The sequence below is a fragment of the Rhodococcus sp. NPDC127593 genome (assembly GCF_042671975.1).
GTDB lineage: Bacteria > Actinomycetota > Actinomycetes > Mycobacteriales > Mycobacteriaceae > Rhodococcus_F.
Genome location: NZ_JBHXWI010000045.1, coordinates 1 through 89,259, shown reverse-complemented (window position 1 = coordinate 89,259; position 89,259 = coordinate 1). Strand labels below are relative to the sequence as shown.

The window sequence follows — 89,259 nt, the reverse complement described above, 5'->3', positions numbered from 1 at the left end:
GTGCACCCGAACGTCCGAGCAAGCTGTTCCGCCTGCACCGCAGTCGGATAGAAGCGGTACTTGAACGCCCGCTTCACCACCCTCCCCGCCATAACCCAGACACTAGCCACACGGTCCGACAAAACCAGATCGGCTATCCTCGACCCGAAGGACCGGGTTTGCGCCGAAAGACTCACGGATCGCAAATCTGATCGACCGTCTCTACGGAACCGGTTGAGCGACAGTGACATAACGGACAAACCGGGCATTTCCAATCAGGGGATTCCACGGTCGGCCGATTGCCCACCACAAAGAACACGAGACAACCGAACACTTTGCTTTCCATTTACTTACTTTTGAAAACTATGAAAACCCGAGAGGTGCAATCCCTTGGTCTCCCACACGAAGGAACCTTCCGTCCCGATCGGTGACGACAACCGGACACTCGAGGAACTCGGCCCGCACTACAAGTGGATTGCGTTGTCGAACACCACCCTCGGCATGCTGGTGGCGACGATCAACTCGTCGATCGTGCTGATCGCCCTCCCCGACATCTTCAAGGGCATCCACCTCAACCCACTCGAACCCGGCAACACGAGCTACCTGCTGTGGATGATGATGGGCTTCCTCGTCGTCACCGCCGTCCTGGTCGTCAGTTTCGGACGGCTCGGCGACATGTTCGGCCGCGCCCGGATGTACAACATGGGCTTCGCCGTGTTCACGATCGCCTCGATCTTCCTGGCCGTGACGTGGTTCGACGGCTCCGAGGCGGCACTGTGGCTGATCGGGTGGCGCGTCGTCCAGGGCGTGGGCGGAGCCTTCCTGATGGCGAACTCGTCGGCCATCCTCACCGACGCCTTCCCCGCCGATCAGCGCGGGCTCGCGCTCGGCATCAACGGTGTCGCCGCGATCGCCGGGTCCTTCCTCGGCCTGCTCATCGGCGGCATCCTCGCACCGATCCACTGGAATCTGATCTTCCTTGTCTCGGTTCCCTTCGGCGTGGTCGGCACCATTTGGGCGTACCTCAAACTCCACGACACCGGCGTCCGCCAGCACGCCGACATCGACTGGTGGGGCAACATCACGTTCGCTGTCGGATTGATCGCCGTCCTGGTCGGCATCACCTACGGCATCCAGCCGTACGGGTCCTCGTCGATGGGATGGGGCAGTCCGCTGGTGCTCTGGTGCCTCGTCGGCGGCCTCGCCGTCCTCGCGGTCTTCTGCGTCATCGAGACCCGGGTCGCGAATCCTCTCTTCAACCTGCACCTGTTCCAGATCAAGTCGTTCACCTGGGGAAACATCGCCAACCTGGTCGCATCGCTGGGCCGCGGCGGTCTGCAGTTCATCCTGATCATCTGGCTCCAGGGCATCTGGCTGCCGCAGCACGGCTACGACTTCAGCCGCACCCCGCTGTGGGCGGGCATCTACATGCTGCCTATGACCGTCGGATTCCTGCTGTCGGCACCGGTGTCCGGCTTGATTTCCGACAAGCTCGGCACCAAGTGGTTCACCAGCACCGGCATGTTCATCACCGCGGGCACGTTCGGATTGTTGATCGCGCTCCCAGTGAACTTCCACTACTGGGCATTCGCCGTGACGCTGTTGATCAACGGCATAGGCATGGGCATGTTCTCCGCACCGAACCGCGCCGAGGTGATGAACAGCCTTCCTGCCAACGCGCGCGGCGTCGGCGCAGGCATGATGACGACATTCCAGAACGCGGCGATGGTGCTGTCGATCGGCTTTTTCTTCAGCCTGATGATCGCCGGCCTCAGCTCCAACCTTCCGGCCGCGATGAGCGACGGACTGATGGCGAACGGGGTGTCCGCGGCGCAGGCCACTCAGATCGCGAATCTGCCCGCCGTCGCGGTGCTGTTCGCGGCGTTCCTCGGCGTCAACCCGATCCGGGAACTGCTCGGGCCGAATCTGTCGTCACTCACCGAGCAGCAACAGGCACAGCTGACCGGCCTGGATTTCTTCCCCCAGCTGATTTCCGGCCCGTTCGCCGACGGCCTGGCAATGGCGTTCGCCTTCGCGATCGTCGCGTGCGTGATCGGCGGAATCGCCTCGCTGCTCACCGGTCCGCAGAAGAAGGCGACGGCGGACGAGCCGCACGAGTCGGTCGGCGCGGAACTCGCCGGAATCGCCGGCGAAGCCGGAATCGGCCCGAGCGAACTCGTCGACGCGCGGCCTGACACGCCGCAAACCTCGACATCGCGGACATAGGTTCCCACAGTCGGTGGTATGCCCCAATGCCGTGACCTGTGATGATTCGGGATTGCCTCCGGTCTTTGACAGCACCTATTCAGATCCGGGGGCACTCCGTCACACGGGCGACCGACCCTCGCCCCCGTTGCGGTAGGTCTACATCCACTGTCCGCCAACTCGGTATTCAGGTGTTGAGGATCAGATCGGCGGCTTTTTCGCCGATCAGTACCGACGGTGCGTGGGTGTGGCCGCGGATGATGGCGGGCATGACGGATGCGTCCGCGATGCGGAGTTTGTCGATGCCTCGGACCTGAAGGTCGGGTGTGACGACGCTGGCAGCGTCTCTGCCCATGCGGCAGGTGCCGACAGGGTGGTAGATGGTCTGGCCGAGCTCCTCGAGCGCACGGGTCAGCATCTCCTCGTCGGGTGTTCCGGGTGGCACGACCGGCCGGACGATCGGGCCGAGCTGGGACTTCAGCGAGGGCGCGGAGGCGAGCGCGGCGCAGATCCGTAGGCCTTCGAGCATCGCGTTCCGGTCGATGCCGTCGCTGTCGCTGAGGTAACGGGGGTCGATGACCGGCTTCGCGCCGGGATCGGCGGATCGGAGCGTGATCTGGCCGCGGCTGACGGGTTTGAGAAGTACGGCGCCGATGACGAGGGCGTGCGCTGTCGGGGCGACGAGCCCTTCCTCGAAGAACGGTGCGGGCGCGAAGACTATCTCGAGGTCGGGCAGCGGCAGGTCGGGGCGACTGCGAGCGAATCCGTACGCTTCCTCGACATTCGAGGTCAGCATGCCCTTCCGCCTCAGCAGGTAGTTCACGAGCTCGGGGATCTTGTCGGCGGCAAACAGCGAACCGTCGTCGACGCTGTACCCGAACGCGGACACGAAGTGATCGGTCAAACCGCGTCCGACTTCGGGGAGATGATGGTGGACCGCGATGCCGTGCCGACGCAGGTGCTGTTCGTCGCCGACACCGGAGAGCATCAGCAGTTGGGGTGTGTTGACAGCCCCACTGGCGAGGATCACTTCCTTGCGGGCGCGGATGGTGCGCCGGATCCCGTCCTTGACGTAGTCGACGCCGACCGCGGCGGTTCCGTCGAATACGATCCGGGTCGCGTATGCCTCGGTGAGAACGGTCAGGTTCGCCCGCCTGAGGGCCGGACGGAGGTAGGCGTCGGCGGTGCTCCACCGGGCCCCACGCTTCTGGGTGACCATCGACCGCGAAAAGCCCTCGGGCCGAGCAGTGTTGGCGCGTTCCAGGTCGTAGCCGGTTTCGGTGACCGCGTCGAGGAATGCGGTGGTGAGCGGCCGTGGGCTGCGCTGGTGGGAGACGATTACCGGTCCGGCGTTTCCAGTGTCCGGGTGGGCGCCGTCCTGCACGTTCTCGATGCGGCGGAAGTATTTGACTACTGCGGAGAATGACCATGACGTGTCGTCGGTGAGGTCGGCCCATTCGTCGTAGTCTGCGGCGAAACCACGTACCCACATCATCGCGTTCATCGATGACGACCCGCCGAGCATCTTGCCGCGCGGCCAGTAAATCTGCCGGCCGCCGAGCTCGGGTTGCGGCTCGGTCAGGTAGTCCCAGTCGACCTCGCTCCGGAACAGCTTCGCGAATGCGGCGGGGATGTGGGCGAACTTGTTCTTGTCCTCCGGTCCGGCCTCGAGGGCCACCACCTGGTTCCGCGGATCGGTACTGAGCCGGTTGGCGAGCACCGCCCCTGCTGAGCCGGTGCCCACGATGACGTAGTCGGCTGCTGACGGCTGCTGAGTCATTTCTTCATCTCCGTGTCGTTGATGGCCGCCCGCACCGACGCCTCGGGTTCTGGGGGGGGTTGCGGCGACGAACTTCGCCGTCGCGACGTTTATCAGCGGCGCTAGGGCCTTTTGCTGTACGCACAGGCAGCCGCACATCTGGTTCAGGAGTAGTGCCCGTGTTGATGCGGTCGCTCATGCCCGTTGCGGTAGCGATCGTCCAGGACCGGTTCTGGACATCAATTCTCGAGAGAGCCGGCACTTCCCCACGCAGAGCGGTCCGGCGATCACGACCCCGTCGTAACCATCGGCCCCGGTGAAAGTGGCATCGATCGGGAGTAGTTCCTCCACACGCCCGAACAATGGCCAGACACTCGCCATGACCTGAGCGTAAGCGCTCACGCGACAAAATACGACCACGCGGTCTGATACCGGCCCGACCGGTCGCGTTCCTCGATCGACCGGACGCCGACCCCGTTACGCTGAGAACCATGCCGACGGACCGCGGACTCAAGTTCATGAACGCCGCCCACCGCGCCCTCCTGCGCGTCACCGGTGGGCGGGTCGGGCAGAGTTTCAACAAGATGCCGGCGGTGGAGCTGACTACCGTCGGCCGCAAGACCGGGAAGGTGCACAGCGTCATGCTGACCGTGCCGGTGCGGGAGGGCGACACCCTCGTCGTGGTCGCGTCCCGCGGCGGCGACGACCGCAACCCCGCGTGGTTCCTGAACCTGCAGGCCAACCCGGTGGTCCAACTGTCGCTCCAGGGAAACCCCGCGCAGTCCATGCGCGCCCACGTGGCAACCCCCGACGAGCGGGCCCGTCTGTGGCCGCAAGTGACCGCTGCCTACAAGGGATACGCCGGCTACCAGAAGAAAACGGACCGCGAGATCCCTCTGGTTCTGCTCGACCCGACGACCTGACGTCGGTCGCCGGCCGCAGAACACGGTTCGGTTGCAGTCCGGCGTAGTGAGCCGGTTCCACCCTTAACCTCGACCTCACCCTTATAGATTTGCAGATTCCGGGCGGGCGAGGTTGGGAGTGACGTGGACACTGACGATGCTGCGCTGCACAGGTCCGGCACTGGGCACCGTCCGCGGCGCGGGTGGATCGTGACGACCCTGACGCTCCTCGTCCTCATGGGTGCGCCTGCCCCGTCGGCGACGGCCGAAGCGATCGTGCAACCGGTGGCCGCCGACCCGAGCGTCGTCCGGGCGTCCGACGGCATGTTCTACATGTACACGACCGCCGACGACTGGGGCGACGGCCAGGGCATGCACAACATGTCGATCTTCAAGTCCGCCGACCTCATGGACTGGATGTACCTCGGCGACGTCTTCCCCGACCGGCCCGCGTGGCATCCGGACGGCAAGCTCGCGTGGGCACCGAATGTCCTCGAATCCGACGGCCGGTACAGCCTGTACTACTCCCTCTACGACGAGTCGAACCCGTGCATCGGCCTCGCGACGGCCGACAGCCCGACCGGACCGTGGACCGATCTCGGCCGCCCCGTGTTCTGCGCCCACGACGTCGGCGTCGGCGGCACCATCGACCCGTTCGTGTGGGACGACGGCACGACGAAGACGATGTTCGTCGGCAACTTCCAGGGCGTCCACGCCATCCCGCTCAACCCGGACGGCACCGCGGCGGCCGGCGATCCCGTACGCGTCGCGGACGAGCGCTTCGAAGGCCCATTCGTCGAATTCCACGACGGCTACTACTACCTGTTCCTCTCGGCCGGCAACTGCTGCAACGGCGCCGACACCGCCTACCGTGTCCTCGTCGGCCGGTCGGAGTCGCTCACCGGGCCGTACCTCGACCGGAAGGGCCAGGACCTGAACGACGGCGGCGGTGCCCTCATCCTCGCCGGCAGCGAACCGTGGGCCGGGCCGGGCCACAACACGGTGGTCTCCGACGACGCGGGCTCGGATTGGATCGTGTACCACGCCATTCCGCGCGACAACCGGGATCTGCCCAGCGGAGCCCGCCGGCGCGAAGGGATGATCGACCGGATCGTGTGGGCGAACGGCTGGCCCGAGGTCGGTGACGGTTCGCCCGCGTCGACCGGACCGGCGAACCCCGACACGGATCTGCCGGTGCGGGTCACGCTGCGCGCCGATTCCGACACCACGCTGCCGGCGGAGGGCGGGACCGTCGACACCACCATGCTCGTCGAGGCCCCCGAGGACCGTCCCTTCGCTGGGCAGGTGTGGGTCAGCGCGGTCTCCCCGGACGGCCGCACCAGCGACCCGTTCTTCGGGCCGATCGACGTCGACCTGCAACCGGGCGAGGTCCTCGAGGAGGCCATCGCCTACACGGTCCCGGGAGATGCAGTCGCGGGCACCTACTACGCCTACGCGTTCGCGGGCACCTACCCCGACGAGACCGTGGAGTTCGGCACCGTTCACGCCGTCAAGTCCGGCGACGAGGCGAGAATCAGCCCGGTCCGCTCGGTGTCGCTGCACCTCGGCACCATCGCGCGCCGTTAGGGGCCAGCCGCCATGGAGTGCCGAAACAACCGTTTCGGTTTCCAAAATCCACATTAGCCACGAAATCAGCAATGATTTTCCTCATTTGCTATTGAAATAGTGGCGGCTCCACGTCAGGATAGGGGCCACGGTGACGTGCCTCACACGTCACCTTCGGTCAGTCCATCGACAAAGGTGCCCCATTGCTGCAGACAGTGTTCGAGAAGCATCAACCGAACGCCAAGGTTGTCGACCATGCGCTCCGGCGCACCCGGTTGGCACCGTTCTGGATCGAGGACGTCGCCGACACCCCCACCTACCCGGCCGCCTCGGCCGACGCCGCGTACGACCTGGTGGTCGTCGGCGGCGGATACACCGGACTCTGGAGTGCTCTCCTCGCGAAACAGCGCCACCCCGACCTGTCCGTCGCCCTCGTGGAGGGCGAGACCATCGGATGGGCGGCATCCGGCCGTAACGGCGGGTTCGTCGAAGCGAGCCTGACCCACGGCAGCGAGAACGGTCGTCGACGCTGGCCGGGGGAAATCGACACCCTCGAGGCGCTCGGGCTCGAGAACCTCGACGCCATCGAGAAGACCGTCCACACCCTGGGGTTGGACTGCGATTTCGAACGGAACGGCGCGATCTCGGTCGCGATCGCCGATTACCAGGCGAAGGACGTCTTCGACACGGCCCCGAGCGCTACCACCACGGTGCTGGACGGGCCCGCGATGCGCGCGCAGGTGAATTCGCCCACGTATCTGGCCGGTGTGTGGGACAAGGAGTCCACCGCGCTGGTGCATCCGGCGAAGCTCGCCACCGAACTCGGCCGGGCCTGCGCGGAGCACGGTGTCGAGATGTTCGAGCACACCAAGGTGCTCGATCTCGTCCGCTCCCGATCGTCGTCCCGGGTCGGGGTTCGGACGGCGTCCGCGACCCTGTCGGCCGGACGAGTCATCCTGGCAACCAACGCCTTTCCGTCCCTACTGAAGAGGTACCGGCTGCACACGGTGCCGGTGTACGACTACGTCCTCATGACCGAACCGCTGTCCGACGCACAACTCGCCGAGGTGGGATGGACCGCCCGGCAGGGCGTCGCCGACATGTCCAACCAGTTCCACTACTACCGGCTCACCCGCGACAACCGAATCCTCTGGGGCGGCTACGACGCGATCTACCACTTCGGGCGAGGAATGCATCACGACCTGGAAGACCGTCCCGAGTCCCACGCCCTGCTCGCGAGCCACTTCTTCACGACGTTCCCCCAGCTCGAGGGCCTGGAGTTCACCCACCGGTGGGGCGGCGTCATCGATACGTCGACGCGCTTCTGCTCGTTCTTCGGTTCCGCGGCCAAGGGGCGGATCGCGTACGCGGCCGGCTTCACCGGTCTCGGCGTCGGCGCCTCCCGCTTCGCGGCGAACGTCATGCTCGACAAGGTGTCCGGCGAGACGACGGCATTGACGGAGTTGGACCTGGTGAAGTCCATGCCCCTCCCCTTCCCGCCCGACCCGCTGGCGGCGGCCGGCATCAACGCCACCCGGTGGTCCCTCGACCGCGCCGATCACACGGAAGGCCGGCGGAACCTCTTCCTCAAGGCTCTCGACGCGGTCGGATTGGGGTTCGACTCGTGAGCGACCCCGCGACCGGGGTCGTCGCCTGGGAATCCGGACCGCACACCGAGGCTCGCACCACCAACCTCGACTACCACCGTCTCCCGGTCGAGCAGGCGATCGGCGACAGCGTGCCGATGGTCGGCGAACGAGTGCTCGGCGACTTCGCCGGTGTCACCGTCGGCGTGTGGGAGATCGAGCCCAGCGTCTCGCACGATGTCGAGATCGACGAGGTGTTCGTGGTGCTCAGCGGCGACGCGACAGTGCAGTTCGAGGACGACACCCCGGATCTCGAGCTCGGTCCCGGAAGTGTCGTCCACGTGCGGTCCGGTCAGAAGACCCGGTGGATCGTGCGTGACACGCTGCGGAAAGTCTTCATTGCCGCGCCGACCACCTAGCCCCGGCGCCACCAAGCCACGGAAACCACTGCACCCCTTCACTACACCTGCACGGGCACTTCTGCCCGCAGCCACACACCTCGAGGGAGAATTGATGAGCATTGCCGAACCTCCACCCTTGAAGACCCAGCCCTCGAACACCCAGTCCTCGAACACCCACGACCCGCTCGGCTCCGCGAAGGGCCTCAACAGCGGGGCACTGGGATTGATCGGCAACACGGTGATCGGGCTGTCCTCGGTCGCTCCCGCCTACAGCCTCGCCGCGACGCTGGGTTACGTCGTTCTGGCCGTCGGCGACAAGGCGCCGTCAATGTTCCTCGTCGCGTTCATTCCGATGTTGCTCACAGCATTTGCCTATCGTGAGCTCAATCGGGACACCCCGGATTGCGGCACCTCGTTCACCTGGGGTACCAAGGCGTTCGGTCCGTGGATCGGCTGGATGGCGGGATGGGGACTCGCCGTGTCCGCGATCATCGTCCTCGCCAACACCGCGGAGATTGCGGCGATCTACCTGTTCGAGGTTCTCGGTTTGCACGCGGCAGCCGAGTCGCTCGCCGCGAAGGTTCTGCTGGGGTGCTTCTTCATCGCGGCCATGACCTACGTCAGCTTTCGCGGCATCCTCATCAGCGAACGACTGCAGAATGTCCTGATCGCCGTGCAGTTCACGGTCCTGATCGGGGTCAGCGTCCTCGCACTGTCGAAGGTGTTCGGCGGCACCGCCGGACCGCAGGCCGTCACCCCGAAACTCGACTGGATCATTCCGACCGGTGTCTCGATGTCCAGCGCCGCGCAGGCGATCATCCTGTGCATCTTCATCTACTGGGGGTGGGACGCCTGCCTGGCGGTCGGTGAGGAAACGAAGGATTCCGAGCGGACTCCGGGCCGCGCCGCGGTCTTGACCACGGTCATCCTCGTCGCCACGTACGTCCTGGTCGGGTACGCGGTCCAGTCGTTCGCCGGGTTCGGGGACACCGGCATCGGCCTGAACAATCCGGAGAACGTCGACGACGTGCTGACCACCCTGGGCGGGCCGGTCGCCGGTCCGGTGGCCGCCTCGTTGCTGCTGCTGACGGTGTCGATCTCGGCGCTCTCCTCCACCCAGACCACTATCCTGCCGACTGCTCGCGGAACGTTGTCGATGGCGGTCTACGAAGCGTTGCCGCGCCGGTTCGCCTCCGTGCACCCCCGATACATGACCCCCGGCTTCGGAACCCTGGTCATGGGAGCGGCGGCGCTTCTGTTCTACCTGGTCCTGTCGTTCGCCAGCGCCAACGCCCTGCAGGATTCGGTGGCATCGCTCGGACTCGCGGTCGCCTTCTACTACGGCATCACCGCCTACGCGTGCGTCTGGTACTTCCGCCGGACCCTGTTCGACTCGGCACGTAATCTGTTCATGCGCGGCATCTTTCCGCTGCTCGGCGCCCTCTGCATGACGTGGGCCTTCGTTCAGAGCGCCGTCGACATGCTGCGTCCCGACTACGGATTCACCGCGTTCGGTCCGTTCGGGGGTGTGTTCGTTCTCGGCGTCGGAATGCTGGTGGTCGGAATCCCCCTGATGTTGCTGTGTTTCGCGACCGGTTCCCGGAACTTCTTCCGCGGACGCACCCTCACCGCCGACACGGAAGTGAAGGTGCCCGAGTCGTGAGTACCGCCGTCACCGGGAAGAGGCGATAGTTTCCGAAATGTCCGAGCCGATTGTCTTCGATACGACGCGCAAGGGAGGATTCGACCATGTCTGAGCAGCCCACCTCTCTCGATCCCGTGTCCAAGCAGATCATCGAGCAACTTCAGGAGGATGGACGACGGTCGTACTCGGCCATCGGCAAGGTCGTCGGATTGTCGGAAGCGGCTGTACGCCAACGCGTGCAGAAGCTGATCGACACCGGCGTCACGCAGATCGTCGCGGTGACCGACCCCGTCCAAGTGGGATTCGCACGTCAGGCCATGGTCGGAATCCGCTGCTCGGGGGACGTCACCGAGATCGCCGCCCGGCTCGCCGACGTCGACGCCATCGACTACGTCGTGCTGACGGCCGGCGCCTACGACATTCTGGCCGAGATCGTGTGCGAGAACGACGACCACCTCCTGACCGTGCTCAACAAAGAAATTCGCACTATTCCCGGTGTGCTCGGCACCGAGACGATGGTGTACCTGAAACTTGTCAAACAGCAATATGATTGGGGAACCCGATGACCACGGTTACCAACTCTTCGCCCACTACGTCGCACCTCGAGGCGGCCGCCCGCCGCCACCTGTGGGGTCATTTCTCGCGGCACGGGCAGGGCATCACCCCGCCGATCATCACCCGCGGTGAGGGCGCCCGGATCTGGGACGCCACCGGCAAGAGCTACCTCGACGGGCTGTCCGGGTTGTTCGTCGTCCAGGCCGGGCACGGCCGCGCCGAGCTCGCCGAGGCCGCCGCCAAACAGGCCGAACAGCTCGCGTTCTTCCCGCTCTGGTCCTACGCCACCGCACCGGCGATCGAACTCGCCGAACGCCTCGCCGGCTACGCCCCCGGCGACCTGAACCGGGTCTTCTTCACCACCGGCGGCGGCGAGGCCGTCGAAAGCGCCTGGAAACTGGCCAAGCAGTACTTCAAGAAGGTCGGCAAACCCGGCAAACACAAGGTGATCTCCCGCTCCATCGCCTACCACGGCACCCCGCAGGGCGCCCTCGCCATCACCGGCATCCCCGCCCTCAAGGCCCCGTTCGAACCGCTCACCCCCGGCGCGTTCCGGGTCCCGAACACCAACATCTACCGGGCCCCCGAACCCCTCGGCTCCGACCCGAAGGCGTTCGGGATCTGGGCCGCCGACCGGATCGCCGAGGCCATCGAATTCGAGGGCCCGGACACCGTCGCCGCCGTCTTCCTCGAACCGGTGCAGAACGCCGGCGGCTGCTTCCCACCCCCGCCCGGCTACTTCGAACGGGTCCGGCAGATCTGCGACGAATACGACGTGCTGCTGGTCTCGGACGAGGTGATCTGCGCGTTCGGGCGGATCGGGTCGATGTTCGCGTGCGACGACTTCGGGTACGTGCCCGACATCATCACCTGCGCCAAGGGCCTGACATCGGGGTACTCGCCGATCGGGGCGATGATCGCCTCCGACCGGCTGTTCGAACCGTTCGCCGACGGGACGTCGATGTTCGCGCACGGCTACACCTTCGGCGGGCACCCCGTCTCGGCGGCGGTGGCGTTGGCGAACCTGGACATCTTCGAACGCGAAGGCCTCAACGCCCACGTGGTCGAGCAGGCGCCGGCGTTCCGGGCCACCCTCGACAAGCTCACCGATCTGCCGATGGTCGGGGACGTGCGCGGTGAGGGCTTCTTCTACGGCATCGAACTGGTCAAGGACAAGGCCACCAAGGAGTCGTTCAGCGACGAGGAGGCCGAGCGGATCCTGCACGGATTCCTCTCCACCGCCCTGTTCGACGCCGGCCTGTACTGCCGGGCCGACGACCGCGGCGACCCGGTCATCCAACTCGCCCCGCCGCTGACCTGCGGCCAGGCCGAATTCGACGAGATCGAACGCATCCTGCGCAGCGTCCTCACCGAAGCCTGGACCCTCCTGTGAACCACCAGGACCTTCCCGGGCTGTACGTCGGCGGCCGCTACCGGGACGGCCGGGCGGCCGACCGGTACGAGGTGCTCGATCCGGCGACGGGTGAGGTGATCTCGTCCCGCACCGAGGCGTCGGTGGACGACGTCGATGACGCGGTCGCCACCGCGAAGACCGCCTACGCGGAATGGTCGACGACGAGCCCGGGCGAGCGTTCCGCCGTCCTGACCCGATGGGCTGCCGAGCTCACGGAGATGTCCGACGACATCGCACGCACCGAAACCCGGCAGACGGGTAAGCCCATCAAACTGTCGACCGAGTTCGACGTTCCCGGGTCGATCGACAACGTGTCGTTCTTCGCCGGCGCGGCCCGCAATCTGGAGGGAAAGGCGTCGGGCGAGTACTCCCCCGACCACACGTCCAGCATCCGCCGTGAACCGGTCGGGGTGATCGGCTCGATCTCGCCGTGGAACTATCCGCTGCAGATGGCCGCGTGGAAGATCCTGCCCGCGGTCGCCGCCGGCAACACCATCGTGCTCAAACCGGCGGAGATCACTCCCCTGACGTCGCTGCTGTTCGCGGAGGCCGCGTCCCGCGCCGGCATGCCGGACGGCGTCGTCAACGTGATCACCGGCCGCGGCGCGACGACCGGGTCGTCGCTGGTGTCACACCGGGACGTGAGCATGGTGAGTTTCACCGGATCGACGCCCGTGGGTCGACAGATCGCGGCCGCCGCGGCGGGCAAACGACTCCACCTGGAACTGGGCGGCAAGGCCCCGTTCGTCGTGTTCGACGACGCCGATCTCGAGGCCGCGATCAACGGAGCCGTCGCCGGTGCCCTCATCAACTCGGGCCAGGACTGCACCGCGGCCACCCGCGCCTACGTGCAGCGGCCGCTGTACGACGACTTCGTCGCCGGGGTGGCAGCGCTCATGGAGACCGTTCGCCTCGGCGACCCGTCCGATCCCGGCACCGACATGGGTCCGTTGGTGTCGCGGCGACAGCAGCAGCACGTCGCCGGGTTCATCGATCGCGCCCGCGACACCGGGGCGAAGATCGTCCGCGGCGGTTCCGTCCCCGGGGGTGACCTCGCGTCCGGCTTCTACTACGAGCCGACGCTCGTCGTGGGTGCCGACCAGTCGAGTGAGATCGTGCAGCGGGAGATCTTCGGCCCGGTTCTCGTCGTCCTGCCGTTCGAAAACGATCCGGACGGAATCGCACTCGCCAACGACACCGACTTCGGGCTGGCGGCGTCGGCGTGGACACGGGACCTGTACCGGGCACAGACCGCCTCCCGTGACATCGCCGCGGGCTGTGTCTGGATCAACGACCACATCCCGATCATCAGCGAGATGCCCCACGGCGGGAACAAGGCGTCCGGTTACGGCAAGGACATGTCGACGTACTCGCTCGACGAGTACACCAACGTCAAGCACGTCATGTCCGACATCACGGGAATCGCCAGGAAGGACTGGCACCGGACGGTGTTCGGCGACCGAGGATAAGCCCGATCGCCGGGACGGCAATGCGTGTGCCGTCCCGGCGACCGTGGCAGTTCCGCCAAGTCCCGCCCTGCGCGCGACTACGCTGACGAAAAGGCGCGTTCGCTTCAGCTGAAAGGCAGAGACGATGCATGTGACTCCGTTCGCCTGGATTGTGACGATCCTCGTGATCGTCGCTCTGCTCGCGTTCGACTACTTCTTCCACGTCCGCCACGCGCACATCCCGACGCTGAAGGAAGCGGCGATCTGGTCGTCGATCTACGTCGGCCTCGCGCTGCTCTTCGGTGTCGCGGTCCTGATCTTCGGCGGCGTCGACATGGGCTCGGAATACTTCGCCGGCTACGTCACGGAGAAGGCGCTGTCCGTCGACAACCTCTTCGTCTTCCTCATCATCATGTCCAGCTTCCGGGTGCCGCGCGAAGACCAGCAGAAGGTCCTGCTGTTCGGCATCGTGTTCTCGATCTTCGCCCGGACCGCGTTCATCTTCCTCGGCGCCGCGCTGATCAACTCGTTCGCGTGGGTGTTCTACTTCTTCGGCCTGATCCTGCTGATCACCGCCGGCAACATGCTGCGACCCGAGACCGAGGATTCGCACTCGGCCGACAACTTCATCATCCGGATCGCGAAGAAGTTCATGCACACCACCGAGCACTACGACGGCGACAAACTCTTCACCATCGAGAACGGCAAGCGGGCGATGACGCCGATGCTGCTGGTGATGGTGGCGATCGGCGGCACCGACATCCTGTTCGCGCTCGACTCCATTCCCGCGATCTTCGGCCTCACCCAGAATGTCTTCGTCGTCTTCACGGCCACCGTGTTCTCGCTGATGGGTCTGCGGCAGCTGTACTTCCTCCTGGACGGTCTCCTCGACCGCCTGATCTACCTGTCGTTCGGATTGTCCGCGATCCTCGCGTTCATCGGGGTCAAGCTGATACTGCATGCGCTGCACGAGAACAACCTGCCGTTCGTCAACGACGGCGAACCCGTGAACGTCATCGAAATCAGCACTTTCGCGTCGCTGGCCGTCATCATCGGCATCCTCGTGATCACCGTGATCGCGTCGCTCACCAGCAAGCGGGGCAGGGCACAGTCCGCCATCGCCGGCGCACGGCGGCACGCGATCAACTACCTCGACCTCGACTACACCGCCGACCTGGCGGAGCGCGAACGCATGTATAACAAGTTGTTGAACGAGGAGGAACAACTCAAGAAGCTCGACCCGAAGTTCAAGAAGATGGTCCGCGAGGAAACCGCACTGATGGACCTCATCAAACGCTCCCACCAGGAGCACGACGCGTTCCTCAAACAAAGTTAGATCAACTACCCGGTCCTGAAGGACGCGGGTTTGCTGCTCACGTTCTAACTGGCTGTTAGAGGGGTGGCTGCTTTAGGCACGGTTGATTGGGCGGCCCGGTAGTTGTTGTGTCCGAGTGCGGCAATGTTGGCGGCGGCGTTATGGTCCGCGTGGCCGGTCCATCCGCAGCCGCGGCACCGGAAGAGTGCTTGACTGTGCCTGTTCGCGGTGTCGCAGTGCCCGCAGTGATGGCACGTTTTACTGGTATTGCGAGGGTTGATCACCTGCACCGGCACTCCTGCGGCTTGCGCCTTATAGGTGATCTGGTCGCGCAGTTGCGCGTATGCCCAGGAGTGCAGTTGTTGCCGTTGTCTGCGTGCGAGCCGTACCCGGTCCCGGATTCCCGACAGGTCTTCTACCGCGATTCCTTGACCGGTGCGTTGTGCTTGGGCAACAATCGTTTTCGAGAGTTGGTGATTAATGTCGGTGGCGTACCGAGTCTCCTTCCTACGCCGTTTCTTCAGTTTCCGTTTCGCGGACTTGGTCCCCACCTTTTGCAGCGCGGACCGCATGGTTCCGTTCTTTTTCCGGCGGGCGGTGACCGCACCACCGGACCACCGGACGTCGAGTTCGGCCGGGTCGTCTGCGGTGGTCACAGCCAGGTTCACGATCCCCAAGTCCACGCCCAGCCACCCGGTGGGGTCGTCGGCGGGGACCAGCTGATGCGGTGCGTCGGTGTCGACGGTTGCATGCAGGTAGAAAGATCCGTCGCGGAAAATCAGATCTGACTCGCCTTTGCGGTCGGCGAGCATTTTCAGCTGCCACGGCGCGCACACGAATCCGACGTTGCGCATCCGGCCCGCGGTCGTCCAGATCGACACCGTCGATCGATCTGCCACGACAAGCACCGATCGTCGAACGGTTGGCCCGCGTCCTGACGGAACACGATCGCCTTACCTGCAACCTTCGCATACCGTTTCGATCCCGGCGTGCCGTAATTCCCGTTAAGCAAGTTCACTTTCCGGGTCGCGTACGCATCCGCGACTTTCTTGATGACCCGGATCGCCGGTTGCGCCGACAACCCGCACGCTTTGAGCTGGGCATAGACCTGCTTTTGCAGCGCGAACGGACGTCGATCAGCGGCGGTGTGCGCGAGCTGCGCAACCATGTTCGCCCCCGCATTGCACAACTCTAGTGTCGATTTCAACGCCACATACTGCTCGGGGGTGGGAGCCAGCTTCACGACAACGATCCGCTTCACACCCTGCGCCTTTCCCTGCGGATACTCTTTGGTCTATGTCACCGAGATGGACGCCTGACGCGAACGTACGCCGCGGTCGTAGCGTTATCTACAACCTACATGCACACTTGGTCTTCGTCACGAAGTATCGTCGCGGTGCGTTCACCGACCCGATGCTGACCCGATGCGGGCAGATCATGGCAGAGGTGTGTGACAAGTTCGGCGCAACGTTGACCGAGTTCAACGGAGAAACCGACCACGTCCACCTATTGATCCACTACCCACCTACCGTGCAAATCTCCACCCTGGTCAATAGCCTCAAGGGCGTCTCCGCTCGATACCTGCGCCAAGAGTTCCCCGACCACATCCAGAAATACCTGTGGGGCAATCACTTCTGGTCACCGTCCTACTTCGCCGCCTCCGCAGGCGGAGCCCCACTCGCCATCATCGCCGACTACATCACCAACCAAAAACGACCCGAACCCACGAAAGAAAGCGACCCCGCTACGCGCGATCGCGCAGTACAGAATCAGCTTCCTCCCGGCCCTAAAGGGGCCCTAAAGGGCCAGGCTTCCTCTGATTAATCCGGTGAACTCAGCGAAGCGCCCACCGAATCGGCGGGCGCTTCTGTGACTCGTGCCCCATCCCCATGAAGGCACGCGCCGCGACTACCTCCTCCTCATGCTCCTCATGCTCATTCCACCGTCCGCCATCCCCATGGCGGTGATACCGAGACCCAGCAGACATACGACGATGCCGCAGACCACGTTCGACCAGATCATTCCCGCCGTGGTGGTTACTCCGACGACCAGCCACGGGCTGACGATCATCCACAGACCCAGCAGCGGCGCGACGAACGCCATGCCGTGCGTGCGTGAGTAGGCCGAAGTGAAACCGACGGCAAGCAGTGCCACCGCAACACCCGACAACAGGTTGCACATCGCCAGGCCCGACTGGCTCGCGAACCCGACAATCCACGGCGACGCCGCCATGTACAGGCCCGCCATGAACATCAGGCCCTCGGTGACCTGCGTCATCGGCTGTTCCGAGACCCGGTCGTAGCGAGCCCGCAACTCGGCGATATCAGGGTGTCTCTCGATCGACATACCTGGTGTCGTCATCACCCACCTCCTTGAAAAGAGAACCAATCCCTACCGAGGGGGTGCCCCGAACTCGATACCGCAAACCAGCGATGACCAGGTAATTTTTCCGAATTTCCGCTACCGACCAGTCCCCACGGACCTCGACGCACCCCAGTCGTGCAGACCCTTTCCCGCACGAGGAATTTTCCTGCTAAGTAGTGGAGAAACGGCTGGGCCTGGGCAGCTGTCCAGGGGCCAGGCATACTCGATGTGTGTGGTGGATTGCCTGGGTCGCGCTCGCCTGGATAGCGCTGTCGGTGCCGCTCGCGATCCTCATCGGGAAAGCGATTCGGCAGAAGGACCTGCACGAACTGCCTGCCAAAGAGGACGCGACGAGTAAGAACGACCCTCCCGACCGAACGGTTGCATGACCGTGCCCCAGCGGGCGCGATCCCTGGGCAGCTTGGAAGAATGACGGGATGGCGCTGCCCTTCTATCCACTCGTGTTCATGAACCTGTTGTTTGCGGCGACCACACTGTGCCTTGCACGACCCTCGCGCCTGTCCGCCTCAGCCACCGTCGCTGCCGCCGTGCTCTGGCTGTTCGGCAACGGCCCGCTCGAGGGTCAAGTCCTCTGGGAGTTCGACGCCACGCACGGCCTCACGGTGTCCGATCTGCTGTCCGTTGCGGCCGTCGCCATCGCCGTCTGGACGTTCTCGACCACCGGGGACCGACCGTGGGCTCGACGAACCGGGCGACGCCGCCGAACGCCGTTCCGGATTCGGTACTGACCGGATCAGCGTCTCGAAGCCGCCCCGACCACCCTCAACACGCCCGGTGACGTCATGTGCCAATGCGCACTGTCGACGATGCGGTTTCGGACAGCGCCTGCCACGTAGGGCTCCCAGCTCGCTGCGGCCGCCGATCCCGTGGGATCGTCCCGGCCGGCAGTGAAGAACGCGACGTCACCGCGGAAGACACCCGGACTGTGGCGCTCGAGCAGCGCGCAGTTGTGTGCGGCACTTTCGACCAGCCCCTGGAGTTGGTCGCGGCTGAGAACGGCCATCGGACCGCCCGTCGCCGCCAGCAAGTCCACCGCCGATTCGGGTGTCATGTCCGCGACGGCCGCCGGCACGTCCCCCTCGACACCGATTCCCGCCAGCAAGTCACCCACGCTCACCGGCATCTCCGTGTCCCTCGGGTCCGGTTGATGCGCGTAACTGTCGAGCATCACGACCGTCGCCACCTCCTCACCCGCTGCCTGGAGTTGCACCGCGACCGCATGCGCGAGGACTCCGCCGAGCGACCAACCCAGGAGTTCGTACGGCCCGCGAGCCTGGATCCTGCGGATCTCCTCCACGTACCTCGCCGCGAGATCGTCGATCGACGCCGGCAGCGAGTCCTCGCCTGCGATCGCCGGCGACTGAAGGCCGTAGATCGGCCGATCGGGATCGATCCTGGACGTCAGACCCGTGTAGCACCAGGCGAGACCCACGATCGGGTGGATGCAGAACAGTGGGCGCCCCTCCCCTGCCGTCCGGATGGGGAAGAGCACGTCGAGCGCGCCGTCACGGTGCCGATCGGCCGAACCCAACCGTGCCGCAATCGAACTCGGGGTCGGATCCGTCATCACCATCTGCAACGGAACCGCAACGCCGGTAGACGCCTCGAGCGCACTCACCACGCGTACCGCCATCAGAGAGTTACCGCCCAGCTCGAAGAAATTGTCGTCCGCACCCACCCTCTCGAGACCCAGCAGCTCCGCGAAGGCGGTGGCCACCGCAACCTCGGTGTCCGTCACCGGGGCGCGGAACGCCCGTGGTTCGAACCGCGGCTTCGGAAGCGCACGCCTGTCGAGCTTCCCGGCCGACGCCAAGGGCAGCTCGTCCAGAATCATGATTTGCGACGGCACCATGTACGCGGGTAGCCGTTCTCCGGCAAACGCCGCCAATTCGTGAGTATCGATACGCCGGCCCTGTTCGGCCACGACGTAACCGACGAGGTGGTCACCGCCACGCTCATCCGAGACCAGTGCCACGGCGGCCTGGGACACCCCCGCCGCCGCCTCCAGCACCGACTCGATCTCCCGCAGTTCGATTCGCAGGCCACGCAACTTGACCTGGAGGTCCGTTCGGCCCAGATACACCAGCTGACCAGTTCGGGTCCACTTCACGAGATCACCTGTGCGATACAGGCGTTCTCCTGCCAGTCCGAAGGGATCGGCCACGAATCGTTCCGCAGTGAGTTCGCTCCGTCCCACATAGCCGCGGGCCACTTGGTCGCCGCCGAGATAGAGCTCGCCGGCGACACCCACCGGAACGGGATTCAGCCGTGCGTCCAGCACATACGCCCGGGTGTTCCACACCGGCGCACCGATCGGCACTCGCGCATCCACGGATTTGCCCAGCTTGAACGCTGTCGTGGTGATCGCCGCCTCGGTGGGACCATACGTATTGTGGAATGCGCCCGGACGGAGAGCGATCACGTCCTCCGCGAGCTCGGACGACACCTCCTCGCCGCCCACAAAGAGGTGTCGTAGCGGGGACAGGGCGTCCCCCTCACCGATCGCGAGGAACGCGGCCAGTACCGACGGCACGAAATGCATCATGGTGATCCGGCGCTCGCGGATGACTGACGCCAGGTATTCGAGGTCGCGATGCCCGCCGGGCCGCGTCACCACCAGTTGGGCTCCCACGATCAGGGGCAGGAAGACCTCCCACACCGAGACATCGAATGTGTACGGGGCCTTCAACACTCCGCGGTCGTCAACGGTGACCTCGTACTCATCGGCGAGCCAGCGCAGCTGATTCACGATTGCCGCGTGGCTGACGGTCACGCCCTTGGGTCGTCCCGTCGATCCCGACGTGAAGAGAACGTAGGCGGTGTTCTGCGGCCGCAGCGGGCGCACTCGGTCGGCATCGCAGATCGGCCGCGCACTGAACCCGGAAAGATCGACGGTGTCGATGTCGACGTGCGCGGTGCCGGCAGGCAACGACGCGCGGGTCCACGATGTGGTCAACACCAGATCCGCCGCCGCGGAGCTCAGCACGTCCTCGATACGCTCTGCCGGGTGGTCGGGGTCGAGAGGCACGTAACCACCGCCGGCCCGGAGGACGGCGCACATTCCGACGATCATGTCCGGCGAGCGCTCGAACGCAAGCGCCACGAGGGAGTCCGGGCCCACTCCACGCTCGACGAGCAGCCTCGCCAGGCGGTTGACACGCGAGTCCAGCTCGCCGTACGTCAACGAATCGCCCTCGAAGACGACGGCAACAGCGCCCGGGACGCGGGCCATCTGGGCATCGAGAAGATCGACCAGAGTCGCTGCGCGCAACTCCACGTCCGTCGAATTCCACGTGTCCAGCATCTGGACCGTCTCGTCGTCCGTCAGCAGGGACAGATCGCGGACCTGACGACCCGGTTGCGTTGCGAAAGCCTCGGCGACGCGCACCAACCCGCTGACGAACCGGTCCGCCGTCGCGGAATCGAACAGCTCGGTGGAGTACGTGAGAGTCCCCGAGACACCGGCAGGGTCACCCTTGTCGTCGTAGCTGTCCGACAGTGAGAAGTCGAGGTCGAACTTGGTGACCTGCGCGTCGATCTCGAGCGGCGCAATGGTCAATCCCGGCAGTTCCAGCGCCGCCTCGGTCTGGTTCTGAAACGCGAGCATGACCTGGAACAGCGACGAATACGATTGCGAACGAGCCGGATTCAGAATCTCGACCAGCCGCTCGAACGGCACCTCCGCGTGGGCCATCGCCCCGAGATCGGTCTCGCGCACCTGTTCCAGCACGTCGAGAAGGGAGGCGTCGGGATCCACCTCGGTACGCAGCACGAGCGTGTTGACGAACATGCCGACCACGTCGTCGAGTACCCGCTCGCCGCGACCCGCGACCGGAGTGCCGATCACGATGTCCGAGGTTCCCGTGACGCGCGCCAGCAACACCGCCAGAGCGGCGTGCACCATCATGAAAAGTGTCGTATTGTGTTGTCGTGCAATCTCACCGAGACGTCGATGCGTGTCGGCACCGATGGTCACGGGCACGACAGCACCCCGATTAGTGCGTGCCGCGGGCCGGGGGCGGTCGGTCGGTAGTTCGAGGAACTCGGGAATTCCCGCGAGTGTGCGCGTCCAATAGTCGAACTGCGTCGCCGCCGGCGATTCCGGGTCACCTTCGTCGCCCAGCACCTCGCGTTGCCACAGCGCGAAATCGGCATACTGAACCTCGAGCGGTGTCCACCCGGGACGTTCGCCCCTCGACCGCGCCAGATATGCCGTCGCTACATCCCGCGCCAGCGGTGCCATGGAGAAGCCGTCCGCACTGATGTGGTGAACCACCACGACCAGGATCAGTTCGTTGTCGCTCACCCGCAGCAGTCGTCCACGGATCGGCACCGATGCCGAGACGTCGAATCCCCGTGCGACGACCGAGAGCACGTGGGCGTCCACGGCATCTTCCGTCACGGTTGTCGGCGACAAATCCAATTCGACAGTTTCTGCGGGCAACACGATCTGCACCGGCTCACCGTCGTGTTCCGGGAACACCGTCCGGAGAGATTCGTGCCGTTCCAGCACGTCGTGCACCGCCTGCTGCAGTGCGGGCACGTTCAGCTCTCCCGTCAACCGCACGGCCAGGGGCATGTTGTATGCCGGGGATGCCGGGTCGAAGCGGCTCAGGAACCACATCCGCTGCTGCGCCGGCGACAGGGGAACACGGTCCGGTCGAGGACGCCGCGACAGGACCGGACGGTTACCCGTGCCCACCAGCGAAGACACCTGCTCGGCAAGCGCTTCCACCGTCGACGCCTCGAACAGCATCCGGACCGGCACGTGCGCATTCAGCACCTCACCCAATCGGGCGGCCGCCTGTGTCGCGATCAGCGAGTTACCGCCCAGCGCGAAGAATTCGTCGTCGAGCCCGACCTGCTCCACTGCGAGCACCTCGGCGAAGACGGCGACGACGGCCTCCTGCACCGCCGACACGGGCGCTCGGAAGACCCTCGACTCGAGTACCGGCGCCGGCAACGCCTTCACGTCGATCTTGCCCGAGGCGTTGAGAGGAAATGCGTCGAGCACCACGACAGCGGCAGGCACCAGGTACGACGGCAACACGTCTTCGAGCCTCTTGCGCAACAACTCGACGTCGAGGGAACCGCGGGGCACGACATACGACACCAACGCGTCGGCACCGGCAGCGTTGGGCCGGGCCACCGTGATCGCACCGTCGACGTCGGCGACCCGGGTGATCACCGCGTCGACCTCCCCCGGTTCGATGCGGACGCCACGAATCTTCACCTGCCGGTCCACTCGCGCGATGAACTGCAGATTGCCGTCGGCACGGCGATGCACCAGGTCGCCGGTCCGGTACATGCGAGTACCGCCCGCACCCGCAACGAATCGCACCGAGGTTCGCCCAGGATCACCGACGTATCCGCGGGCCAGTCCGGAACCGGACAGATACAGCTCACCGATCGCACCGACGGGAACCGGGCGCAATCGGTCGTCGAGCACCCGACCGCTGGTGCCGGAAATCGGTCCACCGATGGTCACGTGGCCGTCCACCGCGGCAAGGGTGGCGACGACGGTCGACTCCGTCGGCCCGTACGCGTTGAGCATCCGCCGGCCGTCGCTCCATGCCGCGGCCAGATCCGGATGCAGAGCCTCACCGCCGACCGCGACGACCTCGATGTGCTCGAGCCCCTCCGTTTTCAGGGAGGCCAGCACTGCCGGCGTCGACAGATAATGGCTCACCTGGTGATCCACGAGCACACGGTGCAGATCCGGTCCCGCGTACACCTCGGCGGGGGCGACCACCAGGCAGGCACCCGCTCCGAACGCGAGCAGCGCCTCGAGGAGCGCGGCGTCGAAGGTGGGGTTGTAGGCGTGGAGCACCCGTGAGTCCGACGTGACCCGATACCGACGCACCGCCTCCTCGGTCAGTGAGGACACACCGCGGTGCGGCACCATCACCCCCTTGGGTGTGCCGGTGGAACCCGACGTGTAGATGATGTACGCCACCTCGTCCGGATGCACCGGAACATGCACCGGAGGAACATCGTTCAGATGGTCACCCGCGGTGACCGGCAGCCACGCGATCCGGGAACCGCCCACCGACATCGCCCCGACCCCGACACACACGTCGGCCTCGGTCAGCACTCTTTCCAGACGCTCGGCCGGATGTGTCGGATCCACCGGGACGAAGGCCGCACCGGTCTTGGTGATGGCCCACAGCGCAATCATGAAATCCACCGACCGCGGCAGGGCGAGCGCGATCACGCGGCCCGGCCGCGCACCTGCGTCGATCAGGACGCGCGCCAGCGAATCGGACCGCGCGTCGAGGTCACGGTAGGTGAGGGTCACGGCACCGTCGGAGAGTGCCGACGCAGTCGGGAAGTCGCGGGCAGTGCCGGTCAAAATCTCGGAAAGGGATCTCGGTGAGGAAGGTTCGCCGCCGTCGAGGACTGCGCCGGCAGCGAGGCCGATGCTGCCCACGTCGATCTCGGGACGGTCGGTGACGACGGCCAGCACGTCCACGAACAACTCGGCCAGCGATCGAATCGTCGCGGCGTCGAACAGCGACGGCGTGTAGGTGACGACACCGTCCACTCCGACCGGGTCGTGATCCGACCAGCGCTCCGAGTACGTGAACGCCAGATCGAATGGCGTCGGAGTGGTGCCGTTCTCCGAGGTCGGCGCGAGCGCGAGCGACACCTGCGGTCGCTCGCCACCGAGCAGGTCGGCGAGGGCCTCGAACGGCACGTCCGCATCCTGGAAAGCCGCAACATCGAAGTTCCGGACCTGCTCGAGGACCTCGAGGAACGACATGGCAGGGGTGACGCGGGTCCGCAACGCCACCGTGTGGGCCCGATCTCCCGCCAGCCCCGCATTGCCACCGACGACGATGTCGCGGTGAACGCCGATGCGTGCGAGCAGGATTGCGAGAGTCGCCCGCAACACCGTGAACAGCGTCACGCCCTGCTCTCGTGCCAACCGCAGGGCGGCCTCGTGGCGATCGGAACCGATCGCGAACTCGTGCACGCAGTCCGACGGGGAGGCAACTCCCCCGACTATCCGGTCGGTCGGCACCGGTGACGACGAACCGACGCCGCGCAACGCCCGCTGCCACCGGGCGAGGCTGCTGTCGCCGGATGCACCCGGTAGCCGCTCCAGTCGCCCGTCGCGATACCGCCCTCGGTCCCCGGTTCGGTACATCCGTACTCCCCCGGTTCCCTCCGTACCTTCGGGCACGAACGGGTCTGCCACGAACCGTTCGGCAGTACCCCCGGGCCGACGGTGAAATCCTCGGGCAACCTGCTGCCCTCCCACATACAGTTCCCCGACCGTGCCGGGCGGAACGGGCCGCAACGCCCGGTCCAGCACATAGATGCGGGACCCGGCATCCAGGTCGGCGGGTTGCGCAGGCTCGCGATCCTGTCGATCGTGTCCCACCGTCCCGCCATCGACGAGTGGATCCCACATGTCCGCGACCACGGCGTCGCAGTCGTTGCCCGACCGCACACGCGCCAGCACATTCGCGTGGGTCACCGCGACCGGTTCCGAGCCCACGGGGCAGAGCACATAGGCAACGCGGTCGGGGTGAATCGGTCCCCACTCCGACGCCGTAACTCCGTTGCCGCCATCGCTGTTCCGCTCGACGTCGTCGAGCAGCAGTGTCCGGTATCCGCCGTGAGGAATCGCTCCGGCGTCGGCCCGACTGATGAGCAGCAGTGCCGGCACCACGTCGGCCAGTATGTACCGGATGCGTTCGGTGGGATGGTCGGGACTCAGGGGCAGGCAGGTTGCGCCTGCCCGCAGCACGGCAATGTGCGCAACAACCGTGTCGACCGGATTCGACAGTCCGACAGCGACAATGCTCGAATCGCCGATTCCGGATGCCGTCAGCGTTCGCGCCAGACGGTCGGCGCGACGGTCGACTTCGGCATAGGAGAGCACCTCGCCACCGCGGCCGACGGCCACGGCGTCCGGGCGGTCGGCAACTCGCTGCCGGAACACGTCGGACAACGACACGTCCTGGTGCGCCGAATCCCTCGCCCCTCCGATGGCTCCGGCCCGCTCGTCCGGCGTCAGCAGGTCGATCGAGCTCAGCGCAACGCCTGGGTTGTCGGCGATGACCACGAAGAGCCGGTGCAGCCGCCGCGTCCATTGCTCCACCGTCGGTCGCTCGAAACGAGGTTCAGCGTAACGCAATACACCCTCGACTCGGTCGCCGTGTCCGTCGACCCGACCGCGCAGCGACACCACCAGATCCAGGCCGTCGAACTCCCGCTCCGACTCCGCTTCCACCGACAGCATCACCTGGAAGAGCGGGTGACGATCCGGCGAAAGGTCTTGCCCGACAGCATCGACCACGTTCGCGAACGGGACCGCACCGTGTGCGCGTGCGGCCCGCTCGGCGTGGTGGGTTTCGACCAGGAACTCCTCGAACGTCAGACGTGGATCGAGTCTGCTGCGCAGCACCAGAGGCTCGGAATCGTGGCCGTCCCCTCCGTCGGGGCAGTCCGACAGGACCGCTCCGACGGCGAGATCGTCCGCACCGCTCACCACGGACAACAACACCGCCACGGCCGCGTGGACAACGGTGAAGAGCGAGACCTCGTGCTGGGCCGCAAGATGGTTCACATCCCGGTACAGGGCGGGATCCACGGCGAACGGAACCGCACCGGTGAGTGCACCGGAGGTCACCGAGACGTCGTGGTCCACCGGCAACGGCAGGGAACACGGCAGGCCCCTGAGCTGCTGCGCCCAGTAACGTAACTCGCGTTCGTACGGCGCAGGAATCGGCAACGCGGATCGATCGACCTTGCCGCTGGGGGTGAGCGGCACCGCATCGAGAACGGTGACCGTCGAGGGCACCATGTACGCCGGCAGTCGCTCGGCCACGCCGGCGAGAACGTCATCGGGATCCAGGCTGATGCCGTGAACGTAACCGTCCACCACCAACTCACCGTTCCGGTCGTGTGCCACCGCGATAGCCGTGTCGACACCCGGATGCCGGCCGAGAACCGCGGTGATCTCGCCCAGTTCGACCCGGAATCCGCGAATCTTCACCTGATCGTCGGCCCGGTCCACGAATTCCAACTCGTGGTCCGCCGACCACCGTACGAGATCGCCCGTCCGATACATGCGTTGCAGATCGGTCGCGAACGGGTTGGCGACGAAACGAGTCGCGCTCGCACCCGGCCGCTCCAAGTATCCGCGGCCCACCCCCGGACCGGACAGGTACAACTCGCCCACCACTCCGGCCGGCACCGGCTGCAGGTAGCGGTCCAACACCACTGCCGACACACCTTCGATCGGTCGCCCGATCGTGGTGCGGGAACCGGGGACGAGCGCTCCGGTGGCCGTGGCCCACACCGTGACTTCCGTCGGCCCGTACAAGTTCAGCACGGTGCGGCCCACGCCCCACCGCGCCACCAGTTCCGGCGGGCAGACCTCACCCGCGACGGCGAGTACCTCGAGATCGGTCAATCCAGCCGGATCCATCTGCGCCGGGACCGCCGGTGTCGTGGTCCAGTGGGTGATCCGCTCACGCCGCAGCAGGTCGGCCAGCGCCTTCCCTCCGCGCACCGGCGGCGGCGCAATCACCAACGTCGCGCCCGCTGTGACCGCGACCAACAACTCGTGAATCGACGCGTCGTAGGAGGGCGAGGCGCACATCAGCACTCGCGATCGGGAATCTGCTGCATAGAGACGACGCAATGCGGCGGCGTGATTCGCAAGTCCCCGATGGGGCATGGTGATACCGCGTGGCGCCCCCACCGAGCCGGACGTGTAGATGACATACGCCGCGTTGTCCAGCCTGATCGGGTGTGCCAGTTCTGCATCCGCGACAGGCGTGCCGTCCCCCGGCGCATCGGCCACATCCACCCACTCGACACCCCGAGGCACCACCTCCGGCTCTGTTGCGACAGCGATGGTGACGCCGGATTCCTCGATCATGTGCGCGATGCGTTCGGCCGGGTAACCAGGGTCCACCGGAACGAACGCCGCACCGCACCGCGCGACAGCCCACACCGCCACCACCTGGTCGATCGAGCGCGGCAGCATCAATGCGACACGGTTGCCGACGCCAACACCCTGTGCGAGCAGTCTGCGCGCGAGCCGATTCGATCGCTCGTGCAGAGCGCGGTACGTCATCTCGACATCTCCACAGCGGACCGCAACCGTGTCGGAATCCGCTGTCAGGTCGAACATGTCCGGAAGCGTGAGCGGAGACACCGAGGGAGGACCCGCGAGAGGCGCCAGCACTTCGAGTTCGTCGTCGGTAAGCAACGGCAGGCTGCCGACCGCCGCCTCGGCGTCCGCGCCCACGAATCCGCCCAGATACTCCAGAAATCTCGCATGGTGTCCCGCAAGTTCGTCTCGCTCGTAGACTGCCGGGTTGCCCTCGAAGTCCACGCGGACGTTCTGACCCGCGGCACCCGGATAGATCGCCACCGCAAGGTCGTCGACCGGGCCCGCGGTGAGAACGTTCAATTCACCGAGTACTTCACCCCACCACGTCTCCCTGTGGAACATCATGATGTTGACCATCGGACCGAAGCCGCGGCCGACGCGGGAGGTCGAACGCATGTCGTGGAGTATGTCTTCGTACCGGAAACGTTGATGCCGCAGCGCACCGGTCAGTTCGAGCTGGACACGGCGCACCAGGTCGCGTGCAGTCCCGTGCGCATCCACCACGGTCCGGAGCGGAACGATGTTGGCCACACTGCCGCCCGACCGGCGCGCCCCCGCGGTGGTGCGAGCAGACACCGGGAGACTCAGCACGACATCCGAATTGCCCGTCATCCGAGCGAGAAATGCGGCGAACGCCGCGACCACGATCGGTACCTCGAACGAATTCCACTCCCGAGCGAGCGCTTCCAGCTCGTCGACGACGCCGGGATCCATCACCTTGCCGGCGAGCAACGATACCGCCGACGGGGCGCTCTCCCGATCGGTCAGACGGGACGGCTCGGGCAGATTCGCTGTTCGTTCGGCCCAGTACTGTCGGTCGATCTCGAACCGGCGGGACTGCGGGTACGCATCCTCGGCCTCGTACAGTGCGCGTAGCGGCAGCGCTTTCGACGCGGGAGCTTCCGTGCGCTCGACTGCGTGCGTGTAGAGCTCGGCAACCCGATTCATCAGCACCATGGCGCCGTAGCCGTCGAGAATCAGGTGGTGCGCGAAGGTGGTGAGAAGGTAGTGGTCACGGCCGACGTGCAGCAGTGTCGCCGAAATCAGCCGGTCCCGGTACACCGACATGGGGCGGCGTCGCCGCTCATCCATCCACCGGTGCGCCTCCGCCACGGGATCTTCACGAGGCCGCAGGTCGACGTAGGCGAGTTCGTCGTCGATCGTCTCGTCCGCCAACTGGTACGGCTCACCCGTGTAGTCGACGATCCGCACCCCAGGTGACTCGATGTCGAACGAGCCCTGCTCGGACGCCCACTTCAACGCTCCGACGTCCACAGGCCCACGAAGCTCGACATACTGCGCAACGAGAATGGGAACGTTCGGTTCCAACTGCTGCGCGAACCACAGCCCCTTTTGGGCATGCGAAAGCGGGAAGGCACGTGAATCCACTTCACCTGCATTCTTGCGCGGGAACCCCGAGCCCACTATCTGTCCCCCGATCTACAACTTGACGAACAGCCCGAACGCGGGCCGTATACGTATGGGTGTTGCAGAGGAAATCGTTACGGTGACCCTACTCGCAGTCCCAGCTCATTCGCAGCGCTCGTGCGGCGGGTGCCCGTGCCACCACCGAACAGGAACATGGCGACGCTTACCCTTACTCTTTGATAACCGAACAGACACGGCCAGAGGAGGATACGACAAGTTGGCGCAGGTCTACGAACTTCGCGGAAAACGTGAATGCGGCAGCGGAAACCGTCGCCATGACACGACCAGCGGTAGTCCCGTGTATTCCTCCCGCGACTGGCAGTTCAGCTACGCGACCAGAAACCTTATCCTCGATAGCTAGGAGCAGACCTAAGTGGACGCGAAGTCGCCCAACAACTCCCACAGCGACGGTTCGATACCCGCTGAGGCGCCGACAGCGCCGCGCCGATGGACCGTTCGACGGCGCGTACTGACCGGTGTGGGCATTGCCGCCGTCGCTGTCGTCGCATGGTTCGGCTACTCGGCCTGGCAGGTCCAGCACAACCTCACCGGTGCGCGGGACAACGCGCAGCTCGCCAAGGATTCACTGCTCGACGGCGACACGGAGGGCGCGCAGCGAGCGGCGACCGAAGCCCGGGAACGGGCCGCCGGCGCACAGGACAACCTGCATTCGGTCCCGTGGAGTTCCCTGGCTGCCGTTCCCGGGCTCGGCGCGCCGTTCGAGTCGGCGCAGCAGATGTCCGACGTCGTGGTCGGGCTTACTCGTGACGTTCTCACCCCCGCGGTCGACGTCGGCGTCGCGTTGTCGCCCCGGGATCTGATCGGCGAAGGCGGCCGCGTGCAACTCCAGCCGCTGCGCGACGCCGCCCCGGCGCTGCAGGAGACGTCGACCGCAGCGCGGAACCTGGCAACTCAGGCGCAGGGCATTCGAGGCGCGGGATACCTCGGCCTGGTGGACGATGCGCGCACCGAGCTACAGAATCAGACCGACGACGTGGCAAAACTTTTGGAGAACACGACGATCGGTGCCAAAGTACTTCCGGCGATGCTCGGCCTCGACGGACCTCGGAGCTACTTCCTCGCGTTTCAGACCAACGCGGAGGCACGGGCCACCGGCGGACTCGTCGGCGGTTACAGCGTCATCCGCGCCAGCAACGGAAAACTGGGCATCGAGAAGCTCGGAAAGAACTCCGAAGTGTCCTACGACAAACGACCTCTCGATCTCGGCCCCGATTACAAGAGCATGTACGGCAACTACAACCCCTCGGTCGACATCCGAAACAGCAACCTGAGCTCCCATTTCCCGTACGCGGGCCGGATCTGGCAGTCGATGTGGGCGCAGGAGTCGGGCGAGCAGGTGGACGGAGCAATCGCGACCGACCCGGTGGCGCTGAGCTACGTCCTGGCCGCCGTCGGCCCGGTCACCCTGCCCGACGGCGAGGTTGTCGACGCCGACAACGTCGTGGAACTCACCGAATCCACCGCCTACACCCGATTCATCACCGACGAGGCCAATTACACCGCCGACAACGCCGACCGCAAGGAATACCTGCAGACCATCGCCGGGAAAGTCGTCGAGAAGATGACCGGCAAGATCGAGTCACCGCAGCGCCTGCTCGACGCGGTCGGGCGGGCCGCCGGGGAGCGACGCATCGCGGTATGGAGTGCACATCCGGAAGAGCAGGCGATTCTCGCCGACACCACGCTGGGATACACGGTGCCCCAGGACCCCGCCCCCTACGCCGGCGTGGTGATCAACAACAACGGCGGCAACAAGCTGGACTACTACCTCGCCCGCGAAATCGACTACACCGCCGGCGACTGCACAGGTGACACACGCACGACGGCGGTTACCGTGCGCCTCACCAACAACACACCGGACTCCGACTTTCCACGCATCGTCGCAGGCACGTTCAAGGAAAAGCCCCTGCCGTACGGAACGAACCTCGCCATGGTGTCGCTGCTGTCGACCAACGGCGCGACTCTGACGAAGGCAAGCATCGACGGCAAGCAGTCGTTCGCCATTCACGGAGATGAACTGGGACATCCCGTCTTCACGGTCCCCGTCACCATCCCCAAGGGCGCGACGGTCGAACTGCGATACGAACTGAACGAGCCGACGGCACCGGGTGCGGCGCGAGTGCCGGTCCAGCCGCTCGTCGATGATCCGAAAGTGACCGTCGATGCGCCACTGTGCGGTGGATGATCCTTCCGTTCGTCGGATATGCACTACCCGCGCACGAATCGAAGGAACGTGATGAGCGAGCCGCAAGTTTCCGTGATCATAGTGACCTACAACAGCGAGGCCGTCATCGGCGATTGCGTTCGCCCACTGTCCCGACAGGACGGAATCGAACTCATCGTGCTGGACAACGCATCCGCGGATCGCACACTGGCGGTTCTCGCTGAGGAAGCGCCGGACGCCGTCGTAGTTCGGAACGAGGAGAACGTGGGTTTCGCCCGGGGTGTCAACCGTGCGGCACGCCATGCACAGGGGCGAGCGATACTACTGCTCAATCCCGATGCACGCATCTCCCCTCGAGACGTACTCGCGCTGGCGACCATCTTCGACGAGTCGTCGGAGGCCGGGATCGTCGCACCCACGCTCAGTCAACCGGCCGGACGCCTCCAGATCCGCGAAGGCGGAAGGAGACCCAACGTCGTCAGCGTGTTCAACCACTTCTCGGGTCTGTCGCGACTGTCGCACAGACATCCGCGCTTCGAGGGTCTGTATCTCCTCCATACCCACGATTTCGCAACCCGAGAGCTGGATTGGGTATCCGGAGCATGCATGATGATCCGCAAGCACACATGGGACGAATTGGGCGGACTCACCGAAAGATGGTTCATGTATGCCGAGGACCTGGAGTTCTGTCTTCGCACACGGCAACACGGCATGCGGATCATCATGAGTGCCGAGCAATCAGGAACCCACGTTGTCGGAGGCAGTACAGGCCCCAACGCATCGAAAAGGCCGAATCCTGCATGGGTGATCAATCTCTACGATTTGTACAAGTGGAAGATGGCCCAGAATCGTGTGCAGAGTGTGGTGTGGAAGGCCTCCGTCGCCGCGGGCCTACTGTCGAGATCTGTGGCGTTCTACGTGAAATCGCTCGGCGCACCGGAACGGTCGGTGCTGTGGCGGTCCGAGTCGCACAAGTTCCTCTGGTACACCCGCTCACTTCTCGCGCAATCCAGCAGAATCGATGAGGTCACGACATGACCGGTCCGAATCCGCGAATCCTCGTGCTCTGGGCCGATCGGGAGTCGACGAATCTCGGCCTTCGCGCTCTGGCGGAGGGAACAGAGTCGATAGTCGAACGGAGTTGGCCGAACGCCGAATTAACCTTCCACACCCAGGACAGTGACGACACCCCACTCAGCAAGCGAAGCGTGCTCCGGGACATCTTCCGCTCACGCGGACCGATCAAGCGGGAACTCTCCCGATACGACGCGATTCTGGACACCGGCGCCGGCGACAGCTTCACGGACATCTACGGGCTTCGACGCCTCGTCTTGATGGCCTATGTACAGCGCGTCGCCGCCCAGTTGCGAGTGCCGACCATTCTCATGCCCCAGACGATCGGCCCTTTCGACAGCACGCTCGGGCGGATCATCGCGACAAGATCCCTCCAACGGGCCACCAGCGTGTTCGCCCGCGATCCAGTCAGTCTCGAGTATGCGAAACAGCTGGGAAGGCAGTCGACGTCCGAGTCGACCGACCTGGTGTTCGCGCTGCCGCGTACGGAACACACCGACGGTATCGAGCGGGACGTGGTGATCAACGTCTCCGGGCTTCTCTGGCACGAAAATCCGCACGTCGACTACGAGAGCTATCGTCGATCCGTCACAGCCCTGATCGAGGGGCTGCTGCGACGCGGTCGCAGGGTCTCCCTCCTTGCACACGTCCTCGATTCGACTGTGACAGATAACGATGTACCGGCAGTCCGAGAACTCGGGAGGCATTTCGGAGACTCCGTCGAGGTCCTCGTTCCGGACTCCCTCACCTCGGTTCGCGGCATTCTCGCCACGGCCGACGTGGTCGTCGGTGCGCGCATGCACGCTTGCCTCAACTCACTGTCCGTGGGTACGCCGGCGATTCCCTGGGCGTACTCGCGCAAGTTCGCACCGCTGATGGATGCGCTGGGGTGGAACCTGCACGTCGATCTGAGAACGACGACGGATCCAGCTCGCGAGACCCTCACGCTCATCGACTCGACGGACTTCACCGTGGCACGCAACCGGGTGCTGCAACTTCTTGTCGGGACCGATTCGAGGATGGACGAACTCGGCGCCACCCTCGGCGACACAGTCGTCCGTCAGACATGATCGATGTGGCCCTTGGTCACGACAGTGAAGGCTTGACGGAGGTCGCCGGCGTGAAACAGCAACGACGTGGCACTCAGTCGGAGGGCACGCACGCTCGCGAGGGTTGTCAACAGCCAGCCCGCAACAGACGCCAGCGCCGCCCCTGCCCCGCCCAGAGCAGGCCCCAGAACGAACATCAATGCGACGCTCAGGCCCAGTCCGACAAGCTGAGCGGCGGTCATGAGGACACCTTTGTCTTGCGCCACAAGCATCTGTGACGCAACGTAGTTCACGGTGAGAAGGACTGATCCGCACAGACAGATCAGAGTGATCGATACCGAACCCCGGAAGCCCTCACCGAAGATGAGCGGAATGAGCAGGGGCGTCATACATGCCAACACCGCGACAGGCACGATAGCGGTCAGGGCGGTGATACGAATCGACAACGCCGACAGGCGCATATTCGCCTCTCCTGCCGAGGCAGCGGCATCCCGGAACATTACGGACGCAATCGTGTGCCCCAGGGTCATCGGCAAGCTCGCAACCGTTATCGCGATAGCAAACAATCCCGCATCGTGAGCCCCGATCGCGACCACTGCGATGATCTGAGGAAGCGTATTCGACGCGGTCTCTGCCGCTTGACTCCCGGAAAAGGCAATGCTTTCCCGCGCCAGTGGACGAAGGCGGGATCTCGGTCCACGCGGCGATATACGCGTGAGATACACCCCCATGAGGGTGGACAGAAGTGTGCTCACAGCCGCACAGACAAGTACCCACGGCAGGGTCAGGCTTCCGAGAATCCATCCGAGGGCGACTCCGGATGTGAGCGCAACTGGTTGCGTCGATTGCAGGAGCGCGATAGCGCCGTATCGCCGGCCTCCGATCAACACACTCTGAAAGCAGAGTGTTGCGATGAATCCGACGGAACAACCCATCCCGAGAATGAACGCCCTGGCACTGTCGGGATCGAGTTCAGTGATGACATACCGCTCGATCAGGAAGCCAACCGCAACTGCCACGGGAACCAAAAACGGCAGAACAACGTATACGGCACGTAGCGTCGCGTCAGGAGCACCTGTCGACGCACGCCGGCGCACGGCAAGCGGTAGCCCCATCCCCAGAACTACCGGCGCGAGAACCATGGCGGCGAAGCAGGCCGAATAGAGTCCCCGCCCCGCGGGTCCCAACTCTCGCGCGATCACCGGCGCAGTGAGCAGGGGGGAAAGCTGGACGATCAGTCGTGTCACCGCGATGATGCTCGGCGACTGGACGGCCGCCGAGATCTTCATCCGCGCATCGCTACCAGCTACCATCGCCGGGCCCGTCGAAACGTTCCGGCCGCGGCACGCAGGGTTCTGACCGGTGATCGCAACGCCAACCACCACAGGTGGAAGCCGCGGTACGAGGGTGTCGGGTGTCCCGCAAGCCTGCTTCCCGCCAGACGTCCCAGCAGGGTGGCGCGCCGAACCACCTGGAACGGTTGCACAGCCGCAACATCGTCCGGGTCGACGGCGCGGACCGAGATCACGCCTTCCTGAGCGGCACGCCGGATGACCTCCTCGCCTCGCCTTGTCCTCGCGATCAGAACGCTGAGCCCATCCTGATCGGTGAAGTCGGGGTAGCCCTTGGCGTCCGCGCGCCAGAAGTCACCGGCAGAGATATCCGCGCTTTCGCCGACGCCGTCCGGACACAGCTTGCAACGCTGCTGGACCGCCGGCCCGAGATGCTTCCCCCACGAGTCGTCATAAGACGTCCGAACCGAGTTGCCGCGCGCATCCTCCGCGTAGAAGTCACCTGGCCAGCCATGCCCCCGGTATCGCACTGCTGCCAACTCGGCGCCCTCTTCCACGCCGAGCTCGCGGATCAGGGAGTCGGTCGCGTGCTGACTGGGCACACCCGCGCAGAAGAATGAAAGCAGCAGCGGAGGCTGTTGATCGCGGGACTTCGCCAGCGCTCTCAGCGCGGCTATCTCGCAGGGCTTCCCGACGACGGCTGACCCTGGATTGTCGATGTCGGCCACCGCCGCATTCGCAGTGGGTGCATACCGTGACCCCGCGGCGCGGACGACATCCGATCTCGTCCGGACTGCACTCGATTCGGTCCTCTCAGGACCCGACTCCGCGGCGGCAGCGACAACGACACTGTCGATCTGCCCAGTGGCGAGCAACCATTCGTTCAGGGCCGTGAGGGTGCCACCACTGCTTCCCTTGAATCGGATGTCCTCGTCGAGTGCGTAAGCCTCCCAGATCGACACTATCGGGCCCAGGAAATCGTGACGTGTGGCATCGGCTGGACGCTGTGCCTGCACGGAAATACCGGGACACGACTGGCGGAACTCCGCCAAGGCTGTCGGGTCGGTTTCCGACGAATCGGACGAGCTCATACGGGGACGAACGAACCCGTTGTCCGCGAGTGCCAGGGCAACGCCCTTGTCGAGTAGCGCACATGCCCCACAACCCGAACAGTTTCCGCGCCGCACGACCTCCGCAATCTCGGCGTGCAGGAGGTTCCGGTGCATGAGTCAGAGTCCGTTCATCGCAGGGGAGGCCGTCGCAGAGCTGTCGCCGTGCCCGCGCGCCGCGGAATCCCTGTCGACATTCGTCCCCTCGTCCTCGTCTGTCATCGGACGGATCAGCGACGCCATGATGATCCAGGTAACGCCGAACCAGAACATACTGGTCATCGTTGCTGCTGCGGCAAACGTCACCACGACCGCGTAGGCAATCGGTCTTCTCTGCCACGGCACGTGACGCAACACCGTGACGACGAGCCCCACCAACAACAACAAACCAACGATGCCCAAGTCGTAGAGGATCTGCACCGGAAGCATGATGATGTGGCCGGGAACTCCGGGCGAGCCTGGCTGGTCGTGACGCAGACTGAATGTGTTGGTGCCGTTGCCGAGCCAAAGGTGTGCTCCGTGCATGTCTTCGGCGGCAGCCTTCGCTACCTCGATCCGGAAACCTATGTTTCCGCCCTGAAAGTCGATGTCACCCAACTTCCCCGACGGCTCGAGTGTCTCCGCAGTGGAGGACGACGCCGTCGCTGCCGGTTCTGGCCGCCCGACATCCTCGCCGAAGGCGGGAAGGAAGGTTGCAGCGCCGTAGCCGACAGCAATCCCCACGATCACGAGCACCGGGCCGAACCAAAGCCCTGTGCGTTGCCGACCGCTCTGATACGAACGCACCACTTCGTACGCGAGATAGACGATCAGACCTACGACCAGGCAGAAGACGGCCGTGCGCGTTTGTGAACCGATAACTCCCAGGGGCACAGCGACGGCAGCGGCGATCATCCAGATTCGGTTGCGTCCCTTTCGCGCCACCAGGAGAAGAGTCCACAACACCAGGATCGACGCATAGATGTTGGCTTCCTGCGACGTCATGCGCGCGACGTAGACCTGGTACATCCCGTCGAAATCCGTACCGGGTGTGAAGCCGCCATGCGAAACGTTGGCGACGATGAACGCGGCGAATCCTGCCAGTCCCCATGGAACGACGCAACGTATACCTGTGTTCTCGGCCCATATCGCGCGCGTGCCGAGCGAGATGATTCCCGCGAGCAGCAGTAGATCGATGACCAACCAAACAAGGATCGACGCACTCTTTCCGAGGCTCGGAGAGAACATCAGCGTGGCGAAGAAATTCCACGCGATGAACGCACCGAAGACGAGCACCACCGGATGTGTCAGGGCGCGGAAGAAGTCGACCCTGGTCCGCGCCCGCGCAGTCAGCCACCCTACGAGGAGTAGCGGGACCACCTGCTCGACACGGACGTTGTAACCGGCTATCGCCACACTGTAATGGCCGAGGAAGGAGGAGACGACAACAGCGACCACCAGCGCGAGGGTCACCAACTCATGCCTGTCGCGCTCGTGGACGAGAGTGCGCCAACCGGCGACACGTCGAGGTTCAGTGGACTGCGCAATCATCAATCAAGGTCCTTGGAGATTTGTCGAACAACTCTAAGAGGATCAGCCGATCGCCGCGAGGAGAGACTCTTCGTAACGTTGGCAGACATCTTCCCAGGTGTAGTAGTCGTACGCCCGTTGGAGTGCCCGATCTCGCATTACCTGCTGGCCCGCCGAATCGGCGATAACGTCCTTCACCGTGGTGACGATCGCCGAGGATTCGGCCGCGACAAATCTTCCTGCGTCACCGAGTACCTCGCGGTTGTACACGGTGTCGCGGGCGACAATGGGTGCTTGACACGCCATAGCCTGAACCAACGCCGGATTTGTTCCACCCACACTGTGACCGTGAAAGTAGGCTCCGGCGTTCTGCCATAGTGAGAACAGTTTTCGGTCGTCGCTGACGTGGCCCATCCACGTGATCCGTTCATTTCGCTGAGCCAGGGCGCGCACCTGCTCATCCAACTCGCCTCCGTACCCCGATGATCCGACGATGACGACGTCGCGATCGCGACTCAGGACTTCTGCGGCTTCGAAGAACTCGACCACGGTGTTTTCCGGCACGAACCGTGCCACCATCAGTACGTACTTCTTCGGAGTGAGTCCGTCGACAGGGGGAAGCGGAGCGACGAAGTCGCCTCCGTACGGTATGAAATCGCCCTCACGATGGAAGTCGTTTTCCCACCGACGCTTGATTTCCAGGGAATCGACGACCAAGCGCGTCGCGTAACGCGCCGTCAGGGAGGCACCCGTGCGAAACACCTTCTTGGCGCCCTTACCCCACTTTGCGCGCTCCCATTCGATCCCGTCCACGTTGACGACAGTGGGAATCCCACGTGACTTCAGCGCAGGCAGCCAGAACCCGTTCGCCACGTTCAGGACAAGGGCAACGTCGGGCTTCTTCACCGCCGCATCCAGGCATGACGTCAGCCCGTAGGACAGCGTGCTGAGAGAGCGCGATTCGAACCCGATCGTGTTGCGGACAACGACTCTCCGGTCGCGGGCCGGGTCGGTAGGGACCGTTGCGCCCGGGCGTGAATAGACGGTGACATCCCACCCCTTCTCCGCCAGGCACGGAGCGAGACGCCGGATCAGGGTCTCGAAGCCGCCATAGTAACTCGGATAACCCCTCGTACCGATGATTGCAACCGAACGGCCCACTGACGTCATTGAACTCCTGCTCTTCCTGTCGAAACCACACTGTTCACAAACAAGCGGTCGGACTACGTGCTGTCGGCTAGTTCCGCGATGGCAGTTCTGATGGTTTCCACGGTGAAGTCCCAGTCCCCTGTTATCCGACATTCCGCACCTGGCAGCGTGGTATATCCCGGTTCACGCCTGGCTGGGGCCAACAAATCGGTGATCGCGTTCGAGATCGCCGAGACGTCGTTCGGATCGACATACTCTGCAGCCCCGCCGAGATTCTCTCGGAAGACCGGTATGTCGCTCACGAGAACGCGCGCGCCGAAGTACGCCGCCTCCACCGGCGGCAGGCCGTATCCCTCACCGAGGGACAGGAAACAGAAGAGCGCGCAGTTCTCATAGAGCCACCGCAACTCGTCATCCGGCGCGAACTCGACGAACACGACTGCACCCGTGGCCACCCCCGACCTGACCACACCGGACTCCGAGAAGCGGCCCGATCTCTGACCGACGACGACGAGGGGAAAGTGCTCCGAGATTGCACCTGATTCGATCGCGGCGGCGATGGTGTTCTCCAGATTCTTGCGAATATTCAGTCGGCCCACGGTCAGCAGGAACGCGTGGGACTTCAATCCGAACCGTGGCTTTCGCGCGGGAGCGGTCAGAAGTGTCGTCGACAGCCCCAGGCCCGTCACAGCCACTTCCGACGAGAGGGAGTTGTGCGCGACTACGCGCTTCGCCTCGTGTTGCGTAGTGGTCATGACGAGGCCGGTGCGTTTCGCGAGGATCGGAATTGCCGAAAGGTAAAGTCGCTCGATCTTCGTGAACCACTCAGGGTTGCTCTGGAAGAGAACGTCATGAACTAGAACCGCAGCGCTCGAGGTCGGTGCACCGAAATTCTGCAGAAAGAGAGCGTCGAAATCTCGCCCTGACTTGAGGTAGAGGGGAAGCTCGATCGCGTTGATTGCCGGATGCCGTCTCATTCGCGTCGAAATACGCTCGACTCCCGCAGGCAACTCTGCATCGGAATCACTCCACTTGGACGGAATCGCAAGGACAAGTTCGTCGCCGGGGAACGCCGACCGCCATCTGCCGACGATCTCCCGCAACACGAGCCGGTTCGAATACGGGCCGTCGATCCACCAAAAGGCATCGACCAGGATTCGCATTACCAGATCACCAGTTTTCCCGTGTCGATCGGCCTCGAAACACATCTCGAGATGGGCACCACATCATTGACGTCGTCGTCGTGGATCAATACGCACCGTCACCCGCCACCACGGCCTTCAGGGTCTTGGCGATGATCAGCATGTCGCCGACCATCGACCAGTTCTCGACATAGGACAGGTCGAGACGCACCGAGTCCTCCCACGACAGGTCCGAGCGCCCGCTCACCTGCCACAGTCCGGTGACGCCGGGCTTCACCAGGAGCCGGCGATGCACGTCGTTCTCGTACGACTCGACCTCGACGCGCAATGGAGGCCTCGGTCCCACCACACTCATTTCTCGGCGCAACACGTTGATGAACTGCGGCAACTCGTCGATGCTGAGTTTGCGCAAGACCCGGCCGACACGAGTGACCCGCGGATCGTCTCGCAATTTGAACAGCACCCCAGCGCCCTCGTTGTGCCTGCTCAACGTCGCGCTGTGTTTGTCGGCGTCGTCCACCATCGACCGAAATTTCAGCATCGGAAACGGCCTGCCATCCATGCCCATTCGTTCCGACTTGTAGAACACCGGTCCCCGACTCGTCATCTTGACGGCGACGGCCGCGAACAACATCAGCGGACTCACGACGATGAGCGCGAGGATCGCAAACATCAGATCGAACGACGTCTTCCCGAATCGCTTGGCGCCGTGATAGCGCGGCTTCTCCACGTGGATCAGCGGAAGTCCCGCGACGGGCCGCATCTCGAGGCGCGGCCCGGAGACGTCCATCATCCCCGGAGCAACCACCATGTCGACGTCCAACTGCTCGAGGTCCCAGACCATTTCACGAAGCCCTTGATGGCCGAGATGCTCGGTCGCCGTGACCGCCACGGTGTCGGCCCCGGATCGCTCGATCGCATCGACGACGTCGTGCTCGTCGCCGAGGACCGGTATCGATCGTCCGTCCACGGTGATCGTGTCGCCGGAAGTCCGGTTGTGAGCAGGGATACATACCCCGACTACGTTGTACCCGTCTGCTGTTCCACGGTCGAACGTCCTGGCGAGGTTGCGCACGGAGTGTTCGGCTCCGACAACCAACACGGAGGTCTGGCACAGGCCGCGCGCACGCTTGCGGGCGAGGACCCGGCGCCACATCCAACGGGTCAGCAGAAGACCGAGGAGACCTGTGGGGAATGCGATCGCCAGGTACAACCGTGCCAATTCCAACTGCAGGAGGAGCGCTGCGATCGCGATGAGCCCGAACAGTCGGAGCGTCGCGGTGGCGATGCGTCGATACTCCTCCGGGCCGCTCCCGACCACTCGGGGGGATCGCACGTGAAAGACGGCGAGCATGCCGAGCCACGAAGTCATGAGAGCGACGGAAATCAGACCGTAGCTCACGTTGCTCAGGGTGCGCGAGTCGACGAGGGTTCCGGAGCCGCCGAAGCGCACCCATTGAGCCAGAGCCACCGCTGCCACCACGACGAGCGTGTCGGTGAGGAGGATTCGCCTGATGTACACGGCCAGCCAGTGTCGGCGTGCGACCCCTCGTTGCGCTGGAACGGCCGCAACGCTGTGAACAGCTGAAGATCTCTCCACAGTCGAGTTGAACGTCGCCATGCATCCCCTCCACTGTCGAACCGACCGTCGGCAGAGTGTGATGGTCGAGTCGGTCGTTTCACGACAGCGGATCTCCGGACGCGGACAGTGCCGTCGTCACCAACGAGCAAAACCAGAAGTGCCCCGAGCACCGCCATGTAGATAGACGACATCGAACATTCACAACGAGTGTGGACGCTATCAGCGCGATTCCGTCCTGTCTCATCTGCACCGGCGACATGAGACCGTGCGGTCTGCACTAAATGCACACTGAGCAGCGGTTATTCGCTCCTAGAATTGGTTCGGGGGCAGTGATTTTCGGCAAACTGACCACAGGTGTTCAGGCGGAAGGATTTTCACCCGGTCAAGTCCGCATCGGGGCGTCTCCACACACCCGAAGTCCCGCCAACAGTCGAATTGCATACCCGAAGTTGACGATTACGAGACGTATTCGATCCCATCACCGAATCGGGAGACATTTTTCACGGCCCAGCACCGAAATTCGGTGACTGCCTCGAGAATTCGGGCGGCCGCCATCGACTCTCTCCCATTTCACGCGCCGTCGTGCTGGGGCGTAGAACCTACCGGCGACCGTCCGATCCGCGACCGCACGCGGGCGGTGACCTGCCAGATCAGGGTGGTGTCGTGGACGCTGATGCACGGGACGCCGAGTGCGCGGGCGTGCTGAACGGCGGCCGATTCCTTCTGCGAACACCGCCCGTCCAGAATGTCCTCGGTGACGATGACGCAGAGCACGTCTCCGTCGAGTTCCCGGATCGGTTCGAGCCCGTGGAGCGCCACCCATTGCCGGACCATCGCCCACTGCGACACGTCGTTGTAGCGGGTGGGGTTGCCGACGAACAACACGCGGCGAGACCGACGGGCTCGAGCGACCTCGATGCTGGAGATGGGTGACATGCCAAAGGTTCCTGTCCACGTGAACGGCTGATCCCGGTACGAGACAACTCTCTCCCGCCCCGGCGCCCCCGTATGTCCCCCGATCAGGCCGTGCATCGGATGAATCTCGACTCCTCCGATCAGGGGACACCCCCGCACGTGAGTGGGAAAGTGTGCTCGGGCACCCATCGGCACTCACCTGGGAGGTTGGATGATCACGGTTCTGTGCTGTCGCGGCATCGGCGAGGATCTCGACGTCAACATGCTCACCAACACCACACAACTCCTGGATCCCGCACGGTTCGTCGTCAAGCAGGTCCCGTGGGAGGCAAGTTACGGACCGGTGCCCGATCCGGGTGGATCAGCGTTCGACAAGGCCCTGTCCGAGGGACGCACACTCCTGTTGCGGATGATCGCCGACGACCCGAATCCCGTTGTTCTGCTCGGCTACTCGGGCGGCGCTGCGCTCGCCGGAAACGTGGCGGCCGAGGTGGGACGGGGGCAGCACCCCACCCTGGACGTGCGCGGGGTCGGTCTGATCGCCGACCCTCTCCGACCGGCGTCGCCGGACCTGCCGGGCTGGGGCATCGCGGGGCAACGCCCGATCACGGGGATGCCCGTGTGGCAGATCGCCGACCCGCTGGACGCGATCTGCTGCTGCCCGGGCAACTCGCCGCTGCGCACGTTCGCGGACCAGTCGGCGGCCTTCTCACTCGCCGACCCGAGGGCGTGGGCGGCGGACCTCCTCGATCGGCTCCGCACCCGCCGGTGGCAGGCAGTCATCCTGAACTGGTGGCGACCCTGGACAGTGTGGCAGCAGTACTCCGAGGCCATCGACGACGTGAACGGTTACCTGTTCCGAGGCGACCACACCAGTTACTGGGTGCGCATCGCCCCGGGCACCAATCGCACCTACTGTGAGCTGCTCGCCGATCGCGTCAGCAGCCTTTCGGACTGATCCCCCGCACGCCGAGGATTTCAGAATAGGGGCCGCACTGGGCGGAAACCCAGATACTTGTCTTGCTCAACGCCCGCCAGTCATCGCACTCCCCTCCGTCGATCTCGGATCGGCAGTTGATCGATGAGGTCCGCGGCATGAACGGCACCGTCATGGGCCCGGATCCGAGCTCCCAGAGTTGCTGCGGCCGTCCTGTGTGGTCCGGCCACGAGCAGCTCACCGACCGCCGACCGGATGCGCTCGGGCGCGGCCGTCTTGCGCAGGCAACGGGCGACGCCGCGCTGCTCCAGACTGCGGCCGATCATCTTCTGATCGAGCGCCGGGTGGATCGGCAGAATGACCAGGGGCAGGTCGTGCGCGAGGGCGCGCATAGTGGTGTCGTGGCCGCCGTGCCCGATAACGAGGGTGGCGGTCGGCAAGATCTGTTCGTGTGGCACGTAGCCGTGTATTTCGGTGTTCGGGCCCGCCATGAAGGTTGCCGGGTCGACGGACGGTCCGGTCGTGACAACGGCATGGGCGGGCAGTCCACCGACAGCCTCGAGGATGTTCTGCAGTGCCCGCTGCTGCCCGTCGAAGTTGAGGCTGCTGAGGCTGACCAGGATCAGCGGATCTCGTTCGGACACGGGTGTCAACGTGGACGGCATCGGATGTCGCACCACCCCGGTGTAGTGGACGGAGTCCGGCAGGCTTCGGCGGGAGGCCGGATCGAGGTCCTTGTCGGTCGTCACCAGCGCCAGGTCCGATGACGTCCACAGCCTCAGTGGCCGCTGACCTTTCAGACGGGCCATCACGGGCGTCACACCACGTGTCACGCCTTGATACATGAACTCGTAGTAGGTGTGCACCAGTGTCACACGCGTCAGGTGCGCGTCGTCGGCGGCCTGCAGGGCCCCATACAGCAGGCAATCGACCACGACCACGTCTGTCGGCTCGCGCGCGACGGTGTCGAGTAGATCGATTCCGGGCCCGGCGTCGGTGAACACGGCAAGCGATTGGTACAAGCCGGTGATACCGGGATGATTGGTGGTCGACTGCCAGGGTCGTGCGTGGGTGTAGGGCGTGAACCGGAAACCGCATCCTTCGATCCGCCGGCGTTGCTGGGCGTGTCCGAGAAATCGGACCTGGTGACCGCGGTTGCGTGCCTCCGTCGCGATGCCGAGAGCGGGTGGCACGTTGCCGCCGCCGTCCCAGGTCACGAACAGGATGCGTGCCATAGGGTGCCTCCAGGGGGCTCGGGGTCGGGCCTGATGGGTGCGCTCGGCCGACAAGTCGAGATCGTCGCGGAGAATGTGTCAGACGAGAACGTCTGTCTCGGAGACTTCTCCGCCGATCCACTGCGATGTCGCGGACAACAGAGTCTGCGCCGGCATCCGGTACGCGCGGGCGAGCCGACATTCATGGCTACAACGATGGCCTTTACACTATCGGGCCGTCAACGGCGGCGGTGGTCGTCTCGGCCGTCGAGCCGGCCGTCTGTCGATCGAACGAAACATACGGTCCGTTTGGTACGTTTTGGTGTTCTTGCGAGGAATCGTCACTCTTCCGACACGAACTGCGGCTCAGCTCTGCGCGTTCCTGCGCGCCGCACGCTTGGCCCAGGCATTGCGGACCATGGACAGCGGCGTCGGCGGCACCCAGCCCAGCTGGACCGCCTGCCCGAGGTCGTCCCGGGTGGCCCAGTGCTCGATGACGCGGCCGTCTTCGACGCGCAACCAGTGCGACTGCTCGACCGCCAGCGATCGCCCCGTGGGCGCGAACACCTGGTCGACCGATCCCTGCTCGTCGTAGACGACGAAGGGTCCGACGTGCCTGCCCTTCATGATCGTGTAGACGACGGCGAGGTCGCCCTCGACGACGACATGGTCGACGTCGAACCGCAGCTCGGTGAAGGCGGAGCGCAGCCACACCGCGGTGGCGTAGAACGCGTCGGGTCCACGCCCTCGCGTCCGCGGGGGTTCCGACATGCTCTCCCGGTTGAATGCGCCCGAATGGACGACGGAATCGAAATCGGCGCGGCTTCCGTTCGCCATGATCTCAATCGCGCGTACGGCGAGAGATTTCACTTGCTCCGACGGGGCCGGTTCCTCCACGTTCACGGTGCACTCCGCAACAGTCGGTTGGAACTCTCAGTATTCGACCGCCGTCGACCGGAAGTCAACGACCTGATGCCGGTCCGTTCGGCGCAGGATTTGCGCGCGCCTCAGCGAAACCGGCGTCGACGGCGGTACCGTCGGGGAGGTGATGGGACTGCCTGATGCGATCTCGGCCTGCTTGTTCGATCTCGATGGTGTGCTCACGGCAACGGCGGTACTGCACCGGAAGGCGTGGAAACGCACGTTCGACGAGTTCCTGAAGCATCGCGAGGGCGCGAACTTCCGGCCGTTCACCGACCAGGACTATTACGACTACGTCGACGGACGTCCCCGCGCCGACGGAGTCCGGACCTTCCTCACGTCCCGCAGCATCACGTTGCCGGAGGGGTCGCCGGACGATCCGCCCGGCGCCGAGACCGTGAACGGTGTCGGGAACAGCAAGAACCGGCTGCTGTTGAAAGTCATCGACGAGGAGGGGGTCAGCCCCTACCCCGGTTCGGTCCGCTACATCAGCGCTGCGTACGACGCCGGCCTGAAGATCGCCGTGGTCACGTCGTCCGCGAACGGCAAGGCCGTCCTCGACGCGGCCGATCTCAGCCGCTACGTCCACGTCCGCATCGACGGGGTCGTGATCAGCGAGCAGGGTCTCCGGGGGAAACCCGCGCCGGATTCGTTCCTCGCCGCCGCCCGCGCCCTCAACGTGCATCCCGATCAGGCGGCCGTGTTCGAGGACGCCCTGTCCGGAGTGGAATCGGGGCGAGCAGGCGAATTCGGTTACGTCGTCGGGGTGAATCGGGGCGATCAGGCCGAGGCGCTACGCGAGCACGGCGCCGACGTGGTGGTGAACGACCTGGCCGAACTCCTGGAAAGGTGAGCATGGACGACAAGGGCTACGAGATCTCACCGTGGCAGCTGAAGTGGCGCGGACTGGATCTGCAGGCACTGCACGCCACCGAGTCCACCTTCGCACTGTCCAACGGACACATCGGGATTCGTGGCACGTTCGAGGAAGGTGAACCACGCGGTCTCCCCGGCACCTATCTCAACGGGTTCTACGAGCAACGGCCCCTGCCGTACGCCGAGGCGGGCTACGGCTACCCCGAGGACGGGCAGACCGTCGTGAACGTGACCGACGGCAGCATCATCCGCCTGCTCGTCGAGGACGAGCCCATGGACATGCGGTACGGGAGCGCACCGGCGCACGAGCGCGTCCTCGACTTCCGCTCGGGCACCCTGCGCCGCACCACCGAGTGGACGTCACCGACCGGACGCCGCGTGCGTATCCACTCGGAACGACTCGTCTCGTTCACCTCGCGCGCGGTCGCCGCCATCCACTACGAGGTCGAGCCGCTCGACGGCGACATCGAACTCGTCCTGCAGTCGGATCTGCTCGCCAACGAACACATCCCGGCCCGCACGGACGACCCGAGAGTCGCTGCTGCCCTGGACACTCCGTTGGTCTCCGATTTCGCGGCCGCCCACGACTTCAGGGCAGTGCTCGCCCACCACACGAGGGCGTCGGGACTGCGGATGGCCGCGGGTATGGACCACGAGGTCGACTACCCCGCCAACGGACGGTGCGGCATCGAGACCGAAGAGGATCTGGCCCGGCTCACCGTCGCCGTCGACATCCCGCAGGGTGAACGCCTGAAGGTGACGAAATACCTGGCGTACGGGTGGTCGGCGCGGCGGTCGACTCCGGCCCTGCGCGGCCAGGTGGAGGGGGCGCTCGCCGGCGCACTCGAAACCGGCTGGGAAACCCTGCTGAAACGTCAGCGCGAATACCTCGATGTGTTCTGGGAGACGGCGGACGTCGAGATCGACGGCGACGCGGAACTGCAGCAAGCGGTGCGGTTTGCGCTGTTCCACGTGCTGCAGGCGGGTGCTCGCGGTGAGTCACGCGCGATCCCCGCAAAGGGCCTGACCGGGCCCGGATACGACGGACATGCGTTCTGGGACACCGAGACGTTCGTCCTCCCCCTCCTCACGTACACGGTGCCGGACTCGGCCCGCGACGCACTGCGCTGGCGGCACTCCACGCTCGACAAGGCGAAGAACCGCGCCGCACAGCTGGGGCAGGCAGGCGCCGTGTTCCCGTGGCGCTCCATCAACGGCGAAGAATGCTCCGGCTATTGGCCCGCGGGAACCGCGGCCTTCCATGTGGGTGCCGATGTCGCCGTGGCTACGTCCCGGTACCTGGCCGCGACCGGCGACGAGGAGTTCGAAGCCGAATGCGGCGTCGAACTGCTCGTGGAGACCGCCCGGCTGTGGACGTCGCTCGGCCACCACAATGCGCAGGGCGAGTTCCGAATCGACGGTGTCACCGGGCCGGACGAGTACACCGCCGTCGCCGACAACAACGTGTTCACCAATCTGATGGCGCAGAAGAATCTGCACGACGCGGCGGCCGCCTGCGAGAGACGCCCGGGGCTGGCGCGCGAGTTCGGTGTGGACGACGAGGAAGCAGCTCTCTGGCGAGATGCCGCCGAGCACATGCGCATTCCGTTCGATGACGGTCTCGGTGTACACCAGCAATCCGACGCCTTCACACACCACGACGAGTGGGACTTCGAAGGCACACCCCCCGAGCACTATCCGCTACTGCTCCATTACCCGTACTTCGATCTCTACCGCAAGCAAGTGGTGAAGCAGGCCGACCTGGTGCTGGCGATGTATCTGCGCGGCGACGCCTTCACGGACGAACAGAAGGTCGCCAATTTCGCCTATTACGAGGCCCTGACGGTTCGGGACTCGTCCCTGTCCGCGTGCGTGCAGTCCGTGATGGCCGCCGAGGTCGGGCAACTTCAACTCGCCTACGACTACCTCGCCGAGGCCGCTCTGACCGACCTTCACGACCTGCACGCGAACGTGGAGAACGGATTGCACATCGCCTCACTCGCCGGGACCTGGATGGCGTGTGTCGCGGGATTCGGTGGAATGCGTGATCACGGCGGCAACATCTCCTTCGCACCGCGGATACCACCACAGCTGGTCAATTTGTCGTTCCGGATGACGGTGCGGGGCAGCCAGATCCACGTGGACATTCGCGCCATGACCGCTACCTACCGCCTGCTGTCCGGCGAACCGGTTCAGCTCGCCCATCACGGCAACCCATTCACTCTCGACTCGTTTCCGGTGACGCGGCCGATCCCCGAACTGCCGAGCCACGCGCCAGTGCGGCAACCGTACGGCCGGGCACCCCTCCGTCGGGGCTGATCTGACCACAGGAGAGGAAATCGTCTGCGCGTCGGCAGCCTTGGGATCATACTGACGCGCCATTCTCGCATGCTGCGGGGCCGAAGCAGCCCTCTGGACGAGAAGAGTGGAGTCTCACTTCAATTTCGTGCCACTGGAACGCGTTGAACCGGGTGAGCGACCCCTTCGGCAGACTGCCGAAGAAGCCGTCCAGGCCTGCACCCGGGGCACGCGTGCATGGCACACCGAACCTTCGTTGTGCCACAGTGGTGCGATGAGCCCTGTGGTGACGATCGACGAGTTGGCGGAATCGCTGAGCAGCGACGCTCCGCCGGTCCTTCTCGACGTGCGGTGGGCGCTCGGCGACACCGAAGGCAGGCAGCACTATCTCGACTCGCACATTCCCGGTGCCGTGTTCGTCGACCTGGACACCGAACTGGCCGCCCCGGGCTCCCCGGAACTGGGCCGGCATCCGCTGCCGACGGTGACGGACCTCCAGGACGCCGCGCGCCGGTGGGGCGTCCGGTCCGACAGTTCTGTCGTGGTCTACGACGCCACGGGGAACCTTGCCGCCGCGCGCGCATGGTGGCTGCTGCGCTGGGCCGGAGTCGCCGACGTGGCGATGCTCGACGGTGGTCTCGGCGCGTGGACGTCGGCGGGCCGTCCCGTCCGATCCGGCGACGAGCACCCACCACTACCCGGTGACGCCGTGCTCACCGCGGGCCACTTGCCGACGCTGACCGCGGACGAGGCCGCCGAATTCGCCGCCCACGGTCGCCTTCTCGATGCCCGTGCCGCCGAGCGATACTCGGGCGAGACCGAACCCATCGACCCCCGCGCCGGACACATTCCCGGTGCCCGCAGCGCCCCGACGTCCGAGAATCTCGGGCCCGACGGACGGTTCGCGCCTGCCGACGCGCTGCGCGAACGGTTCGCCGCGGTCGGCGGAGAACCCGGGCGTCCTGTCGGCGTCTACTGCGGATCGGGTGTGACGGCGGCCCACCAGGTTGCGGCACTCGCGATCGCCGGTGTCGACGCCGCCCTGTACCCGGGGTCCTGGTCGCAGTGGTCGTCCGATCCCGCCCGACCGGTCGCCACCGGCCCCGACCTGCGGTGACGGCGAGTCACGCCGTCTGACCGACCGCCGCTGCGTCGTGCGCCGGGTAGGCGTGGATGAGGGCGGTACTCAGCTTCGGAACGGCTTGGGTGAGTGTGTGTTCGGCGGTGTGCGCCACGCGATGCGCGTCGCGCAGGCTGGTCGACGGATCGACGTCGAGTTCGGCGTCGGCATGCAGGTGATGGCCGATCCACCGCATCTTCACGCTCCGCACCCCGACCACCCCCGGTTCGGCGGCGAGGGCCGTTTCGGCGGCATCGACCAGTTCCGGGTCGACACCATCCATCAGCCGCCGGAACACGTCGCGTGCGGCGGTCCGCAACACGAGGAGGATCGCGGCCGTGATGACCAGGCCCACCACCGGGTCGGCGAGCGGAAGCCCGACCGCCACACCGCCAGCGCCCAATACCACGGCGAGGGACGTGAATCCGTCGGTCCGTGCGTGCAACCCGTCGGCGACGAGCGCGGCGGAGCCGATCCGCCTGCCGACCCGGATGCGATACAGCGCCACCCATTCGTTGCCGGCGAAACCGATGACACCGGCGAGGGCCACCCACCCGAGGTGGTGGATGGGCACGGGATCGAGCAGGCGGCGGGTCGCCTCCACACCCGCGACGACCGCGGACAACGCGATCATCAGCACGACGAACAACCCGGCGAGGTCTTCGGCCCGGCCGTATCCGTACGTGAATCGCCGGGTCGCCGCCCGCCGTCCGAGGGCGAACGCGATCCACAGCGGGACCGCCGTCAGCGCGTCGGAGAAGTTGTGCACGGTGTCGGCGGCGAGAGCGACGGAACCGGACAGCGCCACCACGATCACCTGGGCCAAGGCGGTGACGCCCAGCACCATCAGGCTGATCTTCACCGCCCGGATCCCGATCGCGCTCGCCTCGAGTGCGTCGTCGACGCTGTCCGCGGAGTCGTGGCTGTGCGGGGCGAAGACCTCGCGAATCGCGCCTCGGACGCCGCCCGAATGTCCGTGGCCGTGGCCGTGCCCATGGGAATGACCGTGGGTGTTCACGAGCCGCCTCCTTCCGCGGCGAGGTCCGCGTCCTCGTGGATGACCTGCAGGTCGCCGGTGGCGCGGTGGTGCCCCGGGATGCCGGGGCCCGCGTGCTCGGCATTGAACACGGCGTCGGTAACCAACTGTTCGACGTGCTCGTTGGCGACGCTGTAGTAGATGGACGTGCCCTCCCGCCGCGTGCGCACCAGCCGCGCCATCCGGAGCTTCGCGAGATGCTGCGACACGGACGGCGCCGGCTTCCCCACCCGTTCGGCCAGCTCGTTCACCGACAGCTCGCCTCCCACCAGTTGCCAAAGCACCTGCACCCGGGTGGCGTCGGCGAGCATGCGGAAGACCTCGACCACCAACCCGACCTGGTCTTCGTCGAGCCGGCGCCGACAAGCACGCTTATCTGCATTCATACGCAGATAGTAGGTCACTTCGCTTTGTGATGCATCAGACACCGAAATGACTTACTTGCTTGCACTAACGATGTATATAGTTGCTTGCATCAAGTAAGTCGTCCTTCAGGGGTTGCCATGTCCGTCTCGTCATTGCCTTCCGTGTCGTCCGTATCTCTCGGCACCACCGAAGCGCTCATCGACGAGGTCTTCCTCTTCGGCCGCGTGCTTCGCGACGCCCTGGTGTCGGAAGGCGACGGTCACATCCCGCGGGCGTTGACGGGGGTCCTCCTCGTCCTCGCGGCTCGCGGGGAATGCCGGCAGAACGAACTCGCCACCGAACTGTGTGTCAGCCAGTCCTCACTCAGTCGCCAGATCACCGATCTAGTGGACGTCGGCTACGTCACCCGCCACTCGGATCCCGCCGACGGACGCGCATTCCGAATACGCGTCTCGCCGGAGGGAATGGCGTACGTGAAGCACGTGAGAACACAGCGAGCCGCACGAATGCAGAAATTGATGACCGGATGGAACGAGACCGAGGCAACAATTGCCCTCGAATCCATCCGGCACCTGAAGGAAACACTCTTCGATCCAGAACACCGGATCGTCACGAGCTCGAACCCGATTGGAACACAAAGCGTATGACCGAAACACAGACTCGGCCGCCGGTTGAAGAAACGACGGCCATGACGCACCGCCAAATCCTCGAAGCCCTCACGGGCCTGCTCGCGGCGCTGTTCACCGCGCTGCTGAGCAGCACGATCGTCGCCACCGCCCTCCCGACAATCATCGGTGACCTCAAGGGCACGCAGACCGCGTACGCCTGGGTCATCACCAGCGCATTGCTCGCCAATGCCGCCTCGACGCCCATCTGGGGCAAGCTCGCCGACCTGTTCAACAAGAAGGTCCTGGTCCAGAGCGCGATCGTCATCTTCGTCATCGGTTCGGTGATCGCCGGCTTCGCACACAACGTGCCGATCCTGCTGACCGCGCGTGTCATCCAGGGCATCGGCATGGGTGGCCTGACGGCCCTCGTCGTCGCCATCATCGGCACCATCGTCGCCCCCCGTGAGCGCGGCCGCTACTCCGGTTACATGGGTGCCGTCATGGCCGTGTCGATGTCCGGCGGCCCGATCCTCGGCGGCGTCATCGTCGACAGCCCCCTCGGCTGGCGCTGGTGCTTCTTCGTGTGCGTGCCGCTCGCCGTCATCGCACTGTTCCTGCTGCAGCGCACGCTGCACCTCGCGACCGAGAAGAAGGACGACGTCTCCATCGACTGGCTCGGCGCCCTGCTGCTGACCGCCGGTGTGTCGATCCTGCTGATCTGGGTCTCCTTCGCCGGCAAGGCGGGCTACTACGAGTGGTTCTCCCGCGAGACGGTCATGTACGTCGGATCGGGTGTGCTCCTGCTGGCCGCGACGATCCTCGTCGAAGCGAAGGCCAAGTCGCCGATCATCCCGCTCAAGATCGTCACGGAGAAGACCACCGGACTCGCCATCATCGCGTCCGTCGCCGTCGGTGTCGGAATGTTCGGTTCCACCACGTTCCTCGGCCAGTACTTCCAGACCTCGCGTGGCTACACCCCCACCATGGCCGGAGTGCTCACCATCCCGATGGTCGCCGGCATGCTCATCGGCACGGTCGGATCCGGACAGCTCATCACCCGCTTCGGTAAGTGGAAGCCGTTCGTCGTCGGCGGCGCCGTCCTGATGATCGTCGGCTTCGGATTGCTCGGCACCATCGATCACGAGACCAGTCTGACCCTGGTCGGCACCTACATCGCGATCATCGGCCTCGGCATGGGCATGCTGATGCAGAACCTGGTCCTCGCGGTGCAGAACACCGTCAGCGTCCAGAACATCGGTGCGGCATCCAGCTCGGTTGCCTTCTTCCGGACCTTCGGCGGCGCGATCGGCGTCTCGGTTCTCGGTTCGGTGCTGGCCACCCGTGTCGCCGACCTGTCGGCCGATGGCTTCGCGAAGATCGGCATCCGGGGCGGATCGAGCAGCGGTGGCGGAAGCCTGGACCTGACGTCCATGCCGGCTCCCGTCCAGGGCGTCATCCGCGCCGCATACGGAGACGCGACCGGCCGGATCTTCCTGATCGCCGCCGTCGTCGCGGTCATCACCCTGATCGCCGTCATCCTGCTGCCCAACCGCCCGCTGCGTCGCACCATCGACCTGTCGAGCGAGCAGGAACCCGTCCAGGAACCCGAGTACGCCCCCGTTCCGGAATACGCACTCGAGCCCGACACGGCGCCGATCCAGTCGTCCGACATCCGCGGCGGCAAGCACGAGGCCCCCGCCGATCAGCGGCAGCCCTTCGCGGGGTTGAGCGCCGACGCCCGGGACCGTCTCCTGTCCATGCTTCTGCCCCAGCCGGAGCGGACGCTCGAGGCGATCGACGAAGCGGAGAAGATCCGCGACGAGGTCAACCGCCTGCGTAACGATCTCAACGCCAAGCTCGTCGAATTCGACGCGGTCTGGGATCGCCTGCGCGAGCTGGGACTGAGCGAAGAGCAAGTGGCCGGCGTCCTCGGCGGCGGCCACGTGACGGACACCGGCAACGGTGCCCTCATCCGCTGAATGAGATGATCGTTCAGTTCCACGACGCCGTCGGCCCGGCCACGTATCCCCCTCTACGTGGGCGGGCCGGCGGCGTGTTCGCTCAACTGACCCGGTTCACCCTGGTGGGCACGTCGAGCAATGTGCTCTACGCTCTCGCGTTCTTCACCCTCGACATGTACGGGTCGTTCGTCGCCAACCTGGTCGGCGTGGTAACCAGCTCGATGTTGGCCAACGAACTCCACCGGCGGCTCACCTTCCGCGCCGTCGACCGCGTCCGCTGGTTCGTCGCGCAATGGGAAGGCGGAACCCTCGCGCTGATCGGCCTGGCCGTCAGCTCACTCGCGCTCGCCCTCCTGCACATGCTCTTCCCCGGCGCCGACGGCCTGGCTCAGGTCGCGCTCGTCATCGCCGTCAGCGCCGTCGTCGGCGGACTGAGATTCCTCGCGCTCCGCGGATGGGTCTTCGCCCCGTGAGTACTTATTAACCGCCCGCGGTTAACAAGTACTCACGGCAGGGGACGGTGCCACGGACCCGTGATCGCCAGCGTCAGCCCGGGCGACTGGATGTTCGCGAACAGAATCCTCCCGTCCGCGCTGAATGCCGGACCGCAGAACTCGCTGTCGTTCAACTCGTTCCGAGCCATCGCGAACGGCTCGCCCTCCGCCGTGACGCCCACGAGGTGGCTGATTCCTTCGCCGTCCTCGGCGAGGATCACGCCGCCGTACGGCGAGACGGTGATGTTGTCGGGCCCATCGTAGTTTCCGGTGTCGACAGCCGGATCGGGATTCACACCGAACAGGGTCTTCAGCGTGACCGCCTGCTTCGCCGGATCGTAGAACCACACCTGGCCGTCGTGCTCGGCGACGCTGCCGTCGCTGGTCCGCGCGTAACTCGCGACGAAGTAGGCGCCGCCGTCGCCCCACCACTGCCCCTCCAGCTTGCGGCTCCGGGTGACGACGTCGTCCCCGAACTGCTCGCGCACCGACGTGCTCGTCGCGTCACGGTCCGGCACACCTACCCACTGCACGGCGTACACGGTGCCCGGCTCGGTGGCCTGCGACAGGTCGGGGACGTGCGTTCCCCCCTGGAAGCATGCCATCGCCTGCAGAGCGCCCGCGGTGTCGCCGCCCGGAGACTGCGCGAGTTCGCGCAGCGCGTTCGGCCCGCCCCGGAAACTCTGCGGCGGCGTCCACCGGTAGTACAGACCGTTCGGCCCGGACGCGTCCTCCGTGAGGTAGATGGTGCTCGACGACGGATCCACCGCCACGGCCTCGTGCGCGTACCGGCCCAGGAACTTCAGCGGCACGGGACTTTTGCCCTTGTTCGCCTCCTGACTCGCCGGGTCGACCTCGAAGACGTAACCGTGGTCGAGCAGGAACCCGCCCTGCCCCGCGCGGGCCTCGGTCTCCTCGCAGGTCAACCACGTTCCCCACGGGGTGATGCCGCCCGCGCAGTTGTTCACGGTGCCCGCGACGCTGACGTACTGGCTCTGCCGTGCCCCGTCGGCACCAACCGCGGTCGTGGTCGTGCCGCCGCGCGCGCCCGGGTCGTACGTCAATCCGTCGAGAGCGGGCACACCGAAGGGTTCGTCGCTGCCGATCTCGTGATTGGTGACGAGCGTGGAACCGCCGGGTCGCGCAAACACCCCGATGGCGTCGGGATCGCTCGGCACCGGCACACCACCGTCCAACTGCGTCTCACCCGAACGGGCGACGACGGTGTACGAAAAGCCCACCGGGAGCGAGAGAATGCGGTTCGGGTCGGGCACGAGCGGTCCGTAGCCGATCGCCTGTCCCGGCGCCGCGGACGCGAACGCCGGCCGGACGAGGGCGTCGACGCTTCCGGCGAGTGCCACACCGAGGCCGGTGAGTGCGGTGCGACCGAGGAATCCGCGGCGGTTGAGTGGTGCAGTGGACACTGTCTGAAACCTCCATGGTGACGAACCGGGACCCCCGGACGGTAGGTACCGGAGTGCCCTGCTTCGTGGACGCACCGTGGCGGGCGCATGAACCGGACGCGAACTTCCGCTGTGAGTACTTCCTTAAACGCCCGCGGTTAATAAGTACTCACAGGCGTTGACATGTGACCAAATGGTCACCTATTGTCGGTTCATGGACGACGATCACGTCTTCAAGGCGCTGGCAGATTCCACCCGCCGCCTGATACTCGACCGATTGTTCGCCCAGGATGGTCAGACGCTCACCGAACTCGAGTCGCAGGTCGAGATGACGCGATTCGGGGTCATGAAGCATCTGCGTGTGCTCGAAGACGCGGGACTCGTCGTCACGCGCCGCTCCGGCCGGGAGAAACTTCACTACCTCAACCCCGTGCCGATACAGCTGATCCACAACCGGTGGATCGACAAATACACCGAGCGTCACACGGGTGCGCTCGCTCAGCTGAAATCCGAACTGGAGGAAGAGAAATGACTACCGCCGACGCAATCCAGATCTATGCGGTGTACATCAACGCGACGCCGGAGGCCATCTGGGACGCCATCACCAAACCCGAGTGGTCGCAGCAATACGGTTACGGCGGCCTGGTCGACTACGACCTCCGCACAGGCGGCGCGTTCCAGTCGCGCGCCGACGACGCGATGAAGGGATACCCGGGCGTGCCCGACGTGATCGTGGACGGCGAGGTGATCGAATCCGATCCGCCGAAGAAGCTGGTCCAGACGTGGCGGATGCTGATGGACGCCGACAACGTGGAGGGTTTCACCACGCTCACCTACGAGATCGTGCAGTCGAGCCGGCCCGGTGTCGCGAAACTGACTGTCACACACGACCTCACCAATGCACCGGGCTTGGCCGAGATGGTCGCGGGCAGGCGTGAGTCCGAGGGCGCGGGCGGCGGCTGGAGCGAGGTACTGAGCGGAATGAAGACTCTGCTCGAGACGGGACAGCCGATGGTGAACTGGGGCTGAGCGCGGGGGTCGGCGGGCGCGAGGGCCCGACATCTGTCGGATGACCGCAGTAAGCTCCAACCATGACGGCTGCGCAGTCGCTCGACGGGGATTTCCTCGCACTCGCCGACCCTTACCGGCGCGAGTTGCTCGCCCATTGTTATCGCATGATGGGCTCACTTCACGACGCCGAAGACCAGATGCAGGAGACCTTCATCCGGGCCTGGCGGGGGTACGACGGCTACCAGCAGCAGGCGTCGCTGCGGACGTGGCTGTACAAGATCGCCACCAATACGTGCCTGACGGCCCTGCAGAGTAAATCCAAGCGTCCACTGCCGAGCGGGCTGGGCGCTCCCGATTCCGACCCGACCGCCGACCTGGTCGAGCGTCATGAGGTGCCGTGGCTCGGACCGCTCCCCAACCACCTCATCGACGACGACGCGAACGATCCCGCCAACGTCGTGACGTCGCGCGAGTCGGTGCGGTTGGCGTTCATCGCTGCCCTTCAGCATCTTCCTGCACGTCAGCGCGCCGTTCTCGTTCTCCGCGACGTGTTGCAGTGGAAGGCGTCGGAGGTCGCGACGGCTCTCGGGACCACCACGACCGCGATCAACAGCCTGCTGCAGCGCGCACGCACGCAACTCGAACTGGCCACCCCGACGGCCGACACGCTCGTCGAACCGGAATCCCCCGAGGAACGCGAGCTCCTCGACCGCTACGTCGCCGCGTTCGAGGACTACGACATCGACGCGATCGTCGAACTGTTCACCAAGGACGCCGTCTGGGAGATGCCGCCGTTCGACGGCTGGTACCGCGGCGGCGCCTCGATCGGCACCCTGATCAGCGGAAACTGTCCGGCCAACGCTGCGGGCGACATGCGCCTGGTGCCCACGGCGGCCAACGGACAGCCGGCCCTCGGCCTGTACATGCGCGGAGAGGATGGCGTCCACCGCCCGTTCCAGCTCCACGTCCTGGACGTCACGGCCGACGGGGTCTCCCATGTCGTCTGCTTCTTCGACGTCGATCTGTTCGAGAAGTTCGGACTACCGGACACCCCGCCCGCCTGACTCCTAAACGCGTCCGTACATAAAGCGTCTACATAGATCTCATACGTCCTACCACTGACGTGGCTGGCGTTGGAGATGTATGTACTTCACGGCTACCCGTAACATCTTGCGTTGTTGCGGGTTCTACCGTGTCCCACACCGACGCTTGTGGCGCAGGAACAATCTTTATCTGGTTCACCCCCACCCGGGGTGTCGGGGCGGGAGCACTACGACGGACACGGCGATGCCGCGGCCGGCTCGGAGTGGGACTCTTCTTGTCGCGGCATCGGCGCACCGGCGCGTGCTCGGCGACCCGGATCGCGGGCATCTGCCCACGCCGGCGGGTGACGTTGTTCTTGCCGAGGAGCGCGCGTTTGGCCAGGTTCACCCCGGCGACGTGGTCGCGGTTGCCGCCGACACGGCAGCGGGGACACCATGCCCGGTGGTAACCGCCGGGGCGAGCCAGTGGTTCGTCGCAGCCCGGACACAATGCCGAGGATCCGCGTGCTGGTACGGACACCACCGTGACACCGACACCGGCGGCGGTGTGTGTGAGCGCGTCGATGGCTTGGCGGCGGGCTGATTGCGCTGCCCGATTGTTGTTGACGCGTCCGTGCCGGCGGGTTTCGAGGGTGGTGAGGTCTTCCACCGCGATCACCGTCGCGCCCGCTACGGCGGCGTAGTCGGTGACCTGGCGACCGAAGTGGAAGGCGAGTTCCCGGTTGATCTTTCCCCGCTTGACGCCGACAGCGGTGCGGTGCCCGTCGAGGACGGCGATCTTCGCGTCGAGTTGTGCTCGGACCTCGGGGGGTGCGGTGGCGGCCAGCTGGGTCAAGCGAGCAGCTTTGCGGTGCAGCAGTTGACCTTCGGCTTGCAGGCGCGCCAGTTTTATCCCGAGGCCTCGGTCGTCGTACGTGAAACCCCGATAGTCCGAGACCACACCGCCCGGGGTTTGTGTGGCGACGGCGGCGGCACCGAGTGTGGACGGGGACCAGTCCACGCCCACCGCGGTCGTTCCCGATGTCACATCAACGGCGGGGACTGCGTCGGTGGCAGCGCACCGCAACAGCAGACCTCGGTGGTCGAGGACCAGGGTCGGTACATGCCACTCGCTGATCGGCCGCCGGTGCAGGTGCGGTGGGATCGCGGCGCTCACCCGGACTCGTCGCCACTGCGCGCGTCCTTCCGGAGCGGGAGTGGTGGGGAGTTTGACGGTCAACGTCATGACGGCGTCCGTGACGGTGAGGTGTGCGAGTTGTCGATCCGCTGCGGAAAGCCTAGCCATCGCCGAGGTCCGCGGTGGTGTTTGCACGTCGGTGATCCGCAGGCGCTCCTGTGCCGCGCCGGCGGTGCGGGCTGAGTGCGCGGTGAGCTGTCGCACCACGCCTTTGGCGTATCCGGACGGGACGTACTCCGCAGCCGTAGTGGGTGCGGCGATGCGGCCGGTGGCCGGGTCGAACCGGGCCGACAGTGCCGTGATCGCGGTGTCTCGGTATGCCAGGGTCCGCAGCGTGGCCATCATCTGTGCGGTCACCACCCGCGTGACACGCGAGGGGACGTAGACCGCGTCCGGGTAGTGGGGGGTCCAGCCCAGACGCGCGGCAGCGACATGACCGTGCATCGGGAGTTTCCGGCCTTGGCTGTCACATCCGGCGGCCAGGACATCGAAGGTGGCCGGGTGCCACAGCCGCGACAGCAGGTGCGCTTCGGCGCCCGAGATCAGGTCGAGCATCCACCCGACACGAACGTCGAGGTCGTCGAGCCCGATCGGCTCACCGGTCGCGTCATCGACAGCCAGGTAGGGGCGGGTGGTGAACGAGAACTGCCGCAGCGCAGTGAATCCGGCATCGGCCATCAGCTAGTCCATCTCCCACCGTGCTGCCGCATCGCCGAAGACGTCGACGTTGACTCTGCTTCGACCGCGATCGGTGGAAGCGGCCGGAAAACGAAGCGAGCACTGCCATGAAGTCATCCATCAGCTCCTCTACCAGCGACGTGTCCCCATGCTCCCGCAGGGGCCTCGACCTTAACGCCGACCACCGACAGGTAACGCTCGATCCACGCCACCGGAGAATCGCGCCAACCGATCCCGCCACACCACTCGCACCACCGTGACGTGACCCCCGGCTGCGTCGTCGATGCATCCGATTCAGTCCCGCTCGGGTCTCCCGCAGACCTGAACCACGATCCGTGGTTGACCCGGTACACGGTGCCGGTGGCACTCACACGCAGCACTTTTTCCTGATTGGCGAGCTTGGATCCTGACCGGTCGAGCCGGACACCCGGCAGTACAACGCTTCCGCCCTGTCGGCCCGAACACTCTCCGGTGTAGGTCGACCCAGGTAGACGTCGAGATCCTCCCGATCGACGACTCGCTGACCAGAACCTGTCCGGCGAGAGGGTAACCGGCCCTCCGACGCGGCCTTCCGGACCCCCACCACCGACATGTTCAGGTATGCCGCCGCCTCGCCGATGCGCATGATCCGATAGCAACAGGAAGGATTAGGAAGCACTAGACATTACGTCAACAGTTGAGAGCCTTCGTCCTGGAGCTTGCCCCACGATGTCCCGCCGGAGGCGAGGGCCTTGTCGACGAGCCTGTCGACCTCCTCGCGGCTGTCGGCCGAGATACACATCAGGGCCTCGACGGACTTCGAGGTGTCGCAGATGCCGCCCTCGATGAAGTCCTTGAACCGGGACTCGACGAGGAGCATCACGGACGTGTACTCGTTGATCACCATGGCTGTGCAGGAGTCGTCGCTGAACGTCGAGTTGAACTCGAAGCCGAGTCCGGCGAAGAACGTCTTGGTCGCGTCGAGGTTCTTGATCGGCAGGTTCACGAAGAGCATCCGGGACATGTGATTCTCCTTCTCGGGTTCCGCTCGATGCGGAAGGTCATCGATACAGACCGCAGCGGTGCATAAAACTCATCGGTGACCGCTTCCCCGATCCTCTCAGCTCTCGGTGAGGTCGAGGAATGAACCGATCATGATCCGTCCGGCCGCTTCCACGTCGTCCATGTGCTCGCCCGACGGGGCGGTGCCCGGCGGCATGTGGGCCTGCATCACCGACAGCTGCGCGCGGGTCAGTTCGACGTGGAACTGCAACCCGTACGCGCGGCGGCCGATCACGAAGGCCTGATTCTCGTAGAGGTGACTGCCGGCCAGCCGGACCGCGCCGTCGGGGAGGTCGAAGGTGTCGCCGTGCCAGTGGACGACGGGCACCTCGGCTCCGACCGAACCGAACACGGGGTCGCGCGTCCCGTCCTCGGACACCGTGACCGTCCCGGCGCCGTTCTCCGGGGTCGGCCCCCGGCGGATCGCGCTGCCGAACGAGGCGGCGAGAAGCTGAGCGCCGAGGCAGATTCCCAGCATCGGGAGTCCGGCATCCACAAATTCTTTGATGAAGTTTCGCTCTCGCGGAAGTTGCGGGTGGGTAACGTCATCGAGTGCGCCCATCGGACCGCCCATCACCACGAGGCCGCCGAGGTCGTGAACGGCCGGGAGTTCCGACGCTCGGTACATGGGGTACTCGGTGTAGCGAATTCCCCTCTCTGCCAGCAGAGTACCGACGAGCGCCGGCCCTTCGAACGACACATGTTCAACAACTGCCCATGGCTTGGTCATGCCACAATTCATACCAACAAGGGACTTTCGGCCCTATGCAGGTCCGGATTCGCGAATTCCGCACTGAGTGCACAAAACTGGGATGTTCACACGGAGTTCATGTTCAGTGTCCACCACCCGAATGACACCGTCCAAACTGGACGCTTGTCTAGTGGCATGGCTCACCCGAAACCTGTAGAAATACGAGCGTCACTCTTTCGTGACCCGTCCCATACCAAACAGTTATCCGGTGGTAGTTCCTGACAAACGGAACGTCACCATCTCCCGTTACCTCAGACCACAGACGAGCCCCCGCGATCCGGGAAGTCGTCCACGGGATGGAAAGGGCTCAGATGCCGCTCCCCATGTCCCCCCTCGACTCGATGTTCCTTCTCGGCGAGTCCCGTGAGCACCCGATGCATGTCGGCGGCGTGGAGATCTTCCAGCTCCCGGACGGCGCCGACACCTACGACATGCGCGCGATGCTCGACCGGGCGCTCGCCGACGGCGACGGGATCGTCACACCTCGGCTCGCCAAGCGGGCCCGCCGGTCCTTCTCGTCGCTCGGTCAGTGGAGCTGGGAGACCGTCGACGACATCGACCTCGGTCACCACATCCGGCACGACGCACTGCCCGCCCCCGGGGGCGAGGCCGAGCTGATGGCTCTGTGCTCGCGGCTGCACGGATCGCTGCTCGACCGCAGCCGCCCGCTGTGGGAGATGCACCTGATCGAGGGTCTGAGCGACGGGCGGTTCGCCGTCTACACCAAGATCCACCACGCGGTCGCCGACGGCGTCACCGCGATGAAGATGCTGCGGAACGCACTCAGCGAGAACTCGGAGGATCGGGACGTGCCGGCTCCGTGGCAGCCGCGGGGCCCGCGGCCGCAGCGGACGCCGTCGAACGGGTTCAGCCTGTCAGGTCTGGCCGGTTCCACGTTCCGAACCGCCCGCGACACCGTCGGTGAGGTCGCCGGGCTGGTGCCCGCGCTCGCCGGCACCGTGTCCCGCGCCTTCCGCGACCAGGGCGGCCCGCTCGCCCTGTCCGCACCCAGGACCCCGTTCAACGTGCCGATCACCGGTGCCCGCCAGTTCGCGGCGCAGTCGTGGCCGCTCGAACGTCTCCGGCTCGTCGCCAAGCTGTCCGATACCACCATCAACGACGTCGTGCTCGCGATGTCCTCGGGAGCACTCCGCAGTTACCTCGAGGATCAGAACGCGCTGCCCGCCGAGCCGCTGATCGCGATGGTGCCGGTGTCGCTGAAGAGTCAGCGCGAGGCGTCGAACGGCAACAACATCGGGGTGCTCATGTGCAACCTCGGCACCCACCTCCCCGAGCCGGCGGATCGCCTCGACACCATCCGGACGTCCATGCGCGAGGGCAAGGAGGCGTACGAGACGATGAGTGCCACGCAGATCCTCGCGATGAGCGCTCTCGGCGCGGCACCGATCGGCGCGAGCATGCTGTTCGGGCACAACTCGCGGGTCCGCCCGCCGTTCAACCTCATCATCTCCAACGTTCCGGGCCCCAGCGCGCCGCTGTACTGGAACGGGGCGCGGCTCGACGCCATCTACCCGCTGTCGGTGCCCGTCGACGGCCAGGGCCTGAACATCACGTGCACCAGCAACGACGACATCATCTCGTTCGGGGTCACCGGCTGCCGCAGCGCGGTGCCCGACCTGAAGTCGATCCCCGCCCGGCTGGGGCACGAACTGCGCGCCCTCGAGCGCGCGGTCGGAATCTGAGCCTAGGGACTCTTACGGTCGCTGTGGCCGAGGTGGCGGTCGGGCGCCACCCGGTCCCGGACCAATTGCTTGAGCACGGTGATATTGGGGAAGCCGCCCTGCTCCTTGCGGTCCCAGATCAGTTCGTCGTCGACGGTGATGCGGAAGATCCCGCCGGTGCCGGGGACGAGCGCGACTTCGCCGAGTTCCTGCCCGAACGTGCCGAGTAGTTCCTGCGCCATCCACGCTGCGCGCAACAGCCACTGGCACTGTGTGCAGTAGGTGATAGCGACCCGGCCGTCTGCGCTGCTCGTCGTCATCGTGCCAGGTTAACCGAACGTGCTCCCCCGCTTGCTGTTCGAGTTGCACGCAGGACACCTGTTCGTCATGCGGACGTCAGCATCCTGAGGCAGACTGTCGAACGCCATGCTGTGCCACCTCGACGAAAGGAAGCCGCCATGTCCACCGCGCTCGAAGAATCGCGTCGCCACGCCATCGAGCTGACCAACGAGAAGATCCAGGCCGTCAAGGACTTCTTCACCAACGTCTTCCGGCTGGACACCACGCACCGGACCGAGGCCTGAACACGTGGGGAGACCTTCGCCGAGAAGGCCTCCCCACGTTCACCGGATAGACCCGAAGAACTGCACGACCTCCGCAGTGCGGAAGTGATCTTCCGAGACGTGCGGACCGCTCACCTCCACGAACTCGACGGCGTCCGAGCCGCGGCGGAGCATCTCGACCCACGGACCCGTGACACCGGCGATGTTCGCCACCTCGTCCTCCCGCGACGCGTACACCCGAATCGGCACTCCGACATAGTCGCCTGGCTCGTGCCGGACGGCGTCCCAGCGCTCGGTCTTCGGTTCGAGGTCGCGTCCGTCCGCGGACAAGCGGAAGGCGTCCCGCACGGTGTCGCGTCCATGTTCGCCCCGTTCCCACACCGCGCGCAGCGACAGCGACGGAGCGATGAACACGGCGCCGTCCCACGCGACCTCGCGCAGGCGCACGGCGTTGGCGGCGGCGTTGCCGCCCATCGATTCGCCGATCAGGAACCGACGTGTCACCGGCCACCGGTGGGATACCCACTCGTCCAGTGCGACCACGGCGTCCTGTGCGCACCGGTTTCCCCACTGGTCGCCGTGCAGGTACGGGCTGGCGACCAGGTATCCGGCGTCCAGCAGGCCGTCCCGCAGGCCGGCGCGATCGTCGATCGACCTCTCGTCTCCCGTCCGCCCGTGCAGGTAGTACGCGACCGCCGACGGTGTCACCCCGCGCGGCACCGCGACCAGCGCACGATCGCCGGAACGCGGGACCGTCACCGCGTGCTCGTCGTACGTCGTGAGGTGTGCCGTGCGCCGCGTCAGCGGTTCGGCGGACCCGGCACGAAGTGTCACCCCGTCACGCTAACAAGCGGGGACGCGACGTGCCTGGCGGCGATCTCCGACCCGGCACCGGTTTCGCCGAGTCGAGCTGACGCCCGGCGGCACGCTCCTATAATTTCAGGCCTGAGCCCTAGTTGCGAGGTGGACCGATGACCGGCTTCCTGCTACGACGAGCGCTCAACTACGTGGTGTTGTTGCTGCTCGCGTCGTTCCTGACGTTCAGTCTCGCCTCGCTCACCTTCCGTCCGCTCGACAGCCTGGAGCAGCGAAATCCCCGGCCACCGCAATCGGTGATCGACGCGAAGGCCGCCGAACTGCACCTGGACGATCCGATCCCGGTGCGGTACGCGAACTGGCTGGGCGGCGTGGTCCACGGCGACTTCGGCACCACCATCACGGGTCAGCCGGTGTCGGACGAGTTGGGTCGCCGGATCCTGGTGAGCATGCGGTTGCTGATCCTCGGTTCCGTCATCGGAGCGGTACTGGGTGTGCTGATCGGCGCCGCCGGTGCGATCCGGCAGTACAAGTTCAGTGACTATTTCAGCACCGTACTGTCGCTGCTGATTCTCAGCGCGCCCGTGTTCCTCGTCGCGACACTGCTCAAATACGGCGCTCTCCAGATCAACTCGGCCACCGGCAGCCAGATCTTCCTGTACACCGGCGAGTCCTCGGCCAGCACGATCACCGGGTTCTGGCCGCAGTTCGTCGACCGCGTGCAGCATCTGGTGCTGCCGACCATCGCGCTGGCGTTGGGCAGCATCGCCGGCTACAGCCGGTATCAACGCAACGCGATGCTCGACGTTCTGGGGAGCGACTTCATCCGGACCGCGCGGGCGAAGGGGCTGACCCGGCGGGCGGCACTGCTCAAGCACGGGCTCCGGACGGCGCTGATCCCGATGGCGACACTGTTCGCCTACGGTTTCGGGGCGCTGGTCGTCGGCGCGACGTTCACCGAGACGATCTTCGGCTGGCACGGTATCGGCGAGTGGATCGTGATCGGCATCGACAATCAGGACACCAACATCGTCGTGGCGATCACGTCGTTCACCGGGCTGATCGTCCTGTTGTCGGGCCTGCTCTCGGACGTGGTGTACGCGGCGCTCGACCCGAGGGTGCGTGTCGGGTGACCGAGATCCAGATCGCGTCCACCGATGCGGCGGTGTCGGCCGTCGGCCGTCGGACCCTGCTGTGGCGGCGGTTTCTCCGGAACAAGCCTGCCATTGCCGGGGTGTGCGTCTTGGTGCTGCTGTTCGTGGGCAGTTTCGTCGGACCGTACCTGCTCCCCTACGACTATCAGCAACTCGACTACACCGCGCTGTTGCAGCCGCCCAGCGCCGAACATCCGTTCGGCACCAACCAGATCGGCCAGGACGTCCTCGCCCAGACGTTGCGCGGGCTGCAGAAGTCGCTGATCATCGGGATCTGCGTCGCGATCTTCTCCACCGCCATCGCGGCGCTCGTCGGTGCGCTGGCAGGGTATGTCGGCGGCTGGCCGGATCGGGTGATCATGTGGCTGGTCGATCTGCTGCTCGTCGTTCCCAGCTTCATCATCATCGCGGTGTTCACTCCGCGGCTGAAGTCCTCGAGCTCGATCGTCCTGCTGATCCTGCTGTTGGCAGTGTTCGGCTGGATGATCACCGCCCGGATGGTTCGGGGGATGACGCTGAGCCTGCGCGAGCGGGAATTCGTCCAGGCGGCCCGGTACATGGGGGCACCGACGCATAAGATCATCACCAGCCATATCGTCCCGAACATCGCGTCGATTCTGATCATCGACGCGACCCTGAACGTCGGTGCCGCGATCCTCGCCGAGACCGGGCTCAGCTTCCTCGGGTTCGGCGTCCAGAAGCCGGACATCTCCCTCGGGTCGCTGATCGCCGACGGCACCGAATCCGCCCTCACCTATCCGTGGCTGTTCCTGTTCTCGGGCGGCTTGCTGGTGATCACCGTGTTGTCGGCGAACCTGGTGGGCGACGGCCTGCGCGACGCGGTCGACCCCAGCTCGACGCGCGCCCGGTCCCGCAAGCGGAAGAAGAAGGCGAAGCGGTGACCAGGCAACCACTGCTCGAGATCGAGGACCTGCGGGTCAGCTTTCCCAGCGAGGAAGGCCGCATCGAGGCGGTCCGGGGCGTCAGCTACGGCGTCTCCGACGGCGAGGTGCTCGCCATCGTGGGTGAGTCGGGCTCGGGCAAGTCGGTGGCGTCCCTCGCCGTGATGGGTCTGCTGCCCGAGCACGCGCGCGTCACCGGTTCCATCCGGTTGCAGGGCCGCGAGTTGCTGGGCATGGGAGACCGGGAGCTGTCGGCGCTGCGCGGGAAGACGGTCAGCATGGTGTTCCAGGACCCGCTGTCCGCATTGACGCCGGTGTACCGGGTCGGTGACCAGATCGCCGAGGCGCTGCTCGTCCACGGCCGGGCGAGCAGCAAGAAGGACGCCGCGCAGCGCGCTGTCGACCTGCTCGACCTGGTCGGGATACCCGATCCGGCGGTGCGCGCCAGGGCCTTTCCCCACGAGTTCTCCGGCGGCATGCGCCAGCGCGTCGTGATCGCCATCGCCATCGCCAACGACCCCGCGCTGATCATCTGCGACGAACCGACCACCGCCCTCGACGTGACCGTGCAGGCGCAGATCCTGAACCTGCTGCGCAAGGCTCGCGACCTCACCGGCGCCGGCGTCGTGATGATCACCCACGACATGGGCATCGCCGCGACGCTGGCCGACCGTGTGGTGGTGATGTACGCGGGCCGCGTGGTGGAGTCCGCGCCGGTACGCGAGCTGTTCGCCGAGCCCCGAATGCCCTACACCGCAGGGCTACTCGTGTCTGTACCGCGGATGGATGCGCCGATCCGGAGCCGCCTGGTCTCGATCGCCGGTGCCCCGCCCGCGCTGCATTCGCTGCCACCGGGCTGCACGTTCGCGCCGCGCTGCCCGCTCGCGGTCGACGCCTGCCTGCTCGCCGAGCCGGAACTCGTCTCGACCGGGCGTGGCCATCATGCGGCGTGCATCCGCGTCGGCGAGATGGGCACCCGCGACCTCTTCACGGCATATCGGCGGGACCAGCCGGCCCCCACCCCCACCGCGGAGACGGTCCCCGAGCACCGGGTGGTACTGCAGGTGGCCGATCTCGTGAAGACGTATCCGATCACCAGCGGCCTGGTGTTCCGCCGCAAGCGGGGCGAGATCCGGGCGGTCGACGGCATCAGCTTCGACATCCGCGCCGGCCGCACGCTGGCGCTGGTGGGCGAATCCGGCTCCGGCAAATCGACCACGTTGACGCAGGTCCTCGACCTGGCCGCGCCGGAATCCGGCTCGATCGAGGTGCTCGGTGCCGACGTCGCAGCGCTGAGCCCACACGAGAAGCGCGCGATCCGGCGCAAGATGGCGGTCGTCTTCCAGGATCCGACGGCGTCCCTGGACCCCCGCCTGCCGGTGTTCGACGTCCTCGCCGAGCCGCTCCGACTGGACGGCCGCAAGCGCGAAGAGGTCGGCCGCCGGGTACCGGAGTTGCTCGACCTCGTCGGATTGCGACGCGAGCACGCCGACCGCTATCCGGCGGATTTCTCGGGCGGCCAGAAGCAGCGGATCAGCATCGCCCGGGCGCTCGCCCTGGATCCGGAACTGCTGATCCTGGACGAGCCGGTGTCGTCGCTCGACGTCTCGATCCAGGCCGGGGTGCTCAACCTCCTGCGCGATCTCCAGGAGCAGCGGGGCATGTCGTACCTGTTCGTCTCCCACGACCTGTCGGTGGTCCGCAACATCGCGCACGACGTCGCGGTGATGTACCGGGGCAGAATCGTCGAGTCGGGGCCGGCGCAAGAGATCTTCGAGGATCCGCAGCACGAGTACACCCGGGCACTGCTCGAGGCAATTCCCGTTCCGGATCCGACGTATTTGGCACACTAGCCTCAGCGAACTTCGAGGAAGGGCACCCCATGAGGATTCGATCGGCGCGCACCCGCCTCGCGGTATCGTTCCTGGCCGTCGGCCTGATTGTCGGTGGCTGCGGGGGTTCGGACACCGGGGGTGTCGACGCCGGCTCCGGGTCGATCGGCACCACCAACGACATCAATCCGCACGATCCGAGCGAGCTGCGCGACGGCGGAAATCTGCGGTTGGCGTTGTCGGGTTTCCCCCCGAACTTCAACGCCCTGTCCAACGACGGCAACGACTCCGAGATCGCCGGCATGCTGAAGCCGATGTTGCCGCGGGCGTTCAGCACCGACGCGTCCGGGGCGCTGTCGGTCAATCACGACTACTTCACCGACGTGGCGCTCACCGGCACGGACCCCCAACAGGTCACGTACACGATCGACCCGAAGGCGGTGTGGTCCGACGGCACCCCGATCACGTGGGCGGACATCCAGTCCCAGGCCGCGGCGCTGAGCGGGACGAACAAGGAATTCCTGATCGCGAACACGTCCGGGTTCGAGCGGGTCGACCGGGTCGAGCGCGGCGTCGACGACCGTCAGGCGGTGATCACGTTCGCCGAGCCGTACGCCGAATGGCGGGGCCAGTTCGCGGGTAACTCGATGCTCTACCCGAAGTCGGTGACCGCGTCCCCCGAGGCCTTCAACGCGAGTCTGCGCGACGGGATCACGCTGACGTCGGGTCCGTTCCGCATCGAGTCGATCGACAAGGCGCAGAACCGGATCACGCTGGGCCGCGACCCCGCGTGGTGGGGTGACACGCCGAAACTCGACACCATCACCTACAGCGTGCTCGACGACTCGGCCCGCATTCCGGCGTTGCAGAACAACGAAATCGACGCGTCGGGGCTGGCCACCATCGACGAAGTGAAGACGGCGCAGGGCTCGGCCGGCATCGCGATCCGCCGGGCACCGGGAAACCAGTTCTCGCACATCACGTTCAATGGAGCGGAGGGTTCCATCCTCGCCGATCCGGAACTGCGGGTGGCACTCTCGAAGGGCATCGACCGGCAGGGCATCGCGACCGCGATTCAGAACGGTCTGGTCGACGATCCGCAGCCGCTGAACAATCACGTGTATCTCAACGGTCAGCAGGGCTATCAGGACAACAGCGCACCGGTCGCCTATGACCCCGAGGAGGCGGCGCGGCGGCTCGACGAACTCGGGTGGAAACTCAACGGCGAGTTCCGCGAGAAGGACGGCCGCAGACTCGAGATCCGCGACGTGATGTACCAGTCGACCACGTGGGTCCAGATCGCGCAGATCCTTCAGCAGAACCTCGCGCAGATCGGCGCCAAGCTGAACATCGACACCCGTGGCGGTACCGGATTCTTCACCGATGTGATTCAGCCGGGCGACTTCGACATCGCCCAATTCTCCTGGGTGGGTGATCCGTTCCCGCTCAGCGGCCTGCCACAAATCTACGCGTACAACCCCGACGACCTGCAGGGCAACTACGGCCGGATCGGTTCGCCCGAACTGAACGCGCTGATCGAGCGGACGATCTCGGAACTCGATCCGGACAAGGCGGTCGAACTCGCGAACGAGGTGGACACGGCGGTGTTCGAGGAGGGCTTCTCGCTGCCGCTCGTGCAGGCGCCCGGCAATGTCGCGGTGCGCGACGACCTGGCGAACTTCGGCGCCCCGGGCCTCGCGTCGTACGACTACACCACGATCGGCTTCCTGAATCAGTAGTCCCGTGGCCGTGCGCTACCCCGTCGCCGTCGGTGTGTGTGCGCTGGTGGTGTGTGGAGCGTTCGCCGTGGTCGCCGACGCCGATCAGCTCAGCGCACTGGTCGTCGTGGCGGCGACGGTGCTCGGTGTCACCGGCTACACGTGGTTCGCTGCCACCCGGACGGGGTCGGAGCCGGGTCGCCCTGCCATGGTGCACCGGGTCCGCCAGCAGAATCGGCTGACCAGCAGGTCCTGGATCGAGGTTCGCGAGGAACCGGGTTCACTGTGGATTCCGGTGTTCTTCGATCCCCTCCTGGTCACCCTGCCGACCCCGACCGCGGCGACGGTGCACGACGCGGGGCGGCGCCGTGTCGTCGTCTGGGAAGGCCGTCGACTGCTCCCCTCCGGGCGAGCGCGTCGTTCGGAGCCGGCCGGGCGGTTGATCGACAACCCGTCGCGTCCGGATCCGGACGGCCCTGTGCGCGCACGGATGGCCGCTCGGCCGGTCCGCCGGCTCGTCCTCGATGCCCAGTTCGCGGTCGCGGCGCCGTTCATCGGGGCACTGTGGGTGTACGTCGCGGGCGGGGGGCTTCCGGCGTTCGCCGGTGCGACCTGCGTCGCGGCGGCCGGTGCGGTGTGGTTGGCGGCCGTCCGCGGCTCCGACCCCAGCTGAGAGGTCAGGACATGGTGACGCCCGCGCTGACGAAGCACGGCAGCAGTCCGGCGATCTCGCTCAGCACGGGACCGAATCCCACGGCGGCGGGAACCGGGTCGTTGACGAACGCGACACCCCGGAACCCGGTGGTGAGGTTCGTGAACTGCACTACGGCGCCGTTCCACTGCGCGAGCGGCGCGGCGGTGGTGTAGCGGATCCGGTCGGGCGCGACCCGTTCCGCGTTGAACGTCAGCCACGCGCCGGGGGCGCACGTCGACATCGAGCCGGGGATGAAGGGCGCCGCCGAGACGGCCGAGGGCACTGCGAACGACAGTGCGCCGGCGACGGCGATCACTGCGCCCAACCGGCCCACCACTTGTCGAGTAGACATCGGAATTCCTTTCGGGGCGCGCCAATCCGTCTCCCCGAGTACGGCGGAACCGCGTCACTGAGTGTGAATGCCAGGTCAGAGAATTATATCCCCGCAGGTACCGTCCACCGCCAGGGTCAGGAGGGGTCGCCCACGTCCAATTCCAGACGGTCCTCCTCGAGCCGGACCACCCGGACGGTGCGCGAGTCGCCCGCCGCCGTGGTCACCTCGAGCCGCCCGCCGTCGTCGGACACCCACCTACCCTCTCGTGGTTCGTTGGCGTCTCCCCGGCCGATCGCCCAGTCGACGAACGAGCCGTCGGGCCGGAATTCGATACCGCCGCGGCCCCGCGCCCGTGGGAACTCGAAGCCGGCGGGCCGGTACACGCGGAGGCCGTCGTGGTCTTCCTCGAACGAATGCCCCCAACGGCCGGCGGCGCCCCGCGCGATCACGGCGGAGGATGCCGGGCTCACGGCGTGTCCGGTCCACAACTGCTTCCGGATCCCGTCGAGGCACGCTCCCATCCGCGCGCCCTGCCCCTGGGTGAACATCACCATCCCGGCGTCGTCCGTGTAGTCCATGTAGTCCATGAACAGGTCGCCGTGGGGGCCGTTCCCGCAACTGATGTGGGGGTATCGCGGCATTCCCACGTTCTGCCCGCCCTGATTGGGGGTGTCGCCGACCTCGTCGGAGCCCCGGCACCCGGTGCCGTCGTCGCCCCAGATGTGGAAGAGATTGAAGTAGTGGCCGATCTCGTGGGTCGCGGTGCGCCCGAGGTTGAACGGCGCCCGTGCAGTGCCCGTCGTCCCGAACGCGGTGTACGTGATCACGACGCCGTCGGTGGAGGCCGGACCGCCGGGGAACTGCGCGTAGCCGAGCAGACCACCGCCGAGCGCGCAGACCCAGATGTTCAGGTATCTCTGTGTCGGCCACGGATCGGCGCCGCCGGTATCCGCCGACTTGACGCCGTCGTTCTGGTCGAACGAATCGACTTCGGTTGCGGTTCGGGTGATTCCGTTCGTCGACCGTCCGGCCGGGTCCGTGTCGGCGAGGAAGAACTCGATTCCCACGTCGCCGACCAGATGCTCGAACGCGGACGGGACGGTGTCCACGTCGTCGTTGGTGCCCCGGAAATCCTGGTTGAGCACCGAGATCTGGCTCGCGATCTGGGCGTCGGAAAGGTTCTGCGCCGCAGTCTTCCACACGACGTGGACGACGACCGGAATCCGTGCGACGCCGCGGGCGGCGATCGACTGCAGCGATTCCAGGTCGATGGTCTGGTTCTCGATCTCCGATCGGGCGATGCGATACGACTCCGACTCGGTCAACAGCCGGCGGTGCACGTCCATCGCCCCGCATGTGCGGCGCGCCGGCAGATCGACTGCTGATTCGTTGGTACTCATGGCGTCGGGTTCCCTTCCGGTTTCAGAGAATCAGATCTTGGGGACGGATCAGTTCGCGAGGCAGGCTGCTCGTCTCGATGTGCTCGAGCGGATCGGCCGCGACGTGGGGATCGAGGACCAGACCGGTCAACTGGGCGATTCGCCGCACGGGTACCTGGAACGTGCGGTACGCGCCGTAGGAGAACGCCTCCTCCCCCTCGGCGAACTCGTCCAGCAAGGCAGCCTGGCTGAGCAGGTATCCGGTGACCGAGAGACCGCCGTCCTGCTTGACCATGGCCACCACCTTCCAGAACTGACGGGGCAGCGCCACCCCGCGATACTCGGGGTCGTCGGGTGCGAGAACGGGTCCGGTCACGACGCTGACGGCGAGATCGGCGTTGTCCGCGTTCTTCAACACGTAATCCTCCAGGCCCAGCCACAGCGTCTGACCTGCATTGAAATTGTGATGTTGCGGAGTGCAATTCGTGAAGTGGAACGTGTCGTCGTTCGCCGCCTTGGCGAGCGGTCCCCACGCCGGGTCGAGTCGGCGCACGAGGTGTCCGCGGTCGAGCGGATTGTCGCGGTACACGTCCTCCCCGGTCTGCTGATCGGCCGGAAGTCGCGGGTCGAGAATCCATCTGTCGCTGTCGCGCCGGGGGCTCTGCGACTGCGTTCCGTCGATGTTCACGGCGGTGAACAGCGCCAGCGCCCGCTCGCGGTGCATCACGACGCTGAAGTGGTGATACCGCAACTCCGGGGAGGCCACCGACGGAACCCCGGGCAGCGGAAGGGGCAGCGGCACACGCAGGAAATTCGAGTCGTACCCGCCGCGCGTGCTGTAGTTCGGGTCGATCGAGATCGCCTCGGGCGCAGCGGGTGGTCGAGCGGCGGGCGATTCGACGGAGCCGAGGCGTACGGTGATTTCGAGCGGCACCCGCACGGTCACTTCCCGTTCGCGTTCGAACGCCGGCGGGACGGTCGGTGGGGTCCGCTCGGCGGTGTGGAGTTCGTCGACGAGGCCGCGCGAGTGTGGTGGCAGGTTCTGGGCCCGCACGAATTCGAGGATCCGGCTGATCCGCACCCCCTCGTTGAGGAACCCGCCGAACTCGGTGTGCTGCGGGGCCCGCACACTCGCGTGGTGCAACGCGACCACCTCCCACTGATCGTTGTACACCGGGGAACCCGAGGATCCGGGTTCCGTGTCGGCCGAGTAGTGCAGAAACCGCTCGGGGATGTCGACGATGCGGTTCTCCCGCAAGGCGACCTGCTTCTTCTCGCCGCGGGGGTGCTGCACGATGGTCACGAACTCGCCGATGATGGCCTTGCCCTCCGCCTGGATCAGCGGGTTGAACCCGAACTGGGCGAGCGTCCCGGGTTCGGCACCGACCGCGACGAGGGCGAAGTCGCGTTCGCGGTCGGCGAGAAAGAACCGGGCCGGGTCGAGGGGAAACATCTGCACCGGGCGTGGCTTCCCATCGATACCGTCCTGGTAGTCGAACTCGATCACGCTGCTGCGGGCGGTATCCGCGTCCGGCAGCACGTGATGGTTGGTCAGGAGCAACGTTGGTGAGACGAGGAAGCCCGTGCCGTAGCCCTGCAGGGTTCCCCGTGCGTCCCGGATGTTCACACGCCCGATCGACCGGGCGGCGGCGACGCCGGCATCGAGGTACCGGGCGCCGACGAAATCGGCGGTGCCCAAGACTTTCTCGAGAAACTGATCCGGGAGGGTGTCCGACTCCCAGTCCCCTGCCGCGTAGTAGCGACCGAGCCGGTCCACCCGCTTCGCGATCCGTTCGGGAGTATCCGCCGCGGCGACGCCGCCGGGACCGTTGAGTGCGTCCACGTGTTCGCCCCGCTGCGGTGCCCGTTCGCGGGCACGCAGTTCTGCCGCATCGCGCTGTCGCTGGCGTTCCGCCTCGAACGTTCCCGCGGGCATCGCGCGCTGCGACTGTCCGTCTCCGATGTTGTCGACAATGGTCATGACTCGGTCCTCACGTGGGTCGGCGGCTCGATGCTGTGATTGCGAGCCTTCTCGTCGCGGGCACGTCGGTCATGCGTAGTCGGCTACTCGTTTCTCGGTCCGACGACGGTGTCGGCGCGTTCGTACTGTTCGACGCCGTCCCGGACGACCCGTCGAATGCGGTCGCCGTCGGCCACGAGGTCGTCGAGCAGCGGCACCGCCAGTTCCGGACGGATGGGGGTTTCCGCGAGGAGCTGGCCGAGTTCGAGTGCGTCCGAACCGAGGGCGCCGACGATGACCTGCCGCCGCGCGTAGTCCAGTGCCGCCTCGACGTCGAGTTGCCTCGCGGTGTCGCCCCGCGCCGTCGATATCGGTGTCGCCGTCTCGACCAGCAGTGCCCGGACCTCCTGCGCTGCCAGATCGCGGTCGGTGGCCCACACCAGCATGGCGGCGACCGCCACGTACAGCGCGGCGAACGTCGTGCCGTCCATCTCCGGGCGGTCGACGAGCTGCTCGCAGGCCGTCTCGGTGATCGTCCGCGGCGCGTAGACGTCCGGTTTACCGACGTCGGGGTAGTACGGGGTTTCGTGGGTGAGTGTGCCGTCGTCCTCGATGGCGCCGACCGCGAACGCGTCCGCGGTCCAGGCGGGGTAGGTCGGCTCGTCCGGGTGGTCGCCCGAGGCGATCACCAGTCTGCCGTCGCTCACCAGGCGTGCAATCACCGCATTCTGCGCATCCGAGGGCACGGCATTGCCGTAGTCCAACACCAGGATGTCGGCATCGGCGAGGGCGGCGTCTTCCATCCACCGGCAGACGTCGTGCTCGGACGGGACACCGTCGCCGAAGGCCAGCTCGCGGGGCAGGAGTTCGGCCAGTGCCGATTCGCCCTCCCCCGTCTCGCCGGCTACCACCCGCCCCGGAACCCCGTGCTTGATGGCGCACTGCGTGACAGCGACGGCGATCTCCTCGCGTCGGCCCACCGTGAACGGACCCGCGACCGCCAACCGCAACGCGCGCCGCACCGGCGACGCCGCCGCCTCTGCTTCGGGCACAGCGGTTTCGGCGCCGAAGAAGTCGGAGCCGTTCGATACCTGGGGAGCCGGTTTCGCGGCGCCGACGCCGAGTTGCCGGACGAGGACCGGCAGGTCCCGCGGGTCGAACGTGCCGTTCTGGGCGGCCAGATCCGCCAACTGCTCCCACAGTTCCAGGTGCCGCACGTCCGCGTAGAGGCGGGACAGGTCCTTCTCCGGATAGCGGGTCAGGGTCGGCAGATTGCGCCGGATCCATTGCCACACTTCGGGCCACGACAGTGCGTCGAGACGGATCGTCCGCACCTCCGAGGGGCGGAGCGGTCGCGTCAGTTCGACCAGGTCCGCGGTGGCCGCCACCGCGAGCCGCGCCTTGCTGCGCCGCTGCGTCAGCAGGACCAGCGCGTCGAGGAGGCCCGGGGCGCCGGGTGCGTCGCCGACCAGCAGGTCACCGTCGTCGATGACGATCGCAACCGGGACTTCGGTGAGGTCGCCGAGCAGTCGCTCCCACCAGTCGCCGGCGCTGAATCTGCCCGGCCGGACGGTGCGCACCCCGACGTCGCGCATCAGCTCGTCGACGAGGCGGGCCAGTTCGCGGACCGGGTCGGGTTCCGCGAGCAGCCGTTTCGCGCTGATGTACAGATGCGCGATCTGCGGGTCGAGCTCGTCGAGCACCCGGTCCAGAAGCGAGGTCTTTCCCGTCGACGGCATTCCGACGACGTGGAGCAACCGCGCCGGCGTCTGCCCGGACAGCACGTCCACCCCCTCGCGCAGCTCCGCGAGGCGGGAGATGAAACGGAGTTCGCCCTGGCGGATACCGAGGCGCAACCCGACCCGCCGGGACGGCGGCTCCGGCCGCGCCCTCGCCTCCGGGTCGATGATCGCGCCGGGCTCGCTACCCCCGACGAACAGGCACGGCACCGCCCAGTCGAGCAGCGGGTCACCGCTGTTCTCGTCGCCGTTGATCGCGAGCCGCGCCAGCCGCAACGCCTCGGCCACCGGCTGGCCGGCGGTCAGTGCCTGGTAGAAGAAGCGTGTCAGCAGGCGCTCCGTCCTGAAGGGCAGCACCGCCTGCATCCCGATCACCATCGGGCACGCATCACGCACGCAGATGTCGGCGGAAGACAGTGGTCCGGGCCAGGGATCGTCGTCGGCGGCACCGTCCGGCGCGCGGGCCGTCTCACAGCCCGCGAACACGGCCAGCCGGAGGTCCGGGAGTTGCTGCAACAGCAACGCGAATTCCTGGCTGGGCAGCAGCATCCCGCGACCGTTGCGACGCTCCAGCTTGAGCCCGTCCGGATTGGCGTGGCCGAGGTAGTGGAAGAGGTGAAAACCGCGTCTCTGCATGCCCATTCGACTGCGGAGCCGTTCAACCGACGGGCGGTCCTCGACCACCACGCGCAGCAGGCCACGGTCGATCAGCGGCTGCAGTTCCGACAGCAGGCTGCGTTTCTCGGCATACAGGTCGAACGGGGCCTCGGAATCCGAGGGACCCTCCCGCAAGGGGCTCGACATCACCAGCAGGAGGTTGAGCGGCGGCTCGATCGGTGTCTGCCGCAACGGGTAGGTGCGCGACCGTCCCGATCGCACCACGTGGACGTCGCGTGCCATGGCGAGGAACTGGTCGGGTCGTTGCGGATCCAGCAGCAACTCCCACGGCCAGGCGCACACTTCCTGCGGCGCGGCGAGGACGCGCACGAGGAGTTGGGTTCCCGTGGTCCGGGCCAACCCCCGGCTCTGCTGCAGCAGCGTGACGATGTCGGGGACTCCGAACACCAGATCCGTCAACACTTTTCCCACGTCGAGCGCATGGGTTGCGGCGTCGGTGCGCGCGTGCCGGACGGTGTCGGTCAACCACTCGGACGGTGTGTCGATCGTCCGTCCGGTGACGTCGTTCGACAGTTTCCATTCCGGGACCGGTCGCCGCACCGCGAAGACCGAACCCATTCGCGACTGCGCCGACAGCCAGACGTGGTCGCCCGCCCGGAGAACGCTGATCTCCAATGCCTCGAAACCAGGTGTAGGTCCCATGTGTCGGCGCTCCTAGACGTCCACGGACCGGGCGATCTCGTCGAGGTCGACCACACTCGCGACGTCGGTGACCGGGTGCACCCCGGGTGCGCGCACGGTGATCCGGTAGTCCTGGGCGGTCAGCCCGTCGAGGCTGGTCTGCTGCCAGCCGTCTGCGGTCGACGCCAGCGGATGTTCGCGACTCGGGCCGCCGGCGACGGGCTCGACCGTCGCGAGAAGCCGAGCGCCTCCGGCACCGGTGCGCGCACGGATCACCAACGGCTCGGCGGTCGTGACGTCGTCGACTTCCAGTGCGACCGATTCGTTCACCGCCGGAAACACGTTCGGAGGCGCGAGCGTCGCGGTGTTCAGGATTCCGCCCACATGGTCGAGCACCGGGTCGTCGTTCTGGAGGGATCCGTGCCGCTGGCTGAAGAAGGCCGCGTTCTTCCATCCCGTCATGAGCTCGTGCGGGGTGGACGACAATTTCGGAACAGTGCCGTCGCCGCCGCTCTCGTCGGGTCCGCGCACGGTCATCGTCTCGACCTTCGTCCCGGCGAGCCGGGCGGCCCACTTGGTGGGCTGGAAGTCGCCGATCACCGGCCGGATGTCGTAGCCCTCGTGTCCCGAATTCAGCCGTGCGGTGACCGTGTCGCGCAGTTCCCGGTGCAGGCGCACTGCCGCACCCATCCGGCCGGCGTCGAGACCCGTCCCCGACCAGTCGAGCTTCTTGTCGTCGAGCGCGAGCCACGACCCGTCGTCGCCCGCCATGCACCGATACGACGGCAGCAACTGGTAGGCGGACGTGAACGACCGGATCAGCGCACTGAGGTCGACGGTGAACGGACCCCAGCCCTTCCGGAACCCGTTGACGAGGAAGTCGAGCGCGTTGACCGAGCCCGAGTACGGGGTCCCGAACGTGACGAGGGTGCGGGTGTCACGCCAGCCGTCCAGGAATTCGAGGAACAGTCGAGCGACGATTCCGCCCATCGAATGGCACACCAGCACGAGCTTCGCGTCCGCGTTGCCCGACTTCTCGCGCCACCGCGCCAGCCACTCGTGGGTCCGTCGGGCCAGGGCCCGCGCTGCCACCCGGTTGTCGCGCCGCCAGTCGTAGGGGAACTCGAAATAGTTGTCGCCGGGAACCACCCCGAATCGGCGGACGACGTCGTCGCGGAATTTCGTGTACCCGTCGATCTTCCAGTCCAGCCCGGGAACGAAGTGGAAGTCCGGGACCAGGCGGGTGGCCACGACGCCGTCGCCGAGGTCGTCGACGTCCGGGTCGTCACCGTCGAGTTTCAGGCGTTTGATGTTCCCGCCCAGCGACAGCACGCCTGCCAGCGCGACGCCCGGTGTCGGTGCCCATATGTCCTTGCCGTCACGGGCGAGCACCGACCCGCCGATGCCGGGCAACAACACGACTACGTCTTTCATGGCGGCCTCCGGGATCGAACGCCCAGGAGAGGGCGGCTTCGAATCTCAGTCTTCTCTCACCCGCCGCAATACACACGAGTAGCGGACCACTCGGTTTGCAACTATTTTTGCGGGCCGCGCGGGCTCAGCTCTGCGCGAAGTTGAGGTAGGCCTTCGACGGCGTCGGCCCGCGCTGGCCCTGGTACTTGGAGCCGACGGCGGAGCTGCCGTACGGGTGTTCCGCCGCGCTCGACAGCCGGAGCAGGCACAGCTGGCCGATTTTCATGCCCGGCCACAGGGTGATGGGCAGATTCGCGACGTTGGAGAGTTCCAGCGTGATGTGCCCGTTGAAGCCTGGGTCGATGAACCCGGCCGTGGAGTGCGTCAGCAGTCCGAGGCGGCCGAGCGAGGACTTGCCCTCGAGGCGTCCCGCCAGGTCGTCGGGCAGCGAGCACACCTCGAGCGTGGAGCCGAGAACGAACTCTCCGGGGTGCAAGACGAACGGCTCACCCTCGGCCGGCTCGACCAGCGTCGTCAGCTCGTCCTGCCGCTGAGCTGGGTCGATGTGCGTGTAGCGGGTGTTGTTGAACACCCGGAACAGGCTGTCGAGGCGCACGTCCACGCTCGAGGGCTGGACCATCGAATCGTCGAACGGGTCGATGCCCAGACGTCCAGCGGAAATTTCGGCACGGAGATCGCGATCGGAGAGGAGCACACGTAGAGGTTAACGGGTGTGGATGGCCATCGAGAGCAGCAGTTCGGTGCAGGTGTCCACGAGCTCCTCCTCGGGCAGGGTCACGGTGCCGTTCAACCACGCCGTCAGGGTCTGCGCGAGGCCCCCGACCATGAAGTGCGCGGCCAGGTCGAGGCGAGGGCTCTCGGCCACCTCGTAGTAGCCGACCGTCTGCTTCGTGACCAGGCCCGCGAACAGCCGCGAACTGTCGAGGCGGCGCTGCGCCAACACCGCGCTCGACTGCGCCACCGAGAACATGAGACGGCCCTGACGTGGATCCTCGGCGACCTCCCGCACGATGTTGCTGACGCCGGCACGCACGATGTCGCGTTCACCCGGCCCGGCGTTCGACACGGCATCCAGGGTGCTGGTGGCGATCCGGTCCACCACGTGGTCGTAGACGGCGACGGTGAGCGCGTCGCGGTCGGTGAAGCTCTCGTAGAAGTAGCGGGTGGCGAGCCCGGCCTGCTTGCAGACTCCGCGGACGGTCAGGGCGTGGTCGCCGTCCGCGCTGCCCAGCAGGTCGAGTCCCGCCTCGATGAGCTGGCCGCGTCGTTCCGATTTGCGCTGGTCACGCTCCTGACCGCCATAGACGCGCCCACCGTCGCTCGTCGAGTTTCCGACGTTCGCGTTCACCGGTGCGGTAGCCATGCGCACCATCTTTCCACCGGACTCTGGACGGCGAACATATATGTGAGTACGGTCGTGTTCAGATAGCGAATCCGTGGTGGGGAGAGGGAACAAGAATGTCGACGTCACTCGAAGTACCGGACCGTCTCGACCAGGTCATGGACGGCGCCGGACTACTGGCAGGCGCTGCGAACATCATCATGCAGCTCGCCCATCCCGGGGTCGGGTACGGCGTATACGAGAGCAAGGTCGAGAGCGGCCAGCTGTTCAGGCATCCGATCAAGCGGACCCGCACCACGCTGACCTACCTCGTGGTGGCAGCCCGCGGCACCGACGAGGAGAAGGCGGCCTTCCGCACGGGCGTCAACCGCGCCCACGCAAAGGTGCGCTCCACGCCCGACAGCCCCGTGCAATACAACGCCTTCGACCCCGAACTGCAGCTGTGGGTGGCCGCCTGCATCTACCGCGGGTTCGAGGACGTCAATCGCGCCCTGCACGGCGACCTCTCCCCCGCGGCCGCCGAGTTCTTCTACAAGGAAGGCGCCACGTTCGGCACCACTCTCCAGGTGCCCCCGGAGATGTGGCCCGAAGACCGCGTCGCGTTCGAGGAGTACTGGAACAAGGCCCTCGACAAGGTGTCGATCGACGACACCATCCGCGCACACGTCCTCTCCATCGCGCGCCTCGAATTCCTGCCCGCCATCGTGTCCCGCATCTTCGGCCGGCTCAACATGTTCTTCACCAACGGCTTCCTGCCCCAGCAGTTCCGCGACGAAATGCACCTGACATGGACCGACAAGGATCAGAAGCGCTTCGACCGGACCCTCGGCACCATCGGCGCCATCAGCAGGCGCATCCCCGTCCGCATCCGGGAGTTCCCCTACAACCTGCTCATGTTCGATCTGCGACGCAGAATGAAGGCGGGCAAACCGCTCGTATGACACTCCGCGTGTGTGCCCGGGAAGTCCGGATCACCATCTGATAATGTTTCCGCCGCAGGGTGTTGGGCCTGCCTACGGGCGCCCAATATCGTGCGCGCCGATGTAGTTCAATGGCAGAACATCAGCTTCCCAAGCTGAATACGCGGGTTCGATTCCCGTCATCGGCTCCATCCATCCTACGAACGAACTCCTTTCCATCCATCCAGCTCGCGCGCGCGGCGTGGGGTGTTCGCGCACGCGGTGAGTAAGCCCGCTCCCCCGCTTCGGCGAGGTGTCTGCCGCGTCGACCAGATACGCAGCCACGGTCGCCGGGTGCGCCGGCAACGGCGGGTGGCCATGGGTGTGGCACCAGCTGCAGAAGCGGCGCCGTCCGTGGCGTAGACGCGGCGGGTGCCCACCGATTGTGACGCCTCGAGCGCCCCGGCGATGTGCGCCACCGTCTGCTCCGACAGCTCCGGAAACGCACCACCCACGATCGGGACTCGACCCTGCTGTGTGCTGGCGTTGCCTCGTTCGTCGCTAGAGGCAATCTACCGACGGCGTGGCGCGCAGTTCTCATTGGCGAGTCAGGTCTGCAGAACCGAACCGTGTCCGCACGATTGCTCAGGCAGATATGCGCCAAATAGGTTTGAAATCATACGTTTTCGAAATACCGATAACGAATACTACGTCAACTAGACTGCTGCATATGTGCATCACATGCACGATCTTTAGTTGATCTGACGCGCATCCAACGCAAACAGCGGCTCTACGGGAAACTCACACTTGCGGCCACAGGCTACTGGAGCGGAAAGTCATCGCCGTGCTCGTCCGGACAGCTGATCGAGGAACCTGTGCGCCAGCCCGTCCAACTCTAGGAGTCCGAGCCCTGTCGACGTGTTCGGCGTCGTCCTTGCCGAGCCGACCCTTCGAATGCGGGAAACGCCCGAATCCGACGAGTTCGCGGACCCTCAGTCGAGCAGTGATGTGGTTGTCCTGCCGCAGAATCGACAAGATGCTTGGCCAGTTCCGCCGACTTGGTCGTGCGAATGTTTATGCTGCCCACCGTCACCGTGCCCGACGTGGGGTCGAGCAACCTGCCGATGACGGAAGAAGGGCCGCCCGCTCCTCCGGCTCAGTTCAGCAAACTCCATCGACGGGTGATTGGTCGTCGGAGCTCATGCGCCCGCTGCCGCCAGCCCGCCTCTAGCCGGACCAGTCACGCCTGGGACTTTATGGCCGCCCATGCTCTGCGCAACACCTACCAGTACCGGATCTGGCCGTATCGGTAGGGAGCTGCGGTCTTCGTCATTACTCCCCGTTCCTGCGCAACTCCCAGGGGTGCATGCCGCGGAGACAGCAAGGCGCCCCTGCATCTGGACGCCGGACGGCTGCGGGCGCCACCATATGGTCACCTCGGCGATGCTGCCGTCAGCGTCGAGCATGATGTAGTCCATCCCGTTGACCACGGTGTCTTCGATCTGCAACCGAAAGTCCGCGGCGTGGTCCTCATCGACAACACCATCCCCAGAGCCGCGGTACGCCCGGCGTAGGCGGGACCTTGCCAGCCGGGACGGGGCCGCGTGCGAGATTCGGCGGCGAACTCAGCCGAAGTTGACGCCAAGCGAGAAGTTGTAGTTCCCGCTATAGCGGCCCACGCCTACCGATAGCAGACCCGCGCCCTCCAGCCAGTGCGCCATGCTCAGGTCGCCGGTGTCCCGCGGGCGCAGTCCGAGGCTCTCTATGAACGCTGACAGGTCCGCTTTGGCTTGCGCGTCATCGCCGGCCATGAACACATCCAGCGGACCGCCCGCGGCCAGGACGTCGCGGAAGAGGGTGTTGAACGCCTTGACGACATGGGCGCTTGCGGGTGCGGCCTTGGCGACCATGTGCGCATTGGAGGTGTCTGCTGGGACGGCCAGCCCGGTGACGCTAGGGTTGAAGGGGTTGGTGATGTCGACAAGGATCTTGCCGGCCAGCGCGTCCCCATACAGGCTGACGATCGGCACGGCGGCGTCGAACAGCACGGCGAGGATGACGATATCGCCGGCCGGGGCGTCGCCCCACGTTCCGGCCGTGGCGCCGCCGCCGAGCGCGGCGGCGACTTCCTTGGCTTTAGCCGGATCGCGGCCGAGGATCTCGACGGCGTTGCCACCCTTGACGGCCAGGGCGCCGATGGCGCTGGCCATGTTCCCTGAACCGATGATGCTGATGCTGCTCATGAGGTGCTCTCTTCCGTGGTCTCAATCGCCGACTGAGAATCAAATTCATCGATTCCCGCTAGCGTCATTGAATGGTGTGGTGGACGACTGCGCCGAGTGGGCCGCAGGGTCGCGGCAACCTCGCTGCGGAGCCGGATCCGCGAGTTCATCCAGCCCGGGGCGATCGCCCCCCTCGACGAGAGGCGCGGCTTTTTAATAATTCGAATAAGCGGACGGCAACACGGATTTCCGGAAATCGGAAGGCCGGTAAACTTCTGCGCTGGTGGCCGCCGGTTAGGGGCGCGACGTTCTGTCTGCGTACATGCCGTTGTCGCTCCTAGATCACTGTGGTGCCGCCGTCGACAACCAGCTCCATACCGTTGACGTAGCTCGAGTCGTCCGAGGCGAGGAACAACGCGACCGACGCGACCTCCTCGGGGCGGCCCATCTCTCTCCGCGGGATTACGGACTCGAACTGCGCCTTCATCTCCGCGCCCATCACCTCCTCCATCATCGGCGTCGAGATCTGGCCGGGGGTCAGCACGTTCACCCGGATCTTCCTGTCCCTCAACTCGGACACCCATACCCGTGCGTAGGCGGGAAGCACGGCCTTGCTCGCTGCATACACGCTCCACTCGGGGTAGCCCCGGAGCGACGCGTTCGACCCGGTCATGAAGATCGAGCCTCCATCGTTGAACAGCGGTAGCGCCTTCTGGACCGTGAACAGCGTGCCGCGTGCGTTCAGCGAGAAGGCAGCATCGAAGTGCTCCTCGGTGATCTCGCCGAGCCTGCCCTGCTGACCCGTCCCGGCACTTGCCCACAACACGTCGATCGCGCCTTTTTCCTGTTCGACCGTGTCGAACAAACGGTCCAGATCGTCGAGGTCGGCCGAATCGCCTTGCACGCCGGTGACATTACGACCGATAAATTCGACGGCCTGGTCCAGCGCGTCCTTCCGTCGGCCCGTGATGAAGACGTGAGCTCCTTCGGCGACGAACAACTTGGCACCGGCCAACGCCATACCACTTGTCGCGCCCGTGATCACCGCGACCTTGCCATCGAGTTTTCCCACGATTACTCCATTCATTGAATAGTTCCGATGTTATGTACACCGATCTGCGTACTTAACCTAGCGGACGGCTACGCACACAGCAAGCTATGTACACCGATTGGTACCCATGTGGGATACGCTGGAGGTATGACCGAGCTGGAGAAGGGGCCGCGAGGCCTGCGCCGCGGCAGGGGCGCACGAGAGCGCATCCTCGGCGCTTCACAACAGCTGTTCCGCGATCAAGGCATCAACTGCACCGGCATGGACCAGCTCTGTGCGGTGGCCCAGGTGTCCAAGCGCACGTTCTACCAGCACTTCACCGGCAAGGACGAGCTGATCGCCGAACACCTACGCCGATTCGATCCCGACATCCTGCCCGAAGTGTTCGACCGCACCGACCTCACGCCTCGCGAACGACTCCTTGCGGCCTTCGACATTCACGCGCCTCTGTGCCCGTTCATCGCGGCGGCTGTCGAAATCCCGGACCCGGGCCACCCGGCACGTGTGCAGGCCTGCGACTACAAGAAGGCCTTTGCTGCGCGGCTCACCGAAGCCGCGCGCGAGGCCGGAGCCGCGAACCCCGAACAGCTCGGCGAACAGCTGGCGCTGCTTGTGGACGGTGCTTCGGCCCGCAACCGAGTCCTCAACTCCGACACCTTCGCCACCGCCGCCGCCATCGCAGTCGTCCTCATCGACAACGCCGTCCCCACGGCCGCGGTTCCGCCCGGCGCAGGCGGGACCCCTGTCAGTCGGGGCGGGGCAGTATGACGGATCCGGCGGCGAACTGAGCCGAAGTTGACGCCGAGGGAAAAGTTATAAGTTTCCCGCACCAGGTGGTTCACGCCTACCGACAGCAGGCCCGCGCCACCCTCGACGAGGACAACCTCGCCGAACAGTGCAGCAACAACGGTGACGGACACCAGGGCCGGGGGGAAAGCAGTACCTCCCATCGGGTGCGGCGCATGCACGAAGGCGGGTTGATCTTCTGCGTATTCATCTTGGACAACGCCCGCAGCATCATGGTCTGCTTGCTGCCGGCTGGCCCCGCCGCCATCGAGAAGGCGGTACCCGGACACCTTCAAGACGTCTGCCGGATTCGCCGCGGTCGTGCGTCTGAGCTCGCTGGAGATGGACAGCGATGCAGGTGCAGCGGAATTGATCGCCGGACACCTCGACGTGGCCATCGGTCGCGGTAGCCGGCGGGGCGTCGGAGCCGAATACATCGTGACGGTGCCATCGGTGTCGACCAACTTGTGGCGGTGATGTACCGAAGCCTCGCTCACGCAGGACGCGAAGGCAATGTATTAGGCGTGATGGCCCCGCCCGGGGCCAACCGGGCGAGGCTATGACACGCCCGGACCACACCGGCGACCTGCACCAACTTGCGGTTACCGCACTGCCAAGGCCAGTGCCGCGCGGATGGCGTGTTCGTCCGCGTGCTTGCCCTTCTCGTTCGAGGATGGCCCGTATGGGGCCCCCACACCGGCGTGTCCGTCGACTGTTGCCAACTATCGGCCAGCGGTCCCGCGTCCACGACGCTGTATCCGATGGAGTCGATAAAATCGGTCACCGCTGCCTTGCCCGGCGCCGAATCCCCGGCTATCGGCAGGTACGAGCGGTCCGCCGCCCCCGCAGGGCGGGCGAGTGACAGCAGGTGCTTGTAGTAGTTGAACGCTTTCACGACCGTGGCATTTGGGATGTACTGGAGCAGCAGTTCGCTCGATGTGAGCGATGTGCTGACGAGCTCGGGGATGAGCCCGTCACGCTCGGGGCCATAGTTGCACGTGTCGATGATCGTCTTCCCGGCCAGTTGCGCCGCGGGCAAGTCGGGGAACGCCTCGAGGGGCACCGAGACCACGACAACGTCACCGGCCGCCGCGGCCTCCCCACTCGTCGCCGCGGACGCCCGCGGCCCAAGTCCCGCGACAGTGTCCGCGAGCGTTTCCGGACCGCGCGAGTTGCTGAGCACGACCTGGTGCCCGGCCTCGATGGCGAGCCGCGCGACGGTACTGCCGATGTTTCCGCTTCCGATGAATCCCACAGTTGTCATAGTTTCAGGACCCTTCAAGAGAGCCGTGCTTGTTATCTGCTGAATTCGATGCGCTTCGAGTCCCTGCCGTCAGCTGACGGGGAAGTAATGGCCGTTGTCCAAGTCTGCGAGCAGACCGGGCTGGGCGGGTTCCCAGCCGAGGGCCCGGCAGGTGACGAGGTTGGACGCCGGGTAGCTCTGCGTGACTATGTTCGCGAGGAACCCGAAGTATCCAGGCAGCATCAGTTCATCCACTGGAATACTCAAGGCGGGCAGGCCCAGACGGCTGCCGATGGCCTCGGCGATCTCGCGGAACGGGACGCCTCCGTCCTCGACCGCGTGCCAATATGTACCGGTCGGCCCTTTCTCCAGCGCCAAACGGAACAAGGAGGCGACGTCGAGGATGTGCACGGCGGTCCACAGGTTCGTGCCGTCTCCGGGGTAGCCGGCGACGCCCTTCTCCTTCGCGAGCGCGATCAGCATGGGAAGGAAGCCGGCACGGTCGGAAGTGCCGTGCGCGATGTTGGCGATCCGCACGACCGACGACCGAACTCCCCGCTCGGCGAGGCCTATGACGGCAGTTTCCACGACGTTGCGAGCCCGCAGGGTGCCCGTGTGCTCATCGCCGACGGGAAGGGCCGTGTCCTCCTCGGTGGCGGGGCGGCCCAGGTTTCCGGGCGAGCCGATGCTTCCCGCCGCGACCAGCGGCTTCCCGGTTCCCGCGAGCGCCTCGCCGTAGGCGAGCATGATCGGGAGCTCCGCGGCGGCCACGGCGGCGATCCCGCCGGACGGGAGCAGGTCTTGTCTGTGCGCGACGTGGATGACACCGTCGGATTCCGCGGCCGCCTCTTTGAGCCCGTCGAGATCCTCGAGGCTGCCGCGACGGACCTTCGCTCCGAGCGCGGACACCGATGCCGCAGCCGTGTCCGAACGGGCCAGGCCGGTGACCTCGTGCCCGGCGGCGATGAGCTCGGGAATGATGTGCGAACCGGAATGGCCGGTTCCGCCAGTGACGAAAACGCGCACGGTACTGCTCCTTGTGAATGATGTGGTCGAGAAGTGGTTGTGCGGGTGCGCTCAGGTGAGACGGTTGACGCCGAGTGAGAAGTCGAAGTCCCCCACGCCATTGCGGGCGAGGCTGATCATCAGCACGCCTGCCCCTTCCAGCCAGCGCGCCACCTCCAGGCCGCCGGCATCGAGCGGGCGCAGCCCGACGCTCTCGATGAACGCCGACACGCTCGCCTTGGCCTCCGCGTCGTCGCCGGCGAAGAGCACGTCCAGCGGGCCGCCCTGGGCCATGACGTGGCCGAAGACGGTGTTGAACGCCTTCACGACGTGCACGCTCGCCGGGACGGCCTTAGCGATTTCTTCTGCGCCGGAGGTGCCCTCGGGGGTGACCAGCCCGGTGGCGTCGGCGTTGGAGGTGTTGGAGATATCGATGACGACCTTGCCGGCCAGCGCGCCCCCGTACTGGGCGACGACCGGCACGGCGCTGGCGTACGGCACGGCGAGGATGACGAGGTCGCCGGCCGGGGTGGTACCGAATGTCCCGGCTGTGGCGCCGCCGCCGAGCGCGGCGGCCAATTTCTTGGCCTTGGCCGGGTCGCGGCCGATGATCTCGACAGCGTTGCCGCCGGCGAGCACCCGCTCGGCCAGAGCGCTGGCCATGGTCCCCAGACCGATAATGCTGACGCTACTCATTGGTGTTCCTGCTTTCTGGAAATAGAAAGGACGCCATGCCCACCCCGTCGTTGTCGACGGTTGTCATCGATTCCGTCGAATGACGCGATGGGCCTGGCTCGATTCATGAAGTGGGCGTTCAGGTTCCGGGCCCTGAAACCCAGTCCCGATGTCGAATTTTTCTGCCGAATTCGCTTCGGCCCCAAAAGGTACCTATCAATTAGGTACCTACTGAGGTTGTCATCGACAGGAGTGGCTGTCCAAGACCTCTTTCAGCCGCTGCGATACCCTGGAGGCATTGCCGGACCAGGAGGCTTCATGGATTTGGACCCGCGCAAACTGCGCTACTTCGTCGCCGTCGCCGACAGGCTGCACTTCGGCCGCGCCGCTGAAGAGCTGCATATCGCGCAGCCGGTGCTCAGTCGGCAGATCCGCGCGCTGGAAAAGGATCTCGGCGTCTCGCTGTTCACACGGGACAGCCACGGCGTGGCGCTGACCGACGCCGGCAAACAACTGCTGGCCGACGCGGGTCCGCTGCTCGCCTCCGCGGACGCGGTGCGCCGCCGGGTGACCGTGGCCGCCCGGGGCGACCGGCGGCTGGCGGTTGGGTTCAGGGCAGGCATCCCGGTCATCCCGGCGGCCCGGGCGTTCGCGACCCGGCATCCGGACGTTCTGGTGGACTTACAGCGGATCGAATGGGACGACCAGGCCGCGATGTTGCTCGACGGCCGCATCGACGTCGGCTTTGTGCGGCTGCCCATCGACGAGGCAGGCCTGCGTGTGACCCCGCTGTACACCGAGCCGCTCATGGTGGTGCTGCCCGCAGGCCACCGGTTGGCCGGCAAGGAGGAGGTCGCCGAGGCCGACCTGGCCGGTGAGCCGCTGGTCTGGCATGACGATCCGAGCACGCAGCCCACCAGGCGCCCGCACCCCGACTCCGGGCTCCGGGTGCGCGCCGTGGAAGAGAAGCTCGAGCACGTCGCGGCCGGCCGGGGCATCTCGTTCCTGGCCCGTTCAGCGACAATGTTCTACTCACATCCGGACATCAGCTACGTACCCATCCCGGAACTCGCGCCCGACGAGGTGTGCTTCGCGATGGCGGCATCGAACACCTCGCCGCTGGCCAACGACTTCTTCACCGCGGCGCAAGCGACCGCCGAGATCACGGCAGAATGCGGGAATTACGAATTGTGGCAGCTCGAAAACGGTGCCCTTTCGATGAAGTGATCTCGAGAAAGGGAAACGGATACATTTTTCAGCCAACCGAGAGGCGTGTTCCGGGGAGGCTTCCGGACAGTCCGAACGTGCCCGGAGACGGGCGTGAAGTCCGAGTGTTCTCTGTCATGAATAAGTTTCGTACTTATTCTCATTGTCGGTACCAATTGACCGGACGAATATTGCGGCGGTGATGCATGGCCCTGTGCGGCGCCGGGATCGCGACGACGGGACAGTACCCGAATCGGGGATGGCAGGGCCGGCATGGGGCTCATCGACGTCCTCTGCGGTGAGGGCGCGCCTCGTGCAGCACTGGTTGTCGATCGGATGGATTGGCAAGATATCTGTAGCTGTTGCAATCGCTACGCTGGCGGCACTTGCCGACCCGCAGTGACCATCACAGCTGTCTGTTGTTAGTTCTCGGCGAGATACTTCCCGCACTCGCATCGCTGGCCCGCCGCCGTTGCTTCCTGCGATCCGGATGGGAGGCCGCCGATAAACTCGGTGTTACGTCTGGTCGAATCCGTCGGGACCGATAACCCGGTTGTATGTCAGGCCGGACTTCCGCAGTTCGTAGGCATTTTCGTGCCATTCCGGGAATGAATGTGCAGGTCAGAGCGGTGCAGGGCGGCTGGAACGCTGAAATCTGTA

Annotated in this window: 69 protein-coding genes, 1 tRNA gene and 2 pseudogenes; 37 read left to right on the top strand and 35 right to left on the bottom strand. The window is 65.8% G+C overall.

Annotated features, from left to right (window positions below):
• Positions 1-92, bottom strand: a 92-nt coding sequence (locus ACFVJ3_RS34340; RefSeq protein WP_378453313.1) for a helix-turn-helix domain-containing protein, incomplete at its 3' end; no start/stop codon positions are given.
• Between the two features lie 277 nt (positions 93-369).
• On the opposite strand from ACFVJ3_RS34340, the gene ACFVJ3_RS34335 reads away from it, so the two are divergent.
• A complete protein-coding gene (locus ACFVJ3_RS34335) occupies positions 370-2,205 on the top strand; it encodes an MFS transporter (protein ID WP_378456298.1) in 1,836 nt (611 codons plus the stop codon).
• A 166-nt stretch (positions 2,206-2,371) separates the two neighbouring features.
• On the opposite strand, the gene ACFVJ3_RS34330 is transcribed toward ACFVJ3_RS34335, so the two are convergent.
• Positions 2,372-3,964: a GMC family oxidoreductase gene (locus ACFVJ3_RS34330; protein WP_378456297.1), complete on the bottom strand. Its 1,593-nt coding sequence runs from the start codon at positions 3,962-3,964 to the stop codon at positions 2,372-2,374.
• Between the two features lie 470 nt (positions 3,965-4,434).
• On the opposite strand from ACFVJ3_RS34330, the gene ACFVJ3_RS34325 reads away from it, so the two are divergent.
• From ACFVJ3_RS34325 to ACFVJ3_RS34285, 9 genes are all read left to right on the top strand, one after another.
• Positions 4,435-4,866 carry a nitroreductase/quinone reductase family protein gene (locus ACFVJ3_RS34325; protein WP_378456296.1) on the top strand — a complete coding sequence of 144 codons (432 nt, stop codon included), beginning with the start codon at positions 4,435-4,437 and terminating at the stop codon, positions 4,864-4,866.
• A 123-nt stretch (positions 4,867-4,989) separates the two neighbouring features.
• Positions 4,990-6,432 carry a family 43 glycosylhydrolase gene (locus ACFVJ3_RS34320; protein WP_378456295.1) on the top strand — a complete coding sequence of 481 codons (1,443 nt, stop codon included), beginning with the start codon at positions 4,990-4,992 and terminating at the stop codon, positions 6,430-6,432.
• Between the two features lie 182 nt (positions 6,433-6,614).
• On the top strand, positions 6,615-8,039 hold the full coding sequence (locus tag ACFVJ3_RS34315; protein WP_378456294.1) for an NAD(P)/FAD-dependent oxidoreductase: 1,425 nt from the start codon (positions 6,615-6,617) through the stop codon (positions 8,037-8,039).
• Positions 8,036-8,416: a cupin domain-containing protein gene (locus ACFVJ3_RS34310; RefSeq protein WP_378456293.1), complete on the top strand. Its 381-nt coding sequence runs from the start codon at positions 8,036-8,038 to the stop codon at positions 8,414-8,416. The genes ACFVJ3_RS34315 and ACFVJ3_RS34310 overlap by 4 nt, the downstream gene beginning before the upstream one ends.
• 94 nt (positions 8,417-8,510) lie before the next feature.
• Positions 8,511-10,061, top strand: a complete 1,551-nt coding sequence (locus tag ACFVJ3_RS34305) for an APC family permease (RefSeq protein ID WP_378456292.1) — start codon at positions 8,511-8,513, stop codon at positions 10,059-10,061.
• Between the two features lie 86 nt (positions 10,062-10,147).
• Entirely contained in the window at positions 10,148-10,609 is a 462-nt protein-coding gene (locus tag ACFVJ3_RS34300; protein ID WP_378456291.1) for an Lrp/AsnC family transcriptional regulator, read from the top strand.
• Positions 10,606-11,991, top strand: coding sequence for an aspartate aminotransferase family protein (locus ACFVJ3_RS34295; RefSeq protein WP_378456290.1), 1,386 nt, complete (start codon positions 10,606-10,608; stop codon positions 11,989-11,991). Before ACFVJ3_RS34300 ends, ACFVJ3_RS34295 begins: the two co-directional genes overlap by 4 nt.
• The gene (locus ACFVJ3_RS34290) at positions 11,988-13,481 is read left to right on the top strand and encodes a gamma-aminobutyraldehyde dehydrogenase (protein ID WP_378456289.1); all 1,494 of its coding nucleotides are present in this window, start codon (positions 11,988-11,990) and stop codon (positions 13,479-13,481) included. Before ACFVJ3_RS34295 ends, ACFVJ3_RS34290 begins: the two co-directional genes overlap by 4 nt.
• Positions 13,482-13,605: 124 nt before the next feature.
• Positions 13,606-14,796, top strand: a complete 1,191-nt coding sequence (locus ACFVJ3_RS34285; protein ID WP_378456288.1) for a TerC family protein — start codon at positions 13,606-13,608, stop codon at positions 14,794-14,796.
• A 44-nt stretch (positions 14,797-14,840) separates the two neighbouring features.
• Here ACFVJ3_RS34285 and ACFVJ3_RS34280 read toward each other — a convergent pair.
• Positions 14,841-16,036: pseudogene (locus tag ACFVJ3_RS34280) on the bottom strand (RNA-guided endonuclease InsQ/TnpB family protein).
• A gap of 35 nt (positions 16,037-16,071) precedes the next feature.
• Here ACFVJ3_RS34280 and tnpA point away from each other — a divergent pair.
• The gene (gene tnpA, locus ACFVJ3_RS34275; protein ID WP_378456287.1) at positions 16,072-16,599 is read left to right on the top strand and encodes an IS200/IS605 family transposase; all 528 of its coding nucleotides are present in this window, start codon (positions 16,072-16,074) and stop codon (positions 16,597-16,599) included.
• An 84-nt stretch (positions 16,600-16,683) separates the two neighbouring features.
• On the opposite strand, the gene ACFVJ3_RS34270 is transcribed toward tnpA, so the two are convergent.
• The gene (locus ACFVJ3_RS34270; RefSeq protein ID WP_378456286.1) at positions 16,684-17,136 is read right to left on the bottom strand and encodes an SPW repeat protein; all 453 of its coding nucleotides are present in this window, start codon (positions 17,134-17,136) and stop codon (positions 16,684-16,686) included.
• A gap of 233 nt (positions 17,137-17,369) precedes the next feature.
• Here ACFVJ3_RS34270 and ACFVJ3_RS34265 point away from each other — a divergent pair, with 233 nt between their 5' ends.
• Positions 17,370-17,528: a hypothetical protein gene (locus ACFVJ3_RS34265; protein ID WP_317567875.1), complete on the top strand. Its 159-nt coding sequence runs from the start codon at positions 17,370-17,372 to the stop codon at positions 17,526-17,528.
• 48 nt (positions 17,529-17,576) lie between these two features.
• Positions 17,577-17,888 (top strand): hypothetical protein, encoded by a 312-nt coding sequence (locus tag ACFVJ3_RS34260; RefSeq protein WP_378456285.1) that lies wholly within the window; start codon positions 17,577-17,579, stop codon positions 17,886-17,888.
• A 5-nt stretch (positions 17,889-17,893) separates the two neighbouring features.
• Here the strand turns inward: ACFVJ3_RS34260 and ACFVJ3_RS34255 are convergent, their stop codons facing one another.
• A complete protein-coding gene (locus ACFVJ3_RS34255) occupies positions 17,894-28,684 on the bottom strand; it encodes an amino acid adenylation domain-containing protein (protein WP_378456284.1) in 10,791 nt (3,596 codons plus the stop codon).
• A gap of 412 nt (positions 28,685-29,096) precedes the next feature.
• Between ACFVJ3_RS34255 and ACFVJ3_RS34250 the strand changes: the two genes are divergently transcribed.
• From ACFVJ3_RS34250 to ACFVJ3_RS34240, 3 genes are read left to right on the top strand one after another with little or no spacing between them, the layout of a single operon-like run.
• Positions 29,097-30,929, top strand: coding sequence for a DUF4012 domain-containing protein (locus ACFVJ3_RS34250; RefSeq protein ID WP_378456283.1), 1,833 nt, complete (start codon positions 29,097-29,099; stop codon positions 30,927-30,929).
• 51 nt (positions 30,930-30,980) lie between these two features.
• Positions 30,981-31,946, top strand: a complete 966-nt coding sequence (locus tag ACFVJ3_RS34245) for a glycosyltransferase family 2 protein (RefSeq protein ID WP_378456282.1) — start codon at positions 30,981-30,983, stop codon at positions 31,944-31,946.
• Positions 31,943-33,052 (top strand): polysaccharide pyruvyl transferase family protein, encoded by a 1,110-nt coding sequence (locus ACFVJ3_RS34240; RefSeq protein ID WP_378456281.1) that lies wholly within the window; start codon positions 31,943-31,945, stop codon positions 33,050-33,052. Before ACFVJ3_RS34245 ends, ACFVJ3_RS34240 begins: the two co-directional genes overlap by 4 nt.
• Here ACFVJ3_RS34240 and ACFVJ3_RS34235 read toward each other — a convergent pair.
• From ACFVJ3_RS34235 to ACFVJ3_RS34205, 7 genes are all read right to left on the bottom strand, one after another.
• On the bottom strand, positions 33,043-34,320 hold the full coding sequence (locus ACFVJ3_RS34235; RefSeq protein WP_378456280.1) for a lipopolysaccharide biosynthesis protein: 1,278 nt from the start codon (positions 34,318-34,320) through the stop codon (positions 33,043-33,045). The two genes, ACFVJ3_RS34240 and ACFVJ3_RS34235, sit on opposite strands and share 10 nt — an antisense overlap.
• Before the next feature lie 17 nt (positions 34,321-34,337).
• Entirely contained in the window at positions 34,338-35,549 is a 1,212-nt protein-coding gene (locus ACFVJ3_RS34230; protein ID WP_378456279.1) for a Coenzyme F420 hydrogenase/dehydrogenase, beta subunit C-terminal domain, read from the bottom strand.
• A 3-nt stretch (positions 35,550-35,552) separates the two neighbouring features.
• Complete coding sequence (locus ACFVJ3_RS34225; protein WP_378456278.1) at positions 35,553-36,707, bottom strand: O-antigen ligase family protein; 1,155 nt, start codon at positions 36,705-36,707, stop codon at positions 35,553-35,555.
• Between the two features lie 297 nt (positions 36,708-37,004).
• Positions 37,005-38,111: a DUF1972 domain-containing protein gene (locus ACFVJ3_RS34220; protein ID WP_378456277.1), complete on the bottom strand. Its 1,107-nt coding sequence runs from the start codon at positions 38,109-38,111 to the stop codon at positions 37,005-37,007.
• A gap of 53 nt (positions 38,112-38,164) precedes the next feature.
• Positions 38,165-38,845 (bottom strand): glycosyltransferase, encoded by a 681-nt coding sequence (locus tag ACFVJ3_RS34215; RefSeq protein WP_378456276.1) that lies wholly within the window; start codon positions 38,843-38,845, stop codon positions 38,165-38,167.
• A gap of 493 nt (positions 38,846-39,338) precedes the next feature.
• Positions 39,339-40,853, bottom strand: coding sequence for a sugar transferase (locus tag ACFVJ3_RS34210; RefSeq protein WP_378456275.1), 1,515 nt, complete (start codon positions 40,851-40,853; stop codon positions 39,339-39,341).
• A gap of 531 nt (positions 40,854-41,384) precedes the next feature.
• A complete protein-coding gene (locus ACFVJ3_RS34205; RefSeq protein ID WP_378456274.1) occupies positions 41,385-41,750 on the bottom strand; it encodes a hypothetical protein in 366 nt (121 codons plus the stop codon).
• Between the two features lie 190 nt (positions 41,751-41,940).
• On the opposite strand from ACFVJ3_RS34205, the gene ACFVJ3_RS34200 reads away from it, so the two are divergent.
• Complete coding sequence (locus ACFVJ3_RS34200; RefSeq protein ID WP_378456273.1) at positions 41,941-42,687, top strand: hypothetical protein; 747 nt, start codon at positions 41,941-41,943, stop codon at positions 42,685-42,687.
• Positions 42,688-42,767: 80 nt separating this feature from the next.
• Here the strand turns inward: ACFVJ3_RS34200 and ACFVJ3_RS34195 are convergent, their stop codons facing one another.
• Together ACFVJ3_RS34195 and ACFVJ3_RS34190 are read right to left on the bottom strand one after the other, a co-directional pair.
• The gene (locus ACFVJ3_RS34195; protein WP_378456272.1) at positions 42,768-43,901 is read right to left on the bottom strand and encodes a glycosyltransferase; all 1,134 of its coding nucleotides are present in this window, start codon (positions 43,899-43,901) and stop codon (positions 42,768-42,770) included.
• A gap of 345 nt (positions 43,902-44,246) precedes the next feature.
• Positions 44,247-44,783, bottom strand: a complete 537-nt coding sequence (locus tag ACFVJ3_RS34190; RefSeq protein ID WP_378456271.1) for an ester cyclase — start codon at positions 44,781-44,783, stop codon at positions 44,247-44,249.
• Between the two features lie 145 nt (positions 44,784-44,928).
• Between ACFVJ3_RS34190 and ACFVJ3_RS34185 the strand changes: the two genes are divergently transcribed.
• The 3 genes from ACFVJ3_RS34185 (at position 44,929) to ACFVJ3_RS34175 (ending at position 49,092) form a co-directional block, all read left to right on the top strand.
• Complete coding sequence (locus ACFVJ3_RS34185) at positions 44,929-45,654, top strand: HAD family hydrolase (RefSeq protein ID WP_378456302.1); 726 nt, start codon at positions 44,929-44,931, stop codon at positions 45,652-45,654.
• Positions 45,655-45,656: 2 nt separating this feature from the next.
• Positions 45,657-47,996 carry a glycoside hydrolase family 65 protein gene (locus tag ACFVJ3_RS34180; protein WP_378456270.1) on the top strand — a complete coding sequence of 780 codons (2,340 nt, stop codon included), beginning with the start codon at positions 45,657-45,659 and terminating at the stop codon, positions 47,994-47,996.
• A 262-nt stretch (positions 47,997-48,258) separates the two neighbouring features.
• Positions 48,259-49,092 (top strand): sulfurtransferase, encoded by an 834-nt coding sequence (locus ACFVJ3_RS34175; RefSeq protein ID WP_378456301.1) that lies wholly within the window; start codon positions 48,259-48,261, stop codon positions 49,090-49,092.
• Between the two features lie 7 nt (positions 49,093-49,099).
• Here ACFVJ3_RS34175 and ACFVJ3_RS34170 read toward each other — a convergent pair whose 3' ends face one another.
• Both ACFVJ3_RS34170 and ACFVJ3_RS34165 read right to left on the bottom strand, forming a co-directional pair.
• Entirely contained in the window at positions 49,100-50,113 is a 1,014-nt protein-coding gene (locus ACFVJ3_RS34170) for a cation diffusion facilitator family transporter (RefSeq protein ID WP_378456269.1), read from the bottom strand.
• Positions 50,110-50,517, bottom strand: a complete 408-nt coding sequence (locus tag ACFVJ3_RS34165) for an ArsR/SmtB family transcription factor (protein ID WP_378456268.1) — start codon at positions 50,515-50,517, stop codon at positions 50,110-50,112. Before ACFVJ3_RS34165 ends, ACFVJ3_RS34170 begins: the two co-directional genes overlap by 4 nt.
• A gap of 117 nt (positions 50,518-50,634) precedes the next feature.
• On the opposite strand from ACFVJ3_RS34165, the gene ACFVJ3_RS34160 reads away from it, so the two are divergent.
• The 3 genes from ACFVJ3_RS34160 to ACFVJ3_RS34150 are packed head-to-tail and all read left to right on the top strand — an operon-like array spanning position 50,635 to position 53,539.
• Positions 50,635-51,144 carry a MarR family winged helix-turn-helix transcriptional regulator gene (locus tag ACFVJ3_RS34160; protein WP_378456267.1) on the top strand — a complete coding sequence of 170 codons (510 nt, stop codon included), beginning with the start codon at positions 50,635-50,637 and terminating at the stop codon, positions 51,142-51,144.
• A complete protein-coding gene (locus ACFVJ3_RS34155; protein ID WP_378456266.1) occupies positions 51,141-53,084 on the top strand; it encodes an MDR family MFS transporter in 1,944 nt (647 codons plus the stop codon). The genes ACFVJ3_RS34160 and ACFVJ3_RS34155 overlap by 4 nt, the downstream gene beginning before the upstream one ends.
• Before the next feature lie 5 nt (positions 53,085-53,089).
• Positions 53,090-53,539 (top strand): GtrA family protein, encoded by a 450-nt coding sequence (locus ACFVJ3_RS34150; protein ID WP_378456265.1) that lies wholly within the window; start codon positions 53,090-53,092, stop codon positions 53,537-53,539.
• 32 nt (positions 53,540-53,571) lie between these two features.
• On the opposite strand, the gene ACFVJ3_RS34145 is transcribed toward ACFVJ3_RS34150, so the two are convergent.
• A complete protein-coding gene (locus tag ACFVJ3_RS34145; protein ID WP_378456264.1) occupies positions 53,572-54,984 on the bottom strand; it encodes an alkaline phosphatase PhoX in 1,413 nt (470 codons plus the stop codon).
• Between the two features lie 193 nt (positions 54,985-55,177).
• On the opposite strand from ACFVJ3_RS34145, the gene ACFVJ3_RS34140 reads away from it, so the two are divergent.
• The 3 genes from ACFVJ3_RS34140 (at position 55,178) to ACFVJ3_RS34130 (ending at position 57,038) form a co-directional block, all read left to right on the top strand.
• Positions 55,178-55,495 carry an ArsR/SmtB family transcription factor gene (locus tag ACFVJ3_RS34140; protein ID WP_378456263.1) on the top strand — a complete coding sequence of 106 codons (318 nt, stop codon included), beginning with the start codon at positions 55,178-55,180 and terminating at the stop codon, positions 55,493-55,495.
• Positions 55,492-55,992, top strand: coding sequence for an SRPBCC family protein (locus tag ACFVJ3_RS34135; protein WP_378456262.1), 501 nt, complete (start codon positions 55,492-55,494; stop codon positions 55,990-55,992). Before ACFVJ3_RS34140 ends, ACFVJ3_RS34135 begins: the two co-directional genes overlap by 4 nt.
• 62 nt (positions 55,993-56,054) lie before the next feature.
• A complete protein-coding gene (locus ACFVJ3_RS34130) occupies positions 56,055-57,038 on the top strand; it encodes a sigma-70 family RNA polymerase sigma factor (protein WP_378456261.1) in 984 nt (327 codons plus the stop codon).
• A gap of 28 nt (positions 57,039-57,066) precedes the next feature.
• On the opposite strand, the gene ACFVJ3_RS34125 is transcribed toward ACFVJ3_RS34130, so the two are convergent.
• From ACFVJ3_RS34125 to ACFVJ3_RS34110, 4 genes and pseudogenes are all read right to left on the bottom strand, one after another.
• Positions 57,067-58,872: a zinc ribbon domain-containing protein gene (locus tag ACFVJ3_RS34125; protein ID WP_378456260.1), complete on the bottom strand. Its 1,806-nt coding sequence runs from the start codon at positions 58,870-58,872 to the stop codon at positions 57,067-57,069.
• 367 nt (positions 58,873-59,239) lie between these two features.
• Positions 59,240-59,464, bottom strand: a complete 225-nt coding sequence (locus tag ACFVJ3_RS34120) for a hypothetical protein (RefSeq protein ID WP_378456300.1) — start codon at positions 59,462-59,464, stop codon at positions 59,240-59,242.
• Between the two features lie 90 nt (positions 59,465-59,554).
• Positions 59,555-59,875, bottom strand: a pseudogene (locus ACFVJ3_RS34115) (VOC family protein); the annotation flags it as partial.
• A 96-nt stretch (positions 59,876-59,971) separates the two neighbouring features.
• The gene (locus tag ACFVJ3_RS34110) at positions 59,972-60,643 is read right to left on the bottom strand and encodes a type 1 glutamine amidotransferase (protein ID WP_378456259.1); all 672 of its coding nucleotides are present in this window, start codon (positions 60,641-60,643) and stop codon (positions 59,972-59,974) included.
• Positions 60,644-60,975: 332 nt separating this feature from the next.
• Here ACFVJ3_RS34110 and ACFVJ3_RS34105 point away from each other — a divergent pair, with 332 nt between their 5' ends.
• A complete protein-coding gene (locus ACFVJ3_RS34105; RefSeq protein WP_378456258.1) occupies positions 60,976-62,367 on the top strand; it encodes a wax ester/triacylglycerol synthase family O-acyltransferase in 1,392 nt (463 codons plus the stop codon).
• Positions 62,368-62,369: 2 nt separating this feature from the next.
• On the opposite strand, the gene ACFVJ3_RS34100 is transcribed toward ACFVJ3_RS34105, so the two are convergent.
• Positions 62,370-62,666: a SelT/SelW/SelH family protein gene (locus tag ACFVJ3_RS34100; RefSeq protein WP_378456257.1), complete on the bottom strand. Its 297-nt coding sequence runs from the start codon at positions 62,664-62,666 to the stop codon at positions 62,370-62,372.
• Positions 62,667-62,804: 138 nt separating this feature from the next.
• On the opposite strand from ACFVJ3_RS34100, the gene ACFVJ3_RS34095 reads away from it, so the two are divergent.
• A complete protein-coding gene (locus tag ACFVJ3_RS34095; protein WP_378456256.1) occupies positions 62,805-62,930 on the top strand; it encodes a hypothetical protein in 126 nt (41 codons plus the stop codon).
• Between the two features lie 39 nt (positions 62,931-62,969).
• Here ACFVJ3_RS34095 and ACFVJ3_RS34090 read toward each other — a convergent pair whose 3' ends face one another.
• Positions 62,970-63,743, bottom strand: coding sequence for a serine aminopeptidase domain-containing protein (locus ACFVJ3_RS34090; RefSeq protein WP_378456255.1), 774 nt, complete (start codon positions 63,741-63,743; stop codon positions 62,970-62,972).
• A gap of 137 nt (positions 63,744-63,880) precedes the next feature.
• On the opposite strand from ACFVJ3_RS34090, the gene ACFVJ3_RS34085 reads away from it, so the two are divergent.
• The 5 genes from ACFVJ3_RS34085 to ACFVJ3_RS34065 are packed head-to-tail and all read left to right on the top strand — an operon-like array spanning position 63,881 to position 70,004.
• Complete coding sequence (locus ACFVJ3_RS34085) at positions 63,881-64,858, top strand: ABC transporter permease (RefSeq protein ID WP_378456254.1); 978 nt, start codon at positions 63,881-63,883, stop codon at positions 64,856-64,858.
• The gene (locus tag ACFVJ3_RS34080) at positions 64,855-65,781 is read left to right on the top strand and encodes an ABC transporter permease (RefSeq protein ID WP_378456253.1); all 927 of its coding nucleotides are present in this window, start codon (positions 64,855-64,857) and stop codon (positions 65,779-65,781) included. Before ACFVJ3_RS34085 ends, ACFVJ3_RS34080 begins: the two co-directional genes overlap by 4 nt.
• Complete coding sequence (locus ACFVJ3_RS34075) at positions 65,778-67,634, top strand: dipeptide ABC transporter ATP-binding protein (RefSeq protein WP_378456252.1); 1,857 nt, start codon at positions 65,778-65,780, stop codon at positions 67,632-67,634. The genes ACFVJ3_RS34080 and ACFVJ3_RS34075 overlap by 4 nt, the downstream gene beginning before the upstream one ends.
• 29 nt (positions 67,635-67,663) lie before the next feature.
• On the top strand, positions 67,664-69,352 hold the full coding sequence (locus tag ACFVJ3_RS34070) for an ABC transporter family substrate-binding protein (RefSeq protein WP_378456251.1): 1,689 nt from the start codon (positions 67,664-67,666) through the stop codon (positions 69,350-69,352).
• Positions 69,353-69,398: 46 nt separating this feature from the next.
• A complete protein-coding gene (locus ACFVJ3_RS34065) occupies positions 69,399-70,004 on the top strand; it encodes a hypothetical protein (protein ID WP_378456299.1) in 606 nt (201 codons plus the stop codon).
• A gap of 4 nt (positions 70,005-70,008) precedes the next feature.
• Here the strand turns inward: ACFVJ3_RS34065 and ACFVJ3_RS34060 are convergent, their stop codons facing one another.
• The 7 genes from ACFVJ3_RS34060 to ACFVJ3_RS34030 form a co-directional block, all read right to left on the bottom strand.
• Entirely contained in the window at positions 70,009-70,377 is a 369-nt protein-coding gene (locus ACFVJ3_RS34060; RefSeq protein ID WP_009478367.1) for a hypothetical protein, read from the bottom strand.
• 116 nt (positions 70,378-70,493) lie between these two features.
• Positions 70,494-71,759, bottom strand: a complete 1,266-nt coding sequence (locus tag ACFVJ3_RS34055; protein WP_378456250.1) for a zinc metalloprotease — start codon at positions 71,757-71,759, stop codon at positions 70,494-70,496.
• A 22-nt stretch (positions 71,760-71,781) separates the two neighbouring features.
• Positions 71,782-73,719 carry a DNA/RNA non-specific endonuclease gene (locus ACFVJ3_RS34050; RefSeq protein ID WP_378456249.1) on the bottom strand — a complete coding sequence of 646 codons (1,938 nt, stop codon included), beginning with the start codon at positions 73,717-73,719 and terminating at the stop codon, positions 71,782-71,784.
• Positions 73,720-73,802: 83 nt separating this feature from the next.
• Positions 73,803-76,757 (bottom strand): CHAT domain-containing protein, encoded by a 2,955-nt coding sequence (locus ACFVJ3_RS34045; protein ID WP_378456248.1) that lies wholly within the window; start codon positions 76,755-76,757, stop codon positions 73,803-73,805.
• Between the two features lie 12 nt (positions 76,758-76,769).
• The gene (locus tag ACFVJ3_RS34040) at positions 76,770-78,170 is read right to left on the bottom strand and encodes a hypothetical protein (RefSeq protein ID WP_378456247.1); all 1,401 of its coding nucleotides are present in this window, start codon (positions 78,168-78,170) and stop codon (positions 76,770-76,772) included.
• A gap of 124 nt (positions 78,171-78,294) precedes the next feature.
• Positions 78,295-78,864, bottom strand: coding sequence for a dCTP deaminase (gene dcd, locus ACFVJ3_RS34035; protein WP_005238072.1), 570 nt, complete (start codon positions 78,862-78,864; stop codon positions 78,295-78,297).
• A 9-nt stretch (positions 78,865-78,873) separates the two neighbouring features.
• Positions 78,874-79,542: a TetR/AcrR family transcriptional regulator gene (locus ACFVJ3_RS34030; RefSeq protein ID WP_378456246.1), complete on the bottom strand. Its 669-nt coding sequence runs from the start codon at positions 79,540-79,542 to the stop codon at positions 78,874-78,876.
• Between the two features lie 86 nt (positions 79,543-79,628).
• On the opposite strand from ACFVJ3_RS34030, the gene ACFVJ3_RS34025 reads away from it, so the two are divergent.
• Entirely contained in the window at positions 79,629-80,453 is an 825-nt protein-coding gene (locus ACFVJ3_RS34025; protein WP_378456245.1) for an oxygenase MpaB family protein, read from the top strand.
• 96 nt (positions 80,454-80,549) lie between these two features.
• Positions 80,550-80,623, top strand: a tRNA-Gly gene (locus ACFVJ3_RS34020).
• 1,413 nt (positions 80,624-82,036) lie between these two features.
• Here the strand turns inward: ACFVJ3_RS34020 and ACFVJ3_RS34015 are convergent.
• Complete coding sequence (locus tag ACFVJ3_RS34015) at positions 82,037-82,654, bottom strand: NADPH-dependent F420 reductase (RefSeq protein WP_378456244.1); 618 nt, start codon at positions 82,652-82,654, stop codon at positions 82,037-82,039.
• A gap of 316 nt (positions 82,655-82,970) precedes the next feature.
• On the bottom strand, positions 82,971-83,705 hold the full coding sequence (locus ACFVJ3_RS34010) for an SDR family NAD(P)-dependent oxidoreductase (RefSeq protein ID WP_378456243.1): 735 nt from the start codon (positions 83,703-83,705) through the stop codon (positions 82,971-82,973).
• Between the two features lie 126 nt (positions 83,706-83,831).
• Between ACFVJ3_RS34010 and ACFVJ3_RS34005 the strand changes: the two genes are divergently transcribed.
• The gene (locus tag ACFVJ3_RS34005) at positions 83,832-84,452 is read left to right on the top strand and encodes a TetR/AcrR family transcriptional regulator (RefSeq protein WP_378456242.1); all 621 of its coding nucleotides are present in this window, start codon (positions 83,832-83,834) and stop codon (positions 84,450-84,452) included.
• 511 nt (positions 84,453-84,963) lie between these two features.
• Here the strand turns inward: ACFVJ3_RS34005 and ACFVJ3_RS34000 are convergent.
• The 3 genes from ACFVJ3_RS34000 to ACFVJ3_RS33990 all read right to left on the bottom strand — a co-directional run bounded on the left by ACFVJ3_RS34000 (position 84,964) and on the right by ACFVJ3_RS33990 (position 87,414).
• A complete protein-coding gene (locus ACFVJ3_RS34000; protein ID WP_378456241.1) occupies positions 84,964-85,734 on the bottom strand; it encodes an NADPH-dependent F420 reductase in 771 nt (256 codons plus the stop codon).
• A 69-nt stretch (positions 85,735-85,803) separates the two neighbouring features.
• Positions 85,804-86,739, bottom strand: a complete 936-nt coding sequence (locus ACFVJ3_RS33995; protein ID WP_378456240.1) for an SDR family oxidoreductase — start codon at positions 86,737-86,739, stop codon at positions 85,804-85,806.
• A 51-nt stretch (positions 86,740-86,790) separates the two neighbouring features.
• Positions 86,791-87,414, bottom strand: a complete 624-nt coding sequence (locus ACFVJ3_RS33990) for an NADPH-dependent F420 reductase (protein WP_378456239.1) — start codon at positions 87,412-87,414, stop codon at positions 86,791-86,793.
• A gap of 297 nt (positions 87,415-87,711) precedes the next feature.
• Here ACFVJ3_RS33990 and ACFVJ3_RS33985 point away from each other — a divergent pair, with 297 nt between their 5' ends.
• Positions 87,712-88,620 carry a LysR family transcriptional regulator gene (locus tag ACFVJ3_RS33985; protein WP_378456238.1) on the top strand — a complete coding sequence of 303 codons (909 nt, stop codon included), beginning with the start codon at positions 87,712-87,714 and terminating at the stop codon, positions 88,618-88,620.
• Positions 88,621-89,259: the final 639 nt, after the last annotated feature.

Bases quoted from the DNA above. Each gene is read 5' to 3' on its own strand.
- ACFVJ3_RS34215 (WP_378456276.1), bottom strand. From the start codon at position 38,845: ATGACCACTACGCAACACGAGGCGAAGCGCGTAGTCGCGCACAACTCC.
- ACFVJ3_RS34220 (WP_378456277.1), bottom strand. From the start codon at position 38,111: ATGACGTCAGTGGGCCGTTCGGTTGCAATCATCGGTACGAGGGGTTAT.
- ACFVJ3_RS33985 (WP_378456238.1), top strand. From the start codon at position 87,712: ATGGATTTGGACCCGCGCAAACTGCGCTACTTCGTCGCCGTCGCCGAC.
- ACFVJ3_RS34285 (WP_378456288.1), top strand. From the start codon at position 13,606: ATGCATGTGACTCCGTTCGCCTGGATTGTGACGATCCTCGTGATCGTC.
- ACFVJ3_RS34180 (WP_378456270.1), top strand. From the start codon at position 45,657: ATGGACGACAAGGGCTACGAGATCTCACCGTGGCAGCTGAAGTGGCGC.
- ACFVJ3_RS34005 (WP_378456242.1), top strand. From the start codon at position 83,832: ATGACCGAGCTGGAGAAGGGGCCGCGAGGCCTGCGCCGCGGCAGGGGC.
- ACFVJ3_RS34270 (WP_378456286.1), bottom strand. From the start codon at position 17,136: ATGACGACACCAGGTATGTCGATCGAGAGACACCCTGATATCGCCGAG.
- ACFVJ3_RS34120 (WP_378456300.1), bottom strand. From the start codon at position 59,464: ATGTCGGTGGTGGGGGTCCGGAAGGCCGCGTCGGAGGGCCGGTTACCC.
- ACFVJ3_RS34240 (WP_378456281.1), top strand. From the start codon at position 31,943: ATGACCGGTCCGAATCCGCGAATCCTCGTGCTCTGGGCCGATCGGGAG.
- ACFVJ3_RS34230 (WP_378456279.1), bottom strand. From the start codon at position 35,549: ATGCACCGGAACCTCCTGCACGCCGAGATTGCGGAGGTCGTGCGGCGC.
- ACFVJ3_RS34030 (WP_378456246.1), bottom strand. From the start codon at position 79,542: ATGGTGCGCATGGCTACCGCACCGGTGAACGCGAACGTCGGAAACTCG.
- ACFVJ3_RS34060 (WP_009478367.1), bottom strand. From the start codon at position 70,377: ATGTCTACTCGACAAGTGGTGGGCCGGTTGGGCGCAGTGATCGCCGTC.
- ACFVJ3_RS34135 (WP_378456262.1), top strand. From the start codon at position 55,492: ATGACTACCGCCGACGCAATCCAGATCTATGCGGTGTACATCAACGCG.
- ACFVJ3_RS34045 (WP_378456248.1), bottom strand. From the start codon at position 76,757: ATGGGACCTACACCTGGTTTCGAGGCATTGGAGATCAGCGTTCTCCGG.
- ACFVJ3_RS33990 (WP_378456239.1), bottom strand. From the start codon at position 87,414: ATGAGTAGCGTCAGCATTATCGGTCTGGGGACCATGGCCAGCGCTCTG.
- ACFVJ3_RS34245 (WP_378456282.1), top strand. From the start codon at position 30,981: ATGAGCGAGCCGCAAGTTTCCGTGATCATAGTGACCTACAACAGCGAG.
- ACFVJ3_RS34210 (WP_378456275.1), bottom strand. From the start codon at position 40,853: ATGGCGACGTTCAACTCGACTGTGGAGAGATCTTCAGCTGTTCACAGC.
- ACFVJ3_RS34140 (WP_378456263.1), top strand. From the start codon at position 55,178: ATGGACGACGATCACGTCTTCAAGGCGCTGGCAGATTCCACCCGCCGC.
- ACFVJ3_RS34155 (WP_378456266.1), top strand. From the start codon at position 51,141: ATGACCGAAACACAGACTCGGCCGCCGGTTGAAGAAACGACGGCCATG.
- ACFVJ3_RS34305 (WP_378456292.1), top strand. From the start codon at position 8,511: ATGAGCATTGCCGAACCTCCACCCTTGAAGACCCAGCCCTCGAACACC.
- ACFVJ3_RS34325 (WP_378456296.1), top strand. From the start codon at position 4,435: ATGCCGACGGACCGCGGACTCAAGTTCATGAACGCCGCCCACCGCGCC.
- ACFVJ3_RS34185 (WP_378456302.1), top strand. From the start codon at position 44,929: ATGGGACTGCCTGATGCGATCTCGGCCTGCTTGTTCGATCTCGATGGT.
- ACFVJ3_RS34295 (WP_378456290.1), top strand. From the start codon at position 10,606: ATGACCACGGTTACCAACTCTTCGCCCACTACGTCGCACCTCGAGGCG.
- ACFVJ3_RS34025 (WP_378456245.1), top strand. From the start codon at position 79,629: ATGTCGACGTCACTCGAAGTACCGGACCGTCTCGACCAGGTCATGGAC.
- ACFVJ3_RS34100 (WP_378456257.1), bottom strand. From the start codon at position 62,666: ATGACGACGAGCAGCGCAGACGGCCGGGTCGCTATCACCTACTGCACA.
- ACFVJ3_RS34095 (WP_378456256.1), top strand. From the start codon at position 62,805: ATGTCCACCGCGCTCGAAGAATCGCGTCGCCACGCCATCGAGCTGACC.
- ACFVJ3_RS34040 (WP_378456247.1), bottom strand. From the start codon at position 78,170: ATGAAAGACGTAGTCGTGTTGTTGCCCGGCATCGGCGGGTCGGTGCTC.
- ACFVJ3_RS34300 (WP_378456291.1), top strand. From the start codon at position 10,148: ATGTCTGAGCAGCCCACCTCTCTCGATCCCGTGTCCAAGCAGATCATC.
- ACFVJ3_RS34070 (WP_378456251.1), top strand. From the start codon at position 67,664: ATGAGGATTCGATCGGCGCGCACCCGCCTCGCGGTATCGTTCCTGGCC.
- ACFVJ3_RS34165 (WP_378456268.1), bottom strand. From the start codon at position 50,517: ATGAATGCAGATAAGCGTGCTTGTCGGCGCCGGCTCGACGAAGACCAG.
- ACFVJ3_RS34330 (WP_378456297.1), bottom strand. From the start codon at position 3,964: ATGACTCAGCAGCCGTCAGCAGCCGACTACGTCATCGTGGGCACCGGC.
- ACFVJ3_RS34260 (WP_378456285.1), top strand. From the start codon at position 17,577: ATGGCGCTGCCCTTCTATCCACTCGTGTTCATGAACCTGTTGTTTGCG.
- ACFVJ3_RS34200 (WP_378456273.1), top strand. From the start codon at position 41,941: ATGATCACGGTTCTGTGCTGTCGCGGCATCGGCGAGGATCTCGACGTC.
- ACFVJ3_RS34110 (WP_378456259.1), bottom strand. From the start codon at position 60,643: ATGACCAAGCCATGGGCAGTTGTTGAACATGTGTCGTTCGAAGGGCCG.
- tnpA (WP_378456287.1), top strand. From the start codon at position 16,072: ATGTCACCGAGATGGACGCCTGACGCGAACGTACGCCGCGGTCGTAGC.
- ACFVJ3_RS34195 (WP_378456272.1), bottom strand. From the start codon at position 43,901: ATGGCACGCATCCTGTTCGTGACCTGGGACGGCGGCGGCAACGTGCCA.
- ACFVJ3_RS34000 (WP_378456241.1), bottom strand. From the start codon at position 85,734: ATGACAACTGTGGGATTCATCGGAAGCGGAAACATCGGCAGTACCGTC.
- ACFVJ3_RS34160 (WP_378456267.1), top strand. From the start codon at position 50,635: ATGTCCGTCTCGTCATTGCCTTCCGTGTCGTCCGTATCTCTCGGCACC.
- ACFVJ3_RS34125 (WP_378456260.1), bottom strand. From the start codon at position 58,872: ATGGCCGATGCCGGATTCACTGCGCTGCGGCAGTTCTCGTTCACCACC.
- ACFVJ3_RS34130 (WP_378456261.1), top strand. From the start codon at position 56,055: ATGACGGCTGCGCAGTCGCTCGACGGGGATTTCCTCGCACTCGCCGAC.
- ACFVJ3_RS34055 (WP_378456250.1), bottom strand. From the start codon at position 71,759: ATGAGTACCAACGAATCAGCAGTCGATCTGCCGGCGCGCCGCACATGC.
- ACFVJ3_RS34050 (WP_378456249.1), bottom strand. From the start codon at position 73,719: ATGACCATTGTCGACAACATCGGAGACGGACAGTCGCAGCGCGCGATG.
- ACFVJ3_RS34150 (WP_378456265.1), top strand. From the start codon at position 53,090: ATGATCGTTCAGTTCCACGACGCCGTCGGCCCGGCCACGTATCCCCCT.
- ACFVJ3_RS34105 (WP_378456258.1), top strand. From the start codon at position 60,976: ATGCCGCTCCCCATGTCCCCCCTCGACTCGATGTTCCTTCTCGGCGAG.
- ACFVJ3_RS34085 (WP_378456254.1), top strand. From the start codon at position 63,881: ATGACCGGCTTCCTGCTACGACGAGCGCTCAACTACGTGGTGTTGTTG.
- ACFVJ3_RS34015 (WP_378456244.1), bottom strand. From the start codon at position 82,654: ATGAGCAGCATCAGCATCATCGGTTCAGGGAACATGGCCAGCGCCATC.
- ACFVJ3_RS34235 (WP_378456280.1), bottom strand. From the start codon at position 34,320: ATGAAGATCTCGGCGGCCGTCCAGTCGCCGAGCATCATCGCGGTGACA.
- ACFVJ3_RS34205 (WP_378456274.1), bottom strand. From the start codon at position 41,750: ATGTCACCCATCTCCAGCATCGAGGTCGCTCGAGCCCGTCGGTCTCGC.